Raw genomic sequence first — 108,298 nt, 5'->3', positions numbered from 1 at the left:
TGCCAACCTCCCACAGTTTCAGCGCCATTAACCAATAGCACCGAATGAAAATTTTGCAATTTGGATGACGCCCGCGGGTTTCCCGATCTGGAACGAGAGTTCAGGCGGGTTCTTCCTCGCGTGCCCGGTTTTCCCAGCGCTCGCCCCATTTGGCGGCGACCTTGCGCGGCTTCTCGTCGAAGAGCTTCTCGCCGAGCCGGCGCGCCTTGTCCTCCAGCCGGGCGGCGCGCTTGCGGGCCTGCGCGGTCAGTTGGTCGATCGTCTCGGCATGGCTGCCGCGTGGCTGCCGCGCGTGAAGCATCTCGGCCAGCAGATCAAGATCGTGCCGTTCGCCGAGCAATTCGCCGAGCTTTTCCATCGCCTTGCTCCGCTCCTCGGCCGCGCCGGCTGCGATCCCGCGCAGCACGCGCACGTGATACCAATGATATTTGACCTGCTTGCGCCAGGCATGGCTGGCCTCGACCTGACCCGAGCGAACCGCTCGCTTCATCGCATGATGCGCTGCCCTCAGCGTCTTCTCGAACCCGTCGCCGAGCGCGCTCCAGCCGTCCGCTCGCAAGGTCCAGGTCGCCGCGCGGACACGGGCCGCGACCAGCTCCTCTTCGCACTGCCGCAGGATCTGCCGCAACGGCCGGCCCTTTTCGGACGGCGGGCCGAGGCGCTTGCGCAGCAGATGCAGCAGGCGGGGGTCGAGCGCATCTTCCTCATCGCCGATCAAACCGTCGAGCGTATCGACCAGCACCTTGCTGTCGCGCGCCGCGGCCAGCGCACCGCCGATCTCGCGAAACGCCGCATTCTCCTTCTCGAAGGCCGGGAATGCCGGCCGCACGAGCCGGATCAACCCGCGCACCGCCTTGCAGCGCCGCCGCACCTCATGGACGACCCGCTCGACCGGCAGCTCTTGCGACCGGATCGCTGCCAAAGCCTCGTCGATCTGTTCACCGGCGATGCGCCGGAGCCCAGCCTCGACAGTCCCGTCTGCCTCCCTGAACCGAAAGAGCATGTGAACTCCGATACCAGTTCCCTGCCGGTAACCAGCTTATGCCAAGCTTTGCGGCCGGTCCAGCGGGGTTCAGACACCGCGCCAGGCGAGACCGCAGGGCAAATCGTCGGCCGAAAAATCGATCTGCAGCACACGTCGGCGCGAAGGTTCCACCGCGATCGGCGAAGCATGGAGAATCGGCGTCGCATAGAGCCAGACATCGCCAGCCCGCGCCGTACAAGCAAACGTGCCGCATCGCTGAACGGCGTCGGCGATCTCACTCTCCCGCAGCCTGCCAAGCTTGTGCGAACCCGGCGCGATCAGCAAAGGCGCGTTCTGCTCCGACACATTGTCGAGATGTACCCGCATCGTCAGCATCCGTTCCAGCAGGGAAAACGGTGGCTCAACGTGCTGCATCCCCTGCTTCAACGACCATGTTTCATAACCCGCCACTGGCACGCGCCGCTCGACGCATATGGTGCGGTCCTGATGCCAGCCGAGTGCCCAGTTGGTCCGCTCGCTCTTGTCGAACAGGATCGCGCGGACCGGACGGGAACGGACGCCCAGATGCTGCGACACCAGGCAGCCCAAGGCGCCGTCTGCCGCAAGGAAAGGAACCAGCCCGCCTATGCCGCGCAGCCTCAATCCGGGCTGGTCTGTTGGCAGTTCTGCCAGAGCATCAATCAATCCCGGCAACGAGACCGTGATCGCGGCCTCGTAGAGTTCAGCACCGTCCTTCACCAGACGCGGAGCAAACCCGATCCGCATCCTCGCGCTCAGTGCGCCGCTCCCCAGCTCGGGCCGGTGCCGATCTCGACGCCGAGCGGCACGCTCAGACTCACCATCGGCTCGGCCGCGCCGGCCATGACGCGCTCGATGATCGGGCTGGCAGCCGCGACATCGCCTTCCGGCACTTCGAACACCAGCTCGTCATGCACCTGGAGCAGCATCCTGACCCGATCCAGCCCCGCCTCGCGCAGCGCCGGCCCCATACGGACCATGGCGCGCTTGATGATGTCGGCGCTCGTGCCCTGTATCGGCGCGTTGATCGCGGCGCGCTCGGCGCCCTGGCGGACATGCTGGATCGGCGACTTGATCTGGTTGAACCAGGTCTTCCGGCCGAACAAGGTCTGCGTATAGCCCTTCTGCCGCACGCCCTCGAGCGTCTCGTTGATATAGGCCGAAATGCCCGGGAAGCGGTCGAAATAGCGGCTGATCATCGCTTGCGCCTCGTCCGGATCGATCTCCAGACGCTGGGCGAGCCCCCAGCGGGAAATTCCGTAGAGGATGGCGAAGTTGATGGTCTTCGCCCGCCCGCGCGTGTCGCGGTTCACTTCGCCGAACAACTCCTGCGCCGTCGCCGCGTGAATGTCCTCGCCACGCAGGAAGGCCTCGCGCAGCGGCGGCACGTCGGCCATGTGCGCCGCCAGCCGCAGCTCGATCTGGCTATAGTCCGCCGCCAGGATCACATTGCCCGGCTCCGCGATGAAGGCATCGCGGATCTGCTTGCCGGTCTCGGTGCGGATCGGGATGTTCTGCAGATTGGGGTCGTTGGACGAGAGGCGCCCTGTCTGCGCGCCGGTCAGCGAATAGCTGGTGTGGACGCGGCCGGTGTCCGGATTGATCTGGGTCTGCAGCGAGTCTGTATAAGTGGACTTGAGCTTGGCGAGTTGCCGCCAGTCCAGCACCAGCCCGGCGATGGTCGCCCCCTCCGCCTTCATCTTCTCGAGCACGGTCACGTCGGTCGAATAAGCACCGGACTTGCCCTTCTTGCCCCCCTTATAGCCCAGTTTCTCGAACAGGATGGCACCGAGCTGCTGCGTGGATCCGATCTGGAAGGGCTGGCCCGCCTCGGCATGAATCTCCTCCTCCAGCCGCGCCATCTCCTGCGCGAAGCGGGCGGAAAGGCGCTGGAGATGCTCGCGATCGACCTTGATGCCGGCACGCTCCATGCCCGCGATCACCGGGATCAGCGGCCGATCGACCAGCTCATAGACTCGCGTCGCGGCTTCCTGATGCAGGCGCGGCTTGAAGCGGGTCCACAGGCGCCAGGTGACGTCCGCATCCTCGCCGCCATAGCGGGTAGCCTGATCGAGCGGCACCTGTGCAAAGCTGATCGCCTTCTTGCCCGTGCCGGTCACGTCCTTGAAGGCGATGCACGTATGTTCGAGGACCGCATGCGCGACCTCGTCCATGCCATGGCCCGCGAGCGACTGGCCGGCATCGAGATCGAAGCTCATCACCATCGTGTCGTCGATCGGCGAGACGTCGAGACCGTGACGCAGCAAGACGTTGAGGTCATATTTGATGTTGTGGCCGATCTTCAGCACGCCCGGATCGACCAGCAGCGGCTTCAATTGCGCGACCACCTCGCCGAGCGAAAGCTGCGGCGGCACTTCGCCGAACATGTCGTCGCTGCTCTTGTGGCCGATCGGGATATAGCAGGCCCTGCCCGGCGCGGTGGCGAGGCAGATCCCGACGAGGTTCGCCGCGATACTGTCCAGCGAGTCCGTCTCGGTATCGATCGCGATGATGCCGCTCGCGCGGGCTTCCTCGACCCACGCCGCAAGCTGGCTCGGTGTCGTCACCGTCTCGTAGCTGTCGCAATCGATCGGCGGCAGATCGATGAAGTCCGGCGTGCCCGGATCGGCATGGACGACTGCCGCGGCGACGGGATCGGCCTGCTGCTTGCCCGGTGCGCTCGCCGCCATGCGCGAGAGCAGGGCCTTGAAGCCCTGATCCTCGAGGAAATTGCGCAACGGCTCGGGCGGGATGCCGTCCAGCTTCAGCTCGTCCAGCGTGTGCGGCAGCGTCATCTCGCAATGGAGCGCGACGAGCTGGCGGGAGAGCCGCGCCATCGCCTCATGCTCGATCAGATTGTCGCGCATTTTCGATGGCTTCATCGTCGGCGCGGCGGCGAGCACGGCGTCGAGAGTGTCATATTCGACGATCAGCTTGGCCGCCGTCTTGGCGCCGATGCCCGGCACGCCCGGCACATTGTCGACCGCGTCGCCCATCAGCGCGAGCACGTCGCCCAGCTGGTCCGGCCTCACGCCGAACTTCTCCAGGACATAGGGCGCGGCACGGCGCTCGTTCTTCATCGTGTCGAGCATGTCGACGCGCGGCCCATCCTCGCTCGAGAGCGCGATGAGCTGCATCAGATCCTTGTCGGAGGAGACGATGGTCACGTCCCAGCCGGCCTCGACCGCCTTGCAGGTATAGCTCGCGATGATGTCGTCCGCCTCATACCCGTCTTCCTCGATGCACGGCAGCGAGAAGGCGCGCGTCGCATCGCGGATCAGCGGGAATTGCGGGATCAGGTCTTCGGGCGGCGGCGGGCGATGCGCCTTGTACTGGTCGTACATGTCGTTGCGGAAGGTGTGCGATCCCTTGTCGAGGATCACGGCGAGATGCGTTGGCCCCTCTTCCTTGTCGAGCGCATCGGCGAGCTTCCAGAGCATGGCGGTATAGCCATAGACCGCCCCGGCCGGCGTCCCGTGCCGGTTGGTGAGCGGCGGGAGCTGGTGATAGGCACGGAAGATGTAGCCCGAGCCGTCGACGAGATAGAGGTGATTCCGGGAGGTCATGCGCGAGGGGATAGCGCGGGCAGCGGAGGGAGGGAAGCGGGTCGGCGCCTATAGAGGCCGCGCAAACACCTGTTGGCGCCTGGTTCTTCCCGATGCGCTTGTCGTCCGTAGCGAGCGAAAATTCCGTCCCGCGCCGATCAGCCTCGAGCGTTCAAGCCGATGCCGCATCGTCCGGCAGCTTCACCGGAATGCGCAGATACCGCACGCCATTGGCCTCCGCCTCCGGAAAGTGACCGGCGCGGATGTTCACCTGGATCGAGGGCAGCAGCAGCCTGGGCACCGCAAGCCCGGCATCGCGCGCCTCGCGCATGGCGACGAATTCGGCCTCCGTCACCCCGTCATGAACATGGATGCTGTGCCGCCGTTCCTCGCCGACGCTCGTTTCCCAGCGATAGTCGTCGCGCCCCGGCGCCTTGTAGTCGTGGCACAGGAACAGCCGCGTCTCGTCCGGCAGGCTCAGCACGCGGCGGATCGAGCGATAGAGCGTGCGCGCGTCGCCGCCCGGAAAGTCCGCACGGGCCGTGCCATAGTCCGGCATGAAGAGCGTATCGCCGACGAACACGGCGTCGCCGACGCGATAGGCCATGTCCGCCGGCGTGTGGCCGGGTACGTGCATTGCCTCGACTTCGAGGGTCCCGATCGCGAACCGCTCGCCATCCGTGAACAGCCGGTCGAAGTCCGATCCGTCGGTTCGCAGATCCTCCATCGCGAAGACGGGACGGAAGATGCGCTGCACGTCGCGAATATGGGCGCCGATGCCGATCCACGCGCCGGTATGCGCCTTGATGAAAGGCGCGGCGGAAAGATGATCGGCATGCGCGTGAGTCTCCAGCACCATCTCGATCCGCCAGTTCCGTTGCCGCGCGGCGGCGAGAATGCGGGCGGCCGAGCGCGTGTCCGCCTCGCCGCTGGCCAGATCGAAGTCGAGCACCGGATCAATCACCGCAGCGACACCGCTCGCCGGGTCACCGACCAGATAGCTGATCGTGTTGGTCGGCTCGTCGAAGAAGGCCACGATCTCCGGCTGGGTCGTCGCGGCTTCCGAAGCATTTTGATTGAGGTCCATGGGTATCTCCCGATTCATGTCTTGACTGTATATTAGAATAAACTAAATTAGCAATAGCTAAAGGAGCAATGCCCAATGCCGACCGTCCAGATGGACATGGCAACGTTCGAGAGAAAAGCCGGCGAGGTGTCCGAGCGACTGAAGGCAATGGCCAATGGCCGGCGCCTGATGGTGCTCTGCAAGCTCGCCGAGCATGGCGAGATGACGGTGGGCGACCTCGCGACGCAGGTCGGCCTGTCGCTCTCGGCCTTGTCCCAGCATCTCGCGAAGATGCGGGACGAGGGCCTGGTTGCCTTCCGGCGCGAGAGCCAGACGCTCTGGTACCGCATCGGCGACGCGAAGACGGAAACGCTGCTCGCAACGCTCTATGACCTCTATTGCAAGGACTGACGAGATGACGATCAAATCCATGACCCCGGCGCAAGCGCAGGCGGCGATCAAGGCCGGCGCATCGCTGATCGATATTCGCGACCCCGACGAGCATGCCCGCGAAAAGATTGCCGGCGCCGTCAATCTGCCGCTCGCGCATCTGCAAGCGGGTGCGGCGCCCGACGGCCCGGTCATTTTCCATTGCCGCTCCGGCATGCGGACCCGCGCCAATGCCGATACGCTCGCGCAGGCCGTCGCCAGCGGCGAATGCTACCTGCTCGAGGGCGGGATAGACGCCTGGCGCAAGTCCGGCCTGCCAACCAGGGTCGACCGGCGCCAGCCCTTGGAAATCATGCGCCAGGTGCAGCTCGGCGCGGGCGGGCTGGTCCTGCTCGGCGTGCTGCTCGGCTTCCTGGTGAGTCCCGCCTTCTTCGGCCTGTCTGCCTTCGTCGGCGCGGGCCTGATGATGGCCGGGGCGACCGGCTGGTGCGGCACGGCGACGCTGCTGCGCCGCATGCCGTGGAACCGCGCTGCGGCCTGACCCGCCATGGCCACCGCCACCATCCTTGCCGCGCTGTTGTCCGGCGGCTTGATCGGCATCGTCCTCGGGCTGGTCGGTGGCGGTGGGTCGATCCTTGCCGTGCCGCTGCTGGCCTATGTCGTGCATATGGGCTCGGCACATGCAGCGATCGGCACCGCCGCCGTCGCCGTCGCCGCCAATGCGGCGGTCGGGCTGGCCGGTCATGCGCGCGCCGGAACGGTGAAGTGGCCCTGCGCCCTCGTGTTCGCGCTGGCGGGCATGGCCGGTGCGGTCGCCGGCGCCGAACTCGGCAAGGCGATCGACGGCGGGCGGTTGCTCCTGCTGTTCGGCCTGCTGATGATCGGCGTCGGTGTCTCGATGCTGCTGCGAAAGGCTTCGGAGGGGCAGCCCGACGTCCGCCTCACGGCGCAAACGGCAGGCCATCTGCTCCCGCGCCTTGTGCCGGCAGGTCTGGCCGTGGGCCTCGCCGCCGGCTTCTTCGGGATCGGCGGCGGCTTCCTGATCGTGCCGGCACTGATCGCCGCGACCGGCATGCCGCTGCGTTTCGCGGTCGGCACCTCGCTGGTCGTCGTAACCGCGCTCGGCCTCACCACCGCCACCTCCTACGCCCTCTCCGGCTATGTCGACTGGCCCATCGTCGCCCTGCTCATCGCGGGCGGTGCGGTCGGTTCGCTGCTCGGCATCCGCCTCGGCCATCGTCTGGCCGCCCATAAGGGCCTGCTCGACCGCCTGTTCGCCACCCTCGTCGTCCTCGTCGGCCTCTATGTCATCCTGCGCGGCCTTTGAGCCTGCTCAGGCGCCATCGACAGCCTTGCGACCCAGCGCCGGATCGTCCGTGAACAGGCCATCGATGCCGAGCGCAAGATAGCGGCGCATTTCCGCGATAGAGCCTGCCTCGCTGCGCACATCATCGCCGCCGGGCGCGCGCAGATCGGCCGGGAGGAAGCGGTTCTCCGGTCGGAAGGTGTAAAGACGCACCAGCAGGCCGGCCGCATGCGCGTCCGTCACGAACGTCGTCGGCTTGACGAAATGGCCCTGTTCGTCGAGCGGTATGATCGAGCGTGACCAGGGCGCGGCCACATCGGCATAGGTGGCGACCGTGGCGAGTCCCTTTGGCGTCGCCATCTCGCCATAGCTGACAGCACCGCCTCCGGCCGCGACATCGGCGGGCACTGCGGCAAACTCGTCGAACAGCTGCATCAGCTTCACATTCGCCGGCTTGCCGATCCTCTGCCGCAGATAGCGCAGGTTCGCCGTCTCGAACGACTGGATCTCGATCGGCGCGCGCTTCGCATAAACATGCGCGCCGAGCATCGCGAGGAACCGATCCTCCAGCGGCAGGCCGATCTCCGCAAAATAGGTCGAATGCTTGAGCTCCGGCACGATGCCGATGACGCGGCCGCGCGCCGCCGCCTGCGCCGCGACGAAATCGATCACCTCGTCGAAGGTCTGAATCTGGAACTGGCCGTCATAACCCCGGCTTTCCGGCCGCAACGGACCCAGCCGCTCGATGGCGCGCAGGGTCTTGAGCTCGGCCAGCGTGAAATCCTCGGTGAACCAGCCGGTGATCGCCTGCCCATCGACCGTCTTCGTCGTCTTGCGCCCCGCGAACTCCGGATGCCCTGCAACGTCAGTCGTGCCCCCAATCTCGTTTTCGTGCCGCGCGACGAGCACCCCGTCCTTCGTCGCCACCAGATCGGGCTCGATAGAGTCCGCGCCGTCTTCGATGGCCTTGGCATAGGCACCGAGCGTATGCTCGGGCCGCAGCGCCGAGCAGCCGCGATGCGCGAAGACGAGCGGTTTGTCGCCTTTCAATGTCGCGGCCATGCCTGCTCTCCCCGCCATCGCCGCGACTAGTGCCGCGCCGCCATAACCCATCGTCTGCCTGCGGCTCAGCATGAAGTCACTCCTCGTTCTCTGGAACGGGCATCCTTCGGCGATGTTTGTGACAAGAGCATGCAAGCGCCACGGCCCCGTTGCCTCTCGCCGCCCGCCGCGATAGGAGGCGCGATCATTTTTCCGTCTATTCAAGTCGAAGGAGCCGGCCCGTGGCAGGCCATAGCAAATTCAAGAACATCATGCATCGCAAGGGCGCGCAGGACAAGAAGCGCGCCGCTGCCTTCTCGAAGCTGTCGCGCGAAATCACCGTGGCCGCCAAGATGGGCACGCCCGATCCGGACATGAATCCGCGCCTGCGCCTCGCGATCAACGCGGCCAAGGCGCAGTCGGTGCCCAAGGACAATATCCAGCGCGCGATCGACAAGGCGAGCCGGAACGACGGCGAGAACTACGAAGAAGTGCGCTACGAGGGCTATGGCCCCGGCGGCGTGGCGATCATCGTCGAGGCGCTGACCGACAACCGCAACCGCACGGCGACCAATGTGCGCACCGCCTTCTCCAAGAATGGCGGCAATCTCGGAGCCTCCGGCGCGGTGAGCCACGGCTTCGATCGCATGGGCCTCATCACCTATCCGGCAAGCGCGGGCGATGCCGACGCGATCTTCGAGGCGGCGCTGGAAGCAGGCGCAGAGGACGTCTCGTCCAGCGAAGACGAGCACGAGATCTGGACCGCGATGGACGCGCTCCACGAAGTCGCCAAGGCGCTCGAGGACAAGCTCGGCGCCGCCGACAGCGCCAAGCTCGCCTGGAAGCCGCAGACCACGGTTGAGCTCGACGAGAGCAACGCCGCGACGTTGCTCAAGATGGTCGATGCGCTCGACGATGACGACGACGTCCAGACCGTGTGGGGCAATTATGAAGTGCCCGACGAAGTGATGGAGAAGCTGGGCTGATGATCCCGCTGATCGCCAAGGCGCTGCTCTCGGGCGCGCTGATCGTGGCGATCGCGGAGATCGGCAAGCGCCAGCCCGCCATGGCGGCGCTGGTCGCCTCGCTCCCGCTCGTCTCGGTGCTCGGCATGATCCTGCTCTGGTGGGGCCGACCGGATGCCGAGAATATGGCGCGCCATGCCGAAGCGACCTTCTGGTATGTGCTTCCTTCGCTTCCGATGTTCCTGTTGATCCCGCTGCTGCTGCGGCAGGGAGTCAGCTTCTGGCTGGCGCTGATTGCCAGCTGCGCGCTGGCGGTTGCGCTTTATCTGGCGATGACGGCGATCGGGCCGCGCTTCGGCCTGCGCCTCTAGTGATCATCCTCGGTCTCGATCCCGGCCTCGGCACCACCGGCTGGGGCCTCATCCGCGCCGAGGGCAACCGGTTGTCGCATCTCGCCAATGGCCAGATCCGCACGGACAGCAATGCTGCATTGCCGACGCGGCTCGTTGCGCTCGATGCTGCGCTCGCCACACTGATTGCTGCGCACAATCCGGATGAGGCAGCGGTCGAGGAAGTGTTCGTCAACGCCAATCCGCAGTCGACCCTGAAGCTGGGGCAGGCGCGCGGCGTCGTCCTGCTCGGCGCGGCGCGCTCGGGCATGCCGGTCGGCGAATATGCCGCGCGACTGGTCAAGAAATCGGTCGTCGGCGTCGGCAATGCCAGCAAGGAGCAGGTCCACGCCATGGTCTCGCGGCTGCTGCCTGGTGCAGCAATTTCCGGCGCGGACGCCGCCGACGCCCTCGCCGTCGCGATCACGCACGCGCATATGGGGCATAGCGCGCGGCAGATAGGGACACGCCAGCGGCTCTAGGCGCGGGGACGGATCAGCCAGTGGCCATCTTGTTTTGCTGCAGCTGCTGATAGACGCCGAGCCGATCTGTCACCTGCCAATGACCGGTCAGACGCTCCGCCGCATCGAGCAGATAGACCGTCGCGCCGGACATGCGGACGACTTTACCCGTCGCGGGAAAGCCTGGCAGGTCGCCCTTGTGCGTGCCTGACCAGAGCCACGTCATTGCAATGCCCGGCCCGTCCGCAAAGAGGGCCTGAATGTCGAACCGCTGGTCCGGAAAGGCCGCGCGCGACATTGCGACGCGCTGCTTGAATCCGGCCAGGTCGAGCGTCATCCCATCCCAGGGGTCACCGGGATCGTGATGGATCGTGTAGCTCTCCGCCAGATAGGCATCGGCCGCATCGGTATCCCCTTCGTCCCAGACCTCGCGGATGAAGCTTGCGAGGCGGCGCTTTCGCTGCTGATCGATCGTCATGACACTCCCTTTCCGTCGGGAGTTCTATCCGGGCTGAATTGGGTCGTCAATATTATCCGGGTAATATCTCGTTGTTCCGTCTAGCCCCGCCCCCAGAACAGAAACGCCACCGCACCCATCAGGCACAGAAAGGCGCCAAGATGCCGCCAATGCAGCGGCTCGCCCAGGAACGTCACCATGAACACGCCGAACACCAGCAGCGCGATCACTTCCTGCGCGATCTTGAGCTGGCCCGCGCTCCAGCCACTGGCATAGCCGAGCCGGTTGGCGGGCACGGCAAAGCAATATTCGAAGAAGGCGATACCCCAGCTGATCAGGATGACCACGATCAGCGGCTTCGTCATGCCGCCTTTCAGATGCCAGTACCAGGCAATGGTCATGAGGACATTCGACGCGAGCAGCAGGGCGATGGTGGGCATCGCGCAGACATGCCCGGCCGCGCAGCGAAGCGCCATCACGAAAAAACGCCCCCTGCTCCGGGGGGATGGAGCAGGGGGCATAGTCTGTCGTCGCTGGAGGGAGCGACGAGCGTTCAGTGATCCGCGGTTGCTTCGCGGATGGCAGCAATACCCGGCAGATGCCGTGCGACCGGAAGGGCATTGCAGATGGCGACCGACGCCGTGTCGAAACCGGACAGCACCGCGCCTGAGCGGGCCGATGTCGGCTCGACGTGCAGCATTGGGCAGCCTCTCGTCAGTTCGCGCGCAGCCGCATGGAGGCCACGCACATCGTCATGCGAAGCCTATACCTATCATTGTAGATATTTTTATTCAACCCTTTTGGGGCGAACCGTTCGGCTCGGACGGAACGTTGAGATATACCGGGTCGGGACGCTCGCTGGCCGCGCCCGCCTCGCAACCGTGCGCCGATGCGTGCCCGCTTCACCCGGACCTCAGACTCGCGCCACCCGCCCGAACATCCGGTGCAGCAATTCGGCGCAGACTTCGAGATCCTTGTCGTCGAGATCCGAGAGCATGACGCGCCGCTCCTCGTCGAGGATGGGCTGGATCTTCTTGACGACCGCGAGCCCCTCCGGCGTCAGCGAGACGAGCTTGGAGCGGCCGTCGCGCGGATTGTCGATGCGCTTGATGAGGCCGTCGGTGGCGAGTCCCTCGATGACGCGCACCAGCGTCGGCCATTGCACGAACAGGCGCTGGCCGAGATCGGTCAGCGTCACTGGCTGCGGGCCGAAGGCGATGGTGAAGAGCGCCTGCCAGCGCGCGCGGCTCTGCCCTGTTTCGGCGCGCAGGCGATTGTCGATATGCGTCGTCCAGGAGCGGCCGGCCATGACCAACAGACGCGAGAGGCGATATTCGCGGTCCAGGCGCTTTCCGGCCGGATAGAAGTCATTATAATGATCGGCCCAGTCCTCGAAATCCCCGATACGTCCCTCCTGCCGATCGGTAGTCTTCTTCGCGCCGTTGTCGGCTGCCATGACTCCTCCGTAACCCTGCCCCTCGAATCCTACCCTTGTAGTCTGTTGTGGTAAGAATGGAACGGGGCTTGGTTGAGGATATCAATTGTCCGGCATCGCTTGCGCCATGATGGCGATCAGCCGCCCATGCGGATCGCTCACGGCCCCTGCGTCGGGATCGGCGAAGAAGGCCATCCATTCCTCCATGCCGTTCGGATGGCGATGGATCATGTGCGGGACGGCAACGCTGACCGCGCCGCGCGCGACGAGTGCCTCATGCGCGCCATGAATGTCCTCTACGCGGAAATAGAGCACGGATTCGGTCTTCACGTCGCCCTGATCGAGATAGAGTCGCGTGCCGCCGCAATCGAAGAAAGCGAGCGTGCCCGCGGTGAAGAGATGGGTGAGGCCCAGCACGTCACGATACCAGGCAACCGCCGCCTCGATGTCGCTCACCGAACGCGAAATCTGTCCGATCATGCCCAGCGCCAGCGTCTGCGTCGATGCCTGCGTCATACCCTTGGTCCTTCTCCGCTTGAGCGCGCTGTGCCCGGCGACGCCCTGCCAGCGGCGCAGGTCCCGCAGCCCGGAAAGGCCGAGCTTGTCGACAGCATTGGCGATGTGGAAGCGCACCGCATCCACCGAGATGCCGCGCCGCTGCGCCACTACGCGGACCGGCATGCCATGGCGCAGCAACTCCACCGTCTTCCACTCGGCGGGCGTCAGCACATCGTCATGGCGCGGCCGCCCGCGCGATCGTCCTGTCATGCAGCGGCTCTAGCATGGCCAGAAGCGATTTTCCCTCCCACGCTCCACATAAGCCCCTCCCATTCAGGGGCAGTGGCAGGGGCTTATGTTGCTTCAAGCCGAGGCGAAGGGTACCTTGCAGTAGAGGAGGGAGTCTCATGCACAAGATCCAACTCGATCCCGATCTGGTGGCGCGGCTCACGCAGGCGCGCGGCGGACGGCTTCATGTCCTCGAGACCCTCGATCCCGCCCGCACCGCGCACATCATCGTCGACATGCAGAACGGCTTCGTCGAGCAGGGCGCGCCGGTCGAGGTACCGATCGCGCGCGAGATCGTGCCCAATGTGAACCGGATCAGCCAGGCCATCCGCACGGCCGGCGGCGCCAATTACTTCGTTCAGTTCACCACGCCGATCGGCGATCTGGACAGCTGGTCCACCTTCTATGGCCGCTTCACGCAGGACATTGCGAAGGGCCATCAGGACGCCTTCACGCCCGGGGCGCATCATTGGCAGCTCTGGCCCGCGCTCGATATCGACAGCGCTGCCGACCGCACGATCGAGAAGAAGCGCTTCGGCGCCTTCATCCCCGGCACCTGCGATCTCGACACCGAGCTGCGCGCCCGCGGCATCGACACGCTGATCATCAGCGGTACGCTCACCAATTGCTGCTGCGAATCGACGGCGCGCGACGCGATGCAGCTCAACTACAAGGTGATCTTCGCCACCGACGCCAATGCCGCGCTCAGCGATGCCGAGCATAATGCGACGCTCAACAACATGATGTTCCTCTTCGCCGACGTCATGTCGACCGACGAGATCGAAGCGCTGCTCCAGCCGGCGATGGCGGAGGCAAACTAGGCCGGCCGGGGCCCGAACACCCGCCGGGCAATCAGCGCGATCGGCCAGCCGACTAGCGCGATGTGCGGGAAGAGCGCTCGCGCCACGCGCGCCGGCTCGGTGATCGGATGCACCGTGGGGAAGCGCAGCGGCAGCACGATCCAGTACATGACTCCATACAGCGCCAGCCCATAGAGCGCGCCCGCGAGCCAGGGCGACATGGTGGAAAGCGGCGGCCGCTGCGCCAGCACGCCATAGACGGCGACCATCACTGCCATGATCGCGAAATGGACGCAGAAGCCAGCGGCTTGTCCCGCGATGCCCGAGTCCGCCACCCCGTTGCCAAACGGACCGGATGCGACCGAGAGCAGCATGCTGCCCACCGTCCCGCCGAACCAGACCGACAGCACACCCGCATAGATGATGTCCAGCGTGCCGGCGAGCAGCCAGGCTTTCCAGAAATAGCGCCCCATCATGCCCGTCCCCCTCGTTCCGCGATCAGTCGCGGTCCGGCGCGCCCGGCGGAAAATAGCCGCGATAGGGCCGCGCATTCTCGATGCAGCGCGCCACCGAAGGCCGTTCGTTGAGCCGCGCCCGATACGCCTTGAGCGTCGGCATCGTCTCCGGGATGGGCCGCACCCAGTCAGCATAGAACAAGGACGGCGCCGCCGCCACATCGGCCATCGAGAAGCCATGACTGCAAGCCCAACTCCGCCCAGCCAGCCGAACCTCCAGCCAGGCGTAGATCGCGTCCAGCGCGGCCTCGCCTTTCTCGATCCGGCTCTGATCGGGCGCCTCGCGGTTGATCAGATATTCCTGCACGATCGCGTTCATCGGCGTCATCACATGATTGTCGAAGATCCGGTCCATGAACCGCACATCCAGCGCGTCGACCGCGTTGGCCGGCAACAGTGGCGCGCGCTCATAATGCCGCAGGTCCAGATATTCGATGATCGTCGTGGATTCGAAGACCGGCACGCCCTCGTCTTCCAGCACCGGGAATTTGCCGAGCGACCAGTGCTTGCGCAGGTCCGCCATCGCCTCCGCGCTCTCCACGATCCGGTGCTCGAACGGGAGCTCCTTCTCGTAGAGCGCGATATAGGCCTTCCAGCAATAGCTGGAGAAGGGATGCGCGTAGAGCGTGTAGCTCATGCCGGCTGCGCCGCCACGGCTGCTTCGAGCGCGGCAATATCGATCTTGCGCATCGTCATCATCGCCTCGAAAGCGCGCCGCGCCACCTCGGGATCGGGATCGGCGACCAGCTGCGTCAGACGCTTCGGCGTGATCTGCCAGCTGACGCCCCAGCGATCCTTGCACCAGCCGCACTGGCTCTCCTCGCCGCCGTTGGAGACGATCGCGTCCCACAGCCGGTCGGTATGCGCCTGATCGTCGGTATGGATCTGGAAGCTCACCGCCTCGCTATGCTTGAACATCGGGCCGCCATTGAGGCCGATGAATTTCTGCCCGCCCAGCGTGAACTCGACGACCAGCACCGCGCCCTCGCTGGTCGAGGGATTGTCGGACGGCGCGCGCATGGTCTTGTCGACATGGCTGTCGGGCATCAGCGTCACATAGAAGGCGGCGGCCTCCTCGGCCGTGCCGTCGAACCACAGGCATGTGGTGATCGGATTGCTCATGATGTTTCTCCTCAAAGCGGCCCGGACAGCGCGAACTGCGCGCCCTGCGGGTCGGTGCCGATGATGATATGTCCGCCGCCCGGAACCTCGTGCGGCCCCATGTCGATGCTGCCGCCGCCTGCCTTCACGGCCTCGGCCGACTTGGCGATCGAAGGCACGTGGAAATAGTGGCGCCAGAGCGCGGGGCGGTCCTTCTGCTCGACGGTCGCGCCGATGCGCAGATCATCGACATAGAGGAAGCGATAGTCGCCCATCGCCCCCATCGGCATGGACTCGGCATTGGTCCAGCCGAACAGGCTCTCGTAAAAGTCGTGCGCGGCCTTCTGGTCCGTGGTCGAGAGCTCGTTCCATTCGCAATGGCCGTCCGCCTCGACCGCGAAGGCCGTACTCGTGCCGTCCTCGACGGCGCCGCGCATCACATAGAAGGGCGCGCCTTGCGGATCGCTCGCCATGGCGAGCCGGCCGACGCCGGGAATGTCGAACGGAGGCAGGTGGATAGTGCCACCCTTCGCCTTGATCGCCGCCGCCGTCGCATCGACGTCATTGACGCCCACATAGCCGATCCAGATCGGAAACCCGCCGCCGTCGATCATGTCCTGATTGAGAGGCATGATCCCGCCGACCATCGCGTCCGGCGCGTTGATCATGCGATAGTCCATGCCCGGCATGTCACTCTTGTCGCCGATCTTCCAGCCGACCACCGCCGCATAGAAGGCGCGCGCGCCCTCAATGTCGGGCGTCATCAGCTCGTACCAGATATACTCGCCCTGCTTGTTGGGCATCATCTCTCTCCCAGATGGACGATCGGCGAGAAGCCGCCGAAGATCATCCGCTGGCCGTCGAACGGCATCGGATTCTTCTCCGGGTTCATCCGGTCGTCGGTCTTCATCAGATCCTCGATCCTGCCCATGGCCGCATCGCGCGTCGCCTTGTCGGGCCACTCGACCCAGGAGAAGCAGACGGTCTCGTCGTCTCTGGCCTTCACGGCCATGCGGAAATCGGTCTGCTTGCCGTCGGGCACGTCATCGCCCCAGCATTCCAGGATGCGGGTCGCGCCCAGATCCATGAACACACTGTCACCCTTGTTGGCATGGTCGATGAACTTCTGCTTGTCGGCCGTGGGCACGGCCAGAACGAAACCGTCGATATAAGGCATTGATCCTCTCCTTGACGGAAGATGCCCCTCGTTCCTGTTCCCCCGCGAAGGCGGGGGTCCAGACCTCACTCATGATCACGCGGCGGCGTGTCGGCGCTCCGCGCCGAGACTGGACCCCGGCCTTCGCCGGGGAACAGCATATCAGGCACTCTGATCGAGAATCACCGAATACCCGCCATAGATCATCCGCGCGCCGGCCATGGGATTGTCCTCCGGTCCCTTCATGCGCTCGTCCTTCATCATGGTTTCCCAGCCCTTGTCGCGCGTCGCCTTGTCCGGCCACTCGATCCAGGAGAACACCACGTCCTCGCCTTCCTCGGCGATGACGGCGGTGCGGAAATCGTTGGTCTTGCCGACCATGAGATCGTCGTTCCACGTCTCGACCACGCGGGTCGCGCCATATTCGATGAACAATGGGGCCGCCATCTTGGCCATTTCGAGATAGTCGGCTTTGCGGCCCGGCTTCACGGGGCAGAGAAATCCATCGACATAGGTCATGCTGGCACTCCTTCTTCGGCTGGCTTGAAATCGGCCATCTGCGCGGCAAGCGCGGCCTGGAATGCGGGACGGGCCTCGCCCCGCGCGCAATAATCGATGAGGTTCCGGGGTATCGACAACTGATCGGCCGAAAGGTTCCGCAGCGCCTCGACCATCATGAGGTCGCCCACGGTGAAGCGGTCCTCCAGCCAGTTCTTGTCACCGAGCGCGGTCGAGAGGTGCTGGAGACGGCGCTCCATCATGTCGACCTGCGCGGGCCGACGCAGCGTCGCCCATTCCTGCCCCGCGCAGAAGGTATCGATCGTCACCATGTTCATGATGTACGGCTCCATGCTGTTCAGCGCGGAGATGAGCCAGGTCTGGGCACGGGCGCGGCCGACCGGATCGCGCGGCAGCAGCCGCTCGTCCTTTTCGGCGATGTGCAGCACGATCGCGCCGCTCTCGAAAATCTCGACATCGCCTTCCTTGTAATAGGGCACCTGCCCATAAGGCTGCTCGCCGAAATAGTAGGCCGGGCGATCCATCGCGCTGATGAGGCGCGTGCGATAGTCCAGTCCGATTTCCTCAAGCGCCCAGCGGACCCGCAGATCGCGGACATGGCCCCGCGCGAAATCCGGCACCCATTCGAACGCCGTCACCTCGATGGCGGCATCGTCTCTCTGTGGCATCTGATCCTCCTTGGATAAGGTCGGTTCTAACTCTTAGCCCCTCCTCTTCAGAGGAGGGGTTGGGGTGGTGGCGATGCGCCAGCATCGCTCGCGAAGCGAACAATCGGACCGCCCAGCCCCACCCCAACCCCTCCCCTGAAGGAGAGGGGCTAGTCCTAGACGGCCTCTGACTTCATCCCCTTCAGCAGGGCATAAATCGCCATCGCATGGCCATGACCGAGGCCGAAATCGCGCTTCAGGTCGGCGACGATCGTCCCGGCCTTCACGTCCGGTCGCAGCGTGCCGTCATCCACATAGCCCTGCCACACGGCATAGGCACGGAAGTCATCCGGCGTCTGGCCGGTCTTGGCCTGGATAGTGTCCAGATAGGCCTGGAATGACATGGCGCGTCTCCCCGGTTCGTCAGGCTCAGGCCGTCGCGGCCTCGACACCGCCGGACATGGCCGCGTCCATGTCCATCCACACCACTTCCCAGATATGACCATCGGGATCGGCATAGCTGCGGCCGTACATGAAGCCATGATCCTGCTTGGGATTGGGATCGGCCACGCCCCCACTGGCGGCCGCTTTCTCGGTCTGCGCATCGACCACCTCGCGGCTCTCCTCGGAGAGGCAAAGCAGCACCTGCGCCGTCTCATGCGCATTGGGGATCTTGCGGTCGGTGAAGCCGCTGAACCGTGCATGCGTCAGCAGCATCACGCAGATCGTCGGCGACACATGCATCATCTGCGTCGTGCCTTCCTCGCGGAATACCGGATCGGCGGTCGCGCCCAACGCCTCGTAAAAGGCGATTGACTTCGCCAGGTCGGTCACCGGCAGGTTCACGAAGATCATCTTGTCCATCACGCACTCCTCTCGAACTCGCGCCGAGCGAATCGGCTCAACCTTGACAATCGTGGCTTGATGAGTTACATATTGCAACTATGAAGTTAGAAAAAGCAACCAACCGGTCCAAAATGGAGATGAAGGGAAGCGACAGCCGCCGCTTCGATGACGCTTGCGGTATGGCTCATGGCCTTGAATTGCTTGGCGAAAGATGGGCACTCTTCGTCGTCCGCGAGCTTATGCTCGGCCCGCGACGTTTCGGTGACTTGCGGAGCGATCTGCCCGGCATCAGCGCTAATGTGCTGACCCAGCGCCTGCAGGAGCTCGAAGCACGCGGCATCGTCACCAGGACGACCCTGCCGCCGCCGGCCAACGTTCAGGTCTATGGACTGACCCCCTGGGGCTATCGCGCGGAGATCATCGTCAAGGAGTTGGGCCGCTGGGCCGCCGCGTCTCCCGCGCATAATCCCAACCTGCCGATCAGCCCGGTGTCGATGATGCTCTCGCTACGCACGCTGATCGTGCCCGAGCGCGTGGGCGATCTCGATTTCATCGTCGGCTTCCGCTTCGGCGCGCTCGCCTTCCGCGGCCATGTCCGCAAGGGCGAGATCGTCATCACGCGCGAGGAGCCGAAGGACGCGGCCTTCACCTTCTCCGGCACCGCTCCCGGCCTCGGCGCCTTCGTCCACGGCGAAGTGCCGATCCCCGCGCTGGAAGCCGAAGGGCTGCTGAGCGTGGAAGGCGATCCGACGCTGATCGCGGCCTTTCCTGACCTGTTCGAGCTTCCGGAAAAGGTGGTCGTGAAGGACTGATCGCGAACGGTCCCCCTCTCCATTCCGGGGAGGAACCTGAAGATTCCCCTCGACTCCACGCCCGCTCCCCAGCATATGGGACAAAGGGGGAACAAGCAGCCGTGATCGGGACCGTCGCGACAACCGCCTTTCTCGGCCTCGAAGCCCGCCCGGTCGAAGTGCAATGCCGCCTCGTCTCCGGTCTGCCAAACTTCATCGTCGTCGGTCTCGCCGACAAGGCGGTCGCCGAATCCCGCGAGCGCGTGCGCAATGCCATCGCCGCGATCGGCCTCTCGCTCCCGCCCAAGCGCATCACCGTCAATCTCTCGCCGGCCGACCTGCCCAAGGAAGGCTCGCATTATGATCTCCCGATCGCGCTGGCGCTGCTCGCCGCGATGGGCGTGGTCGATGCGGAAGACCTCGCCGAACATCTCGTCGTCGGCGAGCTCGGCCTCGACGGGCGCATCGCGCCCATCCCCGGCGTGCTGCTCGCAGCCCTTCACGCCACCCAGCAAAACCTTACCCTGATCTGCCCGGCCGCGCAGGGCGCCGAAGCCGCCTGGGCAGGCTCCGAAGGCGTCCTCGCCGCGCCTGATCTGCTTAGCCTCATCAATCATCTGAAGGGCAGCAACATCCTCCCGCGCCCGCAGGCCGGCGAGGCCGAGCCCGTGCAGATCGGTCCCGATCTGCGCCAGGTCAAAGGACAGGAGACCGCCAAGCGCGCGCTGGAGATTGCGGCGGCTGGCGGGCACAATCTGCTGATGGCCGGGCCTCCCGGCGCCGGCAAGTCGCTGATGGCCAGCTGCCTGCCCGGTATTCTCCCGCCGCTGACGCCCGCCGAGGCGCTCGGCATTATGTAGCAAACGCACCAGCCTCTAACTGCCCGTAACCTAGCAAATCCGCTAGATTCCCGCAATGACTGACTACGCCCTTGAAGCGCTCAAACGGAAGCGCGCCGACATGACCGACGAGATAGCCCGCTGCCATGCGCGGCTACAGCAACTCAGCACAGACCTAGAGCATGTGGACGCCACGATACGGCTGTTCGCGCCCGACTTCGTGCAGGAGAGCATCTTGCCCAAGGTGTTCATGCCGCCCAAGTCATGGAGCAAGCGAGGGGAGATGAGCCGCGCTGTGCTGTCCATCCTGCGCGTTGCCAAGGGTCCACTGTCCACACGCGAGATTGCCGCCATGATCGTCCAGCAACGCGGCCTAGAGCATGACAAGGGCATTCTAGACGTGATGACGCGCCGTGTCGGGCATGTGCTGCGAGACAAGCGGGATAAGGGGCTGGTGCGGTCTGTGGAAGACACCGGGCTGTGGTTGCAGTGGGAGGTTGTGCGATGATCGGGAAGTGCACGGGGCCGCTCAATGCGGCCCCGTGGTTAGGCGGCTGCTTGGCTTGGCGTTACGTAACTCGACAGCCATATACGTGCTGCAACCGGGGTTGCATTGCTGACTGCCCAGTCCGCGCCCTGCTTCAATTCGACGACGGCCACGTTATCGTTTCGCTGCAGAGTATTTTGGACAACGTCGCGAACGACTGGAGCCGGGCCGACTAAATTTGCCAGCCAAACCGAGTCAGCCATACGCACGGCCTTCCAGCCCGCCATGAGTTGATATAGGCGCCGGTAGTCACGCGGGGGCTTGTTGTCGTAGGTGATGAGGAACTGCGCCATGTCCTTAACTCCCATAACCGCTGGCGATCCACCGGAACGAGCGATAGCCCGGGCCGTTAGACGTCAGCTTGAGGAACTTGCTGCCACGCACGGCCTTGGCCATGCCTTCGTGGAGAGCGCGTGCCGTGCTGTGGGTGACGTGCTCCTTGACGACCCGCATGACTGCATCGAAGCGGTCGCTACGGTTGCACCTAGGACAGGTGACCTTATCGTGAGCTTTCGGATTGGGAACGCTCTGCACCGCGCACTTGCAGGAGCCGCAGAGGATTGTGTGAGAGGTAGTAGTCATCGATTCAAAGCCCTATTCGGGCGGTGAAGCGGGTTGACTTACGACACTAAACCCACCAAAATGGTGGCCTAGCTAGAAATCAACCGCGCTATTCCCGCGGTTCAACATTGGCCCGGAGCGTTAGCGCGCTTCGGGTCTTTGTCGTTATGGGCTGAATCGGAAATCAATACAAGCCAAAATGCCCTCAGATGGCGCAGAATTGACGGCGCCGTCAATATGGTGTCGGGACAACCCCGTGCCCCACAAATCGCTCCAGCGGGCTTCTGGCGGCAATTTATGGGGCATTCTGAAGCTGACAGTTTCCTTTAAAGCGGCCGTATCGTTAATATTCGCCGTTTGTTCACGCCGCCCGCTGCCAATACCCTTTCCAGTTCCGGCTAACGCGGCTCGCCAAACCGGCATCCAGCACCATCGCAGCCTGCATACCGTTATCGACGCGGCGGTTATCTTCGCGCCACGAAGCCTCACGGGCATACTGGCCGAGATACGGGCCAGCGATATGATGATGCGTGCCGACTTCCATGCGGCGCAGGCGCGAGAAGTAGCTTTCCGCCTGGTTGGTGCAGGCGCCCTCGTCAGAAAACGCAACCGAGTGATTGACGCGCTTCGCATCCCAACCGGCATGCAGCGCATCCCAGCCCGTGCCTTCGTCGGCGTGGATCGTAGCGAGCGTGCCGACATGATCGCGGACATAGGGGACGGCGTCGCCTTCGTTGCGCACGATGAACGAAAGCGACTTGCCGCCGCGCTCGCGCATGATGACGACGCACTGGCGCTTGCCGGTGCGGTTCTCTGAGAGACGACGGTCCTTGCGATCTTCCTTGCGGTTTTCCGGCTTGGCGTAACCGCCAAAATATGCGCCGTCGATCTCGACCGTGTTGTTGAGCGTGCGGCCCATTTGCTCGCGCGCCATCGCCTCGCGCAGCTTGTGCGTGAGAACGAAGGCCGTCTTGTACTGGACAGCGAGATCGCGGCTCAGTTGAAGCGCGGCAACGCCCTTCGCGCCGTTCACGAAGATCACGATAGCGGCGAGAAGGTCCGTGAAGCTCATCTTGCGCGAGGCGAAGATCGTGCCGCTCGTCACCGAGAACTGGTGATGGCAGGCAACGCACTTGAACTTGCGGCGCGTGGGAATGTCGTAGCTCTCGACGCAGCCACAGCGCGGGCACACAGCCTCGCCGTCCGTCTCGGGCCAACGCATGGCGCGGAACGTCTCGTAGGCCTTGTCTTCGCCCATGCTGAAAACAGCCTTGAGGCTGATCGTGCGGGCTTTAGCCGATAGGAGGAAGTGTTGCGCCATCGTTTGCGGTGCCTATGCATCGCATATAATGACATATCTGCACTGTTGTCAATGGCATTCGTATCGAATATGATGACATTAACATCATAGAGGATGCAACATGCCGACAGTCAGGCAAATTAGAACCGTAGCGTTCGCCGTAGCCGGATACGCCGTCATCGGCTTCCTGTTGTACGGAGCGTTTGGGAATGGCTGACAATGCCGAATGGGAGGCCCGCGTTAAGGGCCTACTCAAGGCCGAACTAAAGCGCCGGAATGTGAGCTATGCGCAGCTCGTCGATAAGCTCGCTGCTATCGGCGTAGTGGACTCTGAGCCGAATATCAGGAACAAGCTGAGCCGGGGAAAATTCACAGCGGTATTCTTGATCCAATGTCTCGAAGCGATAGGCGTAAGCAGCTTAAGCCTGGCCTGACAGCGGGCATTGCAATATCTGTCCTACTGTCGGTTGGCTTCATCGGCTTCGGGCTTTCAGAGTCCGCCGAATATCGACGGCAAGCCGATTATCAGACTACAGAATATTCCGCTGATACCTACAAGAAGATAACCGAGACCTGTGTCCGCATGACCCCTGTCCAACAGGCTCAATGCGTGAACGATGCTAGCCACGAACGCCGCGCAAATGAGCGCGACGAACAGGATTTGGTAGCTCAAAAACGATCCGCCCTTTGGGCTTACATAATGGGCGCCGCCGCTGTGATCGGCATGTGCTTGAGTGTCGTCGGCGTTTATCTTGTTTACACAACCTTCCAAGCTACGAGGGAGGCCAACAAGATCGGCCAAGATGCGCTGATGGCCGAGCACCGCCCGAGAATCGTTATTAGGCGTGTCGATTTCAAACAATGTGAGAGAGGTATCTACGGGAGCTTTACGGCAACGAACATTGGCGGGAGCGATGCCATATTTCATGCTGCTGGGTGCTGGATTTATTGCATCAAAGGGCCACTTCCAGCCATCCCGCCATATGAAGGAAAATATCGAACCTACGCCGGGAACATTCTCCCTCTGAGAGCGCAACCTAAATCCAGCAGAGTGAGGCCAAGGGGGGCTAAAATGAATTCCGGCGACTGGATGAAGTTCCACTTCATTGCCCGCGAATTCATCGAGATAAATAATCAAGATGGGTATTCCTATGGTCCTCGCTATTACATTATGGGCTGGGTTGATTACAGGCAGGCGAGTGGAAACTATGTGCGCAGAACGTCCTTCTGCCGTGAAATCGGAGACGGGCCGAGTACGACCCTCAAGGCTGTTGAAAATGCCGACTACGAGCATCAAGACTGATGCGAGCGCGCTAATCACGCGCCTTCGCGGCTAAGCCGCGCCCCTTTGGTGCGTTTGCTACATAATGCCGGAGGCGCTCGAAGTCTCGATGGTCGCCTCGGTCGCGGGCACGCTCTCGGGCGGCCGGATCAGCCAGACCCGCCCCTATCGCGCCCCGCATCACAGCGCCTCGATGGCCGCGCTCGTCGGCGGCGGCCTCAAGGTCAAACCCGGCGAAGTCAGCCTCGCTCATCTCGGCGTGCTCTTCCTCGACGAGCTGCCCGAGTTCCAGCGCGCCGTGCTGGACAGCCTGCGCCAGCCGCTCGAAACCGGCGAGGTCAGCGTCGCGCGTGCCAATGCGCATGTGACTTTCCCGGCCCGCGTCCAGCTCGTCGCGGCGATGAACCCCTGCCGCTGCGGCCATCTCGCCGATCCCAGCCTCGCCTGCTCCCGCGCCCCACGCTGCGCGCTCGATTATCAGGCCAAGCTTTCCGGGCCGCTGCTCGATCGCATCGATCTCCATGTCGAGGTCGCCGCCGTCACCGCCGCCGATCTCGTCCTGCCCCCGCCTAGCGAAGGCACGGCGCAGGTCGCCGCCCGCGTCGCCGCCGCCCGCGCCCGCCAGACCGCCCGCGCGCCCGAGACCGGCGGCGCGCGCACCAATGCCGAGCTCGACGGCAAGGCCCTCGAGGACATCGCCACGCCAGACACGCCCGGCCGCGATCTCCTCGCCCAGGCCGCCGCCGCCATGAAACTCAGTGCCCGCGGCTACACCCGCGTCCTGCGCGTCGCCCGCACCATCGCCGATCTGGCCGAGGCGGAGACTGTCGGCCGCGTCCATGTCGCAGAGGCCCTGAGCTACCGCCGCCGCGCGCCAGTGAACTGAAGGAAAACGCCATGGCCCATGCGACCCATGACGACTATTTCACCACGGTGCCCGCCGAGGTGCGCCCGCTGCTCGAAGCCATCCAGGCGGAGGTCGAGCGCGTCGTTCCGACCGCCCAGCGTTGCATCAGCTACCAGATGCCCGCCTATCGTACCGGCACCGGCAAGAACCGCGTCTTCTTCTATTTCGCGGCCTTCAAGAAGCATATCGGCGTCTATCCTCCCGTGCATGACGATGCGCTGCTCTACGAGCTCTCCTCCTGGCGCGGCCCCAAGGACAATCTGATCTTCCCGCTGAAGGAGACGGTCCCGATCGCGCTCATCGGCCGCGTCGCCGCCGCTCTCGCGCAGCAATACGGGCAAGAGGCCGCCGTCGCTCCGCCCGTGAAGTGAACGAAGATTCAGGCCATCTCATCGAAAGCCGTGCGCGCTTCCCGGATCGGGCCGTGCGCGTCCGCCGCCCAATCGAGCAGCGCGATCAGGGGCGCCTGCGCGGATTGCCCGAGCGACGTCAGGCGATACTCGACTGCCGGCGGCCGTGCGCTCAATATATGGCGCGACACCATCCCGTCCCGTTCCAGCTCGCGCAGGGACTGCGAGAGCATTCGCCGCGAAATGTCGGGAACCAGCCGCGACAGCTCGCCGAAGCGGCGTGGCCGGTCGCGCAGCACGAGCAGCAGCAGGATCGTCCATTTGCCGAGCAGCCGGTCGATCACGTCGCGGACCGGGCAGGCCGCGAAGGCGCCGCCGTCCTGCGGCTGCGAGGCCTCGGGCCAGGACATCTCCCCGGAGAGGATCCTGGTCAATCTGGTCGTGGCCGGTCCCATGGTTACGTCAAGCTCCCTACTTTTCGATCGGCACTGGTTACCATATGAGACCAGCACTCATAGCAGAACCAAGCGGAGAAATGAACATGCCTACTATCGCTGTCACCGGCGCGACCGGTGAACTCGGCAAGATCGTCGTTGAGCGTCTCCTGAAAGACCATCCCGGGATCAAGGTCGTGGCCGGAGCGCGCGACAGCGACAAAGCCGCGCCGCTCGCCGCGATGGCCGCGGTGGTCCGCGAACTCGACTATGACCGGCCGGAAACGCTGGCGCCCGCTCTTCAGGGCGTGGACAAGCTGCTGCTGATCTCGGGCAATGCGGTGGGTCAGCGCGTGCCGCAGCACAAGGCGGTGATCGAGGCGGCCAAGGCAGCGGGCGTCGGGCTCATCGCTTATACGAGCGTGTTGCGCGCCGGCGAGACGAGCCTTGCGATCGCCGCCGAGCACAAGGCGACCGAGGCCGTGCTGGCCGAGGCCGGCGTGCCTTATGTCCTGCTGCGCAACGGCTGGTATTGCGAGAATTACGTCTTCCGGCTGACTGCCGCGCTGGAACATGGCGCGCTCGCCCATTGCGCGGGCGACGGCCGCATTTCCGCCGCGACGCGGGCCGACTTCGCGCAAGGCGCAGTCGCCGTGCTGACTTCGGCGGAGGACCAGTCGGGCAAGGTGTACGAGCTGGCCGGCAGCACCAGCTTCACGATGGCCGAGCTGGCGGCCGATCTTTCCCGCCAGAGCGGCAAGTCGGTCCCGGCGATCAATCTGAGCCCGGAAGACTATAGCAAGGCGCTGATCGAGGCCGGCCTGCCCGATTTCATCGCGGGCCTCCTCGCCAAATCGGACCTCGGCGCCAGCGAAGGCGGCTTGTTCGACGACAGCCGGACGCTCGAGACGCTGATCGGCAGACCGACCACCTCCATGTCGGATGTCATCGCCGCCGCGCTCGGCAAGTAGGAGCGGCCCGGTGAGGGGTCTGGCCTCAATCCGGAGGCCTGACCCCTCTCAACCCTTCAGCCGCACCCATGTCGGCGCATGGTCGCTGGCCTTCTCCCGGCCGCGATGCTCCTTGTCGACCTGCGCCTCGATCAGCCGATCGGCGGCGGCGGGCGAGAGCAGCAGATGGTCGATGCGGAAGCCCGCGTCGCGCGGCCAGGCATTCATCTGATAGTCCCAATAGGTCCACACGCCGCCATTGGGATGGCGCGAGGCCAGCGCATCGGTCCAGCCATCGCCCAGCAGCGTCTTGTAGGCCGAGCGGCTTTCCGGCTGCATCAGCGCGTCGCTCGCCATCGCCGCCGGCTTCCAGACGTCGCGGTCGAACGGGATGACATTATAGTCTCCGGCCAGCACCGCCGGCACTTCCTCCGCCCAGATCTGCGCCGCGCGCGCGCGCAGCCGCGCCATCCAGCGGATCTTGTAGTCGAATTTCGGGCCGGGCACCGGATTGCCGTTCGGCAGATAGATGGACGCGACCCGCACGCCGTTCACATCGGCCTCGATATAGCGGCTATGCTCGTCCTCCGGCTCGCCCGCTAGGCTCCGCGTCACTTCGGCCGGGGTCGCGCCCCTGGCGAGGATGGCGACGCCGTTGAAGCCCTTCTGCCCGTGCCAGATCGCGCCATAGCCCGCCTCCTCGATATCCTTGATCGGAAAGCCCTCGTCCTGCGTCTTGATTTCCTGCAGGCAGGCGACGTCCGGCTGCGTCTCGGTCAGCCATTCGATCAGGCGCGGCAGGCGCGCCTTGATGCCGTTGATATTGTAGGTGGCGATGCGCATCCCCGGCTCTTACCCGGTCGGATGCGCGATTAGCTAGACGGAAAAGCTCGTGCCGCAGCCGCAGCCCGCTGTCGCATTGGGATTCTCGACCTTGAACGAGGCGCCGCCGAGATTGTCGATGAAATCGACCGTGGCGCCGCGCACCAGATCGAGGCTCATCGAATCCACGACGAGTTGCACGCCGTCCGTCTCGACGACGAGATCGTCGGCGTCCGGCGCATCGGCGAGGCCGAAACGATACTGGAAGCCCGAGCAGCCGCCGCCTTCCACCGCGAGGCGCAGGATGGCCGGCTTGCTCTGCCGCTGGGCGATCCAGGCGACACGAGCGGCGGCGGACGAAGATAGGGCGATGTCCATGGCGCCAAGATAGGGCCTGTGGTCCGGAACGACAAGCCGGCCTGTCCGCAGTCGCCTTGGCGCTGATCCCGGTCGGCCGCGCAAAGAAAAAAGCGCCCGGAGCATCCGAGCGCTTGCTTCTTGCCGGTCCCTCGGGAGGGCGGCGGACTTACTTGCCCTTGTTGTCCGTGCTCTTGCGGGCTTCCGGACCACCCATGGCGATCTGCTGCTCGTTGTGCGCCTTGGCTTGGGCCAGGGCCAGCTCGTAGTTCGTGCCCTCGATATAGGGCATCGGGTTCACGGCCGCGCCGGCGATGCGCACTTCATAATGGAGGTGGCTGCCGGTCGAACGGCCGGTCGAACCCATCAGGCCGATGAGCTGGCCGCGACGAACGCGCTCATTGGGCTGTGCGATCAGCTTGGACATGTGGCCGTAGCGCGTCTCGAGACCATTGCCGTGGTTGATCTCGACGAGATTGCCATAGCCATTCGCCCATTCCGCGCGCTGCACCACGCCATCGGCGGTGGCATAGATCGGCGTACCGATCGGGCCGGGAATGTCGATGCCCTGATGCATGCGGCGACGGCCGTTGAACGGGTCGGAGCGGTTACCGAAGCTGGACGTCAGCGAGATGTTCTCGACCGGCTCGCGCGAAGGAATGGAGGCCCTCGTCTTCGTCACGCTCTGCTCGGTCGCGGCTTCCATCTGCACCCAGGCAGCGAACAGCGAGGAGAATTGCGCGTCGTTGGAAGCGCCTGACTCGGCGGCCATGGCGGCGGGCGAAACGACCATGATCGTGGCCAGCGCCAGAATTTTTGCTGCGGCCTTTGCGGCCACGGCGAGCGATCGAACCATGCGGACCCCATCTTGAGCCCGTGCGATCGAGCTCCCGAAGATTTTTTGTTTCCGATACATGTGCACCGGTTGATGCTGTTCGAGCGAAGAAAAGGTTAACTCGCAAGGGGGCCGTAGAAATCGCGCGTTAAACCGGCCTCAGACCGCGCCGAGTCGTTGAACGGCGGCTTAACGGCACCGCGAAAATGCCGCCGCACAAGATTTTGGTAGCTTTTCTGCGGGTTTGCGCCGGTTCGATTCATCGACCACAAAAACCATTTCGTCCCGGCGGCGACATGGCGAATTTCGTCGTCAACGATTCGTTCGAGCATCCGGGCAGTCCGCTCATCGTCGAAACGCCTGAAACGCACGACGGTTTCCGGCGTGATGTCCAGCGCGCGGGCCTCCAGGACCATGGGCACGATGGCCAGGCGGGCCGCCACATCATGCGCCGTCTCGATCGCCGCTTCCCACAGACCGTCATGCGCCGGCAGTGCGCCGTAGCGGCTGCCCATCTCCTCCAGACGCCGCGCGAGCAGTGCGAAATGCATCGCCTCATCGGCGCCGACCCGCAGCCAGTCGTCCGCGAACGCCCGCGGGAAATCGGCGCCGAAGCGCGCGACCAGATCGAAGGCGAGGTCGATCGCGACGAACTCGATATGCGCCAGCGCATGGATCATCGCGATGCGCCCGCGTTCCGATCCGCCCTTGCGCCGGCTGGGCATGCGATTGGGCGGCAGCAGTTCCGGCTCGTCGGGCCGGCCCGGTCGCTCCGGCACATCGGCATCGAAGCGATGCGCCAGCCGTCCGAGCCGCCAGTCGCGCGCCACCTTGCGCGCCAGCATCACCTTGCCGCGCGCATCGCTGCACCGCAGCACGGCGACGCACGCTTCGCCGAGACTGGAGGCTTCAGTCACATCCATGCCTGTGCCGCCTTTGCCAGATAGAAGCCGCCGATGATGGTCACGACGATGGCGGTCCAGCGCTTGAAATTGACGTCGCTGATCCGGTCCAGCACCCAGCCGCCGCACATCGTTCCGATCATCGAGACGGGAATGGCGATGAGGAACATCCAGGCAGGCGGCATGCCCGCCGTATCGCTGCCGAGCAGCGGCGCGCCGAACACGATGATCTTGGCGAGATGGCTGAAAACCTGCGTCGCGGCCTTGGTTGCCACGATCTGGTGCCGGGTCAGCGCGGTACGCAGGAAGAAGATGTCGAGCAGCGGCCCGGCGACACCGGCGGTCAGATTGAGGCTGGTCACCAGGAATCCGGAGAGCAAGGCATGCGGCGTGCGCGCGGCATCGAGCCGGACCCAATGGCGCGGGAGCCAGACCAGCATCGGCACCAGCCCGAGCAACAGGAAGAGCAGCGGCCGGGACGGCGTGAAGCCGATCAGCGAAACGACCGCAGCTGCAACAAAAGACGCGACCGCATAATTGCGCAGGATAGCCCAATCGACGAACTCGCGATGCACCACCGCGCGCCAGCCGTTGGCGACGAGCTGCAATATGCCATGCGTCACGAATGCGGCGGAGACCGGCAGCAGCAGCGCGAGCGCGCCCATCAGGATCAGCCCGCCGGCCATGCCGAGAATGCCCGACAGGAAAGCGGTCAGGAACGCCGTGACGATGATGAGCGCACCAGCCATGTCGCGGGCGCGTTAGACGGAAATGGGCCGAGCGTCACTATGGGGCGGTGGAGGACAACGCCGATTACCCTCTCCCGTTTGGGAGAGAGGGCCAAGACGCTAATCCAGATCGAAGCCCCGCTCCCAAACGGCCTCCAGCGCCGCCAGCGCTTCGTCCGGCAGCGGTCCCATCTCCATCGCCTCGATGGCCTGATCGAGATGGTCCAGTTCGGCAAAGCCCACTTCCGTACAGGCTATGGCCGGATGGGCGAGCACAAAGCGGATCGCCGCCTGGCTGCGCGTGCCGTGCCGGGTCATGCCGCTCTCATCCAGCCCCAGCGCCGCCATGGCCGTCTGAGCACGCCGTTCCTCGATCGCGATCTCACTGTCCCCGGTCATGACGACTTCGCGGCCATGGCGCCTGTCCGTCGCCAGCACGCCCGCCGCCAGTGCGCGGATGACGACAATGCCAGTGCCGTGCGCGGCGCAGATGTCCATCAGCCCGGTGAAGTCGTGCCCCGTCCAGCGCGCCGGCATGCCCTGCCGCCCGGCACTGGGATTGAGCATATTATAATAGACGTGCGCCGCATCGAACCGGCCGGACGCGACAGCCTCGCGGCAGCAATCCGCATCGCCCGAGGCGGTCATGCCGATGAACCGGGTCAGCCCCGCATCGCGCAGCCCCTCCAGCGCTTCCGCCGCACCGCCCGGCCCCAGCAGATGGGCGAGCGACAGGCTGCGCCCGCCGGTTTCTTGCGCGAGGCTGTTGTGCAGGAAGATGACGTCCACGCTCTCCCGACCGAGGCGGGCGAGACTGGCCTCGATGCTGCGCCGCGCCTGCCCGGCAATGTCGCTGAGGTCGGCGCAGTCGAGGCCGATCTTGGTCGAGAGCGTGGGCTGGCTCGCCAGTTCCGGCAGCAGCCAGCCGAGCGCTTCCTCGGAGCGGCCTTGCCCATAGCTCGGCGCCGTATCGATCCAGTTGACGCCCGCCCGCAGCGCCCGGCCGATCGCCACGCGCCGCGTTTCGTCATCCGCATTGATGAGAATACCGCCCACCCAGCCGCCGCCGAACACGAGCTCCGAAACCTCCAGCCCGGTCCGGCCCAATATGCGCTTCTTCATCCCACCTCCGCGCAGATCAGCCCATGAGGTGCAGCGGTTAGCTTAGCGACTTGACCGCCGCCAGCACATCCGCCGCATGCCCTTTCACCTTCACCTTGGGCCAGACCTTGACGATCTTGCCCTTGGCGTCGGCGAGGAAGGTGGCGCGTTCGATGCCCATATATTTGCGGCCATAGAGGCTCTTCTCGCCCCAGGTGCCGAAGGCGTCGCACACGCTGCCGTCCTCGTCCGAGGCGAGCGTCACCGAGAGGCCATGCTTCTCGGCGAAGCGATTGAGCTTCTTGATCGGGTCTTTCGAAACCGCAATAACCGGCACGCCGAGCGCACCGAAATCGTCGATGAGTCCCGAAAAGTCGATCGCCTCGGTCGTGCAACCGGGCGTATCGGCCTTGGGATAGAAATAGACGACGAGCGGCTTGCCGCGATAGGCGGCGAGCATGAGCGGCGCCCCGTCGGCGCCGGTCAGGGTGACGTCGGGCAGCTTGTCGCCTTCGCTCAGCATCGCTTCATCCTTCCGCTTTGGCGGCCAGCGCCCGCCAGTTCTCCCCGATGATCTGCCGCGCCTCGTCGATTCCGGCAAGCAGATCCGACCAGTCCGCCGCTCCACAGGCCTTGGCGACCAGCCAGCGGCTTTCCTCGGCGGGCTCAGTCGATTGCGGCGTGACGAGGCGCGAGACGACCAGATAGCGCGTCAGCAGATCCGCCGCGGCGCGCAGCTCCGGCGCGACCAGACCTTCGACCACCAGTCTGTCCAGCGCGATATTGAGGCTCGGCGAAAAGCCCCGGCGATGCGTGAGCTGCGTCACATGAATGAAGAATTCGAGATCGACGAGCCCACCGGGCATCAGCTTCACGTCGAGCGGTCCGGCCGGCGGTTTGTGCGTCGCGATGTCGCCGCGCATCTTCACGGCCTCATGCAGCAGCGCCGCGAGATCGCGCTCCACCATCAGCGTCTGCGCAATGATCGCCTCCAGCTCACCGCGCGCCTGCACCGATCCGAACACCGGCCGTGCCCGCGTCAGCGCCAGATGCTCCCAGGTCCAGGCACTCTCGCACTGATAACGCTCGAAGCTCTCGAAGCTCACCGAGATCGGCCCCTGATTGCCCGAGGGACGCAGCCGCGTGTCGACCTCGTAGAGCGCGCCCGCCGCGGTCGGCACGGAAAGCGCATTGATCACGCGCTGGGCGAGCCGGTTGAAATAGAGCGTCGCGCCCAGCGGCCGCCGCCCGTCGGACTCGGTGTGGAAATCACCGGTGAAGAGAAAGATGAGATCGAGATCGGACGCGTGGGTCAACAACCCGCCGCCGAACCGTCCGAGCGCGAGGATGGCCAGTTCGCTCCCCGGCACCTTGCCATGCGTCCCCTCGAACTCGGCAATCGCCGCCTGCGCCAGCACCTCGACCGCCGCCTCGGCCACGCGCGCATAGCCCATGCCGACCTCGAGCGGATCGACCTCGCGACTCACGATCTGCGCGCCGAGCGCGAAGCGCCGTTCGCCGACCGCGTGGCGCACATGATCGAGAAGGCCCTGAAAATCCTCGCTCGTGTCGCGGCGCTTCATGTCCGCCACCAACGCCTGGACCGGGGGCGGCAGGTCGAGCGCGCTCTGGTCGATCAGCCCGTCGAACAGAGCCGGCCGCCGCCCAAGCGCATCGGCCAGGGTGGGCGCATGCGCCAGAATGAGCACGAGGATTTCCGCCAGCCCCGGCCGCGCGACCAGCAGGCGCAGGAAATTGACCGCGCTCGGCAGGCCCGCGATCACCTGATCCAGCTTGTTGAGCGCGGTCAGCGGCGCGGGCGCGCGCGCGATCTCGCGCATCAGGCCGGGCAGCAATTCCTCCAGCGCCTCGCGCGCCGGCGGACTGCGCAGCGCGCGCAGGCTCCCGTCACGCCAGCGGCCGATCCGCTGCACGAACGGCTCGGTTTCCTCGATGCCGATATCGGAGAGCCGCGCCGCCAGCGCCCGCTCGTCATCGGGCAGATGATGATCCGCATCATCCTCCTCGCCGACCAGCGTATCGAAGGTCAGCCCCGTCGCCTCGACATGCGGCGTCAGCGCCGCGAGCAGTGCCGCACCATCCGCCAGCCCCTCCAGCTTCGCGACATTGTCCATCGCGCCCGGATCGCCCGGCAGGCTGTGCGTCTGCCTGTCGTCGACCATCTGCAGCCGATGCTCGATCGTGCGCAGCATCACATAGGCGGCATCCAGTTGCGCCACGATGTCCGGTGCGATCAGCCCGGTCTCGCTCAATATCTTCAGCGCATCGCGCGTCGCCGGTGCGCGCAGGTCCGGATTGCGGCCGCCATGGATGAGCTGATGCGCCTGCGCGAAGAACTCGACTTCGCGAATGCCGCCCCGCCCGCGCTTCAGGTCATAGCCCGGGCCGAAGCGCTGGCCGCTGGCATAATGCGCGCGGATGCGGCGCGAGACGTCGCTGATCGCCCGGATCGCGCCGAAATCGAGACTGCGCCGCCAGACGAACGGCCGGATCGCCGCGAGGAAGCTCTTGCCGAGCGCCACGTCGCCCGCCGCCGCCCGCGCGCGGATGAACGCCGCCTGCTCCCAGCCGACCGCCGCGCTCTCATAGTAAGAGATCGCCGCATCGACCGGCAGGATGATCGGCGAGACCTCGGGCGAGGGTCGCAGCCGCAGATCGACCCGGAACACATAGCCGTCGCCCGTCCGCTCCGAGAGCAGCGAGACCATCCGTCGCGCGACGCGCAGCGCCGCTTCCTGCGGCTCCTCCTTCGCGCGCGTCGGCATCGTCTCGGGATCGAAGATCAGGATCGGGTCGATATCGGAGCTGTAATTAAGCTCGCCGCTGCCATGCTTGCCGAGCGCGATCACCGCGATGCCGCGCGGCGTCTCATCCGGATAGCGCTCGGCAAAGGCCGCGGTCAGCGCCGTATCGATCGCCTCGTCGGCAAAGTCCGTGAGGCTCTGGGTGACCGTGTCGAGATCCCAGACGCCCGACAGATCGGCAATCGCCGCCACCAGCGCCACCGCGCTGCGCCGCACCCGCAGCCGCCGCTCGATCGGCTCGCCGGGCACCAGCGCGCGTGCCGCCGTCCAGGCCTGCTCAATCTCCCCCGCCTCCAGCAGTGTAACAAGATCGGGATAGGCATCGATCTGGCGTGCGAGGAAGGGCGAATGCTGCCGGGCGCGGTTGAGTGCGTCGTTCATCCTCTTTCCCTAAACCGCCCCTCGGAGCGAAACAAAACGACTGGCTAAAACGCCTTCGACGCATAATCCCGGCGAAACCCATCCGCGAACGCCGTCAGCCGCCCCTCGCTGATCGCGCCGCGCAGCCCCGCCATCAGCGCCTGATAGAAATGCAGATTATGCTGCGTCATCAGCATCGCGCCCAGCATCTCGCCCGCCTTCACCAGATGGTGCAGATAGGCGCGGCTCACGCTCCCGCAGACCGGGCAGGTGCAGCGCGCATCGAGCGGCACCTGATCCTGCGCGAAGCGCGCATTGCGGATGTTGAGCGGGCCATTCCAGGTGAACGCCTGCCCGTTGCGGCCCGATCGCGTCGGCAGCACGCAATCGAACATGTCGATGCCCCGCTCGACCGCGCCGACGATATCGTCCGGCTTGCCGACGCCCATCAGATAGCGCGGCGTCTCGACCGGCAGAGGCCCGGTGCAATGATCGAGGCAGGCGAACATCGCCTCCTGCCCCTCGCCCACGGCCAGCCCGCCGACCGCATAGCCATCGAAGCCGATGTCGACGAGCGCCTGCCCGCTTTCCTTGCGCAGCGCCTCGTCCAGCGCGCCCTGCTGGATGCCGAACAGGGCCGCCCGCTCCGCATGCGCTCCGCCGGCATCGAAGCCCTCGCGCGAACGCTGCGCCCAGCGCATCGATCGCTCCATGGCCCGCGCCTGCTCGTCGCGACTGGTGGTCGTCGGCACCAGCTCGTCGAAGCACATGACGATGTCGCTGCCGAGCAGCCGCTGGATCTCCATCGATCGCTCGGGACTCAGCATGTGCCGCGATCCGTCGATATGGCTGGCGAAGGCGACGCCTTCCTCGGTGACCTTGGTCAGCGCGGAGAGGCTCATCACCTGATAGCCGCCGCTGTCGGTCAGCATCGGCCGCTCCCAGCCGGAGAAGGCATGCACGCCGCCCAGCGCCGCCACCCGCTCCGCGCCGGGGCGCAGCATCAAATGATAGGTATTGCCCAGGATGATGTCCGCGCCGCTCGCGCGCACTTCGGCCGGGCGCATCGCCTTCACCGTCGCCGCCGTGCCGACGGGCATGAAGGCGGGCGTGCGGATCGTGCCGCGCATCATCGCGATCTTGCCAGCGCGCGCCTTGCCGTCCGTCGCATGCACGGCGAAGGCGAAGCGCGTGCTGCCGGGATCGGCGGGCACACGGAACGTGGAGCGGGGGGCGTCTTGGCTCATCACGTGTGCCATAACGCCATGCGCCGCGAAGAAAAGGGCGAGGCATCCCACAACGCCTCGCCCAAGGATGTCCGGAGCCGCGCCGGGTCGGAAGCGGCACGGTCCCGGATATGTCCCCGGCACCCGCCGGGAAGGCGCTCAGTTCGAGACGGGCGTGACCACCATGATCTTCTGGTCGAACACCGAATAGCTGTAGATCGTCGTGCCGGATGCATAGCTGGAGCAATAGACGCCGCCCCCGCCGATCCGGCCCTTGAGGATGCCGGCCGCGGCCGTCTGCGACGAGCTCAGATTGCCCTTGCTGATCCAGTTGCGCCGCGTGCTGGTCGTCAGATGGACCGCCTCGCCGGTGGAGAGGAAGATCTCGCCGCCGCTGATGCAGAAGCGCCCGCCGATCCCGGCCAGCGGATCGACGACGTTCGACACCACGCTGTTGATGGTGCCGCCATCGACGCGATAGATCTTGGAACCCTGCGCAAAGTAGAGCTTGCCGTCGACCCAGACCATGTCGGTGATCGATCCGGCTTCCGGCAGGGTCCAGCTGCGCTCCAGCTTCGCCGCGCTGTAGACGAGCAGCCTGTTGTCGGCGCCGATATACAGCTCCGGATCGCTCGGGTGCGACAGCATGATGCTGGTGCTGACGGGCGCATGCGGCGTCGCTGCGGTAGTGAAGCGATCCGATATCGTGTTCGGCTTGGAATAGGCGCCGTCGTCCTGATAGATTTTGTGGCCATTGCCTTCGCTGATGGTGCTGGGCTGATACCACAGAACCCAGGGGCGCGAGGCGACTGTGCCACTGCGAGCGCCCGCAGCCACAAAGTCGATTCCATAATTGCCGAAATAAGCCTCGTCGGCCTGGATCGAGGCGCCGCCATTATTGACCGTATGATGGCCCCAACGCTCATAATCCTTCCGGTCGCCCGCCGGCCCCGCCCAGTAGAAGGCCACGCCGCTGCGCGTTTCGGAATAGATGTTGCTCGGCGCATAGTCGGTGATGCCGCCACCCGGATTGGGCGTCGCGACATACCAGGCGTCGCTGAACGCGGGCGTGCCGCGCAGCTTGATGACGGTGTCCGCCTTGCTGTCATTGTCGTAGTCGACCTTCATGTACAGGCCAGTGTTCGTCACCTTGAAGCTCTGCACCGAATCGGCCGTGCTGACGCCGGGGATGGCGCCCTCGTCCACCGAGGCGATCTGCCCGGCGCCCGAGGGCGTGGGCGTTGGTGACGGCGTGGGCTTTGCGCTGGGCGCGGGCGTCGGGCTCGGCGTCGGCGTCGGCGTGGGAAGGACGACGGCGCCGCCGCCCGCGCTGCCCCCGCCATCGCTACCCCCGCAGGCAGTCAGGAGCGCGATCAGCGCGCTGCTCGTGGCCAGCCGCAGGATCGCGCGATTATGACGTGAATTCAGATGTGTAGTCGATAGGAAATGCATTGTTTACCTCTCGGGTCCCCGACGGGCGGGCCTAGGAGGGGCGAGCGGGGTGGTCATCCCCCACGAGGGGGATAAGGAACGGCTGCCCTATTCCGGGACAGACGGGTCGGAGAGGGAAATTCCGGGACCGGCGCCACCAATTGCCGATCCGTGCATTGCCGGAACATGAAACTCCAGATCGATGTCGCGCTCGATTATGCGCTGCCCGGAACGACCGACCTCCTCCTCCAGATCGAGGCGGCGCACCTGCCTGAGCAATCAGTCAGCAACGCGGCCCTGGACCTCAGCCCCTGCGAGCATTTCGCCCGCGTGCCCGCGCAGGACAGCATCGGCGAGCGCATCTTCCTGCGCACTCAGGGACAGTTCACCGCATCCTATCGCGCAACCGTGGATATCCAGCGGGTGCTGGCCGACCTGAGCACGCTCGCTGCGCTTCCGCCGCATCTGCTCCCCGGCGAGACCGTGCCCTATCTGCTCGACAGCTGCTATTGCCCGGCCAACCAGTTCCGCAGCTATGTCGCCGCCGAATTCGGCGCCTATGAGGGCGGCGCACGGATCGCCGCGCTGCGCGACTTCATCCGCGAGAGCTTCACCTACGCGCCCGGGTCCAGCAATTCCGAGACGACGGCGCTCGAGACCTTCGTGCGACGCCAGGGCGTGTGCCGCGACTATGCGCATATGCTGATCACCCTCGCCCGCGCCTCGGCCATCCCCGCGCGCTTTGCCAGCGTCTATGCCCTCGGCGTGGAGCCACCGGATTTCCATGCCGTCGCCGAAGTGTTTCTGGACGGGTCCTGGCAGCTGGTCGATCCGACCGGCATGACGGACGAAGGCGCGACCGCGAAGATCGGCATCGGGCGCGACGCCGCCGATGTGGCGTTCCTGACCTCCTTCGGCCCGGTAGAGATGATCAGCCAGAGCGTGAGTGTGGAGCCGGCCCGGCAACTCGCCGCCTGAACGCCGCGGCGACGTTGCAATCGGTCATGGCCGCGTTCTAATAGGCCCATGCCCAGACTGCTTCACGAATATTGGGAAAGCGACGAGGGCTATAGCGACTTCGGCCCCGTCAGCGAGGAGAAGGACCGGCTCCGGCCGAGCTTCACGCCCCATGCGCGCCTCGTCTTCAGCGTGCGCGCGGCGTCCTGGGCCGAGGCGATGCAGCTTTACAACAAGCACATGGGCTTTGGGGACTATGTCGTTCCGGACGGCACCCCGTCGCCCGTCTATACCAGCCAGGAAGCGGCCGAGCAGAAAGCCTATCTGAAGGTTCGCCCGCCCTTTGCGGAGGGTTGAGCTCTCGAATGCCGGGTTAGATGCCAAATGGGAGGGTCGCCGCCGCCCCGACGCTTCGCTTAGCGATTGGCGACGACGTGCGCTTTCAGCCTTGTGCCCAGCGGCCCGAAGGCGGAAAGGCGGCTGTAACGGCCGATGAAGCGCAGCGCGTCCGAAGACGCTTCCACGGGCAGCAGCGAGCCGTCCGCGAGGCGGAGGGCGAGCGTGACGCGATCGGTGGACTTGAGTCTGCGTGCCATGATCGCCAATGATAGGGCGCAGGCGTTAAGAAGCTGTTCCCGAACGGAGAGGCAACCAAAGCCGCACCCAACCGTTGCTGGGGATATATGATCCGCATTCTGTCTGCGCTCGTCGCTTCGCCCCTCGTCTTCGTCGCCACGGCAGCGCTCGCGCAGGATGCGCCTCCCCCGCCCGATCCGCTCTCGCAGAGCGCCGACGCGCCCGCCGCGCCGACCGTGTTCGACGGGGATTATCTGACCATCGGCGCCGGTCTCGCGTTCGGGCCGGGCTATGAGGGATCGGACAGCTACGTGGCCTTTCCGGTCGCCGGGCTGCAGGGGCGCCTCGCGGGCTTCACCATCTCGCCGCGCCCGGCCGGCCTCGCGCTCGATCTGATCAACGAGCCGCGCGACAGCAGGATTTCCTTCAATTTGGGCCCGGTCGCCCGTGGGCGGTTCGACCGGACGAAGCAGATCAGGGACCCCGCGGTCATCGCGCTCGGCAAGAAGGATACCGCCGTCGAGGTCGGCGGCACCGCCGGCTTCAGCATCAACCGGATCACCAATCCCTATGACAGCCTGTCGTTCGGCGTGGATGTGCGCAAGGACGTAGCCGGCGCGCATCGGGGCACGATCGTCCAGCCGACCGTCACTTTCCTGACGCCGCTCGCCACCTCGTTCGCGGTCGCGCTCAACGTCTCGGCCGACCACGTCGACAGCAGCTATGCGCATTATTATTTCGACGTGACGCCGGCCGGCGCCATTGCCTCCGGACTGCCCGCCTATACGGCCCGCGCCGGCTGGAAGTCCGCGAGCACCTCGCTGATCACCTTCTACGATCTCGACGGCAATCTCGCCAATGGCGGCTTCGCGCTCGTCGGCGGCCTCTCCTATTCGCGCCTGCTCGGCAATTTCGCCCGCTCGCCGATCGTGTCGCTGCGGGGATCGAAGGACCAGTTCCTGCTCGGCGCCGGCATCGCCTTCACCTTCTGACGCAAACAAGGCGTCCCGCCGCCGAACACCGGGCGGGATGCGGACCTTGCTGTCTCCCGCATGCCGGAGAGGGGAATTGGCCACCCACGCCGCAGCAACGGGCTAGCAAGCCTTCCCCCCATGCGCTAAGGAGACACCTTCCCCGGGGAGCCTGCGCAGGCTGAGAGGTGGGCGTCGCGCCCCACGACCCGTCGAACCTGAACCGGCTCGTACCGGCGGAGGGAGTGGAGCGGGCCACCGGTCAAACGTCGCCCCCGCCAGCCTTTCTCCGTTCCGCGCCCCGTGCCGCACGTGAGGAGGAGCCGAGCATGAACACCTTGTCGCCGCTGACGCTCTATCTCGCGCAGGCGATCGGCCTTTACATGATCCTCGCCGGCCTCTCCGGCCTCGCGAAGCCGGACCGCTGGCGCCAGATGATGGACGAGTTCGCCGCCTCCGCCGCGCTCACCATGATGACAGGCGTGGTCGTCTTCGCGCTCGGCGTCACGCTCGTCTATGTCCATGGCTTCCTCACCGACCCGCTAGCGATCCTCGTCACCGCTGTCGGCTGGATCGCGCTCATCGAGGGCGCGCTGTTCATGGTCGTGCCGCATCTGCTGCTGCGCATCGGCTTCTGGTCGCTCAGGTTCACTCGCATCTGGGCGATCGTCTCGATCCTGCTCGGCATCCTTCTCGGCTTCGCGGGCCTCACCGGCACTGCGGGCTATCATGATATCGTCTGAAGAAAGGTCCCCCTCCCATGGCTGACATCCCCGCGCGCACTGAAGGCCTCCACGCGGGAGGCGCCGTTAGCGTCACCACCGGCCCGATCCGTGGCAGCCGCAAGGTGCATGTCGCCGCCAAGTCCGGCAGCGGCATCCGCGTCGCCATGCGCGAGATCGACCTGGAGCCGTCGAGCGGCGAGCCCAGCATCCGCGTCTACGACACGTCCGGGCCTTACACGGACCCCAATGCCCAGATCGACATCATGGCCGGCCTCCCCGCGCTCCGCCGCGACTGGATCCTGGCGCGCGGCGATGTCGAGGATTATGCCGCCCGCGCCATCAAGCCCGAGGATAACGGCCAGCTCGGCCCGGATCGCAGCGGCGGCGTCCGCCCCTTCCCCAATGTCGTCCAGCGCCCCCTGCGTGCGAAGCCCGGCATGAACGTCAGCCAGATGCACTATGCCCGCCGCGGCATCATCACGCCCGAGATGGAATATGTCGCCGAGCGCGAGAATCTCGGCCGCGAGCGCCTCGCCTCCTATGTACGCGACGGCGAGAGCTTCGGCGCCTCCATCCCAGACTATGTCACGCCCGAGTTCGTCCGCGATGAAGTCGCCCGCGGCCGCGCCATCATCCCCTCGAACATCAACCACCCGGAATCCGAGCCGATGGCGATCGGCCGCAATTTCCTGGTGAAGATCAACGCCAATATCGGCAACAGCGCCGTCGCGTCGGACGTCGCCAGCGAAGTCGACAAGATGGTCTGGTCGATCCGCTGGGGCGCCGACACGGTCATGGACCTCTCCACCGGCCGCAACATCCATGACACGCGCGAGTGGATCATCCGCAATTCGCCCGTGCCGATCGGCACCGTCCCCATCTATCAGGCGCTGGAGAAGGTCGGCGGCATTGCCGAGGAACTGACCTGGGAGATCTTCCGCGACACGCTCATCGAGCAGGCCGAGCAGGGCGTCGACTATTTCACCATCCATGCCGGCGTGCGCCTCGGCTACATCCCGATGGCGGCCAAGCGCGTCACCGGCATCGTCTCGCGCGGCGGATCGATCATGGCGAAATGGTGCCTCGCGCACCACAAGGAGAGCTTCCTCTACGAGCATTTCGACGAGATCACGCAGATCATGAAGGCCTATGACATCGCCTATTCGCTGGGCGACGGCCTGCGCCCCGGCTCCATCGCCGACGCGAATGACGAGGCGCAATTCTCCGAGCTCTACACGCTGGGCGAACTCACCCACCGCGCATGGAAGGAAGACGTGCAGGTGATGATCGAAGGGCCGGGCCATGTGCCCATGCACAAGATCAAGGAGAATATGGAGAAGCAGCTGCAGGTGTGCGGCGAGGCGCCTTTCTATACGCTTGGCCCGCTCACCACCGACATCGCGCCCGGCTATGACCATATCACCAGCGGCATCGGCGCCGCCCAGATCGGCTGGTACGGCACGGCGATGCTCTGCTATGTCACGCCCAAGGAGCATCTCGGCCTGCCCGACCGCGACGACGTCAAGGTCGGCGTCGTCACCTACAAGCTCGCCGCCCACGCCGCCGATCTCGCCAAGGGGCACCCGGCGGCGCAGGTCCGCGACAATGCCCTCTCAAAGGCCCGCTTCGAATTCCGCTGGCGCGACCAGTTCAACCTGTCGCTCGATCCCGACACCGCCGAGCAATATCACGACCAGACCCTCCCGGCCGAAGGCGCCAAGACCGCGCATTTCTGCTCCATGTGCGGGCCGAAATTCTGCTCGATGCAGATCAGCCAGGAGGTGCGGGATTTCGCCAACAAGCAGAATCAGGGCGTGGAGGGCTTCATCGCCACCGGGCCGACGGGCGCGGAGACGGCGGCTGCGAGCAAGGCTGCGGCGCTGAAGGGGATGGAAGAGATGAGCAAGGTGTTCAAGGAGACGGGCAGCGAGCTGTATATGGGCGCTGGTGGTCGGGAGCGGGATTGAGGCCGCAGAATGAACGTAGTTTTCAAATTTTTTTGGTTCAAAGTTTAGATCATTAGAAATCTAAATATGGCGACACCCGGTTTACCAGTAAGGCCTTTAAACGGCCAGAAGGCGCTTCTAGACGCCTTCCGTGCATTAAGATACTGGAGGAGAGTTCGTTACTTCGTGTGGCATTGGAACGCAGGCTTGATACGACTAAGTTTATCTGGTCGTATTTTCGCGCATCTTCTTCGAGTTCGAAGGGTATCGGCCTTTCTTCTTCCGGAAGGAAGATCCGTCCTTTGTAGGTATTGATATTGTAGCTTGAAACCAGCCCGTTGTGTTGAACAATTTCTTCTCTGCGAATCGTCTTTGAAATGTATTCGTAAGTAACTAAAGACATTTCCGGGCCAACCTGATGTTGGCCGCGATAGTCTATGGAGTATATTTTAGCGGAATTTGCTGACCTTGATGCCACCACGGGTCGATGCATATCGATAATACTATTTTCAATTTTTTCTGTTAAACTGTCTAATTTCTCGGGCGTTATCTTCTTTTTTTGTAATTCTTCTTGATACGATTGATAGAGGCTTTTGCTGTAATCGACATGGAAGCCAAGACTATTGGCTATAACGTAGTCGTAGATTGAGTGCAGCAAGTGCCCGAGCGGACTGTCTTTATTTGCAGTACCGGCTATCCACGCAGCACCGACGATGCTGGCAATGACTTCCCAAGAACCTGGAGAAGGCGTAGTTGCTAATATCTCCGCGTTCTTCAAAGAGGGTGCTTGAGTTATAATTTCGCCATTCAGAACCAAATGAGTGGTCAGAGCTAAAGATCGCTGGAATCCGACCATCGCGCGGGAGGCGTCATAAAAATCAAGCACATGGTTGTCGGAAAGACTACCCTCAAATTTGAGCTTTATGTCAGTCATAACACCCCCCAAAACAATGATCAATTTATAAGCGTAACGTGATCTCGACTTGGTTGAGATTTACACCATAGACCTTTGCAACAAGGCGTCGGCAGTCGTCCACAACGGCCGTAGGTTCCATATCTGCTGGCCCATCGACTTCGAAATCTTCTTCGGTTTCACGTCCGGTCAGATCACTTGCATTAACGCCCAGTACGCGAGCAATTTCAATCATCATGTCAGTGCGAGGAACTACTCCGTTTTCTTCCCAATTATGAACCGCGGTTGGAGTTACACCGACCTGACGAGAGAATTCGGACTTCGATACCCCAAGCGCTTCGCGTTGGCTGCGTATCCGGTAGCCTAGTCTGTTACGCTCTTTCATAGTTACCTCCTCTGATTCACCAGAGTGCAATATACAAGTTTAAACTTTAAATCAGGTTTGTTTTGCTTTTGAATGCCTTTGGATCAGATCGTTGAGCTTAGCAGCCAATCTCGAGCCCGCCGCCACCCATCCCCTATGACCCTGCCGACTATCGCTGGGCGCCCGTCCGCCGCATGACCCGGCTCGATGATCATTTTCTCGATTCGATGGTATCGCTTTCAATAATGGTACCGACACTGCGCCACCTCCAGCGCCTGCGCCTCACCCTTCCCGCTCACCCGATACACCAGCCGATGCTCGCCGGTGATCCGGCGCGACCACCAGCCTGAGAGATTGCCGCTGAGCGGCTCGGGCTTGCCAGTGCCGCGAAAGGGATCGCGCGTGCATTCCTTGAGCAGCGTGTTGATCCGCTCCAGCGTCTTGCGATCCTCGGCCTGCCAATGAAGATAGTCTTCCCAGGCGGTCGGCCAGAAGACGAGCTTCATCGTCAGCCTTTGGCCTCGATCAGATCATGTTCCTCGCCGTCACCGGCCTCCAGCCCGCGTACGGCCTCCAGCAGCCGCTCGGCATTTTTCGGCGAGGAAAGCAGATGCAGCGTCTCCTCGATCGACGCCCATTCGCTCGCTGAGATCAGCACCGCGCCCTCTCCGCGCTGCCGCGTAATGGCCAGCGGCGCGCGATCGGCGACGACCTTGTCGATCATCGCCTTCAGATTTTCGCGCGCTTCGGAATAGGAGACAGCCTGCATGGCGCCGATATGGACAATGTTCTGTCCAAAGTCAACATGCCGCCCGTTGTTATCCCACTTGCAACGCCTCCAAAACCCCCGGAAACCGGATCAGCTTCGGATAGGTTCCACCCACCTCCTCCGCCACGCCATGCGCGATCAACTCATTGATATTGTTCATCGCGCCGCCATAGGTCACTCCCAGCGCCTCAGCGAAATCCGTAATCGAACGCACCGGCCGCTCGAACGCCAGGTCGATGATCCGCAGCATCAGCGCGGAACGACGCGCCGTCTGGAAGCGCTCGCGATAGGCACGCTGAAGGTCCTGCAGCCGCTCGACCACCGCGATCGTCTCCGCCGCTGACTCCGCGACCGCTTCCAGGAAGAAGGCGATCCATTCTTCCCACGCGCCGTCGCGCGACACGGCATACATCAGGTCGATATAGCGGTCCTTGTGCCGCTCCAGATATGGGCTCATGTAGAGTAAAGGCTGCGGCAAAGTGCCATTGTCGATCAGCATAAGCGTGATCAGCATTCGCCCAACCCGGCCATTGCCATCGGCGAAGGGATGGATCGCCTCGAACTGGTAATGCGCAAGTGCGGCATCGATCAGCGGCGCCGGCCGATCCTCGCGATTGACAAATCCCATCAGCGTGTCGAGCGCGCGCGGTGTTTCATCCGGCGGTGCGGGGATGAAGCGTGCGCTGTCGATCCGTCCGCTTCCGCCTATCCAGTTCTGGTCGCGCTTCAGTTCGCCCGCCTCGATAGCCGCGCCGCGATTGCGCGCCACTCCCGTCAGTAACACGCGATGCGCCTCGCGGATCAACCGCGTTGAGATCGGTAATGCCGCCAGCCCGTCGATCGCGCCTTCTAGCGCACGAACATAGTTCAGCACTTCGCGATTATCGCCGCGTGTGGCGGCTTCGCCGGCACCTGCTTCGAACAGGAACAGGTCGGTCAGCGTCGTATAGGTGCCCTCCATGCTTGAGGAGGAAACAGCTTCACGCCGCTGCAATGGCCTGACGAGTAGTAACGGGTTGGGGATTGCCCGTCCGATGCCCTTCAGTTCACCGACCGCTTGGGTCGCTCTTGTCAGTTCCGGCAGAAACCGATCCAGCGCGAGCGCTCTCGGTGGCAGTGCGTCCGGCACGAATGCCTTGCGCCCGCCGATCGTTGGCATCAGCGTACCCGTCGCATTCCCGGAAAAGCCATTTCTATCCATTGCATCGAACTACAAAGTTCGCACCCCACTTTCAACGAAAAGGTGATTTCGTGAAAAGTGCGTGGCTCAGTTGCGATGATTGTACAAAGTGGCAGGCCATGGCCAATCCTCAAAAAGGCCCCTTCCAAAATAGGATTTCCTCTGGCCCACCCTGTCGGATGAGCAACCACACACCCCGCCAGGCCCTCGCGCCCGTCACCGACGCCCGCGATCCCGAAACCCCCGCGCCGCTGCCCGCCGCCATCGAAGAGGATGACGACGCGCCGCCGCCGCCCATCCCCTATGATCCCGCCGACTATCGCTGGGTCCCCGTCCGCCGCATCCCCCGCTCCGATGGCTGGACGGACGAGAAGCAGCGCCGCTTCATCGAGACGCTGGCCGATACCGGCCTCGTCAATGTCGCGGCGAAGGCGGTCGGCATGTCGCGGGAGAGCGCCTATCGCCTGCGCCGCGCCGGGCGTGGCGCCGCCTTCGCCCGCGCCTGGGATGCGGCGCGCCATCATGCCGGCGGCCTCATTGAGGACATCGCGTTCGAGCGCGCGATCGAGGGCACCGAGCAGGAAGTGCTGGACCGCGAGGGCAATGTGATCGCCACCCGGCTGGTCCACGACAATCGCCTGCTCAAATATCTGCTGAGCCATTTGAAGCCCGATCGCTATGGGGCCGGCCCCGCGTCCGCCGCCGGGCATCAGCCGGAGGCCGCGCCGCCCGCGCGCGAGATGCCCGCACTGGAAGAGAGCCTGCGCGCGATGGAGCCTGCCTTGCCCGCACCGCCCGAGCAGCTGCTGGATGCCGAAACCCTCGCGCATGAGCTGGAGATTGCCCAAGCCGCCGATGGCATCCTGCCGCACTTCCTGCGCGAGGAGCGCACGCTGAAGACCGACGCCCGGCTAGCGGCGCAGGAGGAGGCGGCGGCGCGCGATGCGCGGGGCGCGGCGGCTTGGGAGAAATACAAGGCGGGCGAGAGGGTCACTGACGAGGAATTCGCGGACCTGTGCTATCACATTGATCCCATAACCAATTCCCGCCCCCGCTGCCGCCGCCGACGATAGAAATGCTGATAGTGTGACCCTGGTGTGACCTTTGCCCGCGCGACCCATCCGCCGCCATTGAGCCCGATGCCCACATCATGCAAAACTGCGCCATCTGACCGATGGGGGGACGTGAGATATGCGGGACTTGGTCGACCCAGCAGCGCGGAAGGCCCGCTGATGCCGCTCCGCATCCTCCTCGCCCGCATCGTCGCGCTGATCCTGCTGCTCCCGGCCGGGCTGCTCTGCGTCAGCTTCCCCTTCGCCCGCTTCGCCCTGCCCGGCGGCGGGGACATCATCGCCGATACGCGCGCGGCCTTCGGCGCCGGAACGGACGGTGGCAAGCTCAAGGCCTACCATGTCGATTGCGTGCGCGAGCGCTCCGGCTCGAATTCCAGCCGCGGCATCGGCATCACCGAATATGGCTGCGTCATCGATCTGGCGGAGGAGCAGGAGAAACCGCCCCCGCCGCCCGAAAAGCCCAAAGCCAACCGCACCTTCGAAGAAGCAATGGCGGACCATAATAGCAGCATCGCCGCCGCCCTCGAGTCCGTCTCCGCGCACAGCAGGCGCATGGCGGGATCAAACCGCATCGAGCGCCAGCTCGCCACCAACCGCACCGGCCATCTCCCCGCCGTCCGCATCCTCTCCGCGCCGGGCGAGCAGCCGCGCCGCATCGGCCTCGTCTGGGGCTTTGGCGAACTGGCCTGGCGCTGGGGGCAATGGCTGGTCACCAGCCTCTTGTTCTTCGGTTTCGGCGGCGGCTGCCTGTTCGCGGTCTATATCGCGTGGAAGCGGCGGTGACCTCGGTCGAACTCGCCATCCGCACGCGCCGCGCCGCCTTCAATCGCGCCATCGCCGATGGCGACGCGCGAGCCATCGGGCCGATCCTCGCGCGCGATTGCGTCATGGTCACGGGCACGGACAGCGCCGTGATCGCCGGGCGCGCTGCCCAGGTGAAAGTCTGGCAGCGCGAGTTCGCCACGCCCGACCGGTTCATCTACACGCGCACGCCCGGCCTCATCACCGCCTCCCCGATCGAGCCGATCGCGCTCGAACAGGGCGAATGGCAGGGCAGCGATGCTGCCACCGGCGCGCTCGCCGCATCCGGCATCTATTCCGCCAAATGGCGCGAGGTCGCGGGCGAGTGGGTGATCGAGGCGGAAATCTTCGTCACGCTCGGCTGAGCGTTCGCGTAGGGAGGTAAGGAGCAGGCTCATGACCGACACGGCTGACGGCGCCCTCGTCTTCTATCACGGCACCCGCTCCGACCTGGCGCCGGGCGATCTCATCGCCGCCGGCTACAACAGCAATTACGGCCAGCAAAAGGCGGCGTCCTGGGTCTATTTCTCCGCCCTGCTGGAGGCCGCCATCTGGGGCGCCGAGCTGGCTTCAGGAGAGGGGCGCGAGCGGATCTACATCGTTCAGCCGACCGGCGACTATGTCGATGATCCCAATCTCACCGACAAGAAATTCCCCGGCAATCCGACCAGATCCTACCGCTCGCAGGCGCCACTGCGCGTCACCGGCGAGGTCGCGCAGTGGCAAGGGCACACGCCGGAGCAGCTCAGCATGATGAAAGACCATATCGCCCGGCTCAAGGAACAGGGCATCGAGGCGATCGACTGACCGATCGGCGATCATCGTGGAGGGCCGGCTTGACAGAAATACGGAAAGAACATATCATGAACACAAAAGGAGTTCAGCGATGCGGCTTCCGCTTTTTGAGATCGACCTTGACGCGCTGCCCACAGGGAACGCCATCGACTGGGCGCCGCGCGGCAATCCGCTCTCTCTGATGCTCAAGCTCTCGCCGGACGCCATGCCGGGCATCTGGAACCTCGACGAATGTGCAAGGCATCGCCCCGCCGGGCTGCTCCACACCACAATCCAGCCGGTCGGCGATCGCAGCTGGATTACCGATCGCGATATAGAGGCAACGAAGCGTATTCTCTCGCGCGTGCGCTATGCGCCGTTCCTCCTGCTGTTCGATCGGGTCGAGGGCGGCGAGACGATGACGCTCCGTGGCGGTAACCAGAATTGCGTGGCGCAGGATTTCCGGCTGGCGATCCTCGATGCGCTCTCATCGCATTACCGGTGGCTCCCCGGATACCGACTCGACCCGTACATGACGCTCGACGATCGCAGCCACGGCCGGCCCGGCCGCATGCTCGCGCAACCGATCGCCTGGTTCATCGAGGAGTTTGCGCTGGTCGAGAGCCGTCACGGCGGCACCTGCCATATCGAGCATGGCCGCTGGCGCTTGCGCGCGGATTGAGCGGGGCGCCGAAAGCATCACGAGCGATTTACCTGCCGGTCGCCGCGCGATAGTCTCACGCCGCAGGCTCAAGGGATTGGCCGGGCACCGGGGGACATATCATGAAGAAATCGACACGCGCACTGATCGGCATGGTCATGCTCGATCTGCTGATCCTGTGCATCGTCGGCTGGCTGGTGATGCAGGTGAAGGATGGCGCCTCGCTCACCGTCCCGCCACAGGAAGCCATCTCCACCATCACCAGCATCGGCGGCGGCGCGATCGGCATCATCACCGTCCTCCTGCTGCTCGCCTTCTTCCATCATCGCCGCAACGGCAACTGACGGCCGGAAAAAACAGCTGTCCTACTGCGCGACCTCTTGGCAGGCAGAGCGTGACACCGCACGGCCCGCAGGCCGACTCACGCGCAGGACATTTATTTTATGCCCCGACCCCCGAACTTTCCGAACCTTCGCAAGAATATTGCGCGGCGCGGCGCCCTTTTCCTGCCGCTCTTGATCGCCGCCTGCCATGCCGGCGGCACGAACGGCTCATCCATTCCCGGCGACCGCTCGGACACGCGGCCCTATGAAGGCGTCGCGCCGGGCGACACGCTGCGCTTCACCGGCACCGAGCCCTTCTGGGGCGGTGAAGTGAAAGGCGACCGCATGATCTACAAGAGCCCGGAACAGCCGGACGGCGAGACCGTCACCGTCGCCCGCTTCAACGGGCGCGGCGGCTTTTCCTACAGCGGCACGCTCGGCGGCGCGGTCTTCACGATGGCGATCACGCCGGGCACCTGCAGCGACGGTATGTCGGACCGCAGCTATCCCTTCGTCGCGACCCTCCAGCGCGGCCAGGAGATGCGCACCGGCTGCGCCTGGTCCGACGCACATCCGTTCAACGGCCGGCAGACGCCCTGAAGGCCACGCGCCACGACCACGCCCCCCGGAGCCGCCATCATGCCGGACACGATCGTCACCGCTCTCCTCTGGTTCGGACTGGTCTCGTGCGGACTGCTTGCATGGCTCTATTTCGCCTTTTCGCGCTTCATCATGACTGCGCTCGGCGCCCTTGAGCGCCCGGCCGGCACAGCGGCGATGAACGCGATCAACCCCCGCCATGATGCTGTTCGCGCTGGCCCTGATCGAGCGCGGCTGAGACGCTATGCTATCGAATGTCGGACAGGGCTGATTCCTCCAGGATGAGCTCGCCCTCATCCTCGCCTTCCCAATAATGCGCGCGCTCGCCGGTCACCTGGATGAGGACGAGGCCCGGCGTCTCGATGCCCTGCGGCCACCAGCGCTCCAATCCCTTGGTCCAGTGCGCCGCGAACTGCGCGCGGTCCCGAATGAGCTGCGCCTGGCCTTCGATGGCGATGAACAGGGGCCGCATGCCGAGCAACCCGGCCGAGCCCTGATAGGTCAGGCTCACCGCGCTCGATCGCTCGATATCGGCAACCATGCGCGTGCTGTCATCGGCGAAGAACCAGCTGTCGCCATCATATTCGACATCGCGATTGTTGCTCATCGGCCGCGCGGCGATCGCGCCGCCGTCCGTCTGGGTCGAGAGCATGGCAAAGTCGATTTCGCGCATCTTCCTGGCAAGTTCGGCAAGGGTCTTGGTCATGGTGCATCTCCTGCTGTGCCTCGATCGGTCTCGATCGTCTTGCCAAGGCAATGCGCGAGGAGAGCAATGGATGCGCGGGCTGCGACCGGCCGTGAATGACGGCGGCCCTGACGGAGGGATCGCGTGCGCGTCGCGAACAGCTTGCACGGCTGGTGGAGCCTGCATAACGTGGTGTCCAGAAGACGACTGGGGGGTCAAGTATCTGATGAAGCGCCTGCTGCTGCCGTTGCTTGCCGTGCTGGCGATGCCATCCGCATCGCATGCCAAGTGGATGGAGGCGTCGAGCGACCACTTCGTCATCTATGCCGACGACACGCCGTCCGAACTCCAGCAGTTCTCGCTGCAGCTCGAGCGCTTCCACGGCGCCATGGCGTTCCTGCTCCGCACCGGCAATGCAGTGCCGAGCCCCTCGAACCGTGTAACCGTCTTTGTCGTCCGGAGCGACCGCGCCGTCCGCAAGCTCGTCGGCGACGGGTCGCAGTTCGTCTACGCTGTTTATCTGCCACGGGCCGGCGGCTCGCTTGCCATCGTGCCGTCCGTCGATGCGACATCGGCCACTCCCAGCTTCTCGATGATCGCGCTGCTCCACGAATATGCGCACCATCTCCAGCTCTCCTCCGCGCTCTTCCCTTGGCCGCGCTGGTTTGTCGAGGGCTCAGCCGAGTTCTTCGCCTCAGCCAAGTTCGAGAAGGACGGCGCCGTCAGCCTCGGCATGCCGGCTGGTCACAGACTGAACGAACTGGCCTATGCGGCCGAGGTTTCGGCGACCGACTTGCTCGATCCCGAACAGTATGAGAAGCAGGAGCGGCGTGGCTATGACGCTTATTATGGTCGGGCATGGCTGCTCTACCACTACCTCACTTTCAGTAAGGAGCGGGCCGGCCAGTTCGCTCAATATTTGAAAGCTATGCAGGAAGGGAAGAGTTCGGGCGATGCGGCCCGGTCGACCTTCGGAGATCTCGCGAAGCTCGATAAGGATCTGGACAAATATATCAGTCAGAAGGCCATCATGTCATGGCGCGTGCCGCCGGCAGCGCTGCAACCGGGGCCGGTGGCGTTGCGGGAGCTCAGCGCCGGAGAGGCCGAGATGATGCCGATCCGCGTGCGCTCACGGCGCGGCGTTACGAAGAAACAGGCACTCGAATTGCTGCCCGAAGCGCGGGCGATCGCAGCGCGCCATCCGCAGGACGCGAGCGTACTCACCGCGCTGGCAGAGGCCGAGCATGACGCCGGTAACGACGATCAGGCGATCGCCGCCGCCGATGCGGCACTCGCGCTCGATCCCCGGCAGGTCAATGCTTACGTGCAGAAGGGCTACGCCCTGTTCCGCAAGGCCGAAGCGGCGACCGACAAGGCACAGGCCTATCGCGCTGCCCGCGCTCCGTTCCTCGCACTCAACAAGATCGAGAACGACCATCCACTGCCGCTCGTTTATTATTATCTCGCGTTCGGGAAACAGGGGTTACGGCCAAGCGAGATGGCCGTGAAGGCGCTGGACCGCGCCGTAGAGCTTGCCCCCTTTGACCTCGGGCTGCGCTTCATGCGGGCCTGGCAGGCGATCTCCGACAAGCAGGCCGACAAGGCGATCGCGAACCTGACGCCGCTCGCTTACAATCCGCACGGCGGCCAGAGCGCCGAGATGGCGCGCAAGCTGCTTAATCGCGTGAAATCGGGCGAACCGCTGAACTCGCTGGATCCCGCGGCACTGTCCGCCGAGATCGAGGCGGCCCAGGACGAGCCAAAGGGAGAACCCGAAGGCAAGGCCAAGGAAAAGGCGGATGGGGGCAAATGATGCGCAAGGCATCTTTCGCCGTCCTCATTTCATCCCCATCTTGCGCATCATGAGCACGACCGAGACAGCGACCCAGCCCAGCCTCTTCATCCCGCATGGCGGCGGCCCATGCTTCTTCATGCCGGATCCTGACGGCGTCTGGACCGGCATGGAGCAGTATCTGCGCACGCTGGTCGATCGGTTGCCTGAGCGCCCCAGGGCGTTGCTCATCATTTCCGGCCATTGGGAAACGCGCGGCGGCTTCGGCTTTACGGGCCATGAGCGCCCCGGCCTCATCTACGACTATTATAACTTCCCGCCGCACACCTATGAGTTGACCTATCCTGCGCCCGGCGCGCCTTGGCTGGCCGAGCGCGCGGCGGAACTGCTGCGCGGCGCGGGCCTCCCTGCCGGTATTGATCCCGAGCGCGGACTCGATCATGGCGTATTCGTACCCATGAAGGTCGCTTTCCCGGACGCCGACATTCCGCTGGTACAGATGTCGATCGAGGCAGGTTACGATCCCGCGCTGCATGTCCGCGCCGGCGAAGCGATCGCGCCGCTGCGCGATGAAGGTGTGCTCATCATCGGCTCCGGCATGAGCTTCCACAATCTGCGCGCCTTCCGCGATCCGCGCGCCGAGGCGCCCTCACGCCTGTTCGACCAGTGGCTGACGCAGGCCGCGCAGGCCGATGCCGCCAAGCGGGCCGATCTGCTCGCGCGTTGGGCCGAAGCGCCAGCCGCACGCATCTGCCATCCACAGGAAGATCATCTCATCCCGCTGATGGTCGCGGCCGGCGCCTCCGCCTCGCCGGGGCGTCATGACTATAATGAGCTGGTGATGGGCAGCGCTATCTCGGGCTACAGCTTCGCCTGATCGGCGCAAGCAAGCTGACAGGCGCAGGTGTCATGCCCGACTCGACTCACTCCGATGATGAGAACATAATAGGAACAAATCCCGAGTCGGAGATTCCCATGTCTGCTGCCGCCCTGCCGCATCCCGTCGTCCACCGCTTCTTCTTCGCGCTGAAGCCGGACGATATCACTGCCCGCCGTACCCATGCCTTTGCCGAAGCGGCGCTGGGGGCGCGTGGCTTGCTACGACCGGAGCGCCATCATGTGACGCTCGGCCTGACCGAGGACATGCCGACCATTCCGGGCGCCATCGTCGAACGACTGCTGCGTGTCGGGGCGGCAGTGAGCGCCGCGCCATTCGATCTCGTGCTCGATCGCATGTCGATCGGCTATGGCACGATCGTTCTGCGGCCGAGCCATGTCGTTCGGCCCTTGCACGCGCTCCAGTCGGGCATTGCCCGTGCCATGGCGGCCGAAGGGCTGGCGATGCGCGGCGGCTGGCGCTTCAACCCGCACGAGACGCTCTGCTATCGCAAGGCTGAAACGGCCGAAGAACGGGTGATCGAAGGCTTTCAATGGCAAGTGAAGGAGTTCCATCTCGTTCACAGCTATGTCGGCCTGCATCGGCACGAGACGATCGGCCGCTGGCCGCTGCAAGCGCTCGAAGACCCACAGGGCAGGCTGCTCTGAGGTCGTCCATAGGCGCTCCGGCGTGATACGCGGTCCCGCTATCGGAGCTTTTTTGGCTGCCTGCCCAATTCATCATACGAAATGTCGCCCGGCAGGCGCTTCCGGGGTGGACAGGCAGTGGCTTGCTGATCAAAAACCCGGGATATGACGACAGCCTGCGAGACAGCGGAGGGACATGCATGACCCGATCCGTCCGATCCCTGATGGTGTTCCCGGTTGCGGTGGTGGCTACCTTGGCCTCCGCTACGGCTGCGCACGCTCAGGTCCCGCCCAATGTCGAAGTGATGATCCGCGAGGCAGCGCGGATCGGCAATGCGCGCACCGTGGCCGCCGTCACGGAAGTCGCCAAGTCGTTGTACCCCGATCAGGCCGAGGAGATCGGCAAGCTTGGCGAGCAGATGATGGCCGGCACCGCGCCGGCCATCGTCCCTCCGCCACCGCGGATCGCACCGCCTGTCGAGGCCATGATTCGCGAGGCAGCGCGAGACGGTGACGCACAGATGCTGAAAGCCGTGCTCGCGCTTGCTAGAACGACCAATCCGCAGGACGCCGCAGCCATCGACGAACTCGGCGCTGTCCTGCTCGCCGCCGCGGCACCCCCGCCACCGATCTCGCCCGAAGCGGAAGCGATGATCCGCGAGGCCGGCCGCATCGGCGATGCGACCACGCTCGCCTCCGTGGTCAAGGTCGCCAAATCGAACCATCCTCGAGAGGAGAAGGCGATCGAGGAGTTGGGTGCGAAGCTGATGGGCGAGATCCAGACCAAGCAAAGCGAGGCTGCGGCCCGTGCCCGCGAAGCCGAGCGCGCCCGACTCGCCGCGCTCGGCGCCTTCGATGGATGGAGCGGCCAGGGCGAGGCAGGCATTGGCGTCACCACCGGCAACACCGATCAGGTGAGCGCGCTCGTCGGCCTCAAGCTTCGCAAGGAAGGCCTCAACGCGCGGCATAATTTTGCGGCAGTGGTCGATTATCAGCAGACGTCCGGCAAGCTCAGCCGCGAGCGCTATGCGCTCAATCACGGTCTCAACTATCTGCTCGGCGAAGGGCTTTACGTCTCTACGCTGCTCGGCTGGGAACGCGACAAGTTCGCGGGCTTTGCGCGCCGCTTCACCGAATCCGTCGGTATCGGCTATCGCGCCATCAGTCGCCCCGGCATGACGCTGGACATCGACGGCGGCCCTGCCCTGCGCCAGACGCTCTATACGAGCGGGCGCAGCGAGAACGAGTTCGGCGCCCGCGCTTCGCTCAGCTATCGCTGGACCCTGCGCGACGGCGTCACTTTCTCCGAGGATGCTTCGGTCGTCACCAGCGATGGCAGTACGACCCTCTTCTCCAACTCGGCGATCACAGCCAAGTTCTCGGAGGTCATTTCCGGCAAGCTGTCCTTCAACATACAGAGCGAGACCGATCCGCTGCCCGGCCGCGAGAGCACCGACACGGCAACGCGCGCATCGATCGTCTATAGTTTCTAGGCCTCGGCTCAGGCCTTGCCGGGCGCCCAGCCTTCCGCGGCCAGCACGAAGCCGGCAAAGTCGAAACCCGGTGCGACGATGCAGGAGACCAGCGCCCACCCCCGGTCGGCTTCGGCCGCCTGCCAGTGATACGGCGGGATCACATGTTGCGGGGCCTCCCCGGCCAGAACGTCGCCGCCCAGCCGCAGCGCGCTGACCGGCCCGTCATCCCCCGGTGCGCTGGAGAGCAGCAGCGAACTGCCGGCATGCCAGAGCCAGATCTCGGCGGCATCGACCGTGTGCCAGTGCGATGCCTGTCCCTGCTCCAGCAGGAAATGGATCGCCGTCGCCTGCGCTCGCTCGCCCGGCACCGAATCGGCTCGCCATGTTTCACGATACCAGCCGCCTTCGGGATGCGGCTGGAGCTGAAGGCGCGCGATCAGCGCCCGGGCCTGTGGGTCGGTCATGGAATCTTTTCCACCAGGATCCATGCCCAGATCGCGATCGTCATGAGCCCTCCGATAAAGCTGGCGAACACGGCGCGGCGCAGCGCCCGCTCCTGCACGTCTATCGAGGCGATGAATGCGCTGAACAGTCGCTGGCGCAGCGCCTCGGCTGTGTCGAGCTCGCCAGGATCGATTTCCTCGCCGACCAACAGCGCCCAGAGGCATGCCGCACTCGAAATGACGAAGGGCACAATGCCGATCAGGCTGACAATCACCTCGACCGGCTGGCTGGCCGCGTCGAGGCTCAGCGGCGCGCCGGGCGAGGCCGAGACAGGATGCGTACCGATCGTCGCCATCAATGCATTGAAGGCGAGCAGGGCGCCCAGCCTGACTGAAAGGTCGAGATCGCGATTTTCGAGAAATTCCAGATCTGCGATGAAATCCGGATCGGCGGGCGTGCCGCGCATAGTCTGGAAAGCGCGCAAGCGCGTGCGCATCGAGCGAAGGGAGCGAAGCCGCGCCATACCGCATGGCTAGGGGCAAGCGCAGCACCAATCAAGCCGCAGCACCATTTCGGCTTCGTGGACGCGCCCGCCGTGCTAGCGGATGTCCCATGACCCAGCTCTATCGTCTCGACGCGACGGCCGCGCAGATCGCGCAGGCGTTCGGCGCCGATCCAGGGCGCGACCCGTGGGACGGCGGCTATGCGACGCCGGGCAAGTTCGCGCCGGTCGTTGTCACCGGACGCGACGGCGGGCGGCGGCTGGTGCCGCGGCTCTGGGGCGTGCCACCACCGCCCGGCGCCGCGCTGGCCGGTGGCGCGCCGGTCGCGCATGTCCGCAATGTCGAGAGCCCGTTCTGGATCGGCAATCTGCGCCACACGCAGTTCCGCTGCCTCGTGCCGGTCACCTCCTTCCAGCTCTGGCCGCAGCAGAGCGATCCGCGCACGGGCAAGCGCGTCGCGCGCCACTTCTCGCTCGCCGCCTCGCCCATCTTCGCGCTCGCCGGCCTTTGGCGGGACAGCGAGGTGCAGAGCTTCGCGCTGCTGACCTGCGAGCCCAATCGCCTCGTCGCCGCGACCAATCCGCGCACCATGCCGGTCATCCTCCATGCCGAGGATCATGGGCGCTGGCTGCGCGCCGACTGGAAGGACGCCCGGCGCCTCGTTGCGCCCTTCCCGTCGCAGCTCATGCAGGTGGGTGGCGGCAACGGCTTTGCGCTGAATCAATGACCGTCCCGACCGATCGGCTTAGCCGATGGACGGTCGATCCCGGAATTTTTCCGTTTGTGTTGCATACAAATTTACGGCAGTCTGGACTCGCTCGCTGCACGGGGAAGCCCGGCGCGCCCGCTACGGAGAGGCACATATGGCAAAGATCATCGGCGGTTTCGCCGTCTCGCATACTCCCACCATCGCTTTCGCGCATGACGCGAAGAAGTTCGACGATCCGGTCTGGGCGCCGATTTTCAGGGGGTTCGAGCCGGTCAAGGAATGGCTGGCGCGCGAGAAGCCGGACGTGATCTTCTACGTCTACAACGACCATATGACCTCCTTCTTCACGCATTATTCCCACTTCGCGCTCGGCGTCGGCGAGGAATATGAGCCGGCGGACGAAGGCGGCGGCCAGCGCGATCTGCCCGCGATCAAGGGCGACCCGGAGCTGGCCCAGCATATCGCAAACTGCCTCGTCGCCGACGAGTTCGACCTTGCCTATTGGCAGGGCATGGGCCTCGATCATGGCGCCTTCTCGCCGCTCTCGGTGCTGTTCGAGCATGAGGCGGGCTGGCCGGTGAAGATCGTGCCGCTCCAGTGCGGCGTGCTCCAGCAGCCCATCCCCAAGGCCAAGCGCTTCTGGGACTTCGGCAAGTCGCTGCGCCGCGCGATCCAATCCTATCCCAAGGACATCAAGGTGGTGATCGCCGGCACCGGTGGCCTCTCGCACCAGGTCCATGGCGAAGGCTGCGGCTTCAACAATCCCGAATGGGACGAGCAGTTCATGGAGTTGCTCACCAACGATCCGGAATCGCTGACCGACAAGACCGTGGTCGAGCTGGCCAAGCTCGGCGGCTGGGAAGGCGCGGAAGTCGTCATGTGGCTGCTGATGCGCGGCGCGCTCAGCCCCAAGGTCAACAAGCTGCACCAGAGCTATTTCCTGCCCTCGATGACCGCCATCGCAACGATGCTGTTCGAGGATCAGGGCGATGCCACGCCGCCGGCCGAAAGCGACGAGGCCCTGCGCGAGCGCTCGGTGCGCGAGCTCAAGGGCGCCGAGGAACTGGCCGGCACGTACCCCTTCACGATCGACCGCGCGGTGAAAGCGTTCCGGATCAACCACTTCCTGCACAATCTCATCGAGCCGGCGTTCCGCGCGCGCTTCGTCGAGGATCAGGAAGGCCTGTTCGCGGACAGCGACCTCACCGACGAGGAGAAGGAGCTGATCCGCAGCAAGAACTGGATCGGCATGATCCACTATGGCGTCATCTTCTTCATGCTCGAGAAGATGGCCGCCGTGCTCGGCATCGGGAATATCGACGTCTACGCCGCCTTCAAGGGCTTGTCGGTTCCCGATTTCCAGAAGACTCGCAATGCGGCGATCACCTATTCGGTGGCCGGCAAGAAGTAGTCGCGACGAGGAGAGAGAGTCGTGACAGCAGCAGGCGGGACGGGGTTCAGGCCCCGTCCCGCCTGTTTTCGTTTGTGCTGATGCGGCCGGCAACGCGCTCCACGACCGAAATGCCATTTTGACTTTCTCCAAAGCAGAGCGCACCATTCGCGCGCACGGCAAAGGCCGGCGGATCTTGGAGAGAGAGGATCGCGATGGCCTATCGCACGCATGTCGGCGCGCTCGATTCCTATGAGAAGGGCGTGATCGAGCTCGACGACGACCTGCGCAAATATGCGTTTTCCAACATTTTCGAAGTGGCGGGCGCGGCGGCGCCGTTCGAGCGCGTCGCGGTCGTGCAGAATCTCGATTATGTGGCCGAAGTGATGCGGGTCGAGGGAGACTCGCCCTGGTTCGCGGCGCCGCATGACGAGTTCGCGACGGTGATGGACGGCGAGGTCGTCTTCCATTTCGTCAAGCTGGAGGACGGCCAGAAGCCCGGCCATGAGGGCGGCGCGGCCCAGCTCGGCGCCAAGCCCAATGGCGCGGTCATGGGCAAGGTCACTGCCCGGCGTGGCCATCAGGTGCTGCTGCCCGAGGGGGCTGCCTATCAGCTTGTCTCGGCCAAGCCCGCCGTGGCGCTTATCCAGACCGTCGATGGACCGGTGACGGTCAAGCGCTGGTCCGACATCTGCACGTTGGCCTGAGGGAGGGATCGATGGACGTATTGGACAAGGGCATCGAGAAACTCGGTACGGATCCCGACACCGGCTATGCGAGCTTCCGACTCGGCAGCTTCACGTTCCGCCGCGACGAATATTTCGCGCATGTGAGCTGGCCCAAGGGCAGCCAGATCATCGAGATCGACCGCTTCCTGCGCGCCATGGTGCGCGACATCGGCTGGGGCTTCTTCTACGGCTGGATCTTCTTCGACGACATCTTCGGCACCACCAATCATTACGGCACGGTGGACATCTTCGCCGGCTCCTATGACCGGGGCTGCAAGGATGCGGGCATCGACCTGCTCGAAACTTTCCCGGCCGAGACGGTCGCGCATGCCTTCGAGACGATCTCGCGCGACTGGATCAGCGAGGGCTATGACCCGCTCAACGCGCCGCTCGAAACCGGATCGCCAATCGGCCCGAAGGGCAAGGAGCGCACCGATCCGCTGCTGCGCGCCTTCATCGCCGCCGATCGCATGCTTGGCCTGGAGGATGACAAGGCCGTGCGCTCGGACGCGACCGGCCACCCGATCAACCGCGCCTTCGCGGACATGGCGTTCGACGCGCCGGAGATCGAGTGCGAACCGGGCTTCGAGGGACAGCTCCACGCGATCAATCTCTTCGATCATATCGCCCGATCGGACGTCACCTGGAACCCGTCGATCAGCGCCGTCACTCGCGCCAATATCTGCTGCGTGACCTCCGAGGAACATATGCTCCCGGTGATCCACGGCAATGACCGCAACGAGTGGTTCATCCAGCTCAGCGACGAGATTCACTGGAACATCGCCGACAAGAACACCGGCGCCCCGCGCGGCCGCGTGGTCATGAAGGCGGGCGACGTCTGCGCCATGCCGGCCGACATCCGCCATCAGGGCTTCGCGCCCAAGCGCGCGATGCTGATGGTGATGGAAAACGGCACGCCGGGCCTCGAAACCCGCTATGCCTCGGGCGAGCTCAAGCCCTATCCGGTCGATTTCAGCTGAAGGTTTGCCCCTGACAATGACGAATGACATGCGCTTCTACGTGGGCGGAGCATGGATCGACCGTGCCGATGCGCCGTCGATCCCCGTCCGCAATCCCGCCTCGGAAGAGGTGATCGGCCATATCGCGGCGGGCACGGCCGCGGATGTCGATCTCGCCGTCGCGGCCGCGCGGCAGGCGTTCGAGAGCTTCTCGCAATGGCCAGTCGCGGACCGAGTCGCTTTGCTGGAGCGCATCCGGGACCTGCTCGAAGCGCGCACCGAGGACTTCGCGCAGGCCATCGTCGCCGAGATGGGCGCGGCGATCAGCTTCGTGCGGGCCGGCCAGGTCTTTTACGGCATCGAGCATGTCCGCGCCGCGATCGAGGTGCTGCGCGACTTTCAATTCGAAACGAAGCTTGCCGATGTCACGGTGCGCCGGGAAGCGATCGGCGTCTGCGGGCTCATCACCCCGTGGAACTGGCCGCTCTACCAGATCACCGCCAAGGTCGCGCCGGCCATCGCTGCGGGATGCACCGTGGTCCTGAAGCCGAGTGAGCTGTCGCCGTTCAGCGCGCTCCTCTTCGCGCAGGTCATGCATGACGCTGGCGTGCCGCCGGGCGTGTTCAATCTGGTCAACGGAACCGGCGATGTCGTGGGCGCGGCCATCTCCGCGCATCCGGATATCGATCTCGTCTCCTTCACCGGCTCCACGCGGGCGGGCGTGCTGGTGGCGCAGGCCGCCGCTCCGACCATCAAGCGCGTGGTACAGGAACTGGGCGGCAAGTCGCCCAATGTCTTCCTCGACGATGCGGATTTCGCCAGTGCCGTGCCCAAGGGCGTGCTCGGCGCGATGCGCAATGTCGGCCAGTCCTGCGCCGCGCCGACGCGCATCGTCGTGCCCGCCTCGCGTCTTGCCGAAGTGGAAGCGCTGGCCGCCGAGGCCGCCAACGGCATCGTCGTCGCCCATCCGCTCGACGAGAGCGCCTTCATCGGCCCGCTCGCCAATGCCGCCCAGTTCGCCAAGGTGCAGGACCTGATCCAGTCCGGCATCGACGAGGGCGCCAAGCTCGTGTGCGGTGGCCTCGGCCTCCCGCAGGGCCTCAACCATGGCTATTATGCGCGGCCGACCATCTTCTCCGAAGTGACGCCGGCCATGCGCATCGCGCAGGAGGAGATCTTCGGCCCGGTCGTCGTGCTCATGCCCTATGAAGATGAGGAAGATGCCGTCCGCATCGCCAATGCGACCGTCTATGGCCTCAGCTCGCATGTGCAGTCCGCCGATCTGGACCGCGCCCGCCGCGTCGCCCGCCGCATCCGCGCGGGTCAGGTCCATATCAATTACCCCGCCTGGTCGCGCCACGCGCCTTTCGGCGGATACCGCCAGTCCGGTAATGGGCGCGAATATGGCCTCTACGGGATGGAGGAATATCTCGAGGTGAAGGGCCTGCTGGGATATTGAAGCAGCCAGCAACGGCATCGGCGCACTTGCATCCGTTTGCGCGTAAACAGGACTTGCTCCACGCCAACGGATGACTAGGCTCCGTCCCGTCCGATCCAAGTGTCGGACGACAGGGGAGGGGGCTCCATTGAAGGTCTTGATGATCTGGCTCGCCATCGTGGCGAGCGTCAGTGCGGCTGTGACTGCGCCAGCGGCGGCGCAGGAGCGATCCGCCGTCAAGCAGGGCTTCGAGCTCGCAGCCAAAAGCAACAAGAAGATCCTGCTGTTTCGCCCTGCCGTCCGCGTGGGCGCGCAGTCGACCGGCGGCCTGTTCGAGCCGAACGCCGAATGGACCGAGCAGGCCAAGGCGAACATCGAGGCCGCGCTTCACCAATTCCAGGAATCGCTCGGCAATGAGGTCGTCGCCGCCCCGGAAGCCTATGGCGACGATGCCCGCAATCTCCACGAGCATATGGCGCTGTTCGCCGCGGTCTCGCAGTCCGTGATCGAATATCAGTTCTTCGTCGGCAACCGGCTCCCGACGAAGAAGCGAGACAACAAGACGCAGGTTTTCGACTGGTCACTGGGGAAAGGTGTGGCCGGTCTGCCCGGTGCCGCAGACGCGGATTATGGATTGTTCATCTACAACAGGGATGCCTATGGCTCGACCGGCCGCAAAGTGCTGCAGGTATTCGCGGCAATGGGTGGCGTCAGCGTCACCTCGGGCGAACATGTCGGCTATGCCGGCCTTGTCGATCTCAAGACTGGAGAGCTGCTCTGGTTGAACGCCGATGCGGCCATGGGCGGCGACGTGCGGGAGAAGGACGGCTCCGAGAAGCGCGTTCGCCAGCTGCTTGAAGACTTTCCCGGCAGCGACATCCCGAAGGCGGTAGCCGAATGAAATCGTCGGCCGCGCTTCTGCTGCTGATGCTGGGCGTGACATGCGGGCGGGGCGACGCGCAAACGACGCCGCTGCCACCACCCTATGCCGGCGCCTACCAGCCGCAGGGCGTGGACGAGATCGGCCTGTGGCGGGAAGATGATGAAAGCGAGCGGCAACTGGCGGTCTCGAACCTCGTCGTGCGGGATGAAAAACTGACTGCCTACGTCAAGCAAGTGCTGTGCGACACCGTCGGCGAGGATCGCTGCAAGTCGGTGCGCGTCTACATCGTGCGCGAACCGACCTTCAACGCGACGATGTCACCGAACGGGACCATGCGCGTTTTCAGCGGCCTCTTCCTGCGCGTCCACAGTGAGGCCGAGCTGGCGGCCGTGCTGGGGCATGAGTTCGGCCATTTCGAGCAGCGCCACAGTCTCGCGGACTTCAAATCCTTGCGAAGCGGGACCGATGTGCTGGCTTGGACCGCAGTCCTCGTCAACCTCGCAGCGAGCTACAACACCCGCCGCGTGTATCGGGATGTCGAATTGTCCGTCTACGGACATCTGTATCGGTACAACCGGGATCAGGAGCGAGAAGCCGATCGGCTCGGTATCGCCTATTTGAATAAAAGCCGGCTCAGACCACAGGCCGCATCCCTCGTCTGGCAGAATATCATGGCCGAGGTCGAGGTTTCGGCGCGTCATCGCGGTCTCAAAAAGCCGAATTTCAATGTGATCGCGTTCACCGCCACACATCCGCCCCATGGAGAGCGCGCCAATTATCTGTCGGTCCTAGCACTGCCGGAAGGCGCGGACAGGGACAGCGGCGCCGACCGCTATCGCGCGATGCTTGCGCCGTGGATACCGCTGTTCCTCGAAGATCAGGTCAGGCTCAATGATTTCGGCGGTAGTGAGTATCTCATCGAAGCGCTGGCTCAGGCCGGCTGGACCGCCGGGCTGTGGTTCGCGCGTGGCGAGCTTTATCGGAACCGCGGCAACCAGCGGGATCTCGTTCAGGCGGCCGACTTTTACGCCAGGGCCATCGAAATAGAGTCAGGCATGGCGGACGCGCATCGCGGTCTCGGCTTGTCGCTCATGAAGACGGGCCGCCCCTCGGACGGCCAGAAGGCGCTGCAGGCCTATCTCGATCTCAAGCCGGGCGCGTCCGACGCCAACATGATCCGCATGATGCTCCCCAAGGAGGTAACAGGTCCGTGAGTTTCCATCTTCCCAAGATGATTGCGACCCTTGTCGCCGCGCATCTCCTGCTCGTCGCGACAGCTGCGCCGGCGCACAAGCTGCGCCTGCGCGGCGAGGCGGTCGCCGTCGCGGGATCGACCGTCACCGTGACGCCGTCCCGCGACTGGAACACGCTCAGCCGGAAGGTCGGCAAGAACACGGAGACCTGGACCGTTGATGGCGAACAGCTCAACGACGTCACGTTCTTCGCCGGAATCCCGGCAGGCATGCCGCTCGTCAGGGAGCGGAGCAAGAAACGCGATCCTCTGCCGAAATTCACGAAGACGACCTTGCTGGTCGAGATACCCGAATTGCTGGAGGGGACTTACCGCACCTACAAGAACAGCGGATCGTTTCGATTGCTGTCGAGCGAGCCGGGACGGTTTCTCGGAAAGGACGGCGTCTCCTTCGCTTATGAGTTCATCGACGTCGATGAGCTTACGCGCCGGGGCGAAGCGCTTGCCGCCATCATCGACGACAAGCTCTACATGATCACCTTCGAGGCGCCGCGCCTGAACTATTTCGATGCGATGGCGAGCGATTTCCGGGCGTTGGCCAGTTCCGCAGTCCTGCGGTAGCTTGAAGGCCCGCTCCGGCGGGCGGCTCCAATTTCCCCTTGCCCGAACCCGCCGCTTCGCGCAGATTTCCTCCGTTCAATGAGGAGGGGGCAGGTTCTCGTTGATGACGATGCGCAATTCCTTGCTGGCCATGAAGGCGCGTGCCGCGCGTGCCATTGCGCTTGGCCTTGGCGCGCTGGCACTGGCGCTGGGCGGGGCGAACGACGCCGCGGATGCGCAAACCCCCGCCGCACAGGCAGAGCCGCTGGCCAGCCCCGACATTCCGCTCTGCGCGCCGCCGCCGCATCCCAATGCCCGGATCGATGTCTGGGGCGTGCAGGATGCGCTGATCGGCAAATGCATGGAACTGCTGCCCGCGCGTGCCACCGACCGGCCTAATATCTATGCTGTCGCGATCAATCCGCATGGCCGCCAGCTCCTGTTCTCACGGGAAGCGAAGACAGCGCTGCAGCGCTTCGCCACCAATTATGGTGGCACAGCCAGGGGCGGCATCCTCCTGTCGAACAGCTCCTCGGACATGCTGCAGGTGCCGCTCGCCACACAACAGAACATCGCGCAGGTGATGGGCGAGATCGGCCGGCGGACACAGGCCAGGCCGGACGATGTGCTGATGGTCTATCTGACATCGCATGGCGGGCCAAATGCCGCGCTGGAGAGCGGACTGCCCGGCAATATTCCCATTCTCGCCATCTCGGCGGAGTCGCTCGCTTCCGCGCTGGCCGACGCCAATGTCCGCCGGCGGGTGATCGTCATCTCGGCCTGTTTCGCGGGGAGCTGGATCCCCTCGCTGGCAAATGACGACACGATCATCATCACCGCCGCTGCGGCGGACCGCACCTCGTTCGGCTGCGCGGAGGATCGCCCGCTCACCTATTTCGGCGAGGCGTTTCTCAATGGCCCGCTGCGCCGCGGCGCCTCGCTTGCCACCTCGTTCGAGGCCGCGAAGAAGATGGTCGCGCAATGGGAGCAAGAACAGAAGTTCACGCTCTCGATGCCCCAGGCCTATATCGGCAAGAACATGCAGCAATTCTGGCAGGCAGCGCCGCCCAATGGCGCGCCGGCAGCCAAGTCGGTACTGGCGCGCAAGAAATAGCGATGGTTGGGGGGCGTGGCCGATCCAGTGAGGCACTGGATGTCAGGCGTGGGGCGGAAGAAGGCAAGGGCCATCTCCCGCCCTTCTTTTGTTTTAACAGCTTATAACAATCTTTCCGCCGTTGCGAAAGCCGCACTGCTCAGTGAAGCGACGAGCGGGCCTGCTCCTTGGCGGCCTGGAGACTCGCCTCAAGATGCGCAAGGCGGAACGGCTTGGAGAGGCGCACGATGTCCGGCGCGATCAGATCGATACCCTGATAGCCCGAGATGATCATGATCGCGATTTCGGGATGGTCGGTCCGCAGTCGCAAAGCGAACTCCGCGCCCGTCATCCCCGGCATAACATGATCGGTGATGACGATATCAGGACGCAAACCCTCCTCGATCAACGCAAGGGCCTTCTGGGCGTCAGGCGCTTCGACGACATGATAGCCGAGATCTGTCAGCATGCTGTTGGTGCCCATGCGCACGAGTGGCTCGTCATCGACGAGGAGCAGATCGCCCTCGCTCTTGCCTTGCTCCTGAGTCAGATCATCCTCCTGCTTGACCGCCGCCGCTGCCGCCCTGGCGACAGGCAGATACAGCGAGACCTCGGTCCCGACACCCGGTTCGCTCGCAATCTCCATGGCGCCGCCGAGCTGGTTCACCAAGCCATCGACCATGGACAGGCCAAGCCCTGTGCCATGGCCGGCCTCTTTGGTCGTGAAGAAGGGCTCGGTCGCCGCGTGCCGGGTCTTGGCGTCCATGCCAGCGCCGTTGTCACGGACCATCAGGCGGACATAGTCGCCGGGAGCGAGACGCTCGGGCAACATGTCAGCGGCGCGATCCGCTATGATCTCGATGCGTCCGTCCGCGGTCATCGCGTCACGCGCATTCACCACCAGATTGAGAATCGCCATTTCAAGCTGATGCTTGTCTGCCCGCACGGCCGGGAGACCGGACGCGACGGCATGATCGAGCGCGATCTGCGCGCCGAGCGTGCTGCCGAGCAGGCTGCGCATCCCCTCGATCAGTGCGCACAGGTCCACGGCCGTCACCATCAGCGGCTGACGGCGCGCAAAGGCCAGCAGGCGCTGGACCAAAGTCTTGGCGACTTCGGCCGCTTCCATCGCCGTCGATGCGCTGCGGCTGATCGCCTCGGGCGACGAACGACCCAGCAGCACCAGATCGAGGCTGGACATGATCGGCGAGAGCAGATTGTTGAAATCATGGGCCACGTTGCCGGTGAGCTGGCCAATTACTTCCATCTTCTGCGTCTGGCGGAGCGTATCCTGCGCACGCTCCAGCTGCGCCGTGCGCTCCAGCACGCGCTGCTCTAGCTGCTCGTTCAATTGCTCCAGCGCGCCGAACAGACGTCCGTTCTCCAGCGCCGTCGATGCCGCGCGCGCCAGCGCTTCCAGTAGCGCGATCTCATTGCCGGTTGGCTGGCCGACATCGGACCAATAAGCACCGATCGCAGCGACCGGCTCGGGCCGGCCGATCGGTACCATCAGCATGCTGCGCACGAAGGTGATGCGATAGGCATCCTGGGGCACGCGCGGATCCTCGAACACATCGGGGATCGAAACCGTCTCCCGGTGCATCATCGCCCAGCCCGATACGCAGGTCTCCGCCGGAAAACGCTGGCCCGCCCAGAGCGGCTCCTTGGCATCTTCGGCAACATAGTGACAACGGTCACCGTCCCGCAGGACCACCGTGATGCCGTCCGCGCCCACCACGCGCCGCGCCGAGGCTCGCAAGCGATCAACGACGTCCTCAAGCGTCCTGGCCAGCGCCAGGCTCTCGATTGCCTGCGCCGCAGCTGCCCAGCGCTCGGCCCGCGATCCGGGTTCGCCGATCGGTTCGAACAATTCATTCTGCATCAAAACGACTCAGCCGGGTTGATCGGTTGATAATTCTATCATCAAGCTATGGCTGCATAAAAGAGCTTCAAGCGATTGTGGAAGTTAACAAATATTAACGCCCAACCGTTTCGGATCGATCTGCGTGACGCGCGGCAAGAACGCCGATCTTTTATTGTGCGAAATCCCCGGATGACAGCCCTCTGCCTTGCCCCTAACACTCAGCACCTATGGAGAGCCACAAGACGTCCCGCGGCTATGAAACCGCGGTCCTTCTGATCCTTGCACTGGTCAACGGCGTCGTCGCGCTGGACCGGCTCGCGGTCAATTTCCTCTCACCCTATATCATTGTCGATCTGGGCCTGAGCAACACGCAGCTCGGTCTGCTCTCGTCGGCCTTGTCAGGCGCGATCTCGATCTCCGGCCTCCTCTTCGCCGCCCTCGCCGACCGCACCGGCAAGCAGAAGACCATACTCGTCTGTATGCTCATCGCCTTCTCGCTGATGTCGGGCGGCGCCGGCATCGCGATCAGCTTCGCCACGCTCTTCCTCGCGCGGCTGGCGCTGGGCGTGACCGAGGGGCCGCTGGTGCCGCTTACGCAGACGATCATGGGTGCGGCCTCCGCGCCCACGCGGCGCGGCTTCAACATGGGGACGATGCAGATCGGCGGCGCCTTCCTCGTCGGCGCCATGCTGGGGCCGATCCTCGCCGTGCAGTTCGCCGAGCGCATCGGCTGGCAGGCGACCTTCTTCCTGAGCGCCCTGCCCGGTCTGGTCTCGGCCTTGCTGGTCGTCCTCTTCGTGCGGCAACCTGTGCAGACGCGGTCGAGTGCCAGCGAGACCGCAACGGCGCCTGCCGAACTGCCCTCGATCCGCGAGTTGCTCCGATCGCGCAATCTGCTCCTCTCCATGGCCATCGCCTCGCTGTTCACGGCCTGGATCACCATCCAGAACGTCTTCCTGCCACGCTATCTGACCGAGCTCATGGGGTACACGCCGCAGACGATGAGCTGGATGCTCAGCCTGTCCGGTCTTGGCGGTCTTGTCGGCGGTGTCCTGATCCCGGCACTCTCGGACCGGTTCGGCCGCAAGCCCATGACCGTACTGACCGGCTTCGCGTCCGTGCTGGTCCCGCTTGCTTTGCTGACCGTCGCGAGCGCGCCCGCCATGCTCGGCATCGCCTTCGTGGTGGGCGGGCTCGTGGTCGGCTGCGCACCTCTGGTCTGCGCCATTATCCCGTCGGAAAGCGTCGCGCCGGGGCGCGTGACCACCGCCGTCGCCTTGTCCATGTGCTCGGCCGAGCTGGTCGGCGGCGTCCTCAGTCCACCGCTCGCCGGCCTCGCCGCCGATGCCTGGGGCCTGCGCGCGCCCTTCTATCTGGATATCATCCTGGCGCTCGCCTGCGGCCTGCTGGCCCTCGCGCTCAAGGAAACCGTGAAGCGCTGAGCCTCAGCCCCGAGCTTCAGCCTTGGGCCGCGGAATACAGCACCGGCCATTCCCATGCGCCCCGACAGACCGGCATGGAGCGCGCCTCGGTGAGCCGGAAGCCGGTGCCGTCCCATTTGTAGGTCTCCGCCGTCCCGCAATCGCCAAGCCCCCGGCCCTTGGCGAAACTGGAAAGCTCGCCGCGCTCGGGATTCCAGCGGGCATTGACGATGACCGGCGGCGTCCCCGGATCGCCGGTGAAGCCCGGCACATGGTCGAAGCGCGCGACCTTGAACTGCCATTGCCCGGTGCCGCCGGTCGCGACGAGCGGCACGGCGCTGATATTATAGGCGCCCGCATTGCACGGCAGCAGCACCAGCGCGTGCTGGGCATCCAGTACATGCGTCTCGAACGGATGCGCATTGTCGAGCCGGCCTTCGCAGACGGCGAGGCGCCGCGCCGCGGCCTGTTCCTCGGGAGTGAGCGCCGGCGGCGTGCCGTCCGGCACCGGCACCGCATCGACCGCGACGACCGGATCGGGCGGCAGCGGCTTGGCGAGATCGACCGGCCCGTCACCAAGCGCGGCAAGCGCGCCCTGGCTGCCGACCCGGCCCTGCTGCTCGTCCATGTAACGCAGCGCAGCCGGGAGGCCGCGCAGCGACGGCGCATCGATGAGTGCCTTCTTCTCGCGCAGCTCGAAGGCATAGCTCGATCCCAGCGCGCGCACGATGGTCAGCGCCTGCGCGCCGGTAAGCTCGATCACGTCGCGGGCCGCCGTCACGCGCGCGAGCAGGCGACTATCGGCCATCATGTCGATCTTGCCGCGCAGCTGGTCGGCACCGATCAAGCGCAGGACGCCCTCGCCGGCCGGGCCGCCGTGGCGCTGGATCGAGACCAGCACGGTATAAGCCGTTCCGGAACCCTCCGGCACGAGCGAGACGGCGCTGCACGAGAGGCGGTTGTCGCAAGCGACGGCCCAGTCGTCGAATATCTGGATGCGGCCGAGCGCCGGTTCTGTCACACGGACCGGGGGAGGTTCGGGCAACGGCTCATCGTCGCGGCCGTGCGGAGCTTGCGCCGCGACAGGCAGCGCCGTGGCGCAAAAAAATGCAAGCGCCCCGAGGACGCCAGATGCGGCGACAAACCTTGTCATTGGCCCCTTCATAATGCAGTTGCGAGCATTGGTGTAGAGCCAGCACAATAATCCGCGATGAACGGAGAAGAGACATGCGCAAGGTCGGTGTGATCGGGGCGGGCCAGATGGGCGCCGGCATTGCCCAGGTGTCCGCTCAGGCGGGCTATGACGTGCTGTTGCGCGATGTCGATCTGGCGCGTGCCGAGACCGGAAAGGCCGGCATCGAGAAACGCCTCAAGCGCGCCGTCGAGGGCGGGAAGCTGACGGCGGACGATGCGCAGGCGGCGCTCGGCAGGATCACGCCGCTGGTCGATCTCGACCCGTTCGCCGACTGCGATCTCGTCATCGAGGCGGCGACCGAGCGCGAGGAAATCAAGCGCGCGATCTTCGGCGATGTCAGCAAGGTGCTGGGCGAGAGCGCCATCCTGGCCTCCAACACGTCCTCCATCCCGATCACGCGGCTTGCGCAGGCGAGCGGCGACCCGGCGCGCTTCATCGGCGTCCATTTCTTCAATCCCGTGCCGGTGATGGGCCTCATCGAGATCATCCGCGGCCTCGCGACCGCGCCCGAGACGGTCGCCGCCGTCGAGAGCTTCGCCCAGTCGCTCGGCAAGGAAGTCGTCCACGCCTTCGACGCGCCGGGCTTCATCGTGAACCGCATCCTCATGCCGATGCTGAACGAAGCGATCTTCGCGCTCGGCGAGGGCGTCGCCAACGTGAAGGACATCGACACGGCGATCCGGCTCGGCCTCAATCATCCGATGGGACCGCTCACGCTCGCCGATTTCGTGGGGCTCGATACCTGTCTCGAAATCTGCAAGGTGCTCTATTCGACCACCGGTGACCCCAAGTTCCGCCCGGCGCCTTTGCTCGTCAAATATGTCGAGGCCGGCTGGCTCGGCCGCAAGAGCGGCAAGGGGTTTTACGATTATAGCGGCGAGGAGCCGGTTCCGACGCGCTGAAGGCGGCGGTCGGCGCGACTCGGCGCTGATCGGTGAACATGACTGACTCGACACCGATTTGGCCGCGGATTTGACGGTTCAGTCCGCTTGCCGCCGTGAGAGCGATAAACTTCGCACCTTTTTGCAGTGATCCGGCAGGAGTAGGATCGAAGAAGTCACGGATTTCTGCGGGTTTTGACCGCTATTTTCTCTAACTTCGCGCATATCACGCATGGTGAGATGCAATTGGACGTCAGCGCCTTGCAGGTAAGGCACTGTTTTCGCATTGTTTTACGAGATCAAAGAGCAACCGGCCCGATGCGAGCCGTGCAGCTACTGTGGCATTGAACAAGGTTTGTAGGACAGAGCCAGTTCCCGCCCAATCTACCAGCATGTGCTCCTGCGAAGGCAGGAGCCCAGGGCCCAACCGACGAACCCAGCCGCCCTGGGCTCCTGCCTTCGCTGGAGCACTGGCCTGGAGGCTAACGCCCCACCTCGCGCTCCGGCGCGGGGGGCATGGGTGCGACGCCGAGCTGGGTGAGATAGTCCGCCGCCTGTTTCGCCGTGTCGCTGCCGGGTGCCGCCGTCTCCTGCGACCGCTTGAAGGCGGCGCGGGCGGCGTCGTCCATGTCGCCGGAGAGCGCATAGATGATGCCCTGTTCCAGCGCGATGCCGGGATCATTGCGGGCGCGCTTGGCGGCTTCCTCGATGTGGATGCGCGCCATCGGCAGGTCGTCCATGCGCCGCGCCAGGGTCGCGGAGAGCAGCCAGGCGAGCGGATCGGCATTGGCGAGAACCACGGCCTGATCGAGATCCGCTCGGGCGCCCTTGAGGTCCCCGGCGGCGACGCGGGCGCGGGCGCGATCGAGATGGATCTCGCCGGTCGAGAGCGTGCGCGGCAGCGGCTGCGACAAGGCCGTATCGAGCGCGCGGACGGCGCGGGCGGAATTGCCGCCGATCAAGGCCGCATTGCCGGCCTGCGACCAGAGCCGCGCCTTGGCCACGGCATCGAGGCCGCTAGTGCCCGCGCCGCCCTCGAACGCATCGGCCGCTTCGCTCCAGCGTCCGGCCTGCCCCAGCGCATAGCCCCGGCACTGCGCGGCATAGGCGCCGCCGCCGGCCACAGCCCATGTCTGGGCATCGGCAAGGCCGTCCTCCGCCTTGATGTTCGCCTTGGCAAGGCATTCGCCGAGCCGCGCGGCAATGGCGGGTGGGACGACGCCGGCCAGCGTCTCGCGATCGTCCGACTGCGGGACGCCCGGCGCGGGCTGCTGCATGGCCTCGGCGCGGCGCTTCTCCTCCCGGCGGCGCAGCACGGCCTCGATCTCCGGGCCATATGGCGAGGGCTCAGGGGCAAGCTGGGCGAGGGTCAGGGATGCGACGATGAGGATCAAAGGTGGGGCTCCGTCAGGCGAGCGACCGTCTCGATCAGCAGGGCGATGTCCTGCGGGCGCGAGAGGCGATGATCGCCGCCTTTGACGAGGATCGTCTGCACGTCGGCTGAACGGACGCGCTCGGCAATACGCAGCGCGATCTGCCAGGGCACGTCGGGATCGTCCTGCCCCTGCAGCAGGCGAACGGAGCAATCGACCGCGATCGGCGCATCGAGCAGGCGCAGCGCTTCGCCGGCCTCCCAGAAGGCGCGCGTCGTGACATAAGGCTGGTCGCCATAGGGCGTTGCCTCGACCAGCCGGCCCTCACGCTGCATCGTTGCTTTCTGCGCGCTGTCGAAGCCCCAGTCGGTGAAATCCGGCGCGGCGGCGATGCCGACCAGCCCGGCCACGCGATCGCCCAGCGCCTGCGCGAGCAACAGGGCAAGCCAGCCGCCCATGGACGAGCCGACGAGGACCAGCGGGCCGTCCGGGACGAGGGCATCGATCACCAGCCGGGCATCGTCGCGCCAGCTTGCCAGCGTTCCGTCCTCGAAGGCGCCATCGCTCTCGCCGCAGCCGGCATAATCGAGCCGCAGCATCGCGCGCCCTTCTCGCGCTACCCAGGCATCGAGGGCGAGCGCCTTGCCGCCCATCATGTCCGACATATAGCCCGGCAGGAAGACGATGGTCGGCCCGTTGCCAGCGCGGTGCCGATATGCGAGGCGCAGCCCGTCCGGACGGGCGAGCCAGAGGGGCGGATCGAAAACGGCATCGGTCATGGCGCGCCTTGTGACGCCGTTGCGCGGTCAGGTCAAAACAGCATCTTGGTTGGCGGCGCCACGTCCTTGTCCTCGGCGCAGGCATTGACCAGCGCTTGCCATTCCGCCGGGCTGAGCGACGGCCGATAGGCGTGGCCCTTGACGGCCGAGGCCGTGAAGGCCTTTTCGCGCTCCGACGAGACCGGATGCGAGCCCATCCAGCTCATCGAGCGCTCGATCGCATCGCCGCCCGAAAGCTTGCCGAGCTTCTTGAAGAAGGCGGCCGTCGGCAGCGGCGAGATGTTCGCGCCGCGCAAAGCATCGATAGAATAGCTGTCGGCCGCGCGCTCGGCGTCGCGACTGTAGCTCATCGCGAGCAGGCCGTTGACCGTGCCGCCGACATCGCCGCTGAACCCGCCCAGCACGACACTGAGCCCAAGCTGGCGCACCAGCGCGGTCAGCGTGTCGCGGTGGCGGACATGGCCGATCTCATGCGCCAGCACGCCCGCCAGCTCGTCCGGCGACTTGGCCTCGCTGATGAGATCGCTGAAGATGAGGATACGCCCGCCGGGCAAGGCGACGGCATTGACTATGCCGATATTGGCGATGCCGATCTGGCGGATCGGCACATCCTTGCCGAGCTGGCTCTGGAGCTTGGCGAGCGCGGCGGCACTGCGCGGCGTCTCGCACAGCCGTCCGCCGAAATCGCCGACCATCGCGTCGCCCAGCCGGTTCTCCCAGCTTTGCGGGACGAGCGGGGCGAGCCATTGCGGGGCACGCAGCACGACGAAGACCACGGCGACCGCGACGACGCCGAACAGCCCGACCGCGCGCCACAGGCCCATGCGATCGATCCAGCGGCCATAGCGCGCGACCAGCGGCAGATGCACGGCGAAGGCTTCCGGCGGCAGGCCGGCGAAACCCAGCCGCCAGCCCGAGACGCCGCGCAGGCCATAAAGGGACCGGCCCGCCGTGCCGGTCATCGGCATAAGATCGGACCAGCGATGCGGGCCGCTCCCTCCGCCATCCCAGTGCAGCGAGAAGCCATCGGCATTCCAGCTCAGCGCCGGATGGTGTCGCGTGGCATTGCTGCCGTCATAATGCCAGATGGTTTCGTCCGGCCCGATCTGCGTCATCGTCCCGTCCCCGCGATCAGATCGCGCCCATGTCGAATGCGTCGGCCAAGCCTTCGCCTTGCCCCGGCGCGGCGGTGGTCGACTGGGTCAGCTGCGCGAGACTGATTTCGCCGGTCGCGTCGAGATGCGTCACGAAGAACTTCCAGTGGCGATAGTTGAGGAAGATCGCGCCGATGCCGAGCGTGACGATCACGAGGCCGATGTCGCCGAGGATCAGCATGAACCAGTCCTTGGTGCGCGCATCGAAATGGAAGTCGAGACCTTCCAGCGAGAGCCCGCCGATCGCGACACGCAGATATTTGGCATAAAAGGCAACCGCGATGAGCGGTAGCGCCACATAGACAGCCAGCATCGTGAGCAGGATGGCGATGCCGAAAGATGCCGGCGGCTCCGATCCACCGGACGCCTGCATGGCGCTGGGCGCCGCAAAGAGCGCGGCGAAGACGACGCCGGCGATCAGGACCAGGGGCACGAGATAAAACAGCAGGAAGCGCTTGAAGATTTCCCGTTCGCTCGCCGTCGCGCTGAATTCGAACGGGCCGAAGCTCATCTTGCTCCAGCGCTCGTTCCACAGCGAGATCATGGCCCAAGGCACGAGCAGATAAAGCGCGAAACTGCCGACGAAGTTCTTCCAGACATAGGACCAGCCATAGCCCCAGCCCTTGTCGTCGCTGCCGCCGCGAATGCCGTGCCAGAAGGTGCGGCTGAGACGGTAGCGCAGCATCCGGAAGAGCGCGACGCCGCTCAGATAGAAGATCCAGCCGAACGCGACGAAGCCGAGGCTGAACGCCACGCCGACATAGCCCTGCAGCAGCAGCGCCTGCAGGCCGAACTGGATGAACAGGAACGGCAGGCCGAACAAGGCCAGCACAAGGAGGAAGCCGATGAACAGCTCCTTCCCGGTGCCGGTCCATTCCAGATGCTCGTCGATGAAGCGCGTGCGGCTCCAGAGATATTGGCGCGTGCGGGTGGTCGCCCAGAAGCGATAGATGCCGAGTGTGACGATCGTCAGCAGCAAATTTGTGAAGGCGATCGGTGCGTATTCGCGCCATGTCCCCTCGAAACCGAACGCGCGTGCCCCCTGCTCGCTCATGCGCGACGCTCTCCCCCATGTGTCCCCGGACTCAAGAGAGGCGGATACCGGGCGCCTGTCAAGCGAGGCGACAAGGGAATTTTAGTTGCTATGGAGCGATAGAGCGCTTCATCTGTGCGGAGTTACTCTTTTGGGCGAACAGACAGGAGCGAGCGAACCGGCACGTGGAGTCATGGGGGGCGCCATGGCCGAGCTGACGGCGCGCGGCTGGGAGCCGAGCAAGTTCGCCCTGCGCGGCGGCCGCTGGCTGAGCGCGCCCGGCGAAGTGAACGTCGCCTCGCGCCTGTTCGCCGACCGGGCCGTGACCAATTATGTCGCCGCGATCCGCAACTATGCGCAGGGCGATCTCGCCGATCTCGGCTGCGGCAATGCGCCGCTCGCCGCCGTCTATGCGCCGCACGTCCGATCGATGCTGTGGGTGGACTGGCCCGGCAGCATGCACCAGAAGATCAGGCTGGACGTGAGCCAGGACCTCAACAAGCCGCTGGAGATCGCGAGCGCCTCGCTCGACACGGTCCTGATGAGCGACGTGCTCGAACATATCGCCCAGCCGGATCAGCTCCTCGCCGAAGTCCGCCGCGTGCTGCGGCCGGGCGGCCGGGCGATCATCGGCGTGCCGTTCCTCTACTGGCTGCACGAGGAGCCACACGACCATCATCGCTACACGATCCACAAGCTGCGCGATTTCGCGACGACACATGGCTTCACCGTACTGCGCGAGCAGGTGAACGGCGGCGGGCTGGACGTGGTGCGCGATCTGCTGACCAAAATGGCCTATGCCGAGCGCTTCCCGCTGCCGGCGTGGCTGGTGCATCACCTGACCGGCATCGCCTTCGCGCCGCTCGCGCCGATCAGCCGCCGCGCGCATGACGCGATGCCGATGGGCTATACGGTGGTGTTCGGCATCGACTGAGGAACAGGGCGGCGCTCAGGCCCGCGCGTCGAGATCGATCGGCTCGTAAGGCGGCAGGCCGAAGGGTCGCGTGGCGTGGACCAGCTCCAGCCATTTGACCGGCTTTTCCAGCACGCGCGTTTCCGGCTCGACGTCGCGCAGGGCATCGGCATGACCCGTCACATAGATGACCGGCACGTCACCCAGCGTCGCACGTATCGCCTTCACGGCCGCCGGGCCGCTGCCCTCCGGCAGATCGACATCGGAGGCGATGAGATCGGGCGGATGCGCCATGGCCTCCCTGATGGCCTGGGCCTGCGTGGCGGCGACGGCGGTGCTGTCCGCCCCCAGTTCTTCCAGGAAGAACCGGAGATTCATGGCAAGCAGCGCGTCATCTTCGATGATCAAAACATGCATTGGCGACCTCCTGGTCCAACCAATCCCACGCTTATCAACGCTTTCGGGTGTGTTTCGCTCCGGCAAATCGCAATTTTTTGAATCGGTTAGCCTCGCTGCCGCAGCGCTCTCGTCATTTGCCTGCGGACAGGCTCTCCCAATCCTCACTGGTTCGCCGCGCGAGATACGCCTCGATCGCTTCGGCATCGGCGCGGGAAACGACGTCGGCGAAGCTCGCCATGCCCTTTTCCCGGCGCTTGCCGGCCAGCACGATGTCCAGGAACTCCGCGCGCGTCTGCGCCGTCATGCGGCGCAAATCCTTGATGCCGCCGCGCGCCTGGGCGCCGTGGCAACTGGCGCAATGGTCGCCATAGGCCTTCTCGCCCCGCGCGATCGTCGCTGCATCGGCCTTGTCCTGCGGCCGCACCAGAGCGGCGGCCGTCTGCGCGACGGCGGGCAGCGTCAGGGTGCCGCCGAGCTTGAACACCAGCAGGCGGGGTGTCGCCTTGACGAAGCTGAGCGGCGCGGACGACGCCGCATGCGCGATGCCTCCGCCCCAGCCGGCATTCACCGCGATATACTGCACGCCGTCCAGCATGTAGCTGATCGGCGCGGCGATCGGCACCTGCTGCACCGGCATTTCCCAGACCTTGTGCCCCTTGTCCGCCGTATAGGCCGCGAAGGTGCCGTTGATCGTGCCCTGGAAGACGAGATTGCCGGTCGTCGCCAGGACCCCTCCGCTGCCCCGCTGCGGATAGGGCACGCGCCAGCGCTCGGTCTGCGCGACCGGGTCCCAGGCGACCAGCCACGCCTTGTCGTTACGCTCGGCAAACTCCGCCGCCGCCCGGCGCGTCAGATCGAAGCCAGTGCCGCCAATGCCGAGCTGACTCATATTGCCCGGCGTCTGCCTGAACGCCGGATTCAGCGAATAAGCGTAGTACAGTTCGGTGGCGGGGAAATAGGCAAGGCCGGTGATCGGGCTGTAGGCCATCGGATGCCAGCTGTGGCCGCCGCCCGGCGCGGGCGTCACCACCACCGGGTTGACGCCATAATGCGCTTCCGGGTTCACGATCGGGCGGCCGGTCGCCATGTCGATGCCGCTCGCCCAGCTCACCGGCACATAATTCTTCGCCGAGAGCAATTTCCCGGTCGCGCGGTCGAGAATATAAAAGAATCCGTTCTTCGGCGCCTGCATGATGACCTTGCGCGTTACGCCGTCGAGCTTCAGGTCCGCGAGGATGAGCGATTGCGTGGCGGTATAGTCCCACTCATCGGCGGGCGTCGTCTGATAGTGCCAGACATAGTCGCCGGTATCGGCCTTGAGCGCGACGATCGACGAGATGAAGAGATTGTCGCCGCCGCCGGGGCTGCGATAGGCCTGCGCCCAGGGGCCGCCATTGCCGGTGCCGATATAGACGAGATCGAGCGCGGGATCATAGGCGATCGAATCCCAGACGGTGCCGCCCCCGCCCTTCTTCCACCATTCGCCTTTCCAGGTGGTCGCGGCCATTTCGAGGATCTTGTTGGGCTGCGGCAGCGAGGGATCGCCCGGCACGGTGTAGAAGCGCCAAAGCTGCTTGCCGGTCGCCGCGTCATAGGCCGTCACATAGCCGCGCGCGGCGCCTTCCGCGCCGGCATTGCCGATCAGCACCTTGCCGTCATAGACGCGCGGCGCGGCCGTGATCGTATAGGGCCAGACCGGATCGAAGGTCTGCACGCTCCACACCGGCTTGCCGTCCTTCGCGTCCAGCGCGATCAGGCGCCCGTCCAGCGTCGCGACATAGATACGGCCCTTCCAGGCGGCGACGCCACGGCTGACGATGTCGCAGCAGGCATGCTTGCCCTTGTCGCGATCGACCTGCGGATCATAGCGCCAGAGCTGCTTGCCGGTGCGCGCGTCATAGGCCGTGGTCACGTTCCACGGCTCGATATTGTAAAGCACGCCATCGACCATCAGCGGCGACGCCTCGACTCCGCGATCCCCCGGCAGATCAGCGTACCAGGCAAGGCCGAGCTGGCTCGCATTGCCATCGTTTATGCTCGCGAGCGGGCTGAACCGATCCTCGCCATAGGTCCGGCCGGGCGCGAGCCACTGGCCCGGCTCGCGATCCGCGCGTAGCAGCCGCGCATGATCGACCTGCGCGGGGCCTGCCCCGGCCGTCGCGACGGGCACAGCGCCGAGCAGGATGCTCGCCATCAACAGTATCGCCGCAAATGCCCGCACTATCCCTCTCCGGTTGCGAGACGCCTGTGCAGCCGCAGCAGATCGCGCCGATTGGCGACGCCGAGCTTGCCATAGGCCCTGCGCCTATACGTCACGACACTGCCATGCGAGAGACGCTTTCGCGTCGCGATCTCGGTCTGCGTCTCGCCCAGGATCATCGCGGCCGAGACTTCCGCCTCGCGCGCGCTGAGGCCGCAATTTAGCTCCATCAGCGACTGGACTAGCTCGGCCTCGCTGTGCGGCAGCGCGCCGACGGTCTGGAGATGCGCATGTCGTTCGAGCGCAGCCATCAGCAGCCCGGCATGCAACTCGATGCGCTCCAACTCCTCGGCGCTGAAGATCGGGCTATCCCCGGTGCGATAGCCATTGGCGACCAGCATCGGCTGGCCGGGCCAGTAGATCGACACGCGCTCGCGCACGCTGGCGCGCTCGTAACAGGCGGCGCGATAATCGGGGTCGGCGATCTCCGCGGCGCTGGTCCGCACCACGATCGGCGCGGTGCGGCCGGAGCGGGCGAGACGCAGCAGCGGCCGATCCGAGCGCCAGTAGCGCCGCGCATAATCGAGCGAGGCATGCATGGGAAAATCAGCCATGAACGGCACCGTCCCCTGCGCGAAGAGCAGCTGGACGCTTTTGCCCTCGTCATGCCGGAAGACCGAGGAGAGATCGATCGCCGCCAGCGTGCCGAGTGCGGCATGGAACCGGGCGGGAAAGCGCTCGCTGCCGATGGCGCCGACCAGATCGGCACAGGCATCGACGACGGCGCGATCGGTCATGACGCCAGCAATCCCTTGCGCCGGCTCCAGTCGATCACCGAGCCGATGCATTGCGCGAGCAGCTCGGGCTGGCCCAAATAGTAATGCGTGGCACCCTTCAGCACGACATATTCCTTGTCGGGCGTCGCCAGCGCGTCGCGGATTGCCGGGTTGTGCGTCGAGGGCACGGCTTCGTCAGCGGTGTTCTCGATCTGCAGGACCGGCGTGCGATGGATCTTCGCCGCGTTCATCGGGCCTTTGGCGTTCGAGAGATCGTAACTCCACTGGCTGAGCCAGGAGCGCAAGGTCGTGTAGCGCGCAAGGCCAACCGGGCCGACATTCACCGTCTTCGGGTCGCCCATATAAGTGTGGCCGAGGCGCCGGTCCGAGGGATCGACGCTGAGGTCGATCCAGCGCACGTCGCACATCGTGCGGTGGACGACGAAGGCGCGTTCCTTCTCTTCGGTGCCGAGCGCATCGAGACGCTTGAGCTCGGACAGGGCCCAATCGGTGATCTTGCGGTTGCGCGCCCGCTGCGCCTCGCGGAACCGCGCGACGAACTCGGCGCTGAACGGCGGCTTGTTCGGGCAATCGGGCGAGTAGATGTCGAGCTCGATGTCGCGGTCGTCCGGGTTCAACTCGTCGGTCACGGAGGGGTCGAGCCACTCGGTCATCGTCTCGGCGCGCGAGAGATGGGCGGCGATGAAGATGACGCCATCGGCAGGCTTGAGACCCGCCCTGGTCAGATCGACAGGATCGCCGGCAGGCGTCCGGGTGATCGTCGGGTTCTCGGCCTGCGCCTGATAGAAGAGCGAGAGCGATCCGCCGCCGGACCAGCCGACCAGCACGACCTTCTCATAGCCCAGCTCCTCGCGCGCATAGTCGAGCCATTTGCCGAGATCGATCGCGACCTTCTCGAAGATCAGGGCGGTGTCGTTGCGCGGATAGCGGCTGGCGGCGCACAGCACGTCGAGCCCGGCATCGGCGAGCGCGGTCGGCATGGGCAGCAGATGCAGCACCGAGGTCGGGTGCATGAACACATAGACCGTCCTGGCGGTCGACGCGGGATCGCGCAGCAGCTGCGCTTCCAGATTCACTTTGCCCGAATTGCCCGCAAACCCGTAGGTCTCGTTGAACGTCGGATTGTCCGGGAAGGAGAGAATGAGCGCCGTGCGCGTCCACGCCGCCTTGCTGGTCTCGGTGTCGCTCATGATCAGGCCTGGACGGTCGCGACTTCGCTGTCGCTGAACGGAATACTGGTCGCATCGTAGCGGAACAGCCATTCATAGCGATCCACCACCTGATGCGGCTCCCATTGCGCATCGATATAGGCCTGCGCCCCGGCCGGCTCGGCCAGAGCGGGATTGTGGAAGCGCTCGGTATTGGCGGTGGCGCCATTGACCGCGCGGGTGGTGCGCGGGATGCGCGCCGCCTGATAATGGGCGAGCGCCGCATCGACGTTATCGAACTCGACGAAGGCACGGCCAAGGATGAACGCATCCTCCAGCGCCATCACCGCGCCCTGCGCCAGGAACGGCAGCGAGGGATGGCAGGCGTCACCCAGCAGCGCGACGCGCCCCGCGACCCACTCCTGCATCGGCGGGCGGGCGATCAGCGCCCATTTGAACGGCTGCGGAATGGCCTCGATGTAGGTATGCACATCCTCGTTCCAGCCGGGATAATCGGCATGATATTCGGCATTGGAACCGGCGGTCGACCAGCTCTCGGTCTTCCAGTCCTGCCGCTCGATCACGCTGGTGAAGTTGATGAGCTCGCCGCGCCGGATCGGATAGTGGATGACATGGCCGCCCGGCCCGACCCAGTTGACGCCGACCGGCTTCAGCAGACGCTCCGGCAGCCGCTCGGCGGGAATCACGCCGCGCCAGGCGACGATGCCGGTGAACCTGGCTGGTCCCGATCCGAACAATTGCTCGCGCAGCTTGCTGTGGACGCCGTCCGCGCCGATGACGACATCGAACGTCATGGACTCGCGCCCCTCGAAGGCGAGCGTGACCTTGCTGTCGTTCCGCTCGACCGCCGTGAAGCGATGGTCGAGGTGGACCGTCCCCGGCGCGAGCGTCTCGATCGTCCGGTAGAGCAGCTGGTGCAGGTCGTTGCGATGCACCGTGATGTAGGGGAAGCCGTATCGTGCCACGGACTCCGCGCCGAGATCGAACAGCTTCCACGTCTGCCCGGTGCTCCACAGGCGGATTTCCTTGCCCTGCGGCTCGAAGCAGATGTCCATCAGCGCTTGCTCGAGGCCGAGCGCGCACAGGACGCGGACGCCGTTAGGGCTGATCTGGAGGCCGGCACCGACCTCCTGAAGCACGCTCGCCTGTTCGTAGACGGAGACATCGAAGCCGCGGCGCAGCAGCGCAAGCGCCGCCGTCAGCCCGCCGATCCCCCCGCCGACGATCCCGATCGCCAAATCCGTCTTCAAGCTCAGGCATCCTTCCCTTTGCCTCAGCCATAATTCTGACGAATATCATTCGTCAATATCAAATCAGTTGGCGCGAAGCGGGAACCGTGCCATCGCCTGACCCTCGAAGGGACAAGGGTACGGCGCATGGCGAAAGAGGGGATGGCGGATCAGTCCCGCCGGCGAGTCCAGTCGATCGAAGTGGGCTTTCGCGTGCTGCGGGTCCTGCGCATGGCCGAAGGGCCGCTGCCGCTCCGCGAAATCGCCGCGCGCGCGAGCATGCCGCCGAGCAAGGTCCATCTCTATCTCGTCAGCTTCGTGCGCGAGGGCATGGCCTATCAGGACCTCAAGAACGGCTATTATGGCCTCGGCTCCTTCGCCATCCAGCTCGGCCTTGCCGCGATCCGGCAGCTCGACGTCGTCGATCTGGCGGCGGACATTCTCACCGACCTGCGCGACAAGACCGACTGCGCCATCTATCTCTCACTCTGGGGCGATCGCGGCCCGTGCATCGTCGCCAAGGCGGACGGCGCTCTGCAGGGCGCCTTCTCGGTGCGCCTCGGCTACATCATACCGCTCACCACGACGGCCACCGGCCTCATCTTCCTGGCGCACCTGCCCGCTTCCGAGACGGAACAGGCACTGAAGGTCCAGGCCGCCTATGAGACGGCCAACGGGCGCGGCGGCGCGATCACCCGCGCCCAACTGTCGGACAGTATCGAGCAGGTCCACGCACTGGGCTATGCGGCGACGGTCGGCCGCCTGCATCGCAATTTCGCGGGCATCTCGGCGCCGATCTTCGACTATAGCCACCGGCTCGCGGCGGCGTTGACCCTGCTTGGCCCGACCGATTTCATGACCGACGAGCGCCGCAACCATTTCGCCGACGTGCTGCTCGAAGCGACCAAGGGTCTCTCCGACCGGCTCGGCGCGCCCGGCCCGGCGAGCGAGGTTCCGGACGCTCCGGAACCCGTGCGCGCCAAACGCGGACGCAAGGCGAAGGTGAGCTAGATGCTCATCTTCATGCCCTCTCCCCTCGGGGAGAGGATAGCGTAGCTTGCTCGCCGGACGGCGCGCTAGCGTAGCTTGGAGAGGGGGAACGGCGCGCCAGCCCCCTCTCCAACTCCACCTAGCCGCTGCGCGACAAGGTTCCGCATCCTCTCCCCAAGGGGAGAGGGGAAAATTCGTTCACACAACCTCATTCACCAGCAGACCCACCTTCTCGATCTCGATCTCGATCCGGTCGCCGGGCTGCATGAAGAGCGGCGGCTCGCGCCGCGCGCCGACGCCGCCAGGCGTGCCGGTGAAGATCACGTCACCCGGCACCAGCTCCGTGAAGGTCGAGATATATTCGATCAGCCGGGGGATATCGAAGATCATGTCGCCGAGCGTTGCATCCTGCACGGTCTCACCGTTCAACCGGCTCGCGATCCGCAGCGGCGCCAGATCGCCAAGCTCGTCCGGCGTCACCAGCCAGGGACCGAACGGGCCGGTGGTCGGCCAGTTCTTGCCCGGCGTCATCTGCGTGGTGTGGCGCTGCCAGTCGCGCACGCTCACATCATTGGCGCAGGCATAGCCCGCGACATGATCGTAGGCCGCCGCACGAGCGATCCGCCGGCCGCCCTTGCCGATCACCACTGCCAGTTCCGCCTCATAATCGAGCTTCGTCGTTTCGGGTGGATGCACGATGGACGCGCCATGCGCGTTCAGCGAATTGGCGAAGCGCACGAAGATCGTCGGGTTCTCGACCACCGGATTGTTCGTCTCCTCGCGATGCTCCTGATAATTGAGGCCGATGCAGAAGATCTTGGCCGGATCGGGGATGACGGGCAGCAGCACGATCTCGCCCATCGGCACCAGAGGCGCGGAGGAGGCCGCGGCCCCCGCCGCCTTGATTCCGTCCTGCTCCAGCAGCGATTTGAGGCTCGACACGCCGCGCAGCGCCGCGCTCATGTCGCGCACCGCCTCCCCCTCGACGATTCCCCAGCCCGCGCGGCCATCCCGCGTGAAACTCACCAACTTCATATCAAGCCCTCCAGCCCCGTTTTTAGTCTTGTGACCCACGGACGAAATCCGGCGCGCGATATCCCGCTGCTGCCGCCGACAGCCGGAGCGTGCGCGCCTCGGCCCGTTTTTCTTCCTCCAGCCAGCTGCGCTCGTGCCCCCAGAGGCTCGGGCCATAGTCGCATTCGAACGGCGCCCAATTCGCCGGATCGATCGAGCGCCCGCCCCAGCCATATTCGACCATCAGGCCGGACGGCGACCGCGCATAGAAGGAGGTCATGTAATCGTTGGTATGACGGCCGAGCGTCACGGCGATGCGATCCTCTTCCTGCTGCGCAAGATCATAGGCCTGCCCGACATCGTCCAGGCTGTTCAGCTCCACCATCAGATGATGGAAGCCGTCGATACCCGTCTCGACCACGGCGAAACTGTGATGCCGCGCGTTCAGATGGAAGAAATAGGCCCTGAACGGGCGCAGTGCATAGTCGCTGAGACGAAAGCCCAGCAGATCGCGGTAGAACGGGAGCAGCGGCTCGACCGACCGGGCGGTCAGCACCATATGGCCGAGGCCGAGACCGCCCGTCCGGAAACCGCTGATCGGCCGGCCCGGCGCGAACGGCGCATCCGCCTGCGCAGCGCCGTGGAAGAATTCCAGTCGATGGCCTGCCGGATCATGCGCGATGATCAGATCGCTGACGCCACGCCGGGCCGCGAGATCCGCCGAGCCGGGCAGGACATCATGCCCGGCATCGGAGAGCCGCGCCGCCAGAGCAGGCAGCGCATCGGCATCCGCCACTTCCCAGCCCATGACGCTGACGGTGTCGTGCGTGGCAGCATCGACGAACAGCCGCGCCGCGCGCTCATCGACCCGCAGGTCGAAACCGGACGAGCCGCGCCCCGCCACCTGCATGCCGAGCAAATCGCGCGCGAACTGCGCCCAGTCGTCGATCCGGGCGGTCTCGATCCCGACATAGCCGAGTGACTGAAGCACGCTGCCCTCTCCCGACCGTCCGGTCATTACTCTTTCGTTCGGGCTAGCATATCAGCCTGACTGATACTAGGGATGGGCGCACAAAAAGGCGCGGACGCTGCGTCATTTCAGGAGGATGGCCGATGCCGGAAGAAAGCTCCACGATCCCGCCCATCGGTCTCGGCGCCGATCTTGCCGGCGCCAGCGAGGCGCAACGGCGCGTCGTAGACCTGATCGCCTTCGGCCCGCGCGGCGCGGTGCCGAGCCCGTTCCTGGCCATGCTCGATGCGCCGGACCTCGCGGAAGTCATCCAGGAAGTCGGCGCCACGATCCGCTTCCGCTCGACCTTGTCCGATGCGCTGCGCGAGATCGCGATCCTCGCGACGGCAGGCGCCATGCCGTGCGGCTATGAATGGAATTTCCATGCGCCGATCGCCGTCGCGGCGGGCGTCTCGCCGGCGGTGATCGCCGCGACCCGGCCGGGCGCTGATGCTGCATCTATCTCTGGTGCGCAAGGAACGGTCATCGCGCTATGCCGGGAAATCGCCGCTGATCATGTCGCTGCGCCCGCGACGCTGGCCCGCGCCATCGATCAGATCGGACGCACCGGCACGACCGAAGTGATCGCCATCGCCGGCTATTACGCCCTGCTCGCCAATTTCATCCGCACCGCAGGGCATGATCAGTCGTTTGCCGAAACCTGACGGCCTCTAAAACGCATCAACTTCCTTGAGCGCCTCCCGGCAATGCCGCCATGCGTCGGACACGGAAGGCAGCCCGTAATAGAGCGAGGCATGCGCCAGAATCTCGCGCACTTCCTCCTTGGTGACGCCGTTCGCTACCGCGCCGCGCACATGGTTCTTGAGCTGATCCGGGCGGGACTGGCCGATCAACATCGCGATCGTCAGCATCGAGCGGGTCTTGCGATCGAGCCCCTCGCGGCTCCAGATGTCGCCGAAGCAGTGGCGCGTCACCAGATCCTGCAGCGGATCCTGAAAATCGTCCGCATCGTCAATGCCACGCACGCCCGGCTCGCCGAACATGTCGAAGCGCATCGCGCGACCGCGCTCGTACAGGTCGTCCTTTTCCATTGCCGTCCCTCGCTTAGCCGACCGCTTCGTAACGCACTTCGAGCGGGTTGTCGGGCAGTTCCGCAAGGCGCGGCGCGACTTCCTTCGCGATCAGAGTCAGGTTGTCGACCGTATCCTCATGGCTAAGCTCGCCGGCCTGCCCCATCATCAGCAGATTGCCGAAGCCGCCGGTTTCCTCATGGAAGGCGGCGAGCTGCTCATAGACGTCGTCCGGCGTGCCGACGAACATCAGGCCGGCATTCATATATTCCTCGATCGTGCCATCGACCGGCAGCGGCTTGCCGTTGCGCATGCGCGGGCGGCTCGCGGCCGGGCCGGCGAGCAGGGTACGCACATTGGCGTCGACCGAATTGAAACCCCAGGGATTGCGGAACTGCGGATCGCAGCGCGCGGCCGTGGTGAAGTAGCTGCGCATCGCCTCGGCACGTTTGAAAGCCTCGGTGCGATCGTTCGCGCAGGCGACGACGCACAGATAGGCCAGCCGATCCAGGCTCGGCTGGTGGCCGAACTGGGCCGCAAAGGCTTCCCGATAACCGATGAACACCTGCCGCGCGACCGAGCCCGAGAGGAAGGTCGCACAGGTATAGCCGAGCTTGCCATAGTCGCGCGCCGTGGTCGCGCTGGAAGCGGTCATCCAGATCGGCGGGTGCGGCGCCTGGATCGGGCGCGGCCACATGCTCACCGTGCGATAGTGGAAGTGCTTGCCCTGCCACGAGAAATTCTCGCCTTCATTGCCGAGCGCCGCGAGGATCAGGTCGTGCGCTTCCCAGAAGCGGTCCATGAAGCCGGTCGGCTGCCGGTTGGACATGAACAGCTCATAGGGCGCACCCTTGACCAGCCCCAGTTCGAGGCGCCCGCCCGAGAGGCAGTCGACCATCGCAATCTCTTCCGCCACGCGCAGCGGATTGGAGCGGTTGGCAAGCGGGATGCCGAGCGCCAGCAGGCGCACATTCTGCGTTTGGCGCGCGAGAATGGCGAGCGTTGTCATGCAGCTGGTCGACATGCAGGTCGCGGCAGCATGATGCTCGTTGACCATGATGTTGATGCCCAGCTCGTCCGCCAGCATATATTCGTCGAGATAGCGGTTGAGCAGTCGGCCCGCCTCGCGAGGGTCGCACAGATGCTGCGGCAGGGTGACGCGCATCGCGCCCGGCGCCTGGAAGGCCGGATGATAAGCCTGTTCGCTGAATTGCCAGATTTTCATTCGTGATCTCCGGGACGGGTCGGCTCAGGAGCCGGCAAAGGCGCTGATCCGCTCGGCAAGCGCCTGTGGCTGGTCGCCATGGGCGCGATGGCCAGCGGCGACGAGGCTCTCGACCTGCGCTTGCGGCAGGGCCTGCGCGTATTTCTCCCGATAGACGGGTCCGATGATCGCATCCTCGGCGCCCCAGAGAACGAGCGTAGGGGATGAGATACGGTGCAAGCGGTCGGCCAGCTGCGGATTGCACATATAGGGCGTCCAGCCATAGAGGCTCGCCGCCTCGTCATTGCGCATCGCGCGGCGCAGCGGCCCCTCGGGCATGGACATGATGTTCTGCAACGGGCCGGGCTCGCCAAGTTGCAGCCGCTTGCCGAGCTCCTGGCGCGACATCACGAAGATATCGGCCACATATTGCTCGCGCCGCTCGGCCGTGACGAGGCCCAGCGGCGACACGAGCACGAGGCTGGAGGCGCGGCGCGGCTCCTTGGTCAGGATTTCCTTCGCGAGCCAGCCGCCGAAACCGGCGCCGACCACGACCGGAGCATCGAGCGCGAGTGCGTCCATCAGATCGAGATAAAAATAGCCGAGATCGTCGACGCGGGTGATCCCCTCGCGCTGGTCGGATCCGCCGAAGCCAGGGTGCGAGGGCGCATAGACGCTGTAACTGCGGGCCAGTTCGGCGAGGATCGCGGCGGCGCCATCGATGCCGTCGAGGCCGTGGAGAAACAATAGCGGTGCGCCGGACCCCGCCCGGAACAGCTCGATTGTCGTGCCGCGAACGTCGATTGTCGATAGCGTGCCGAAATCCAGCCCTTCGATCCCAATCGTGTCCGTCAACGCCATCTCCCGGGTGCATCGCTGCTTATCGGCAGGACAGTGTGACTTGCGGACTGATACGTCCAATTCTTTGATCTTGAGACTTGGATACCGGATCGGTATGGATTTCGCATGGAGCTGCGCCATCTTCGTTACTTTCGGGCTATCGGACGCGAGGAGCATTTCGGGCGCGCGGCGATCGCCCTGCGCGTCGCCCAGCCGGCGCTGACGCGCCAGATCCGCGATCTGGAAGCCGAGCTCGGCGTCGAGCTGTTCGAGCGGTTGCCGCGCGGCGTCCGTCTGTCCGATGCCGGCCGCGTGTTCCTCGCCGATGTCGAGGAAATCCTCGCGCAGGTCGATCGCGCCGTGAACCGCGCCAAGCGGCTCGGCAGCGGCCATATCGGCACGATCCGCGTGGGCCTGAGCGAAATCATCGCGGCGCACGAGTTCATTTCATACGGCCTGCTCACCTTTCGGGAAAGCGAGCCGGGCGTCGCGCTCGATCTGCGCTCGATGGGGTCGATCGCGCAGATCGCCGCGATCAAGGACGGCACGCTGGATGCCGGCATCGTCTATGACGCGCATGTCGATGAGCGCGACGAGGAGGCGCTCGATCAGGCCGTGATCGGAACGGGCGAGATCATGCTCGCCGTCCATCGCAATCATCGCCTCGCCGAGCGTGAGAGCGTCTCCATGGCGGAACTGGCCGACGAGCCGGCGCTCTGGCCCGAGCGGCGCACCGCGCCCGGCTACTACGACAGGCTCATGGCCGCTTGCCTCGAAACCGGCAGCATGCCGCGCATCGTGCAGGAATGCACCACCAACTCGATCCTGCTCAGCCTCGTCGCGGTCGGCATGGGCGTCGGCTTCGTGACGGTAACGCGCCCGCTGCCCTCGGCACCGAATATCCGCCTCCTGCCGATCACCGATCTCGATCTGACCTTCGACGTGCTATTGGTGTGGCGGAACCGGGATCGCTCGGCAGCGCTGCAACGTTTCGTGCAAGTGATGTCCGAGCGCGATCATGCCGCGCAGCTGCTCGCCGGAGTCCCCTCGACAGGGTGACAGGCGAGAAGCCCCGATACTGCTAGCTTCGCGCAAAAGGAGCAACCAATGGCTGACGCGAAACCCCTCAAGGGCATGTATCATTTCGCTTATCCCTGCCGGGACGCGGAAGAGACGCGGCATTTCTACGAGGACATTTTAGGCCTGCCACTGGTCAACTGCATGATGTCCGAGCGCGTGCCGAGCACCGGCGAGGAAACGCCCTATGTGCATTTCTTCTTCGAGTTGCAGGACGGCTCCTACATCGCCTTCTTCGATCTTGGCGGCGACGAGATGCCGCAGCCCTCGCCCAACACGCCCGACTGGGTGCAGCATTTCGCGATCGAGACCGAGTCCATCGAGAATGTGCAGGCCATGAAGGACAGGCTCGACGCGCATGGCATCGAGACGATCGGCCTCGTCGATCACGAGTTCGTCCGCTCGGTCTATTTCTTCGATCCCAATGGCCTGCGTCTGGAGATCACCACGCGGACCGAGCCGCCCGGCTTCCTCGAACAGGCCGCAGCCGAAGCGCATGACACGCTAAAGGCCTGGAATGCCCGCAAGGCGGCGGCGCGCGCGACCGCCTGACAGAGATCAGATCGCCATCGCGATGGACTTGACCTCGGTATAGGCGTCGATGCCTTCGCGGCCATTCTCGCGGCCCCAGCCAGACTGCTTGAAGCCGCCAAAGGGTAGCGCCGGGTCCAGGCCGCCGCCGTTCACGCGCACCGTGCCGGCCTTGAGCTTGCGGGCGAGGCGATGCGCGGCGGAGAGATTGTTGGTCCAGATGACCGCGCCGAGGCCATAGTCGCTGGCATTGGCGTCACGGGCGATCTGCTCCAGATCCTCGTCGCCGAACGACATGGCGCACAGCACCGGGCCGAAAATCTCCTCCCGCCGCACTGCCATTTGCGCATCGGTGTCGGTCAGCACGGTCGGCGCCACGAAGGCACCCGGTCCGCCGATCTCGCGCCCACCGGCCCGCAGGGTCGCGCCGGCTTCCAGCCCGCCCTTCACATAGCCGAGGATGCGCTCGCGCTGGGTGCTGCTGATCACCGGCCCCATTTGCGTGTCCGCGTCGAAGCCGCCGCCGACCTTCGTGCCCTCGGCAATGGCCGACACGCCCTCCACCACCTGCTCGAAGATGTTGCGATGGACGAACAGGCGCGAGCCGGCATTGCAGATCTGCCCGGCATTGCTGAAGATCGAGCGTGCCGCGCCCTGGATCGCCGCGCCGACATCGGCATCGGGCAGGATGATGCAGGGCGTCTTGCCGCCGAGCTCCAGCGTCACGCGCTTGAAGTTGCCCGCCGCCGCATTGATGATCAGCCGGCCGACTTCGGTCGAGCCGGTGAACGTCACCTTGTCGACGCCCGGATGCGCTGTCAGCGCCGCACCGGCCGAATCGCCGAAACCGGTCAGCAGATTGAACGCGCCGGCCGGGAAGCCCACTTCCTCGATGAGATGCGCGAGGCGCAGCGCCGTCATCGGCGTCTCTTCGGCGGGCTTGAGGATCACCGCGCAGCCGGCGGCGAGCGCCGGCGCGATCTTGGCGACGGCCATAGCGATCGGTGCATTCCACGGCACGATCTGCGCGACGACGCCGATCGGCTCGCGCACGGTGAAGGCATGCCAGGTGCCCGGGCCGGAGAGCGAAATGCTCTCGCCGTTGAGCTTGGTCGCCCAGCCCGCATTGTAGCGCAGCAGATCGACCGCATAGGGCAGATCGAAGAAGCGCGCATCGCGCACCGGCTTGCCCTGATCCATCGTCTCCAGCGCGGCAAACTCGTCGGCATGCCGCTCCAGCGCATCGGCCAGGCGATTGAGCAGGAGGGCGCGCGCATTGGGCTTCATCTCGGCCCAGGCGGTATCCTCCATCGCCGCGCGCGCGGCATGAACGGCGAGATCGACATCGGCTTCCATCGCCTTGGCGACATCGGCGACATGCGCGCCGGTCGCCGGATCATGCGTCGCGAAGCGCTCGCCGCTTTGCGGTTCGACCCAGCGGCCACCAATGAACAGCTGATGCCGACGAGCGGCAAAGGCGCGGGCTTCGTCCAGCGCAGGCACCGGGGGCTTTTCCAGCGTTTGCGTGCTCATGCTCCTCACTTCTCCTGTTCTAGACCGGCGCCGAGCGCCGCATTTGGCCGCGGCCATAGCGGACGGCGTTAGCTCTTGTCGAACGCTATTTGCCATGGCACAACGGTTAGGAGACATCGTGCGGAGAGGAAAATGCCCAAGCAGTACAGCTTCAGCCGATCCGTTCCGCTTTTGGCCCCGGCTTGAGAACGGCGCTCCATGTCGGAGTATGACTATATCATCGTCGGCGCAGGATCGGCCGGTTGCGTCCTCGCCAACCGGCTGACCGAAGACGGCAAGAACCAGGTGCTGCTGCTCGAGGCGGGCGGCGCGGACGATAGCTGGCTGCTGCGGATGCCGCTCGGCTTCATGATGGCAGCGGGCAATCCGGCGTTCGACTGGGGCTATCAGAGCGAGCCGGACGCGAAACTCGGCGGCCGCTCAATGCCATTGCCGCGCGGCCGCCTGCTGGGCGGCTGCTCCTCGGTCAACGGCATGATCTACATGCGCGGCCATTCGAGCGACTATGACGGGTGGCGACAGATGGGCGCGCGCGGCTGGAGCTATGCCGATGTGCTCCCCTATTTCCGCCGGATGGAAGCCAGCTGGCGCGGCGAAGGGCGCTATCATGGCGGCGACGGCCCGCTCAGCGTCAATCGCGTGGAGGACGGCCATCTGCTCGGCGGTCCTATCCGCAAGTCCGTCGAGGCCGCGGGCTTTGCCTATAGCGAGGATCTGAGCGGCGACGCCCAGGAAGGCTATGGCCCCGCCGAGGTGACGGTCGATCGCAACGGACGCCGTGCCAGCACGTCAAAAGCCTATTTGCAGCCGGCGCTGGAACGCCCGAACCTGCATCTCAGGACCGGCGCGCAGGCGACGCGCATCCTCTTCGAGGGCGATCGCGCGGTCGGCATCGACTATCGACAGCGCGGCAAAGGACACGAGGCGTACGCCCGCAAGGAAGTGATCCTCTCCGGCGGCGCCTATAACAGCCCGCAATTGCTGATGCTCTCCGGCATCGGCCCGCGCGAGCAGCTGGCGGCGCTGGGCATCCAAACGCGCGTCGATGCCGCGCAGGTCGGGCGCAACCTCTCCGAGCATCCGGTACTCTACATGAGCTTCGCCGCGCATGACGGCACGACGTTCCTGTCGCAATTGCGCTTCGACCGGGCGGCCCGCTCGGTCATGCGCTGGGCGGCGACCGGCAAGGGTCCGTTCGCCAGTCAGATCACCAGCGGCATCATGATGCTGCGCACGCGGCCGGAGCTGGAGCGGCCGGATATCCAGCTCGTCTTCCTGCCGGTGCGGCTCGACGCCAAGCTCTGGTATCCCGTCTTCGGCCAGCGGCAGAGCCATGTGCTTTCGGTCATGGTCATGCAGCTTCACCCCGAAAGCCGGGGCACGGTGGAACTGCGCTCGGCCGATCCGTTCGAGCGCCCGCGCATCGACCTCAATCTGCTCTCGACCCCGAACGACTTCGCAGAGGTGCGCGGCGGCATCGACGCGGTGCGCCGCATCTTCGCAGAGGCGCCGCTCAAGGACATGATCTCGGGCGAGCTGGCGCCGGGCGCCGACGCCACCGACGAGGCGACGCTCGACCAGTATATTCGCGACAATCTCAAGATAACCCAGCATCCCTGCGGCACCTGCCGCATGGGTGACGATCCGGCCGCTGTCGTCGACAGCGACCTGCGCGTGAAGGGCGTACAGGGCCTGCGCGTCGTCGATGCCTCGGTCTTTCCGACCGTGCCGGGCGCCAACATCAATGCCGCCGTCATCATGGTGGCCGAGCGCGCCTCGGATCTCATTCGCGGCATGGTCCCGCTGGCTGCCGCGGAGTGAGGCGAGTATCCTGTCCGCTCCTGTTCTCCCGCGAAGGCGGGAACGACGAAAGAGAGGTCTAGGCCGAGGCCTCCCTCTTTCGCGGCTCACTCCGCCCCGGCGGGATCCCTGGCCACCGGCGCGAGCGGATCGTCCGGCACCACCGCGACGCCGCCGCCGCGATCCGAGCGGAAGTTCACATAGGCGCCGGCATCCTTCTTGCGCTGGCCGAAGGATGTGACCGGCTCGATCTCGTCAATCGCGATCGGCGTCATCTTCTTCTTCCGCGCCAGCGCCGCCTCGATATAGGGCGCCAGCTCGGCCTGCTTCTTCGCCTGCCGCTCTACCTCGTCAGCCTTCAGGCGCGGCATCGCGGTCTTGGCGAACAGCTCCAATGATTCCGTGATGTGGTCGTGATTGGCCGGGCCGGTCTGCTGCACGAAGATGATCTGATCGACGCCGACGTCCGCATAACCCTTGCAGTGCTCATAGACCTGATCGGGCGTGCCGATGCCGCCGTTGCCGTGATTGTCCTCGATCTTGTCCTCGGCCTTGAGAAAAGTCTCCCAGACCCTGGAATCGCCCGGCTTGGTGCTGCCGAAGGAGGAATAATAGCCCAGCGAATAGCCGAAGAACTTGAAGCCCTGCGAGCCGCGGCGCACCGCCTCTTCCTCGTCTTCATGGACGCTGAGCGCCGTCACGATCGCGAAATTGGCGTTCACCGCATGGCCGATCGGCACGCATTCGTCGGACTTGATGATGTCGTAATATTCCTGGACCCACTTGCCGGCCTGCTCGGGCGCGGCGAAGCCGAAGACCAGCGCGCCCATGCCGTTGCGCGCGGCATGCAGGATCGTGTCGCGCCGCGAGCAGGCGACCCACAGAGGCGGGTGCGGCTTCTGCAGCGGCTTGGGCACGATGTTGCGCGTCGGCATCGAGAAGAATTCGCCCTCGTATCCGGGATAGGGCGTCATGGTGAGCATGTTGGCGCACTGCTCGGTCGCCTCGCGCCACATGTCCTTCTTGCGATCGACATCGACGCCGAAGCCTTCCAGCTCCAGCGCGGTGCCGCTCTCGCCAGTGCCCCAGTCGATACGGCCGCCGGACAGCAGGTCGAGCGTCGCGATGCGCTCGGCGACGCGGGCGGGATGATTGATGGCGGGCGGCATCACGCAGATGCCATGGCCGAGGCGCATGCGCTTGGTGCGCTGGCTGAGCGCGCCCAGGAAGACTTCCGGCGCGGAGCTGTGCGAATATTCCTCGAGGAAATGATGCTCGACCAGCCAAGCATAATCATAGCCGAGCTGATCGGCGAGCTCGAGCTCGGCCAGCGCGTTCTGGAAGATCTGGTGGTCTTTCTCGGCGGTGAACGGCGCCGGCGACTGATGTTCGTAGAAGAGCCCGAACTGCATGTCTCGCTATCCCTCTCTGCGCTGCGCCGACCGGCATTCAACAGCCAAGCTTATAACAGCCTAGCTGACACTGTCATGCAAGTTTGTAAAGCGCCTTGTTGCCGGGGGTGCGGGCGGCATGACGATCAGACTGCGCCGATCATCCGCAGAAGCTTGCTCAAATGGTAGAGCGACAAGCCCGACCGGGAACACCAAAGCTCCCTCTCCCCTCGGGGAGAGGGCTGGGGAGAGGGAGAACAGCCTGTCGCCGAAGCGCCGCACCAAATCGGAACGGCCCAACCTCCTCTCCCCAATAGGAGAGGGAAAAGCGAGACTCAGATCCGCTGGACGCCGACCCGGCTATATTCCTGGGAGAGTTCCTCGAGATCGGACTGTGCGGGTTCATCCACGATCGTCGGCGCGCTCATCGATTGCAGCAAGGTCAACAACATGGCGCGCATCTGGTCCTGCTCGCCCTGGGTCAGCGGATCGAGCAGCGTCCGCTCCATCGCCAGCGAGCCCTTGTGACATTGCTTGAGGACCGTCGCGCCCTCGGCCGTCAGCGTCAGTTCGAGCAGGCGCTTGTTGGCCGGGCTGGTCTGCCGGCCGATCAGGCCTTTGCCTTCCAGCAGCGCGATCTGCTTGATCATCGTCTGCGGCTTCACGTCGTACAGACGCGCCAGCTCCGCCGACGAGAGGCCGGGACGCATGGAAAGCGTGGTGAGGATACGGAACTGCACCGCCGTGATGCCGAGCGGCTGAAACACCGATTCCAGCCGGACGAACGCCTTGTACTGGACCTGCTTGACGAGGCTCAGGATGGACTGCGCGGTGCGGTCGATCTTCGGGCGAGCGGCGTTCCCCATGACTGCTTAGTGTCCGATCGGGACAGGCCTGTCCAGAAAATAGGCCAAGCGCGATTTGCTGCCATATTGAGCGTCATGCGCTTGTATCGCCGATGCCGCACCGGGGACATGTCGCGCGGGATGACAGTTTCATCCTTGCCTGCTATGAGCCCTCCCATGCCGATGTCGACCACCACGACGACTACGACCACCACCCGGACCACTCCGGGGGGCCTCGGCATGCGCGTCACGCTCACGTAACAGACGCGGTTCCAGCCGAGGCCCATCCGAAAGGGACTGGGCCGGCGGCACACTCCCCTTTCGAGCCTCTTTTCAATCAGGCGCGGCTTGCCTAAGCGCAGGCACGCAGACAGGGACAAAAACCGATGACGGAACAAGTGAAGATCACGCTCCCCGATGGCTCGCAGCGCGACGTCGCGCGCGGGACCACGCCGGCGGAGATCGCCGCCGCCATCGGCCCGGGCCTCGCCAAGGCGGCGCTCGCCGCCAAGGTGGACGGCGAGCTCTATGACATCATGCGCCCGCTGGAGGCCGACGCGCAATTGGCGCTGGTGACGGCGAAGGACGAGAAGGATGCGCTGGAGCTGGTGCGCCACGACTTCGCGCACATCCTGGCCGAAGCAGTGCAGGCGCTGTTCCCCGGCACGCAGATCACTTTCGGCCCGGCGACGGACGACGGCTTCTATTATGATGTGGCCGCTCCGGCCTCGCGCGGTCCCTTCACGGAGGAGGACCTGCCCGCGATCGAGGCGAAGATGCGCGAGATCATCGCCGCCGACAAGCCGCTGCGCCGCGAAGTCTGGAGCCGCGAGGCGCTGATCGAGCGCTGGGCGAGCCAGGGCGAGAGCTTCAAGGCGGAATGGGCGGCCGAGCTGCCCGGCGACGAGGACCTGACGGTCTACTGGTCCGGAAACGACTGGCTGGATATGTGCCGCGGGCCGCATCTCGCCTCGACGGGCAAGCTCGATCCGCAGGCGTTCAAGCTGACGCGCGTTTCGGGCGCATACTGGCGCGGCGACCAGAAAAACGCGATGCTCTCGCGCATCTACGGCACGGGCTGGCTCAACAAGAAGCAGCTCGATGCGCATCTGCTGCGCCTCGAGGAAGCCGCCAAGCGCGATCACCGCCGGCTCGGCCAGGAAATGGACCTGTTCCATCTCCAGCAGGAAGCACATGGCTCAGTGTTCTGGCACCCCAATGGCTATGTCATCTACCGCGCGCTCGAGGATTATATGCGCCGGGCGGTGAACGGTGCCGGCAGCAAGGAGGTCAAGACGCCGCAGGTGATGGACGCGCGCCAGTGGGAGCAGTCCGGCCACTGGGGCAAATATCGCGAGAACATGTTCGTCATCCCCGACGAGACGCCGAACATCGAGGACGATGGTCCGATGGTGTCGAACGACGCCCAGTGGATGGCGCTCAAGCCGATGAACTGCCCCGCGCACATCCTGATCTTCAAGCAGGGCATCAAATCCTATCGCGACCTGCCGCTGCGCCTTGTCGAGAATGGCTGCTGCCACCGCAACGAGCCGCATGGCGCGCTGCACGGGCTGATGCGCGTGCGCCAGTTCACGCAGGATGACGGCCATATCTTCTGCCGCGAAGACCAGATCGTCGATGAAGTGCAGGATTTCTGCAAGCTCGCCGATCGCGTCTACAAGGATTTCGGCTTCACCTATTCGATCAAGCTGGCGCTCCGTCCGGAGAAGCGCTTCGGCACGGAAGAGATGTGGGACCTGGCCGAGACGGAGCTGCGCGATGCGGTCGTGCGCGCCGGTCTCGCCACGGAGGAATATGGCTGGGAAGAGCTTCCGGGCGAAGGCGCCTTCTATGCACCCAAGCTGGAATGGCACCTGACCGACGCGATCGGCCGCACCTGGCAGGTCGGCACGATCCAGTCCGACCGCGTGCTGCCCGAGCGTCTCGATGCGAACTATGTCGGCGAGGATGGCGAGAAGCATCGGCCGGTGATGCTCCACCGCGCCATCTTCGGCAGCTATGAGCGCTTCATCGGCATCCTGATCGAGCATTTCGCCGGCAAGCTGCCGGTCTGGCTCGCGCCGACACAGGCCGTGGTGGCGACGATCGTCTCGGACGCGGACGACTATGCGAAGGAGGTCGTTGCGAAGCTGGCCGCCGCCGGCATCCGCGCCGAAACCGATCTGCGCAACGAGAAGATCAACTACAAGGTGCGCGAGCACAGCCTCGCCAAGGTGCCCAACCTGCTGGTCGTCGGCCGGCGCGAGGCGGAGGAAGGCACGGTCGCCCTGCGCCGTCTCGGCTCGGACGAGCATCAGAAGGTGATGACGGTCGATGGAGTCATCGCCCAGCTGGTGGCGGAAGCGACGCCGCCGGACCTGCGTTGATCGATATTCGCAAGGGCACGCCTGCCGATCTTCCCAGGGCCATGGAGATCTGGCGGGCGGCGGTCGACGCGACGCACCATTTCGTGACGCCGGGGGACCGCGCCGCGATCGACATCATCGTCGAGCGCGATCACCTGCCCCAGACCGATCTGTGGGTCGCGTCGGACGAGGCCGGCGCCATTCACGGTTTCCTTGGCATGGGCGAGGATGAGATCGACTCGCTGTTCGTCGATCCGCCCATGCATGGCTGCGGCTATGGCAGCGCGCTCGTCGCCTATGCGCTGGACATGGTGCCGGATGCGAAGGTCGATGCCAGCGAACAGGCGCATCAGGCGGTAGCCTTCTACGAGCGGCGCGGCTTCGTCCGCACCGGACGCTCGAACACGGACCCAATGGGGTGGCCCTATCCGCTCGTTCATTTCCGCTATCCCGCACGTCGGAGTCGCAGAAAGGCGACGGCATAGCTATATCAGGAGCGACGCGCGCGCCTTCGTCGCCCGTTAACCCACTGTGGCTAAGCGGCCGCAGTCGCGTGCCATCGCGGGCACGCCTCTTTAAGTTGCGCGAAAAAACCGTTAAGTTAAGAGACCCACGAAACAACTCCGAGGAGAACTGGCTATCCGTCCCCCTATGATGCGCCGCCCGATGGCGCCGCCCCAGCCGATGAACGGCCCGCGTTACAATGAATTCATCAACGTGCCCAAGGTGCGCGTGATTGATGAAGAAGGCGAAAATCTGGGCGTCATGTACACCCGCGAGGCGATCGAGCAGGCCGCCGAGATCGGTCTCGATCTCGTGGAAGTCTCGCCCAACGCCGATCCGCCGGTCTGCAAGTTCCTCGACATCGGCAAGTACAAGTACGAGGCGCAGAAAAAGGCGAATATCGCCCGCAAGACCCAGAAGACGCAGGAGATCAAAGAGATCAAGATGCGTCCGAACATCGACGATCATGACTATGATACGAAGATGAAGAAGGTCCATGATTTCATCGGCGAGGGTGACAAGGTCAAGGTCACTTTGCGCTTCCGTGGTCGCGAGCTCGCGCACCAGCAGCTCGGCATGCAGCTCCTGCAGCGCGTCGCCGAGAACACGTCCGAGATCGCCAAGGTCGAGTCCTATCCGCGCATGGAAGGCCGCCAGATGCTGATGGTGCTGTCGCCGAAGAACTGAGTCGCGGCTGCGGCAATTATTCGATCTGAATAAATCCGTTCGCCCTGAGCCTGTCGACGGGCTGGGCTGAGCTTGTCGAAGCCTCCTTCTTAATGAGGAGCTTCGCCTTCGCTCAGCACCAGGCTTCGATTTCGGCTTTGCCGAAGGCTATCCTGAGCGCCTGCCGCAGGCAGGCAGTCGAAGGGCTCAGCCCGAACGGATTTTAGCTATTGGCAAAGAACGCCGGTCCGCTCACATGGCAGCGCCATGTCCGATACCGTGCCCCTGCGCCTGTTCAACAGCCTGACCCGCTCGATCGAGCCGTTCACGCCCGTCCATCCTGGTGAGGCGAGGGTCTATAGCTGCGGCCCGACCGTCTATAACTACCAGCATATCGGTAATATGCGGGCCTATGTGTTTGCGGACACGCTCGGCCGCACGCTCGCCTTCAAGGGCTATGCGCTGCGCCACGTCATCAACATCACCGATGTAGGCCACCTGACCTCCGACGCAGACGAAGGCGACGACAAGATGGAGAAGGCGGCCGCCAGCCTCGGCAAGACCGCCTGGGACATTGCGGCCTTCTACATCGCCGAGTTCAAGCGCGACCTCGCCTGGCTCCACGTTCGCGATCCCTATCGCTGGACAATCGCGACCGACTATGTCCCGCAGATGATCGAGGCAGCCAAAGCGATCGCGCCGGCGCATTGCTACGAGCTGCCCTCCGGCCTCTATTTCGACGTCTCGACGGTCGCCGATTATGGCCGCCTCGCCCGCGCGACCACGGATGAGGGCGAAGGCCGCATCGAGGAAGTCGAAGGCAAGCGCCACGGCGCCGACTTCGCCATCTGGCGCAAGACGCCGGACGGCGAGACGCGCCAGATGGAATGGGACTCGCCATGGGGTCGCGGCGCGCCGGGCTGGCATCTGGAGTGCTCGGTGATGAGCCGCGCCGAGCTGGGCCTGCCGTTCGACATCCACACCGGCGGCATCGACCATCGCGAGATTCACCATCCGAACGAGATCGCGCAGAATCAAGCGATCCAGGGCTTCGACCACGATCACGGCCATCTCGATTGCGCGCAGAACAGCGGCGCGCGCATCTGGATGCACAATAATTTCCTGATTGATCGCGGCGGCAAGATGTCGAAGTCGGCCGGCGAGTTCCTGCGCCTGCAATTGCTGGTCGATCGCGGCTATCACCCGCTCGCTTATCGGCTGCTGTGCCTGCAGGCGCATTATCGCTCGGAGCTGGAGTTTAGCTGGGACAATCTCGGCGCCGCGCTGACGCGCCTCAAGCGCATGGTCATGGCCATCGCGCAGCTCCGTGGCGTGCCCTCTGCCGAAACCGTGCGCAACAACAAGCTCACGCCTCTGCTCGCGCAGTTCGACGCCGCGATCAGCGACGATCTCAACACGGCCGTCGCGCTGACTCTGCTCGACGAAGCGGTCGGCACGAAGAAAGTGCCGGTCGATGAGAAGCGCGCCGTCATCGAGGCAATGGATGCCGTGCTCGGCCTCGATCTGCTGACGCTCTCCCGCGCAGATCTGCGCCTGCGCCCGGCGGCCGCCACGATCGACGAAGCCGAGATCGAAGCGCAGCTCGCCAAGCGCAAGGAAGCCCGCGCGGAGAAGGACTTCGCTACCTCGGACGCGATCCGCGATGCGCTCATCACCGCCGGTATCGAAGTGATGGACGGCGATCCGCTCGGCTGGGAGTGGAGGCTCGATTGATCGCGCGCGCGACGGCTCTTCTCCTCCTGCTGGGAGCTGTCGCCGCCGGACCGGCCGCGAGCCAGACCGCCGTTTCCGCTGAGGCCCAGATCAAGGCCGCCGTCCATCACATCTATGCCCGCTACCGGCGCGCGCCGCTCGCGCCCAGCCCGGCCGACGACCGCGCGCTCTACAGCAGCCGCACGGCCGATCTCATTGCGCGCTGGCACGCCGGGCAGCCGGACGACGACGTCACGACGATGGGCGATTTCGACTGGTTCTGCCAATGCCAGGATTATGACGAGAAGAGCTTCGCCATCACCAGCCTGCGCGTGCGCAAGCGCGGCGCCGGCTTTTTTGATGCACAGGTCGCCTATCATCTCGGCTGGGGCAGCCGCGCGGGCCTGACGCTCGTCATGGTGCGCGAGGGCAGCGGCTGGAAAGTGGATGATATCCGCTTCGCCCGCGACGCCGCGACCAAGACATTGCGCGCCGATCTCGCCGCCGAGATCGGACAATTCGAGAAACGGCGCCCATCGCGGCCGGGAGAGTGACCATGACCGACAAGCCCCTCATCGTCTTCCCCGCGCAATATCTCGCGCAATTGCAGGCGATATTGCCGGACAGTGTCGAGGTGCGCGGTTTCTCCACTCTGGAGGAATGCCTCGCGCTAGCCCCGCAGGCCGAGATCGGCTGGTTCGACGATTTCCCGAGCGGCGCCTATCGCGAGGGCCCGCGCGCAGCGGCCAACGCCAAATGGATCAACACCGTGCTGACCGGACTCGACGCGCTGCCGACCACCCTGATGCAGGAGCGCGGGCAAATCCTCACCAGCGGCGCGGGCATGATGCCGGATATCGTCGCCGATTATGCCGTGATGGGCGCGCTGACGCTGGCCAAGCGGCTCGACGAGGTGGTGCGCGCGCATGATCGCAAGGAGTGGCGCCGCCCCCCCGGCACGTTCGAGATGCTGGGCAGCAAGGCGCTCGTCATCGGCTATGGCGCAATCGGCAGCGGCATCGGCGACCGGCTCAAGGTGTTCGGCGTCGAGGTGACCGGCGTGCGCCGCCGCGGCGGCGAGCCGAGCATCATCGGCGCGGACGAATGGCGCGCCCGCCTTGCGGAGTTTGATTTCGTCATCCTCGCCGCGCCGAGCACCAGCGACACCAAGCTGCTCATCGGCGCCGACGAGCTGGCCGCCATGAAGCCGGGCGCCCGCCTCATCAACATCGCGCGCGGCGAGCTCATCGATCAGGAGGCGCTCATCGCCTCGCTCAACGCCGGCCATCTCGGCAGCGCCTTCCTCGACGTCACCACGCCCGAGCCGCTCCCGCCCGAACATCCGCTCTGGGATGCGCCCAACACGCTCATCACCATGCACCTCTCCGGCCAGAGCCAGACCACCGCGTTCAAGCGAGCGGGCGCACGCTTCCTCAAGAATCTCCAGCACTATCTCGCCGGCGAGCCGCTGGAACATGTCGTGGATTTTTCGCGGGGTTATTGAACTCCCACCAATCAACTTGTGTTCCTGCGAAAGCAGGAACCCAGGGCGCTTGCGACGAACTTTGCGGCCCCAGAGCGATTTCAAGTCAGATGGCACGTCTGACGGCCCGGAAATTGCGAAAAACAAGGAAAACAAGGGTCCGTTTCGATCCAATCCAGTCGAAACCGGCCCTGGGCTCCTGCCTTCGCAGGGACACCGTTCCGATTCAACGAGATCAGACGCTAGGACCAAGTTTCTGCCGTCCCGGAAAACCCCGCCCTCTCACCCACGGCTACAACGGGCGCCAGCCCGAAGGAGACCCCCATGCCCCAGCCGATCGTCGTCCTGCCCGAGCAGCAGCGCGCCCTGCTCCAGCCCCTCGTCGCCGACAGGGTAGAGCTGCGCGGCTTCACCGGCCTCGACCAGTGCCTCGAACTCGCGCCCGAAGCGGAGATCGGCTGGTTCGACGACTATGCCTCAGGCTGCCTCTATCACGGCCCCCGCGCCGCGCCGGGCGCGCGCTGGATCAACACCAGCGGCGTCGGCCTCGACATCTTCCCCCTCGCCGACATGAAGGCGCGCGGGCAGGTCCTCACCAACGGCAATGGCCTGATGCCGGATATCGTCGGCGAATGGGGCGCGATGGGCGCGCTGATCCTCGCCAAGCGCTTCGACGAGGTGCTGCGCGCGCACGACCGGCAGGAGTGGCTCGCCACCCCGCCGACCCGCTTCGAGATGCTGGGCAGCAAGGCGCTCATCATCGGCTATGGCCAGATCGGCGGCGAGATCGGCACGCGGCTGCGCGCCTTTGGCGTGGACGTCACTGGCGTGCGCCGCACCCCCGGCGGCGATCCGGCCATGATCGGTCCGGACGACTGGCGCGCCCGCCTCGGCGAGTATGATTTCGTCATCCTCGCAGCGCCCAACACCGGCGAGACCAGCCAGATGATCGGCACGGACGAGCTGGCGGCGATGAAGCCGGGCGTGCGCATCGTGAACATCTCGCGCGGCGCCCTCATCGATCAGCCCGCCCTCATCGCCGCGCTGGAATCCGGCCAGGTCGGCAGTGCCTTCCTCGATCCCACGACCCCCGAGCCGCTCCCCGCCGACGATCCACTGTGGAAAGCGCCAAATGCGATCATCACCATGCACCTCTCCGGCGCGGCGCAGCACAGCTCGGTCCAGCGCGGCGTCGCCCGCTTCCTCAAGAACCTCGACCACTATCTCGCCGGCGAACCGCTCGAGCATGTGGTGGACTATGACCGGGGCTACTGACCCGCTCAGCGGCGCGGCACGATCACCAGCTCGTAGGGAATGTAGAGCAGCACCTCGGAGGGGCCTGCCCGGCTCCACTGGACCGGCATATTCAACCCCTTGATCTCGACGCCATAGCCCTCGCCGATCGTCTGTGCGAGCGCGCGGGCGTCCTCCGCGATGACGGCGGCGATCTTCTGGCGATAGCTATCCGGCCCCACGACCGAGAGCGTCGAGTCGCCCATCTCGTCCATTTGCGCCCGCCCGACCTCGGGCACTGTCTCGATGAACTTCTCGATCCGCGCCTCGGCCTGCTGACCGGTGGTCCCATCGGAGAGCTTGACCTTGACGAGAAAATCGACGCGCTGACTGTCCGGCCTGTTGTCATTCTGGAGCGCGATATCGGAGATGTTCGCAGTCGTCAGCGCGGTCAGGACATAGTCGCCATAGGCAAGCTCCACGCCACTCTTCCCAGCCTGCGCAACGGCCTTGCCGAGCATGTCGTAGATTTCCCGCCGGCGCTCTTTGGGATCGCGCGTGTCGCCCCGGATCGTCACTTCCTGCACCAGGAAATCCGCCGAACGGCGCAAGCCGACGGCCGGCATATCCCGGCTGTAATCTTCCTGCTCGATCCGACTCCCCGTGACGACGATCTCCGCGGAACTGAGATCCTGGCCATGTAGCGGCGCGGCCAACGAAAGCAGCGCGACGGCGCCGAGCAAACGATGCATCATGGAATTCCTTCCCCTCTTGTGCAGCCACTTTGCTCTGGTTTCCGATATTCGCAAGCCTACCGGATACTCGCTGGAAGGTGACTTCTCAGTGCAAGGTCTCTTGCAGTGACGGGATGCCGTCGCGCGCCGCCGCGATCGCCTCGGTCATGGTCGCGCGAAAATGGGCGTGGGGCGACCGGACGCCGTGACTTTGCAGGATGCGGCGCACTTCCGGCCTCGCGCCGGCGATGTAGAGCGCAGCCCCGCGCCGCTCGACCTTGCGAGCGAAGACCTCGATGGTCGCGGCACCCGTCGAATCGAGCATCGGCACGTCCGCCATGTTGATCACGCAGGCGCGGGAGCGCTCGTCCAGCCGGTCCAGCATCGCCGAGACGGCACTCGCCGCGCCGAAGAAGAAGGCGCCGGAGATGCGGCACAGGGCGATCTGCAAATCATGGGCATGCGCGGCGTCATAGGGCTGGCGCGGCGCCTCGCTGTCGGGGCGATCCCCCTCCACTAGCGGCTGGCCGGTCTCGACCTCGACGGACTGCGCCATGCGATGCAGGAACAGCAGCGCGCCGAGGCTGAACCCCACCAGGATGCCGAAGCTCAGATCCTTGAAGACGACGAGACCGAAGGTGACGCTCAGCACGAGCGCGTCGCCGCGCGAGGCCTTGACCAGCGTGACGACCTGCTCGCGCTCGGCCATGTTCCATGCGACGGTCGCCAGCACGCCGGCCAATGCCGCGAGCGGAATGTAGCTCGCCAGCGGCGCAGCGATCAGCATGAACGCGAGCAGGAACAGTGCATGCAGCATCCCCGAGACCGGCCCGCGCGCGCCGGCGCGGACATTGGTGGCCGTGCGCGCGATCGTACCGGTGACGCAGAGGCCGCCGAACAGCGCGCTCGCGACATTGGCCGCCCCCTGCGCCACCAGCTCGCAATTGGAGCGGTGCCGCCGGCCGCTCATGCTGTCCGCCACCACGGCCGAGAGCAGGCTTTCGATCGCGCCGAGCAGGGTGAAGGACAGTGCCGTCGGCAGCATCTCGATGACCCGCGCCGGTGACAGGTCAGGCAACGCGGGCGCCGGGAGACCGCGCGGGATGCCCCCGAATGTCGAGCCGATCGTCTCCACCGGCAGGTCCGCCAGCGTCGCAAGCGCCGCCGTTACCGCCACGGCGATCAGATAAGCGGGCCAGTGCGGCCGCCATTTCCGGCAGGCGAGAATGAGCAGGATCGCGAGCGCCGCGAGCGCGGCAGCCGCCGCATTGACCGTGGGCAGTGCAGCCGCGAGCGCTTCCAGCTTGGGCAGCAGTTCGCCGGGTTCCGGCGCCGTCAAGGTCAGGCCGAGCAGATCCCGGAACTGGCTCGCCAGGATGATCACCGCGATGCCGGCAGTGAAGCCGACCGTGACCGGATAGGGGATGAACTTGACGAACGTGCCGAGGCGCAGCCAGCCCGCCGCCATCAGCATAAGGCCCGAGAGAAAGGTGGCGAGCAGCAGCCCGTCGAGGCCATGCCGCGCCACCGTCGCGGCGACGAGCACGATGAAGGCACCGGCTGGCCCGCCGATCTGGAAGCGGCTGCCGCCCAGCAGCGAGATGAGGAAGCCGCCGACGATCGCCGCGTAGAGACCCCGTTCCGGCCCGACACCGGAAGCGATGGCGATCGCCATCGAGAGCGGCAGCGCCACGATCGCGACGGTGAGGGCGGCGACCGCATCCGCCTTGAACGCCCGGCCATCATAACCCTCGCGCAGCACCGTCACGAGTTTGGGCGTGTAGAGTTCGGCGAAGCTGGGCTGATGCGCGCGCTCCATCATGCGCCCTTTGGCAGCGATCGCTTGAGGCGGACGCCCCGCCCGCCGTCCATGCTCGGCGCATCGTCGCCGATCAGCTCGACGCCCGCGCGGCCCAGCGCCTCGACCACCTTGACCAGACTGTCGATATTGCCGCGCACATTGCCGTCGCTGGCTTCCATCCGGCGGATCGTGGGCAGCGACACGCCGGACAGCTCCGCCAGCGCGCGCTGGTCCATGCCGAGCAGGGCGCGCCCCGCGCGCATCTGGGCCGAAGTCATCATAGATTTCGCCTTTATCACAATTCAGAATTGATATCTAGAATATCAATATCGATTGGTTGCTCTGCCTGGTCGATCTCCGCTCGAGTGCGGTGCCGCTCGGCGCATCATCCCGGACAATGCCCGCCGCCGCCCGCAATCGCCTTGCCTCGCAGGCCCCGAAGGCGTAGGGGCTTGCCCCCGGTCCGCTGCGCCCTTTTCGCGGCGCGCGATCGCATGGAGTCAGGACATGAAGACGGCGAACTGGAGCCCCGAGAGCTGGCGGGATCATGAAGGGCTGCAAATGCCCACCTATCGCGACGGCGCCGCGCTGGCCGCGACCGAGGCGACGCTCGGCAGCTTCCCCCCGCTCGTCTTCGCCGGCGAGGCACGCCATCTCAAGGCCGATCTGGCCAAGGTCGCCGCGGGCGAATCCTTCCTGCTGCAGGGCGGCGATTGCGCCGAGAGCTTCGCCGAGTTCCACCCGAACAATATCCGCGATACGTTCCGCGTGCTGCTGCAGATGGCCGTCGTCCTCACCTTCGCCAGCAAGCTGCCGATCGTGAAGGTCGGCCGCATGGCCGGCCAGTTCGCCAAGCCGCGCTCGGCCAATACCGAGATCATCGATGGCGTCGAGCTGCCGAGCTATCGCGGCGACAATGTGAACGACATCGCCTTCACCGCGCAGGGCCGCGAGCCGGACCCGGAGCGCATGATCCGCGCCTACAACCAGTCGGCCGCCACGCTCAATCTGCTGCGCGCCTTCTCGACCGGCGGCTATGCCAGCCTCGATCGCGTGCATGGCTGGATGCTGGACTTCATGGGCCGCAGCCCCTGGGCCAAGAAATTCCACGAGATGGCCGACCAGATCGGCACCGCGCTCGACTTCATGAAGGCTTGCGGCCTCAATCCGGAGACCGTACCCCAGCTCGGCGGCACCAGCTTCTACACCAGCCACGAGGCGCTGCTGCTCCCTTATGAGCAGGCGCTGACCCGGCAGGATTCGATCACCGGCGACTGGTACGACACCAGCGCGCACATGCTCTGGATCGGCGACCGCACCCGCTTCGAGGGCAGCGCCCATGTCGAGTATCTGCGCGGCATCGGCAACCCGATCGGCATGAAGGTCGGCCCCTCGCTCCAGCCGGACGTGCTGCTGCGCCTGCTCGATACGCTCAATCCGGCGCGCGAGGCGGGCCGCATCACGCTCATCACGCGGTACGGGCACGACAAGATCGAGGCCGGCCTGCCGCCGCTCGTCCGCGCAGTGCTGCGCGAGGGGCATCCGGTCGTCTGGTCCTGCGATCCGATGCACGGCAATGTCGTCAAGGCCGCCAATGGCTACAAGACGCGGCCGTTCGAGCGCATCCTCGCCGAGGTGCGCGGCTTCTTCGCCGTACATCGCGCCGAGGGCAGCTTCGGCGGCGGCATCCATGCCGAGATGACCGGCCAGAACGTCACCGAATGCACCGGCGGCGCGGTCGACGTGACCGAGCAGAGCCTGGCCGACCGCTATCACACGCACTGCGACCCGCGCCTCAACGCCGCGCAGAGCCTGGAGCTGGCTTTCCTCCTCGCCGAGATGCTCAACGACGAGCTGGCCGAACGCCGCAAAGCGGCGGCCTGACCAAATCCTCCCCGGCACGGGGAGGATTGCATAACTTGCGCCAAACCCCTTGCACCCAGCGCATTCTCTGCCAAATAAGGTGAGTATGCTGTCGCAACGCACTCGCTATTCGATCCGCGCGCTCCAGCACCTCGCGCGGCATTATGGCGAGGGGCCGATCCAGCTTTCGGACATCGCCGCCGCGCAGAACATTCCGGCCAAGTTTCTGACCGTCATTCTCTCCGAGTTGAGCCGCGCCGGCCTCGTCGCCACGCGCCGCGGACGGGACGGCGGCTATTGGCTCGCTTTGCCGCCGATCGACATCCGCTATGGCGACATCTTCCGCCTCACCAACGGCGCGCTCGCCCTCGTGCCGTGCGCAAGCCGCTTCGCGCACCAGCCGTGCAAGAATTGCGTGCCGGAGGAGGAGTGCGAGCTGCGCCGCATCATGCTCAAGGTGCGCGACGACACCGCCGCGATCCTCGACACGCTGACGCTCGCCGACAAGTTCGAGGATCTGGGCGCAGACGAAGCTGCCTGAATAGCAAAGCATGAGGAGCGCAGCATGGAGCGGCTCGATATCGCAGTGACCGGCGGGTGCCAGTGCGGCGCGGTGCGCTACAGCTCCAGCCAGCTCATGGACAATTCCCACATCTGCCATTGCCGCATGTGCCAGAAGGCGGTGGGCAATTTCTTCGCGGCCCTCGTCGGCGCGCCCAATGACAGGCTCGTCTGGACACGCGGCGAGCCCTCCGTCTGGGCCTCGTCCGATCTCGCCGAGCGCGGCTTCTGCGCCCGCTGCGGCACCCCGCTTTTCTACCGCAGCATCGGCGGCACGCGCACCGGCCTCACCATCGGCTCGCTCGACGATCCCACGCTGGCCCCACCCCATATCCAGGTCGGCATGGAAGGCCGCTATGCCTTCATGGACGGCCTGCTCGCCTTGCCGGACGAAGGCACGACCGAAGCCGAAATGCCCAGAGAAGCGGCCCAGATCGCCGCCAGCAATCACCAGCATCCCGATCACGACACGCAGGACTGGCGGGTGCGGTGATGCGCGCGCTCCACGGCATTCCCAATGGCGAGCAGCCCGCAGGGTTGTCGATGAAATTTAGGGTTCGGACCCAATAACTGGATTCCCACGTTGCTCGGATTGTGATTCAGTGTCTTGGCGAGGAGGCGCTGAGATGTCTGATTTCTTTTGGTTTTCCGATGCGCAGTGGTCTCGGATTGAGCCGC

Annotated in this window: 123 protein-coding genes, 2 pseudogenes and 1 riboswitch; of the genes and pseudogenes, 60 read left to right on the top strand and 65 right to left on the bottom strand. The window is 65.2% G+C overall.

The genetic code is table 11. From position 1 onward, the window contains the following. Positions 1-100: 100 nt before the first annotated feature. The 4 genes from KM135_RS14940 to KM135_RS14925 all read right to left on the bottom strand — a co-directional run bounded on the left by KM135_RS14940 (position 101) and on the right by KM135_RS14925 (position 5,635). Positions 101-1,003 carry a CHAD domain-containing protein gene (locus KM135_RS14940; protein ID WP_221714825.1) on the bottom strand — a complete coding sequence of 301 codons (903 nt, stop codon included), beginning with the start codon at positions 1,001-1,003 and terminating at the stop codon, positions 101-103. A 69-nt stretch (positions 1,004-1,072) separates the two neighbouring features. Next, entirely contained in the window at positions 1,073-1,750 is a 678-nt protein-coding gene (locus KM135_RS14935) for a phytanoyl-CoA dioxygenase family protein (RefSeq protein ID WP_221714824.1), read from the bottom strand. Between the two features lie 8 nt (positions 1,751-1,758). Beyond that, positions 1,759-4,569, bottom strand: coding sequence for a DNA polymerase I (gene polA / locus KM135_RS14930; protein WP_221714823.1), 2,811 nt, complete (start codon positions 4,567-4,569; stop codon positions 1,759-1,761). A gap of 151 nt (positions 4,570-4,720) precedes the next feature. Next, positions 4,721-5,635 (bottom strand): MBL fold metallo-hydrolase, encoded by a 915-nt coding sequence (locus KM135_RS14925; protein WP_221714822.1) that lies wholly within the window; start codon positions 5,633-5,635, stop codon positions 4,721-4,723. 75 nt (positions 5,636-5,710) lie between these two features. On the opposite strand from KM135_RS14925, the gene KM135_RS14920 reads away from it, so the two are divergent. The 3 genes from KM135_RS14920 to KM135_RS14910 are packed head-to-tail and all read left to right on the top strand — an operon-like array spanning position 5,711 to position 7,331. Further along, entirely contained in the window at positions 5,711-6,025 is a 315-nt protein-coding gene (locus tag KM135_RS14920; RefSeq protein WP_246606159.1) for an ArsR/SmtB family transcription factor, read from the top strand. Positions 6,026-6,029: 4 nt separating this feature from the next. Continuing rightward, a complete protein-coding gene (locus tag KM135_RS14915; protein ID WP_221714821.1) occupies positions 6,030-6,545 on the top strand; it encodes a rhodanese-like domain-containing protein in 516 nt (171 codons plus the stop codon). Between the two features lie 6 nt (positions 6,546-6,551). After that, complete coding sequence (locus KM135_RS14910; protein ID WP_221714820.1) at positions 6,552-7,331, top strand: sulfite exporter TauE/SafE family protein; 780 nt, start codon at positions 6,552-6,554, stop codon at positions 7,329-7,331. A gap of 6 nt (positions 7,332-7,337) precedes the next feature. Here KM135_RS14910 and KM135_RS14905 read toward each other — a convergent pair whose 3' ends face one another. Then, the gene (locus KM135_RS14905) at positions 7,338-8,444 is read right to left on the bottom strand and encodes a glycerophosphodiester phosphodiesterase (RefSeq protein WP_246606157.1); all 1,107 of its coding nucleotides are present in this window, start codon (positions 8,442-8,444) and stop codon (positions 7,338-7,340) included. Positions 8,445-8,593: 149 nt separating this feature from the next. On the opposite strand from KM135_RS14905, the gene KM135_RS14900 reads away from it, so the two are divergent. The 3 genes from KM135_RS14900 to ruvC are packed head-to-tail and all read left to right on the top strand — an operon-like array spanning position 8,594 to position 10,187. Further along, entirely contained in the window at positions 8,594-9,337 is a 744-nt protein-coding gene (locus tag KM135_RS14900; RefSeq protein WP_221714819.1) for a YebC/PmpR family DNA-binding transcriptional regulator, read from the top strand. Continuing rightward, positions 9,337-9,687 (top strand): DUF3147 family protein, encoded by a 351-nt coding sequence (locus KM135_RS14895; protein ID WP_221714818.1) that lies wholly within the window; start codon positions 9,337-9,339, stop codon positions 9,685-9,687. Before KM135_RS14900 ends, KM135_RS14895 begins: the two co-directional genes overlap by 1 nt. Continuing rightward, positions 9,687-10,187: a crossover junction endodeoxyribonuclease RuvC gene (gene ruvC / locus KM135_RS14890; protein ID WP_221714817.1), complete on the top strand. Its 501-nt coding sequence runs from the start codon at positions 9,687-9,689 to the stop codon at positions 10,185-10,187. The genes KM135_RS14895 and ruvC overlap by 1 nt, the downstream gene beginning before the upstream one ends. A 13-nt stretch (positions 10,188-10,200) precedes the next feature. Here the strand turns inward: ruvC and KM135_RS14885 are convergent, their stop codons facing one another. From KM135_RS14885 to KM135_RS14865, 5 genes are all read right to left on the bottom strand, one after another. After that, positions 10,201-10,644 (bottom strand): ester cyclase, encoded by a 444-nt coding sequence (locus tag KM135_RS14885; RefSeq protein ID WP_221714816.1) that lies wholly within the window; start codon positions 10,642-10,644, stop codon positions 10,201-10,203. 80 nt (positions 10,645-10,724) lie between these two features. Next, the gene (locus KM135_RS14880; RefSeq protein WP_221714815.1) at positions 10,725-11,063 is read right to left on the bottom strand and encodes a DMT family protein; all 339 of its coding nucleotides are present in this window, start codon (positions 11,061-11,063) and stop codon (positions 10,725-10,727) included. Between the two features lie 113 nt (positions 11,064-11,176). Further along, on the bottom strand, positions 11,177-11,323 hold the full coding sequence (locus tag KM135_RS14875; protein WP_221714814.1) for a hypothetical protein: 147 nt from the start codon (positions 11,321-11,323) through the stop codon (positions 11,177-11,179). A 213-nt stretch (positions 11,324-11,536) separates the two neighbouring features. Continuing rightward, the gene (locus KM135_RS14870; protein WP_221714813.1) at positions 11,537-12,079 is read right to left on the bottom strand and encodes a MarR family winged helix-turn-helix transcriptional regulator; all 543 of its coding nucleotides are present in this window, start codon (positions 12,077-12,079) and stop codon (positions 11,537-11,539) included. An 81-nt stretch (positions 12,080-12,160) separates the two neighbouring features. Further along, complete coding sequence (locus KM135_RS14865) at positions 12,161-12,826, bottom strand: VOC family protein (protein WP_221714812.1); 666 nt, start codon at positions 12,824-12,826, stop codon at positions 12,161-12,163. Between the two features lie 137 nt (positions 12,827-12,963). Between KM135_RS14865 and KM135_RS14860 the strand changes: the two genes are divergently transcribed. Continuing rightward, positions 12,964-13,665 carry a cysteine hydrolase family protein gene (locus tag KM135_RS14860; RefSeq protein ID WP_221714811.1) on the top strand — a complete coding sequence of 234 codons (702 nt, stop codon included), beginning with the start codon at positions 12,964-12,966 and terminating at the stop codon, positions 13,663-13,665. Here the strand turns inward: KM135_RS14860 and KM135_RS14855 are convergent. From KM135_RS14855 to KM135_RS14815, 9 genes are all read right to left on the bottom strand, one after another. Then, positions 13,662-14,120 (bottom strand): hypothetical protein, encoded by a 459-nt coding sequence (locus tag KM135_RS14855; protein WP_221714810.1) that lies wholly within the window; start codon positions 14,118-14,120, stop codon positions 13,662-13,664. The genes KM135_RS14860 and KM135_RS14855 overlap by 4 nt on opposite strands. Positions 14,121-14,142: 22 nt before the next feature. After that, complete coding sequence (locus tag KM135_RS14850) at positions 14,143-14,796, bottom strand: glutathione S-transferase family protein (protein ID WP_221714809.1); 654 nt, start codon at positions 14,794-14,796, stop codon at positions 14,143-14,145. Continuing rightward, positions 14,793-15,281 (bottom strand): VOC family protein, encoded by a 489-nt coding sequence (locus KM135_RS14845; protein WP_221714808.1) that lies wholly within the window; start codon positions 15,279-15,281, stop codon positions 14,793-14,795. The genes KM135_RS14850 and KM135_RS14845 overlap by 4 nt, the downstream gene beginning before the upstream one ends. An 11-nt stretch (positions 15,282-15,292) precedes the next feature. Continuing rightward, positions 15,293-16,066 carry a VOC family protein gene (locus KM135_RS14840; protein ID WP_246606155.1) on the bottom strand — a complete coding sequence of 258 codons (774 nt, stop codon included), beginning with the start codon at positions 16,064-16,066 and terminating at the stop codon, positions 15,293-15,295. Continuing rightward, positions 16,063-16,437 carry a DUF1428 domain-containing protein gene (locus KM135_RS14835; protein WP_221714807.1) on the bottom strand — a complete coding sequence of 125 codons (375 nt, stop codon included), beginning with the start codon at positions 16,435-16,437 and terminating at the stop codon, positions 16,063-16,065. Before KM135_RS14835 ends, KM135_RS14840 begins: the two co-directional genes overlap by 4 nt. Before the next feature lie 141 nt (positions 16,438-16,578). Further along, positions 16,579-16,935, bottom strand: coding sequence for a DUF1428 domain-containing protein (locus KM135_RS14830; RefSeq protein WP_221714806.1), 357 nt, complete (start codon positions 16,933-16,935; stop codon positions 16,579-16,581). Beyond that, positions 16,932-17,603 carry a glutathione S-transferase family protein gene (locus KM135_RS14825; RefSeq protein ID WP_221714805.1) on the bottom strand — a complete coding sequence of 224 codons (672 nt, stop codon included), beginning with the start codon at positions 17,601-17,603 and terminating at the stop codon, positions 16,932-16,934. Before KM135_RS14825 ends, KM135_RS14830 begins: the two co-directional genes overlap by 4 nt. A gap of 155 nt (positions 17,604-17,758) precedes the next feature. Next, positions 17,759-17,986: a DUF4287 domain-containing protein gene (locus KM135_RS14820; RefSeq protein ID WP_221714804.1), complete on the bottom strand. Its 228-nt coding sequence runs from the start codon at positions 17,984-17,986 to the stop codon at positions 17,759-17,761. A gap of 25 nt (positions 17,987-18,011) precedes the next feature. After that, positions 18,012-18,446 carry a VOC family protein gene (locus KM135_RS14815; protein WP_221714803.1) on the bottom strand — a complete coding sequence of 145 codons (435 nt, stop codon included), beginning with the start codon at positions 18,444-18,446 and terminating at the stop codon, positions 18,012-18,014. Between the two features lie 80 nt (positions 18,447-18,526). Between KM135_RS14815 and KM135_RS14810 the strand changes: the two genes are divergently transcribed. The 3 genes and pseudogenes from KM135_RS14810 (at position 18,527) to KM135_RS14800 (ending at position 20,566) form a co-directional block, all read left to right on the top strand. Then, positions 18,527-19,240: a winged helix-turn-helix transcriptional regulator gene (locus KM135_RS14810; protein WP_221714802.1), complete on the top strand. Its 714-nt coding sequence runs from the start codon at positions 18,527-18,529 to the stop codon at positions 19,238-19,240. Between the two features lie 101 nt (positions 19,241-19,341). Continuing rightward, positions 19,342-20,067: pseudogene (locus KM135_RS14805) on the top strand (magnesium chelatase domain-containing protein); the annotation flags it as partial. Positions 20,068-20,134: 67 nt separating this feature from the next. Further along, positions 20,135-20,566, top strand: a complete 432-nt coding sequence (locus KM135_RS14800) for a hypothetical protein (protein ID WP_221714801.1) — start codon at positions 20,135-20,137, stop codon at positions 20,564-20,566. Positions 20,567-20,604: 38 nt separating this feature from the next. Here KM135_RS14800 and KM135_RS14795 read toward each other — a convergent pair whose 3' ends face one another. The 3 genes from KM135_RS14795 to KM135_RS14785 form a co-directional block, all read right to left on the bottom strand. After that, positions 20,605-20,898 (bottom strand): hypothetical protein, encoded by a 294-nt coding sequence (locus tag KM135_RS14795; RefSeq protein ID WP_221714800.1) that lies wholly within the window; start codon positions 20,896-20,898, stop codon positions 20,605-20,607. A 4-nt stretch (positions 20,899-20,902) separates the two neighbouring features. Beyond that, positions 20,903-21,058: a hypothetical protein gene (locus tag KM135_RS14790; protein ID WP_221714799.1), complete on the bottom strand. Its 156-nt coding sequence runs from the start codon at positions 21,056-21,058 to the stop codon at positions 20,903-20,905. A gap of 469 nt (positions 21,059-21,527) precedes the next feature. Next, the gene (locus KM135_RS14785; protein ID WP_221714798.1) at positions 21,528-22,487 is read right to left on the bottom strand and encodes an IS1595 family transposase; all 960 of its coding nucleotides are present in this window, start codon (positions 22,485-22,487) and stop codon (positions 21,528-21,530) included. Between the two features lie 188 nt (positions 22,488-22,675). Here KM135_RS14785 and KM135_RS14780 point away from each other — a divergent pair, with 188 nt between their 5' ends. From KM135_RS14780 to KM135_RS14765, 4 genes and pseudogenes are all read left to right on the top strand, one after another. Further along, entirely contained in the window at positions 22,676-22,900 is a 225-nt protein-coding gene (locus tag KM135_RS14780) for a DUF6471 domain-containing protein (protein WP_221714797.1), read from the top strand. Positions 22,901-23,076: 176 nt separating this feature from the next. After that, positions 23,077-23,769: a hypothetical protein gene (locus KM135_RS14775; protein WP_221714796.1), complete on the top strand. Its 693-nt coding sequence runs from the start codon at positions 23,077-23,079 to the stop codon at positions 23,767-23,769. 67 nt (positions 23,770-23,836) lie between these two features. Next, positions 23,837-24,634, top strand: a pseudogene (locus KM135_RS14770) (ATP-binding protein); the annotation flags it as partial. 11 nt (positions 24,635-24,645) lie between these two features. Further along, positions 24,646-25,026 carry an iron chaperone gene (locus tag KM135_RS14765; RefSeq protein ID WP_221714795.1) on the top strand — a complete coding sequence of 127 codons (381 nt, stop codon included), beginning with the start codon at positions 24,646-24,648 and terminating at the stop codon, positions 25,024-25,026. An 8-nt stretch (positions 25,027-25,034) separates the two neighbouring features. Here KM135_RS14765 and KM135_RS14760 read toward each other — a convergent pair whose 3' ends face one another. After that, the gene (locus KM135_RS14760) at positions 25,035-25,460 is read right to left on the bottom strand and encodes a winged helix-turn-helix transcriptional regulator (RefSeq protein ID WP_221714794.1); all 426 of its coding nucleotides are present in this window, start codon (positions 25,458-25,460) and stop codon (positions 25,035-25,037) included. An 86-nt stretch (positions 25,461-25,546) separates the two neighbouring features. On the opposite strand from KM135_RS14760, the gene KM135_RS14755 reads away from it, so the two are divergent. After that, positions 25,547-26,410, top strand: coding sequence for an SDR family oxidoreductase (locus KM135_RS14755; protein WP_221714793.1), 864 nt, complete (start codon positions 25,547-25,549; stop codon positions 26,408-26,410). A 48-nt stretch (positions 26,411-26,458) separates the two neighbouring features. Here the strand turns inward: KM135_RS14755 and KM135_RS14750 are convergent, their stop codons facing one another. From KM135_RS14750 to KM135_RS14705, 10 genes are all read right to left on the bottom strand, one after another. Continuing rightward, on the bottom strand, positions 26,459-27,232 hold the full coding sequence (locus tag KM135_RS14750; RefSeq protein ID WP_221714792.1) for an exodeoxyribonuclease III: 774 nt from the start codon (positions 27,230-27,232) through the stop codon (positions 26,459-26,461). Positions 27,233-27,265: 33 nt separating this feature from the next. After that, on the bottom strand, positions 27,266-27,589 hold the full coding sequence (erpA, locus tag KM135_RS14745) for an iron-sulfur cluster insertion protein ErpA (RefSeq protein ID WP_221714791.1): 324 nt from the start codon (positions 27,587-27,589) through the stop codon (positions 27,266-27,268). A gap of 148 nt (positions 27,590-27,737) precedes the next feature. Then, positions 27,738-28,424: a M23 family metallopeptidase gene (locus tag KM135_RS14740; protein ID WP_343228205.1), complete on the bottom strand. Its 687-nt coding sequence runs from the start codon at positions 28,422-28,424 to the stop codon at positions 27,738-27,740. 95 nt (positions 28,425-28,519) lie between these two features. After that, positions 28,520-29,326: a ferritin-like domain-containing protein gene (locus tag KM135_RS14735; protein WP_221714912.1), complete on the bottom strand. Its 807-nt coding sequence runs from the start codon at positions 29,324-29,326 to the stop codon at positions 28,520-28,522. Then, positions 29,317-30,054: a sulfite exporter TauE/SafE family protein gene (locus KM135_RS14730; protein ID WP_221714789.1), complete on the bottom strand. Its 738-nt coding sequence runs from the start codon at positions 30,052-30,054 to the stop codon at positions 29,317-29,319. The genes KM135_RS14735 and KM135_RS14730 overlap by 10 nt, the downstream gene beginning before the upstream one ends. Before the next feature lie 99 nt (positions 30,055-30,153). After that, positions 30,154-31,155 carry an aldo/keto reductase gene (locus tag KM135_RS14725; protein WP_221714788.1) on the bottom strand — a complete coding sequence of 334 codons (1,002 nt, stop codon included), beginning with the start codon at positions 31,153-31,155 and terminating at the stop codon, positions 30,154-30,156. Positions 31,156-31,192: 37 nt separating this feature from the next. Further along, the gene (gene bcp, locus KM135_RS14720) at positions 31,193-31,657 is read right to left on the bottom strand and encodes a thioredoxin-dependent thiol peroxidase (protein WP_221714787.1); all 465 of its coding nucleotides are present in this window, start codon (positions 31,655-31,657) and stop codon (positions 31,193-31,195) included. Between the two features lie 4 nt (positions 31,658-31,661). Then, positions 31,662-34,340 carry a bifunctional [glutamine synthetase] adenylyltransferase/[glutamine synthetase]-adenylyl-L-tyrosine phosphorylase gene (locus KM135_RS14715; protein ID WP_221714786.1) on the bottom strand — a complete coding sequence of 893 codons (2,679 nt, stop codon included), beginning with the start codon at positions 34,338-34,340 and terminating at the stop codon, positions 31,662-31,664. Between the two features lie 44 nt (positions 34,341-34,384). Next, positions 34,385-35,566, bottom strand: coding sequence for a tRNA guanosine(34) transglycosylase Tgt (tgt, locus tag KM135_RS14710; protein WP_221714785.1), 1,182 nt, complete (start codon positions 35,564-35,566; stop codon positions 34,385-34,387). Positions 35,567-35,704: 138 nt separating this feature from the next. Then, entirely contained in the window at positions 35,705-36,673 is a 969-nt protein-coding gene (locus KM135_RS14705; RefSeq protein WP_221714784.1) for a hypothetical protein, read from the bottom strand. On the opposite strand from KM135_RS14705, the gene KM135_RS14700 reads away from it, so the two are divergent. The 3 genes from KM135_RS14700 to KM135_RS14690 all read left to right on the top strand — a co-directional run bounded on the left by KM135_RS14700 (position 36,672) and on the right by KM135_RS14690 (position 38,290). Then, positions 36,672-36,962 carry a hypothetical protein gene (locus KM135_RS14700; RefSeq protein WP_221714783.1) on the top strand — a complete coding sequence of 97 codons (291 nt, stop codon included), beginning with the start codon at positions 36,672-36,674 and terminating at the stop codon, positions 36,960-36,962. The two genes, KM135_RS14705 and KM135_RS14700, sit on opposite strands and share 2 nt — an antisense overlap. Before the next feature lie 200 nt (positions 36,963-37,162). Beyond that, on the top strand, positions 37,163-37,954 hold the full coding sequence (locus KM135_RS14695; RefSeq protein WP_221714782.1) for a transglutaminase-like domain-containing protein: 792 nt from the start codon (positions 37,163-37,165) through the stop codon (positions 37,952-37,954). A 48-nt stretch (positions 37,955-38,002) separates the two neighbouring features. Further along, the gene (locus KM135_RS14690; RefSeq protein WP_221714781.1) at positions 38,003-38,290 is read left to right on the top strand and encodes a hypothetical protein; all 288 of its coding nucleotides are present in this window, start codon (positions 38,003-38,005) and stop codon (positions 38,288-38,290) included. A 59-nt stretch (positions 38,291-38,349) separates the two neighbouring features. On the opposite strand, the gene KM135_RS14685 is transcribed toward KM135_RS14690, so the two are convergent. Beyond that, on the bottom strand, positions 38,350-38,529 hold the full coding sequence (locus KM135_RS14685) for a hypothetical protein (RefSeq protein WP_221714780.1): 180 nt from the start codon (positions 38,527-38,529) through the stop codon (positions 38,350-38,352). Positions 38,530-38,616: 87 nt separating this feature from the next. Here KM135_RS14685 and KM135_RS14680 point away from each other — a divergent pair, with 87 nt between their 5' ends. The 3 genes from KM135_RS14680 to thiC all read left to right on the top strand — a co-directional run bounded on the left by KM135_RS14680 (position 38,617) and on the right by thiC (position 42,172). After that, positions 38,617-39,501, top strand: a complete 885-nt coding sequence (locus tag KM135_RS14680) for a MipA/OmpV family protein (RefSeq protein WP_221714779.1) — start codon at positions 38,617-38,619, stop codon at positions 39,499-39,501. A gap of 133 nt (positions 39,502-39,634) precedes the next feature. Then, positions 39,635-39,743: riboswitch (TPP riboswitch) on the top strand. Between the two features lie 66 nt (positions 39,744-39,809). Next, entirely contained in the window at positions 39,810-40,223 is a 414-nt protein-coding gene (locus KM135_RS14675; RefSeq protein ID WP_221714778.1) for a DUF2065 family protein, read from the top strand. A gap of 17 nt (positions 40,224-40,240) precedes the next feature. Continuing rightward, positions 40,241-42,172 (top strand): phosphomethylpyrimidine synthase ThiC, encoded by a 1,932-nt coding sequence (gene thiC, locus KM135_RS14670; RefSeq protein ID WP_246606154.1) that lies wholly within the window; start codon positions 40,241-40,243, stop codon positions 42,170-42,172. Positions 42,173-42,224: 52 nt separating this feature from the next. Here thiC and KM135_RS14665 read toward each other — a convergent pair whose 3' ends face one another. From KM135_RS14665 to KM135_RS14645, 5 genes are all read right to left on the bottom strand, one after another. Further along, positions 42,225-43,085 (bottom strand): DUF7946 domain-containing protein, encoded by an 861-nt coding sequence (locus tag KM135_RS14665; protein WP_221714777.1) that lies wholly within the window; start codon positions 43,083-43,085, stop codon positions 42,225-42,227. A gap of 25 nt (positions 43,086-43,110) precedes the next feature. After that, a complete protein-coding gene (locus KM135_RS14660; protein ID WP_221714776.1) occupies positions 43,111-43,449 on the bottom strand; it encodes a helix-turn-helix domain-containing protein in 339 nt (112 codons plus the stop codon). A gap of 218 nt (positions 43,450-43,667) precedes the next feature. Then, positions 43,668-43,934 carry a Txe/YoeB family addiction module toxin gene (locus KM135_RS14655; protein WP_221714775.1) on the bottom strand — a complete coding sequence of 89 codons (267 nt, stop codon included), beginning with the start codon at positions 43,932-43,934 and terminating at the stop codon, positions 43,668-43,670. Between the two features lie 2 nt (positions 43,935-43,936). Beyond that, positions 43,937-44,197 (bottom strand): type II toxin-antitoxin system Phd/YefM family antitoxin, encoded by a 261-nt coding sequence (locus tag KM135_RS14650; protein WP_221714774.1) that lies wholly within the window; start codon positions 44,195-44,197, stop codon positions 43,937-43,939. A gap of 49 nt (positions 44,198-44,246) precedes the next feature. After that, the gene (locus KM135_RS14645) at positions 44,247-45,326 is read right to left on the bottom strand and encodes a Fic family protein (protein ID WP_221714773.1); all 1,080 of its coding nucleotides are present in this window, start codon (positions 45,324-45,326) and stop codon (positions 44,247-44,249) included. A gap of 230 nt (positions 45,327-45,556) precedes the next feature. Between KM135_RS14645 and KM135_RS14640 the strand changes: the two genes are divergently transcribed. From KM135_RS14640 to KM135_RS14605, 8 genes are all read left to right on the top strand, one after another. After that, a complete protein-coding gene (locus KM135_RS14640) occupies positions 45,557-46,450 on the top strand; it encodes a hypothetical protein (protein ID WP_221714772.1) in 894 nt (297 codons plus the stop codon). A 159-nt stretch (positions 46,451-46,609) separates the two neighbouring features. Further along, entirely contained in the window at positions 46,610-47,233 is a 624-nt protein-coding gene (locus KM135_RS14635; protein ID WP_221714771.1) for a hypothetical protein, read from the top strand. Continuing rightward, entirely contained in the window at positions 47,230-47,616 is a 387-nt protein-coding gene (locus KM135_RS14630; protein ID WP_343228204.1) for a DUF4440 domain-containing protein, read from the top strand. Before KM135_RS14635 ends, KM135_RS14630 begins: the two co-directional genes overlap by 4 nt. A 31-nt stretch (positions 47,617-47,647) precedes the next feature. Further along, the gene (gene arr / locus KM135_RS14625) at positions 47,648-48,058 is read left to right on the top strand and encodes an NAD(+)--rifampin ADP-ribosyltransferase (RefSeq protein WP_221714769.1); all 411 of its coding nucleotides are present in this window, start codon (positions 47,648-47,650) and stop codon (positions 48,056-48,058) included. A gap of 79 nt (positions 48,059-48,137) precedes the next feature. Next, on the top strand, positions 48,138-48,707 hold the full coding sequence (locus KM135_RS14620) for a hypothetical protein (protein WP_221714768.1): 570 nt from the start codon (positions 48,138-48,140) through the stop codon (positions 48,705-48,707). Positions 48,708-48,808: 101 nt separating this feature from the next. Next, positions 48,809-49,030, top strand: a complete 222-nt coding sequence (locus KM135_RS14615) for a hypothetical protein (RefSeq protein WP_221714767.1) — start codon at positions 48,809-48,811, stop codon at positions 49,028-49,030. A 99-nt stretch (positions 49,031-49,129) separates the two neighbouring features. Next, a complete protein-coding gene (locus tag KM135_RS14610; RefSeq protein ID WP_246606150.1) occupies positions 49,130-49,609 on the top strand; it encodes a COG3650 family protein in 480 nt (159 codons plus the stop codon). A gap of 39 nt (positions 49,610-49,648) precedes the next feature. Then, positions 49,649-49,894 carry an anthrone oxygenase family protein gene (locus tag KM135_RS14605; protein WP_221714766.1) on the top strand — a complete coding sequence of 82 codons (246 nt, stop codon included), beginning with the start codon at positions 49,649-49,651 and terminating at the stop codon, positions 49,892-49,894. Here KM135_RS14605 and KM135_RS14600 read toward each other — a convergent pair. Continuing rightward, positions 49,857-50,315, bottom strand: coding sequence for a pyridoxamine 5'-phosphate oxidase family protein (locus KM135_RS14600; protein WP_221714765.1), 459 nt, complete (start codon positions 50,313-50,315; stop codon positions 49,857-49,859). The genes KM135_RS14605 and KM135_RS14600 overlap by 38 nt on opposite strands. 205 nt (positions 50,316-50,520) lie before the next feature. Here KM135_RS14600 and KM135_RS14595 point away from each other — a divergent pair, with 205 nt between their 5' ends. The 4 genes from KM135_RS14595 to KM135_RS14580 all read left to right on the top strand — a co-directional run bounded on the left by KM135_RS14595 (position 50,521) and on the right by KM135_RS14580 (position 55,103). Then, positions 50,521-52,107: a DUF1570 domain-containing protein gene (locus KM135_RS14595; RefSeq protein WP_221714764.1), complete on the top strand. Its 1,587-nt coding sequence runs from the start codon at positions 50,521-50,523 to the stop codon at positions 52,105-52,107. 49 nt (positions 52,108-52,156) lie between these two features. Next, positions 52,157-52,963: a DODA-type extradiol aromatic ring-opening family dioxygenase gene (locus KM135_RS14590; RefSeq protein WP_221714763.1), complete on the top strand. Its 807-nt coding sequence runs from the start codon at positions 52,157-52,159 to the stop codon at positions 52,961-52,963. Positions 52,964-53,061: 98 nt separating this feature from the next. Next, entirely contained in the window at positions 53,062-53,631 is a 570-nt protein-coding gene (locus KM135_RS14585; RefSeq protein WP_221714762.1) for a 2'-5' RNA ligase family protein, read from the top strand. 179 nt (positions 53,632-53,810) lie between these two features. Continuing rightward, complete coding sequence (locus KM135_RS14580; RefSeq protein WP_221714761.1) at positions 53,811-55,103, top strand: DUF481 domain-containing protein; 1,293 nt, start codon at positions 53,811-53,813, stop codon at positions 55,101-55,103. A gap of 8 nt (positions 55,104-55,111) precedes the next feature. Here the strand turns inward: KM135_RS14580 and KM135_RS14575 are convergent, their stop codons facing one another. Beyond that, the gene (locus KM135_RS14575; RefSeq protein WP_221714760.1) at positions 55,112-55,549 is read right to left on the bottom strand and encodes a cupin domain-containing protein; all 438 of its coding nucleotides are present in this window, start codon (positions 55,547-55,549) and stop codon (positions 55,112-55,114) included. Further along, positions 55,546-56,052 carry a hypothetical protein gene (locus tag KM135_RS14570; protein WP_221714759.1) on the bottom strand — a complete coding sequence of 169 codons (507 nt, stop codon included), beginning with the start codon at positions 56,050-56,052 and terminating at the stop codon, positions 55,546-55,548. The genes KM135_RS14575 and KM135_RS14570 overlap by 4 nt, the downstream gene beginning before the upstream one ends. Before the next feature lie 89 nt (positions 56,053-56,141). Here KM135_RS14570 and KM135_RS14565 point away from each other — a divergent pair, with 89 nt between their 5' ends. The 9 genes from KM135_RS14565 to KM135_RS14525 all read left to right on the top strand — a co-directional run bounded on the left by KM135_RS14565 (position 56,142) and on the right by KM135_RS14525 (position 65,045). Continuing rightward, a complete protein-coding gene (locus KM135_RS14565) occupies positions 56,142-56,759 on the top strand; it encodes an SOS response-associated peptidase family protein (RefSeq protein WP_221714758.1) in 618 nt (205 codons plus the stop codon). A gap of 136 nt (positions 56,760-56,895) precedes the next feature. Next, on the top strand, positions 56,896-58,152 hold the full coding sequence (locus KM135_RS14560; protein ID WP_221714757.1) for a gallate dioxygenase: 1,257 nt from the start codon (positions 56,896-56,898) through the stop codon (positions 58,150-58,152). A gap of 194 nt (positions 58,153-58,346) precedes the next feature. Continuing rightward, complete coding sequence (locus KM135_RS14555; RefSeq protein WP_221714756.1) at positions 58,347-58,838, top strand: cupin domain-containing protein; 492 nt, start codon at positions 58,347-58,349, stop codon at positions 58,836-58,838. Between the two features lie 11 nt (positions 58,839-58,849). Continuing rightward, positions 58,850-59,839: a hydroxyquinol 1,2-dioxygenase gene (locus tag KM135_RS14550; protein WP_221714755.1), complete on the top strand. Its 990-nt coding sequence runs from the start codon at positions 58,850-58,852 to the stop codon at positions 59,837-59,839. A 16-nt stretch (positions 59,840-59,855) separates the two neighbouring features. Then, positions 59,856-61,277, top strand: a complete 1,422-nt coding sequence (locus KM135_RS14545) for an aldehyde dehydrogenase family protein (protein ID WP_221714754.1) — start codon at positions 59,856-59,858, stop codon at positions 61,275-61,277. Positions 61,278-61,416: 139 nt separating this feature from the next. After that, on the top strand, positions 61,417-62,157 hold the full coding sequence (locus KM135_RS14540) for a hypothetical protein (RefSeq protein ID WP_221714909.1): 741 nt from the start codon (positions 61,417-61,419) through the stop codon (positions 62,155-62,157). 110 nt (positions 62,158-62,267) lie between these two features. Beyond that, entirely contained in the window at positions 62,268-63,353 is a 1,086-nt protein-coding gene (locus tag KM135_RS14535) for a M48 family metalloprotease (RefSeq protein ID WP_343228203.1), read from the top strand. Next, positions 63,350-63,952, top strand: a complete 603-nt coding sequence (locus KM135_RS14530; RefSeq protein WP_343228202.1) for a hypothetical protein — start codon at positions 63,350-63,352, stop codon at positions 63,950-63,952. The genes KM135_RS14535 and KM135_RS14530 overlap by 4 nt, the downstream gene beginning before the upstream one ends. Positions 63,953-64,055: 103 nt before the next feature. Next, the gene (locus KM135_RS14525; RefSeq protein ID WP_221714753.1) at positions 64,056-65,045 is read left to right on the top strand and encodes a C13 family peptidase; all 990 of its coding nucleotides are present in this window, start codon (positions 64,056-64,058) and stop codon (positions 65,043-65,045) included. A gap of 139 nt (positions 65,046-65,184) precedes the next feature. Here KM135_RS14525 and KM135_RS14520 read toward each other — a convergent pair whose 3' ends face one another. Beyond that, positions 65,185-66,906: an ATP-binding protein gene (locus KM135_RS14520; protein WP_221714752.1), complete on the bottom strand. Its 1,722-nt coding sequence runs from the start codon at positions 66,904-66,906 to the stop codon at positions 65,185-65,187. Positions 66,907-67,115: 209 nt separating this feature from the next. On the opposite strand from KM135_RS14520, the gene KM135_RS14515 reads away from it, so the two are divergent. Further along, on the top strand, positions 67,116-68,330 hold the full coding sequence (locus tag KM135_RS14515) for an MFS transporter (protein WP_221714751.1): 1,215 nt from the start codon (positions 67,116-67,118) through the stop codon (positions 68,328-68,330). Positions 68,331-68,346: 16 nt separating this feature from the next. Here the strand turns inward: KM135_RS14515 and KM135_RS14510 are convergent, their stop codons facing one another. After that, complete coding sequence (locus KM135_RS14510; protein WP_221714750.1) at positions 68,347-69,330, bottom strand: DUF1176 domain-containing protein; 984 nt, start codon at positions 69,328-69,330, stop codon at positions 68,347-68,349. A gap of 206 nt (positions 69,331-69,536) precedes the next feature. Here KM135_RS14510 and KM135_RS14505 point away from each other — a divergent pair, with 206 nt between their 5' ends. Then, a complete protein-coding gene (locus KM135_RS14505) occupies positions 69,537-70,406 on the top strand; it encodes a 3-hydroxybutyryl-CoA dehydrogenase (RefSeq protein ID WP_221714749.1) in 870 nt (289 codons plus the stop codon). Positions 70,407-70,867: 461 nt separating this feature from the next. Here KM135_RS14505 and KM135_RS14500 read toward each other — a convergent pair whose 3' ends face one another. The 4 genes from KM135_RS14500 to KM135_RS14485 are packed head-to-tail and all read right to left on the bottom strand — an operon-like array spanning position 70,868 to position 74,745. After that, complete coding sequence (locus KM135_RS14500) at positions 70,868-71,779, bottom strand: tetratricopeptide repeat protein (RefSeq protein WP_221714748.1); 912 nt, start codon at positions 71,777-71,779, stop codon at positions 70,868-70,870. After that, on the bottom strand, positions 71,776-72,537 hold the full coding sequence (locus KM135_RS14495; RefSeq protein WP_221714747.1) for an alpha/beta hydrolase: 762 nt from the start codon (positions 72,535-72,537) through the stop codon (positions 71,776-71,778). The genes KM135_RS14500 and KM135_RS14495 overlap by 4 nt, the downstream gene beginning before the upstream one ends. 32 nt (positions 72,538-72,569) lie before the next feature. After that, complete coding sequence (locus KM135_RS14490) at positions 72,570-73,652, bottom strand: M48 family metallopeptidase (protein WP_221714746.1); 1,083 nt, start codon at positions 73,650-73,652, stop codon at positions 72,570-72,572. Between the two features lie 16 nt (positions 73,653-73,668). Next, complete coding sequence (locus KM135_RS14485) at positions 73,669-74,745, bottom strand: YjgN family protein (RefSeq protein ID WP_221714745.1); 1,077 nt, start codon at positions 74,743-74,745, stop codon at positions 73,669-73,671. A gap of 184 nt (positions 74,746-74,929) precedes the next feature. On the opposite strand from KM135_RS14485, the gene KM135_RS14480 reads away from it, so the two are divergent. Beyond that, the gene (locus KM135_RS14480) at positions 74,930-75,658 is read left to right on the top strand and encodes a methyltransferase domain-containing protein (RefSeq protein WP_221714744.1); all 729 of its coding nucleotides are present in this window, start codon (positions 74,930-74,932) and stop codon (positions 75,656-75,658) included. A 15-nt stretch (positions 75,659-75,673) separates the two neighbouring features. On the opposite strand, the gene KM135_RS14475 is transcribed toward KM135_RS14480, so the two are convergent. The 5 genes from KM135_RS14475 to KM135_RS14455 all read right to left on the bottom strand — a co-directional run bounded on the left by KM135_RS14475 (position 75,674) and on the right by KM135_RS14455 (position 81,452). Further along, on the bottom strand, positions 75,674-76,054 hold the full coding sequence (locus KM135_RS14475; protein ID WP_221714743.1) for a response regulator: 381 nt from the start codon (positions 76,052-76,054) through the stop codon (positions 75,674-75,676). Positions 76,055-76,166: 112 nt separating this feature from the next. Beyond that, the gene (locus KM135_RS14470) at positions 76,167-78,230 is read right to left on the bottom strand and encodes a PQQ-dependent dehydrogenase, methanol/ethanol family (protein ID WP_221714742.1); all 2,064 of its coding nucleotides are present in this window, start codon (positions 78,228-78,230) and stop codon (positions 76,167-76,169) included. Between the two features lie 26 nt (positions 78,231-78,256). Then, positions 78,257-79,033, bottom strand: a complete 777-nt coding sequence (locus KM135_RS14465) for a helix-turn-helix transcriptional regulator (protein WP_221714741.1) — start codon at positions 79,031-79,033, stop codon at positions 78,257-78,259. Further along, entirely contained in the window at positions 79,030-80,223 is a 1,194-nt protein-coding gene (locus tag KM135_RS14460) for an alpha/beta fold hydrolase (RefSeq protein WP_221714740.1), read from the bottom strand. The genes KM135_RS14465 and KM135_RS14460 overlap by 4 nt, the downstream gene beginning before the upstream one ends. A gap of 2 nt (positions 80,224-80,225) precedes the next feature. Then, positions 80,226-81,452, bottom strand: a complete 1,227-nt coding sequence (locus KM135_RS14455; RefSeq protein ID WP_221714739.1) for an FAD-dependent monooxygenase — start codon at positions 81,450-81,452, stop codon at positions 80,226-80,228. Between the two features lie 126 nt (positions 81,453-81,578). Between KM135_RS14455 and KM135_RS14450 the strand changes: the two genes are divergently transcribed. Continuing rightward, complete coding sequence (locus KM135_RS14450; RefSeq protein ID WP_221714738.1) at positions 81,579-82,442, top strand: IclR family transcriptional regulator; 864 nt, start codon at positions 81,579-81,581, stop codon at positions 82,440-82,442. Positions 82,443-82,619: 177 nt separating this feature from the next. Here the strand turns inward: KM135_RS14450 and KM135_RS14445 are convergent, their stop codons facing one another. Together KM135_RS14445 and KM135_RS20165 are read right to left on the bottom strand one after the other, a co-directional pair. Continuing rightward, entirely contained in the window at positions 82,620-83,456 is an 837-nt protein-coding gene (locus KM135_RS14445; protein WP_221714737.1) for a fumarylacetoacetate hydrolase family protein, read from the bottom strand. Positions 83,457-83,478: 22 nt separating this feature from the next. After that, positions 83,479-84,426, bottom strand: coding sequence for a VOC family protein (locus KM135_RS20165; protein ID WP_221714736.1), 948 nt, complete (start codon positions 84,424-84,426; stop codon positions 83,479-83,481). A gap of 122 nt (positions 84,427-84,548) precedes the next feature. Between KM135_RS20165 and KM135_RS14435 the strand changes: the two genes are divergently transcribed. After that, a complete protein-coding gene (locus KM135_RS14435; RefSeq protein WP_221714735.1) occupies positions 84,549-85,109 on the top strand; it encodes a carboxymuconolactone decarboxylase family protein in 561 nt (186 codons plus the stop codon). Positions 85,110-85,115: 6 nt separating this feature from the next. Here the strand turns inward: KM135_RS14435 and KM135_RS14430 are convergent, their stop codons facing one another. Genes KM135_RS14430 through KM135_RS14420 form a run of 3 tightly spaced genes read right to left on the bottom strand, consistent with a single transcriptional unit; the run spans position 85,116 to position 87,534 of the window. After that, positions 85,116-85,496, bottom strand: a complete 381-nt coding sequence (locus tag KM135_RS14430) for a carboxymuconolactone decarboxylase family protein (RefSeq protein WP_221714734.1) — start codon at positions 85,494-85,496, stop codon at positions 85,116-85,118. 13 nt (positions 85,497-85,509) lie between these two features. Then, positions 85,510-86,700, bottom strand: a complete 1,191-nt coding sequence (locus tag KM135_RS14425; RefSeq protein ID WP_221714733.1) for an LLM class flavin-dependent oxidoreductase — start codon at positions 86,698-86,700, stop codon at positions 85,510-85,512. Positions 86,701-86,724: 24 nt separating this feature from the next. Next, complete coding sequence (locus tag KM135_RS14420; RefSeq protein ID WP_221714732.1) at positions 86,725-87,534, bottom strand: alpha/beta fold hydrolase; 810 nt, start codon at positions 87,532-87,534, stop codon at positions 86,725-86,727. A 111-nt stretch (positions 87,535-87,645) separates the two neighbouring features. Here KM135_RS14420 and KM135_RS14415 point away from each other — a divergent pair, with 111 nt between their 5' ends. Next, positions 87,646-88,578 (top strand): LysR family transcriptional regulator, encoded by a 933-nt coding sequence (locus KM135_RS14415; RefSeq protein WP_221714731.1) that lies wholly within the window; start codon positions 87,646-87,648, stop codon positions 88,576-88,578. A gap of 48 nt (positions 88,579-88,626) precedes the next feature. After that, the gene (locus KM135_RS14410) at positions 88,627-89,148 is read left to right on the top strand and encodes a VOC family protein (protein ID WP_221714730.1); all 522 of its coding nucleotides are present in this window, start codon (positions 88,627-88,629) and stop codon (positions 89,146-89,148) included. A 6-nt stretch (positions 89,149-89,154) separates the two neighbouring features. On the opposite strand, the gene KM135_RS14405 is transcribed toward KM135_RS14410, so the two are convergent. Beyond that, on the bottom strand, positions 89,155-90,660 hold the full coding sequence (locus KM135_RS14405; protein ID WP_221714729.1) for an aldehyde dehydrogenase family protein: 1,506 nt from the start codon (positions 90,658-90,660) through the stop codon (positions 89,155-89,157). Positions 90,661-90,858: 198 nt separating this feature from the next. On the opposite strand from KM135_RS14405, the gene KM135_RS14400 reads away from it, so the two are divergent. Continuing rightward, positions 90,859-92,481, top strand: a complete 1,623-nt coding sequence (locus KM135_RS14400) for a GMC family oxidoreductase (protein ID WP_221714728.1) — start codon at positions 90,859-90,861, stop codon at positions 92,479-92,481. A gap of 86 nt (positions 92,482-92,567) precedes the next feature. On the opposite strand, the gene KM135_RS14395 is transcribed toward KM135_RS14400, so the two are convergent. Together KM135_RS14395 and KM135_RS14390 are read right to left on the bottom strand one after the other, a co-directional pair. Beyond that, complete coding sequence (locus KM135_RS14395; protein WP_221714727.1) at positions 92,568-93,872, bottom strand: LLM class flavin-dependent oxidoreductase; 1,305 nt, start codon at positions 93,870-93,872, stop codon at positions 92,568-92,570. A gap of 314 nt (positions 93,873-94,186) precedes the next feature. After that, positions 94,187-94,717: a MarR family winged helix-turn-helix transcriptional regulator gene (locus KM135_RS14390; RefSeq protein WP_221714726.1), complete on the bottom strand. Its 531-nt coding sequence runs from the start codon at positions 94,715-94,717 to the stop codon at positions 94,187-94,189. A gap of 365 nt (positions 94,718-95,082) precedes the next feature. Here KM135_RS14390 and thrS point away from each other — a divergent pair, with 365 nt between their 5' ends. The 7 genes from thrS to KM135_RS14355 all read left to right on the top strand — a co-directional run bounded on the left by thrS (position 95,083) and on the right by KM135_RS14355 (position 102,703). Further along, positions 95,083-97,083 (top strand): threonine--tRNA ligase, encoded by a 2,001-nt coding sequence (gene thrS, locus KM135_RS14385; RefSeq protein ID WP_221714725.1) that lies wholly within the window; start codon positions 95,083-95,085, stop codon positions 97,081-97,083. Continuing rightward, the gene (locus tag KM135_RS14380) at positions 97,080-97,547 is read left to right on the top strand and encodes an acetyltransferase (RefSeq protein ID WP_246606146.1); all 468 of its coding nucleotides are present in this window, start codon (positions 97,080-97,082) and stop codon (positions 97,545-97,547) included. Before thrS ends, KM135_RS14380 begins: the two co-directional genes overlap by 4 nt. Before the next feature lie 166 nt (positions 97,548-97,713). Beyond that, positions 97,714-98,253, top strand: a complete 540-nt coding sequence (gene infC / locus KM135_RS14375; protein ID WP_221714724.1) for a translation initiation factor IF-3 — start codon at positions 97,714-97,716, stop codon at positions 98,251-98,253. A gap of 246 nt (positions 98,254-98,499) precedes the next feature. Then, complete coding sequence (gene cysS / locus KM135_RS14370) at positions 98,500-99,966, top strand: cysteine--tRNA ligase (RefSeq protein ID WP_221714723.1); 1,467 nt, start codon at positions 98,500-98,502, stop codon at positions 99,964-99,966. Then, positions 99,963-100,499, top strand: a complete 537-nt coding sequence (locus KM135_RS14365) for a DUF3828 domain-containing protein (RefSeq protein ID WP_221714722.1) — start codon at positions 99,963-99,965, stop codon at positions 100,497-100,499. Before cysS ends, KM135_RS14365 begins: the two co-directional genes overlap by 4 nt. 2 nt (positions 100,500-100,501) lie before the next feature. Next, complete coding sequence (locus KM135_RS14360; RefSeq protein ID WP_221714721.1) at positions 100,502-101,449, top strand: D-2-hydroxyacid dehydrogenase; 948 nt, start codon at positions 100,502-100,504, stop codon at positions 101,447-101,449. A gap of 303 nt (positions 101,450-101,752) precedes the next feature. Further along, positions 101,753-102,703 carry a D-2-hydroxyacid dehydrogenase gene (locus KM135_RS14355; protein ID WP_221714720.1) on the top strand — a complete coding sequence of 317 codons (951 nt, stop codon included), beginning with the start codon at positions 101,753-101,755 and terminating at the stop codon, positions 102,701-102,703. Positions 102,704-102,708: 5 nt separating this feature from the next. On the opposite strand, the gene KM135_RS14350 is transcribed toward KM135_RS14355, so the two are convergent. The 3 genes from KM135_RS14350 to KM135_RS14340 all read right to left on the bottom strand — a co-directional run bounded on the left by KM135_RS14350 (position 102,709) and on the right by KM135_RS14340 (position 105,477). Further along, positions 102,709-103,416, bottom strand: a complete 708-nt coding sequence (locus KM135_RS14350) for a TonB-dependent receptor (protein ID WP_246606144.1) — start codon at positions 103,414-103,416, stop codon at positions 102,709-102,711. A gap of 85 nt (positions 103,417-103,501) precedes the next feature. Continuing rightward, positions 103,502-105,217, bottom strand: a complete 1,716-nt coding sequence (locus tag KM135_RS14345; protein ID WP_221714719.1) for a SulP family inorganic anion transporter — start codon at positions 105,215-105,217, stop codon at positions 103,502-103,504. After that, positions 105,214-105,477 (bottom strand): helix-turn-helix domain-containing protein, encoded by a 264-nt coding sequence (locus KM135_RS14340; protein ID WP_221714718.1) that lies wholly within the window; start codon positions 105,475-105,477, stop codon positions 105,214-105,216. The genes KM135_RS14345 and KM135_RS14340 overlap by 4 nt, the downstream gene beginning before the upstream one ends. A gap of 226 nt (positions 105,478-105,703) precedes the next feature. Between KM135_RS14340 and KM135_RS14335 the strand changes: the two genes are divergently transcribed. From KM135_RS14335 to KM135_RS14325, 3 genes are all read left to right on the top strand, one after another. Next, positions 105,704-107,080: a class II 3-deoxy-7-phosphoheptulonate synthase gene (locus KM135_RS14335; RefSeq protein ID WP_221714717.1), complete on the top strand. Its 1,377-nt coding sequence runs from the start codon at positions 105,704-105,706 to the stop codon at positions 107,078-107,080. A gap of 85 nt (positions 107,081-107,165) precedes the next feature. Next, entirely contained in the window at positions 107,166-107,600 is a 435-nt protein-coding gene (locus tag KM135_RS14330; RefSeq protein ID WP_221714716.1) for an RrF2 family transcriptional regulator, read from the top strand. Between the two features lie 24 nt (positions 107,601-107,624). Beyond that, positions 107,625-108,113: a GFA family protein gene (locus KM135_RS14325; protein ID WP_221714715.1), complete on the top strand. Its 489-nt coding sequence runs from the start codon at positions 107,625-107,627 to the stop codon at positions 108,111-108,113. On the opposite strand, the gene KM135_RS14320 is transcribed toward KM135_RS14325, so the two are convergent. Beyond that, a partial coding sequence (locus KM135_RS14320) for a hypothetical protein (protein ID WP_221714714.1) occupies positions 108,083-108,298 on the bottom strand: 216 nt, incomplete at its 5' end. The two genes, KM135_RS14325 and KM135_RS14320, sit on opposite strands and share 31 nt — an antisense overlap.

This window comes from Sphingobium xanthum (assembly GCF_019737615.1).
In the GTDB taxonomy this organism is placed as follows: domain Bacteria; phylum Pseudomonadota; class Alphaproteobacteria; order Sphingomonadales; family Sphingomonadaceae; genus Sphingobium; species Sphingobium xanthum.
Note: the sequence above shows the minus strand (reverse complement) of the source record. Positions and strands in the feature narration are given on the sequence as shown.

Coding starts and splice junctions, on each gene's coding strand:
- KM135_RS14940 (WP_221714825.1), bottom strand. CDS start 1,003: ATGCTCTTTCGGTTCAGGGAGGCAGACGGGACTGTCGAGGCTGGGCTC.
- KM135_RS14935 (WP_221714824.1), bottom strand. CDS start 1,750: ATGCGGATCGGGTTTGCTCCGCGTCTGGTGAAGGACGGTGCTGAACTC.
- polA (WP_221714823.1), bottom strand. CDS start 4,569: ATGACCTCCCGGAATCACCTCTATCTCGTCGACGGCTCGGGCTACATC.
- KM135_RS14925 (WP_221714822.1), bottom strand. CDS start 5,635: ATGGACCTCAATCAAAATGCTTCGGAAGCCGCGACGACCCAGCCGGAG.
- KM135_RS14920 (WP_246606159.1), top strand. CDS start 5,711: ATGCCGACCGTCCAGATGGACATGGCAACGTTCGAGAGAAAAGCCGGC.
- KM135_RS14915 (WP_221714821.1), top strand. CDS start 6,030: ATGACGATCAAATCCATGACCCCGGCGCAAGCGCAGGCGGCGATCAAG.
- KM135_RS14910 (WP_221714820.1), top strand. CDS start 6,552: ATGGCCACCGCCACCATCCTTGCCGCGCTGTTGTCCGGCGGCTTGATC.
- KM135_RS14905 (WP_246606157.1), bottom strand. CDS start 8,444: ATGCTGAGCCGCAGGCAGACGATGGGTTATGGCGGCGCGGCACTAGTC.
- KM135_RS14895 (WP_221714818.1), top strand. CDS start 9,337: ATGATCCCGCTGATCGCCAAGGCGCTGCTCTCGGGCGCGCTGATCGTG.
- KM135_RS14885 (WP_221714816.1), bottom strand. CDS start 10,644: ATGACGATCGATCAGCAGCGAAAGCGCCGCCTCGCAAGCTTCATCCGC.
- KM135_RS14880 (WP_221714815.1), bottom strand. CDS start 11,063: ATGCCCACCATCGCCCTGCTGCTCGCGTCGAATGTCCTCATGACCATT.
- KM135_RS14875 (WP_221714814.1), bottom strand. CDS start 11,323: ATGCTGCACGTCGAGCCGACATCGGCCCGCTCAGGCGCGGTGCTGTCC.
- KM135_RS14870 (WP_221714813.1), bottom strand. CDS start 12,079: ATGGCAGCCGACAACGGCGCGAAGAAGACTACCGATCGGCAGGAGGGA.
- KM135_RS14865 (WP_221714812.1), bottom strand. CDS start 12,826: ATGACAGGACGATCGCGCGGGCGGCCGCGCCATGACGATGTGCTGACG.
- KM135_RS14860 (WP_221714811.1), top strand. CDS start 12,964: ATGCACAAGATCCAACTCGATCCCGATCTGGTGGCGCGGCTCACGCAG.
- KM135_RS14855 (WP_221714810.1), bottom strand. CDS start 14,120: ATGATGGGGCGCTATTTCTGGAAAGCCTGGCTGCTCGCCGGCACGCTG.
- KM135_RS14850 (WP_221714809.1), bottom strand. CDS start 14,796: ATGAGCTACACGCTCTACGCGCATCCCTTCTCCAGCTATTGCTGGAAG.
- KM135_RS14845 (WP_221714808.1), bottom strand. CDS start 15,281: ATGAGCAATCCGATCACCACATGCCTGTGGTTCGACGGCACGGCCGAG.
- KM135_RS14840 (WP_246606155.1), bottom strand. CDS start 16,066: ATGATGCCCAACAAGCAGGGCGAGTATATCTGGTACGAGCTGATGACG.
- KM135_RS14835 (WP_221714807.1), bottom strand. CDS start 16,437: ATGCCTTATATCGACGGTTTCGTTCTGGCCGTGCCCACGGCCGACAAG.
- KM135_RS14830 (WP_221714806.1), bottom strand. CDS start 16,935: ATGACCTATGTCGATGGATTTCTCTGCCCCGTGAAGCCGGGCCGCAAA.
- KM135_RS14825 (WP_221714805.1), bottom strand. CDS start 17,603: ATGCCACAGAGAGACGATGCCGCCATCGAGGTGACGGCGTTCGAATGG.
- KM135_RS14820 (WP_221714804.1), bottom strand. CDS start 17,986: ATGTCATTCCAGGCCTATCTGGACACTATCCAGGCCAAGACCGGCCAG.
- KM135_RS14815 (WP_221714803.1), bottom strand. CDS start 18,446: ATGGACAAGATGATCTTCGTGAACCTGCCGGTGACCGACCTGGCGAAG.
- KM135_RS14810 (WP_221714802.1), top strand. CDS start 18,527: ATGAAGTTAGAAAAAGCAACCAACCGGTCCAAAATGGAGATGAAGGGA.
- KM135_RS14800 (WP_221714801.1), top strand. CDS start 20,135: ATGACTGACTACGCCCTTGAAGCGCTCAAACGGAAGCGCGCCGACATG.
- KM135_RS14795 (WP_221714800.1), bottom strand. CDS start 20,898: ATGGCGCAGTTCCTCATCACCTACGACAACAAGCCCCCGCGTGACTAC.
- KM135_RS14790 (WP_221714799.1), bottom strand. CDS start 21,058: ATGCGGGTCGTCAAGGAGCACGTCACCCACAGCACGGCACGCGCTCTC.
- KM135_RS14785 (WP_221714798.1), bottom strand. CDS start 22,487: ATGGCGCAACACTTCCTCCTATCGGCTAAAGCCCGCACGATCAGCCTC.
- KM135_RS14780 (WP_221714797.1), top strand. CDS start 22,676: ATGGCTGACAATGCCGAATGGGAGGCCCGCGTTAAGGGCCTACTCAAG.
- KM135_RS14765 (WP_221714795.1), top strand. CDS start 24,646: ATGGCCCATGCGACCCATGACGACTATTTCACCACGGTGCCCGCCGAG.
- KM135_RS14760 (WP_221714794.1), bottom strand. CDS start 25,460: ATGGGACCGGCCACGACCAGATTGACCAGGATCCTCTCCGGGGAGATG.
- KM135_RS14755 (WP_221714793.1), top strand. CDS start 25,547: ATGCCTACTATCGCTGTCACCGGCGCGACCGGTGAACTCGGCAAGATC.
- KM135_RS14750 (WP_221714792.1), bottom strand. CDS start 27,232: ATGCGCATCGCCACCTACAATATCAACGGCATCAAGGCGCGCCTGCCG.
- erpA (WP_221714791.1), bottom strand. CDS start 27,589: ATGGACATCGCCCTATCTTCGTCCGCCGCCGCTCGTGTCGCCTGGATC.
- KM135_RS14740 (WP_343228205.1), bottom strand. CDS start 28,424: ATGGTTCGATCGCTCGCCGTGGCCGCAAAGGCCGCAGCAAAAATTCTG.
- KM135_RS14735 (WP_221714912.1), bottom strand. CDS start 29,326: ATGGATGTGACTGAAGCCTCCAGTCTCGGCGAAGCGTGCGTCGCCGTG.
- KM135_RS14730 (WP_221714789.1), bottom strand. CDS start 30,054: ATGGCTGGTGCGCTCATCATCGTCACGGCGTTCCTGACCGCTTTCCTG.
- KM135_RS14725 (WP_221714788.1), bottom strand. CDS start 31,155: ATGAAGAAGCGCATATTGGGCCGGACCGGGCTGGAGGTTTCGGAGCTC.
- bcp (WP_221714787.1), bottom strand. CDS start 31,657: ATGCTGAGCGAAGGCGACAAGCTGCCCGACGTCACCCTGACCGGCGCC.
- KM135_RS14715 (WP_221714786.1), bottom strand. CDS start 34,340: ATGAACGACGCACTCAACCGCGCCCGGCAGCATTCGCCCTTCCTCGCA.
- tgt (WP_221714785.1), bottom strand. CDS start 35,566: ATGAGCCAAGACGCCCCCCGCTCCACGTTCCGTGTGCCCGCCGATCCC.
- KM135_RS14700 (WP_221714783.1), top strand. CDS start 36,672: ATGTACAGGCCAGTGTTCGTCACCTTGAAGCTCTGCACCGAATCGGCC.
- KM135_RS14705 (WP_221714784.1), bottom strand. CDS start 36,673: ATGAAGGTCGACTACGACAATGACAGCAAGGCGGACACCGTCATCAAG.
- KM135_RS14695 (WP_221714782.1), top strand. CDS start 37,163: ATGAAACTCCAGATCGATGTCGCGCTCGATTATGCGCTGCCCGGAACG.
- KM135_RS14690 (WP_221714781.1), top strand. CDS start 38,003: ATGCCCAGACTGCTTCACGAATATTGGGAAAGCGACGAGGGCTATAGC.
- KM135_RS14685 (WP_221714780.1), bottom strand. CDS start 38,529: ATGGCACGCAGACTCAAGTCCACCGATCGCGTCACGCTCGCCCTCCGC.
- KM135_RS14680 (WP_221714779.1), top strand. CDS start 38,617: ATGATCCGCATTCTGTCTGCGCTCGTCGCTTCGCCCCTCGTCTTCGTC.
- KM135_RS14675 (WP_221714778.1), top strand. CDS start 39,810: ATGAACACCTTGTCGCCGCTGACGCTCTATCTCGCGCAGGCGATCGGC.
- thiC (WP_246606154.1), top strand. CDS start 40,241: ATGGCTGACATCCCCGCGCGCACTGAAGGCCTCCACGCGGGAGGCGCC.
- KM135_RS14665 (WP_221714777.1), bottom strand. CDS start 43,085: ATGACTGACATAAAGCTCAAATTTGAGGGTAGTCTTTCCGACAACCAT.
- KM135_RS14660 (WP_221714776.1), bottom strand. CDS start 43,449: ATGAAAGAGCGTAACAGACTAGGCTACCGGATACGCAGCCAACGCGAA.
- KM135_RS14655 (WP_221714775.1), bottom strand. CDS start 43,934: ATGAAGCTCGTCTTCTGGCCGACCGCCTGGGAAGACTATCTTCATTGG.
- KM135_RS14650 (WP_221714774.1), bottom strand. CDS start 44,197: ATGCAGGCTGTCTCCTATTCCGAAGCGCGCGAAAATCTGAAGGCGATG.
- KM135_RS14640 (WP_221714772.1), top strand. CDS start 45,557: ATGAGCAACCACACACCCCGCCAGGCCCTCGCGCCCGTCACCGACGCC.
- KM135_RS14635 (WP_221714771.1), top strand. CDS start 46,610: ATGCCGCTCCGCATCCTCCTCGCCCGCATCGTCGCGCTGATCCTGCTG.
- arr (WP_221714769.1), top strand. CDS start 47,648: ATGACCGACACGGCTGACGGCGCCCTCGTCTTCTATCACGGCACCCGC.
- KM135_RS14620 (WP_221714768.1), top strand. CDS start 48,138: ATGCGGCTTCCGCTTTTTGAGATCGACCTTGACGCGCTGCCCACAGGG.
- KM135_RS14615 (WP_221714767.1), top strand. CDS start 48,809: ATGAAGAAATCGACACGCGCACTGATCGGCATGGTCATGCTCGATCTG.
- KM135_RS14610 (WP_246606150.1), top strand. CDS start 49,130: ATGCCCCGACCCCCGAACTTTCCGAACCTTCGCAAGAATATTGCGCGG.
- KM135_RS14605 (WP_221714766.1), top strand. CDS start 49,649: ATGCCGGACACGATCGTCACCGCTCTCCTCTGGTTCGGACTGGTCTCG.
- KM135_RS14600 (WP_221714765.1), bottom strand. CDS start 50,315: ATGACCAAGACCCTTGCCGAACTTGCCAGGAAGATGCGCGAAATCGAC.
- KM135_RS14595 (WP_221714764.1), top strand. CDS start 50,521: ATGAAGCGCCTGCTGCTGCCGTTGCTTGCCGTGCTGGCGATGCCATCC.
- KM135_RS14590 (WP_221714763.1), top strand. CDS start 52,157: ATGAGCACGACCGAGACAGCGACCCAGCCCAGCCTCTTCATCCCGCAT.
- KM135_RS14585 (WP_221714762.1), top strand. CDS start 53,062: ATGTCTGCTGCCGCCCTGCCGCATCCCGTCGTCCACCGCTTCTTCTTC.
- KM135_RS14580 (WP_221714761.1), top strand. CDS start 53,811: ATGACCCGATCCGTCCGATCCCTGATGGTGTTCCCGGTTGCGGTGGTG.
- KM135_RS14575 (WP_221714760.1), bottom strand. CDS start 55,549: ATGACCGACCCACAGGCCCGGGCGCTGATCGCGCGCCTTCAGCTCCAG.
- KM135_RS14570 (WP_221714759.1), bottom strand. CDS start 56,052: ATGGCGCGGCTTCGCTCCCTTCGCTCGATGCGCACGCGCTTGCGCGCT.
- KM135_RS14565 (WP_221714758.1), top strand. CDS start 56,142: ATGACCCAGCTCTATCGTCTCGACGCGACGGCCGCGCAGATCGCGCAG.
- KM135_RS14560 (WP_221714757.1), top strand. CDS start 56,896: ATGGCAAAGATCATCGGCGGTTTCGCCGTCTCGCATACTCCCACCATC.
- KM135_RS14555 (WP_221714756.1), top strand. CDS start 58,347: ATGGCCTATCGCACGCATGTCGGCGCGCTCGATTCCTATGAGAAGGGC.
- KM135_RS14550 (WP_221714755.1), top strand. CDS start 58,850: ATGGACGTATTGGACAAGGGCATCGAGAAACTCGGTACGGATCCCGAC.
- KM135_RS14545 (WP_221714754.1), top strand. CDS start 59,856: ATGACGAATGACATGCGCTTCTACGTGGGCGGAGCATGGATCGACCGT.
- KM135_RS14540 (WP_221714909.1), top strand. CDS start 61,417: ATGATCTGGCTCGCCATCGTGGCGAGCGTCAGTGCGGCTGTGACTGCG.
- KM135_RS14525 (WP_221714753.1), top strand. CDS start 64,056: ATGACGATGCGCAATTCCTTGCTGGCCATGAAGGCGCGTGCCGCGCGT.
- KM135_RS14520 (WP_221714752.1), bottom strand. CDS start 66,906: ATGCAGAATGAATTGTTCGAACCGATCGGCGAACCCGGATCGCGGGCC.
- KM135_RS14515 (WP_221714751.1), top strand. CDS start 67,116: ATGGAGAGCCACAAGACGTCCCGCGGCTATGAAACCGCGGTCCTTCTG.
- KM135_RS14505 (WP_221714749.1), top strand. CDS start 69,537: ATGCGCAAGGTCGGTGTGATCGGGGCGGGCCAGATGGGCGCCGGCATT.
- KM135_RS14495 (WP_221714747.1), bottom strand. CDS start 72,537: ATGACCGATGCCGTTTTCGATCCGCCCCTCTGGCTCGCCCGTCCGGAC.
- KM135_RS14490 (WP_221714746.1), bottom strand. CDS start 73,652: ATGACGCAGATCGGGCCGGACGAAACCATCTGGCATTATGACGGCAGC.
- KM135_RS14485 (WP_221714745.1), bottom strand. CDS start 74,745: ATGAGCGAGCAGGGGGCACGCGCGTTCGGTTTCGAGGGGACATGGCGC.
- KM135_RS14480 (WP_221714744.1), top strand. CDS start 74,930: ATGGCCGAGCTGACGGCGCGCGGCTGGGAGCCGAGCAAGTTCGCCCTG.
- KM135_RS14475 (WP_221714743.1), bottom strand. CDS start 76,054: ATGCATGTTTTGATCATCGAAGATGACGCGCTGCTTGCCATGAATCTC.
- KM135_RS14470 (WP_221714742.1), bottom strand. CDS start 78,230: ATGGCGAGCATCCTGCTCGGCGCTGTGCCCGTCGCGACGGCCGGGGCA.
- KM135_RS14465 (WP_221714741.1), bottom strand. CDS start 79,033: ATGACCGATCGCGCCGTCGTCGATGCCTGTGCCGATCTGGTCGGCGCC.
- KM135_RS14460 (WP_221714740.1), bottom strand. CDS start 80,223: ATGAGCGACACCGAGACCAGCAAGGCGGCGTGGACGCGCACGGCGCTC.
- KM135_RS14450 (WP_221714738.1), top strand. CDS start 81,579: ATGGCGAAAGAGGGGATGGCGGATCAGTCCCGCCGGCGAGTCCAGTCG.
- KM135_RS14445 (WP_221714737.1), bottom strand. CDS start 83,456: ATGAAGTTGGTGAGTTTCACGCGGGATGGCCGCGCGGGCTGGGGAATC.
- KM135_RS14435 (WP_221714735.1), top strand. CDS start 84,549: ATGCCGGAAGAAAGCTCCACGATCCCGCCCATCGGTCTCGGCGCCGAT.
- KM135_RS14430 (WP_221714734.1), bottom strand. CDS start 85,496: ATGGAAAAGGACGACCTGTACGAGCGCGGTCGCGCGATGCGCTTCGAC.
- KM135_RS14425 (WP_221714733.1), bottom strand. CDS start 86,700: ATGAAAATCTGGCAATTCAGCGAACAGGCTTATCATCCGGCCTTCCAG.
- KM135_RS14415 (WP_221714731.1), top strand. CDS start 87,646: ATGGAGCTGCGCCATCTTCGTTACTTTCGGGCTATCGGACGCGAGGAG.
- KM135_RS14410 (WP_221714730.1), top strand. CDS start 88,627: ATGGCTGACGCGAAACCCCTCAAGGGCATGTATCATTTCGCTTATCCC.
- KM135_RS14405 (WP_221714729.1), bottom strand. CDS start 90,660: ATGAGCACGCAAACGCTGGAAAAGCCCCCGGTGCCTGCGCTGGACGAA.
- KM135_RS14400 (WP_221714728.1), top strand. CDS start 90,859: ATGTCGGAGTATGACTATATCATCGTCGGCGCAGGATCGGCCGGTTGC.
- KM135_RS14395 (WP_221714727.1), bottom strand. CDS start 93,872: ATGCAGTTCGGGCTCTTCTACGAACATCAGTCGCCGGCGCCGTTCACC.
- KM135_RS14390 (WP_221714726.1), bottom strand. CDS start 94,717: ATGGGGAACGCCGCTCGCCCGAAGATCGACCGCACCGCGCAGTCCATC.
- thrS (WP_221714725.1), top strand. CDS start 95,083: ATGACGGAACAAGTGAAGATCACGCTCCCCGATGGCTCGCAGCGCGAC.
- infC (WP_221714724.1), top strand. CDS start 97,714: ATGATGCGCCGCCCGATGGCGCCGCCCCAGCCGATGAACGGCCCGCGT.
- cysS (WP_221714723.1), top strand. CDS start 98,500: ATGTCCGATACCGTGCCCCTGCGCCTGTTCAACAGCCTGACCCGCTCG.
- KM135_RS14360 (WP_221714721.1), top strand. CDS start 100,502: ATGACCGACAAGCCCCTCATCGTCTTCCCCGCGCAATATCTCGCGCAA.
- KM135_RS14355 (WP_221714720.1), top strand. CDS start 101,753: ATGCCCCAGCCGATCGTCGTCCTGCCCGAGCAGCAGCGCGCCCTGCTC.
- KM135_RS14350 (WP_246606144.1), bottom strand. CDS start 103,416: ATGATGCATCGTTTGCTCGGCGCCGTCGCGCTGCTTTCGTTGGCCGCG.
- KM135_RS14345 (WP_221714719.1), bottom strand. CDS start 105,217: ATGATGGAGCGCGCGCATCAGCCCAGCTTCGCCGAACTCTACACGCCC.
- KM135_RS14340 (WP_221714718.1), bottom strand. CDS start 105,477: ATGATGACTTCGGCCCAGATGCGCGCGGGGCGCGCCCTGCTCGGCATG.
- KM135_RS14335 (WP_221714717.1), top strand. CDS start 105,704: ATGAAGACGGCGAACTGGAGCCCCGAGAGCTGGCGGGATCATGAAGGG.
- KM135_RS14330 (WP_221714716.1), top strand. CDS start 107,166: ATGCTGTCGCAACGCACTCGCTATTCGATCCGCGCGCTCCAGCACCTC.
- KM135_RS14325 (WP_221714715.1), top strand. CDS start 107,625: ATGGAGCGGCTCGATATCGCAGTGACCGGCGGGTGCCAGTGCGGCGCG.